The 115,343-nt window shown below is 42.9% G+C and carries 102 protein-coding genes, 2 pseudogenes and 1 riboswitch (1 of these 105 running past the window's edge); of the genes and pseudogenes, 80 read left to right on the top strand and 24 right to left on the bottom strand.

The window, feature by feature from the left end; translation table 11 throughout:
- Positions 1-1,529: the 3' portion of a sensor histidine kinase gene (locus DWW86_RS14040; protein ID WP_117943742.1), read on the top strand. Its footprint begins 142 nt before the window's first position; only the last 1,529 of its 1,671 coding nucleotides appear in the window; its start codon lies beyond the left edge, outside the window; it ends in the stop codon at positions 1,527-1,529.
- Between the two features lie 53 nt (positions 1,530-1,582).
- Here the strand turns inward: DWW86_RS14040 and DWW86_RS14035 are convergent, their stop codons facing one another.
- Both DWW86_RS14035 and DWW86_RS14030 read right to left on the bottom strand, forming a co-directional pair.
- A complete protein-coding gene (locus DWW86_RS14035) occupies positions 1,583-1,771 on the bottom strand; it encodes a hypothetical protein (RefSeq protein ID WP_072522202.1) in 189 nt (62 codons plus the stop codon).
- Positions 1,772-1,882: 111 nt separating this feature from the next.
- Positions 1,883-2,743, bottom strand: a complete 861-nt coding sequence (locus tag DWW86_RS14030; RefSeq protein ID WP_072522201.1) for a class I SAM-dependent methyltransferase — start codon at positions 2,741-2,743, stop codon at positions 1,883-1,885.
- A gap of 323 nt (positions 2,744-3,066) precedes the next feature.
- Here DWW86_RS14030 and DWW86_RS14025 point away from each other — a divergent pair, with 323 nt between their 5' ends.
- The 6 genes from DWW86_RS14025 (at position 3,067) to DWW86_RS14000 (ending at position 10,193) form a co-directional block, all read left to right on the top strand.
- The gene (locus DWW86_RS14025) at positions 3,067-4,356 is read left to right on the top strand and encodes an aspartate aminotransferase type Ic (RefSeq protein ID WP_117943741.1); all 1,290 of its coding nucleotides are present in this window, start codon (positions 3,067-3,069) and stop codon (positions 4,354-4,356) included.
- Between the two features lie 58 nt (positions 4,357-4,414).
- Complete coding sequence (locus DWW86_RS14020) at positions 4,415-5,848, top strand: L,D-transpeptidase family protein (RefSeq protein WP_117943740.1); 1,434 nt, start codon at positions 4,415-4,417, stop codon at positions 5,846-5,848.
- Positions 5,849-5,955: 107 nt separating this feature from the next.
- Positions 5,956-6,990, top strand: a complete 1,035-nt coding sequence (locus DWW86_RS14015) for a D-alanine--D-alanine ligase family protein (RefSeq protein ID WP_117943739.1) — start codon at positions 5,956-5,958, stop codon at positions 6,988-6,990.
- A 10-nt stretch (positions 6,991-7,000) separates the two neighbouring features.
- Positions 7,001-8,371 carry a UDP-N-acetylmuramoyl-tripeptide--D-alanyl-D-alanine ligase gene (locus DWW86_RS14010; protein WP_117943738.1) on the top strand — a complete coding sequence of 457 codons (1,371 nt, stop codon included), beginning with the start codon at positions 7,001-7,003 and terminating at the stop codon, positions 8,369-8,371.
- Positions 8,372-8,477: 106 nt separating this feature from the next.
- On the top strand, positions 8,478-9,098 hold the full coding sequence (locus DWW86_RS14005; RefSeq protein WP_072522196.1) for a hypothetical protein: 621 nt from the start codon (positions 8,478-8,480) through the stop codon (positions 9,096-9,098).
- 24 nt (positions 9,099-9,122) lie between these two features.
- The gene (locus DWW86_RS14000) at positions 9,123-10,193 is read left to right on the top strand and encodes an acyltransferase (protein ID WP_117943737.1); all 1,071 of its coding nucleotides are present in this window, start codon (positions 9,123-9,125) and stop codon (positions 10,191-10,193) included.
- Here the strand turns inward: DWW86_RS14000 and DWW86_RS13995 are convergent, their stop codons facing one another.
- Positions 10,194-10,460, bottom strand: coding sequence for a hypothetical protein (locus DWW86_RS13995; RefSeq protein WP_072522194.1), 267 nt, complete (start codon positions 10,458-10,460; stop codon positions 10,194-10,196).
- 210 nt (positions 10,461-10,670) lie between these two features.
- Between DWW86_RS13995 and DWW86_RS13990 the strand changes: the two genes are divergently transcribed.
- The 6 genes and pseudogenes from DWW86_RS13990 to DWW86_RS13965 form a co-directional block, all read left to right on the top strand.
- Positions 10,671-12,929, top strand: coding sequence for a hydratase (locus tag DWW86_RS13990; RefSeq protein ID WP_117943736.1), 2,259 nt, complete (start codon positions 10,671-10,673; stop codon positions 12,927-12,929).
- Positions 12,930-14,316: 1,387 nt separating this feature from the next.
- On the top strand, positions 14,317-15,018 hold the full coding sequence (locus DWW86_RS13985) for an RluA family pseudouridine synthase (protein ID WP_117943735.1): 702 nt from the start codon (positions 14,317-14,319) through the stop codon (positions 15,016-15,018).
- A 141-nt stretch (positions 15,019-15,159) separates the two neighbouring features.
- On the top strand, positions 15,160-16,284 hold the full coding sequence (locus DWW86_RS13980; protein ID WP_117943734.1) for a substrate-binding domain-containing protein: 1,125 nt from the start codon (positions 15,160-15,162) through the stop codon (positions 16,282-16,284).
- A gap of 324 nt (positions 16,285-16,608) precedes the next feature.
- Positions 16,609-18,075 carry a sodium-dependent transporter gene (locus tag DWW86_RS13975; protein ID WP_353652719.1) on the top strand — a complete coding sequence of 489 codons (1,467 nt, stop codon included), beginning with the start codon at positions 16,609-16,611 and terminating at the stop codon, positions 18,073-18,075.
- 93 nt (positions 18,076-18,168) lie between these two features.
- Positions 18,169-19,359: a pyridoxal phosphate-dependent aminotransferase gene (locus DWW86_RS13970; protein ID WP_117943733.1), complete on the top strand. Its 1,191-nt coding sequence runs from the start codon at positions 18,169-18,171 to the stop codon at positions 19,357-19,359.
- A gap of 37 nt (positions 19,360-19,396) precedes the next feature.
- Positions 19,397-19,621: pseudogene (locus tag DWW86_RS13965) on the top strand (GH36 C-terminal domain-containing protein); the annotation flags it as partial.
- Between the two features lie 123 nt (positions 19,622-19,744).
- Here DWW86_RS13965 and DWW86_RS13960 read toward each other — a convergent pair.
- Entirely contained in the window at positions 19,745-20,455 is a 711-nt protein-coding gene (locus DWW86_RS13960) for a GTP pyrophosphokinase (protein WP_083585512.1), read from the bottom strand.
- Positions 20,456-20,868: 413 nt separating this feature from the next.
- Between DWW86_RS13960 and adhE the strand changes: the two genes are divergently transcribed.
- Both adhE and DWW86_RS13950 read left to right on the top strand, forming a co-directional pair.
- Positions 20,869-23,478: a bifunctional acetaldehyde-CoA/alcohol dehydrogenase gene (gene adhE, locus DWW86_RS13955; RefSeq protein WP_117943732.1), complete on the top strand. Its 2,610-nt coding sequence runs from the start codon at positions 20,869-20,871 to the stop codon at positions 23,476-23,478.
- A 263-nt stretch (positions 23,479-23,741) separates the two neighbouring features.
- Complete coding sequence (locus tag DWW86_RS13950) at positions 23,742-25,043, top strand: AI-2E family transporter (protein ID WP_117943731.1); 1,302 nt, start codon at positions 23,742-23,744, stop codon at positions 25,041-25,043.
- 85 nt (positions 25,044-25,128) lie between these two features.
- On the opposite strand, the gene typA is transcribed toward DWW86_RS13950, so the two are convergent.
- Positions 25,129-26,961 (bottom strand): translational GTPase TypA, encoded by a 1,833-nt coding sequence (gene typA, locus DWW86_RS13945; RefSeq protein ID WP_015541778.1) that lies wholly within the window; start codon positions 26,959-26,961, stop codon positions 25,129-25,131.
- Positions 26,962-27,159: 198 nt separating this feature from the next.
- On the opposite strand from typA, the gene DWW86_RS13940 reads away from it, so the two are divergent.
- The 17 genes from DWW86_RS13940 to DWW86_RS13860 all read left to right on the top strand — a co-directional run bounded on the left by DWW86_RS13940 (position 27,160) and on the right by DWW86_RS13860 (position 44,545).
- Positions 27,160-27,786, top strand: a complete 627-nt coding sequence (locus DWW86_RS13940; protein ID WP_072522187.1) for a single-stranded DNA-binding protein — start codon at positions 27,160-27,162, stop codon at positions 27,784-27,786.
- A gap of 133 nt (positions 27,787-27,919) precedes the next feature.
- Complete coding sequence (locus tag DWW86_RS13935) at positions 27,920-28,429, top strand: cob(I)yrinic acid a,c-diamide adenosyltransferase (protein WP_072522186.1); 510 nt, start codon at positions 27,920-27,922, stop codon at positions 28,427-28,429.
- A 37-nt stretch (positions 28,430-28,466) separates the two neighbouring features.
- A complete protein-coding gene (gene dapA / locus DWW86_RS13930) occupies positions 28,467-29,360 on the top strand; it encodes a 4-hydroxy-tetrahydrodipicolinate synthase (protein WP_117943730.1) in 894 nt (297 codons plus the stop codon).
- 26 nt (positions 29,361-29,386) lie between these two features.
- Complete coding sequence (gene dapB, locus DWW86_RS13925; protein ID WP_072522184.1) at positions 29,387-30,145, top strand: 4-hydroxy-tetrahydrodipicolinate reductase; 759 nt, start codon at positions 29,387-29,389, stop codon at positions 30,143-30,145.
- Positions 30,146-30,349: 204 nt separating this feature from the next.
- Positions 30,350-30,796: a hypothetical protein gene (locus tag DWW86_RS13920; protein ID WP_117943729.1), complete on the top strand. Its 447-nt coding sequence runs from the start codon at positions 30,350-30,352 to the stop codon at positions 30,794-30,796.
- A gap of 182 nt (positions 30,797-30,978) precedes the next feature.
- Positions 30,979-31,746 (top strand): phosphoribosylformimino-5-aminoimidazole carboxamide ribotide isomerase, encoded by a 768-nt coding sequence (hisA, locus tag DWW86_RS13915; RefSeq protein WP_117943728.1) that lies wholly within the window; start codon positions 30,979-30,981, stop codon positions 31,744-31,746.
- Positions 31,747-31,765: 19 nt separating this feature from the next.
- The gene (locus tag DWW86_RS13910) at positions 31,766-32,287 is read left to right on the top strand and encodes a nitroreductase (protein ID WP_117943727.1); all 522 of its coding nucleotides are present in this window, start codon (positions 31,766-31,768) and stop codon (positions 32,285-32,287) included.
- Between the two features lie 147 nt (positions 32,288-32,434).
- Positions 32,435-33,826: a radical SAM protein gene (locus tag DWW86_RS13905; RefSeq protein WP_117943726.1), complete on the top strand. Its 1,392-nt coding sequence runs from the start codon at positions 32,435-32,437 to the stop codon at positions 33,824-33,826.
- A gap of 27 nt (positions 33,827-33,853) precedes the next feature.
- Entirely contained in the window at positions 33,854-34,093 is a 240-nt protein-coding gene (locus DWW86_RS17605) for an Ig-like domain-containing protein (RefSeq protein WP_083585510.1), read from the top strand.
- Between the two features lie 144 nt (positions 34,094-34,237).
- Positions 34,238-35,014: a glucose-1-phosphate cytidylyltransferase gene (rfbF, locus tag DWW86_RS13895; protein ID WP_117943725.1), complete on the top strand. Its 777-nt coding sequence runs from the start codon at positions 34,238-34,240 to the stop codon at positions 35,012-35,014.
- Between the two features lie 21 nt (positions 35,015-35,035).
- Positions 35,036-35,221: a DUF6472 family protein gene (locus DWW86_RS13890; RefSeq protein WP_072522178.1), complete on the top strand. Its 186-nt coding sequence runs from the start codon at positions 35,036-35,038 to the stop codon at positions 35,219-35,221.
- Positions 35,222-35,239: 18 nt separating this feature from the next.
- Positions 35,240-36,049, top strand: a complete 810-nt coding sequence (locus DWW86_RS13885; protein WP_072522177.1) for a DNA-3-methyladenine glycosylase family protein — start codon at positions 35,240-35,242, stop codon at positions 36,047-36,049.
- Between the two features lie 319 nt (positions 36,050-36,368).
- Entirely contained in the window at positions 36,369-40,214 is a 3,846-nt protein-coding gene (locus tag DWW86_RS13880) for a penicillin-binding Tp47 domain C-containing protein (RefSeq protein ID WP_117943724.1), read from the top strand.
- 81 nt (positions 40,215-40,295) lie between these two features.
- On the top strand, positions 40,296-42,110 hold the full coding sequence (locus tag DWW86_RS13875; protein ID WP_181985364.1) for an FMN-binding protein: 1,815 nt from the start codon (positions 40,296-40,298) through the stop codon (positions 42,108-42,110).
- Positions 42,111-42,145: 35 nt separating this feature from the next.
- On the top strand, positions 42,146-42,721 hold the full coding sequence (locus DWW86_RS13870) for an FMN-binding protein (protein ID WP_117943723.1): 576 nt from the start codon (positions 42,146-42,148) through the stop codon (positions 42,719-42,721).
- Complete coding sequence (locus DWW86_RS13865; RefSeq protein WP_117943722.1) at positions 42,718-43,512, top strand: 4Fe-4S binding protein; 795 nt, start codon at positions 42,718-42,720, stop codon at positions 43,510-43,512. The genes DWW86_RS13870 and DWW86_RS13865 overlap by 4 nt, the downstream gene beginning before the upstream one ends.
- A complete protein-coding gene (locus tag DWW86_RS13860; protein WP_117943721.1) occupies positions 43,502-44,545 on the top strand; it encodes an FAD:protein FMN transferase in 1,044 nt (347 codons plus the stop codon). The genes DWW86_RS13865 and DWW86_RS13860 overlap by 11 nt, the downstream gene beginning before the upstream one ends.
- Before the next feature lie 60 nt (positions 44,546-44,605).
- Here the strand turns inward: DWW86_RS13860 and DWW86_RS13855 are convergent, their stop codons facing one another.
- Positions 44,606-45,091, bottom strand: a complete 486-nt coding sequence (locus DWW86_RS13855) for a Gx transporter family protein (RefSeq protein ID WP_117943720.1) — start codon at positions 45,089-45,091, stop codon at positions 44,606-44,608.
- Positions 45,092-45,177: 86 nt separating this feature from the next.
- Positions 45,178-45,549 (bottom strand): NusG domain II-containing protein, encoded by a 372-nt coding sequence (locus DWW86_RS13850; protein ID WP_117943719.1) that lies wholly within the window; start codon positions 45,547-45,549, stop codon positions 45,178-45,180.
- A gap of 291 nt (positions 45,550-45,840) precedes the next feature.
- Between DWW86_RS13850 and secA the strand changes: the two genes are divergently transcribed.
- Together secA and DWW86_RS16985 are read left to right on the top strand one after the other, a co-directional pair.
- Positions 45,841-48,417 carry a preprotein translocase subunit SecA gene (secA, locus tag DWW86_RS13845; protein WP_072522170.1) on the top strand — a complete coding sequence of 859 codons (2,577 nt, stop codon included), beginning with the start codon at positions 45,841-45,843 and terminating at the stop codon, positions 48,415-48,417.
- Positions 48,418-48,553: 136 nt separating this feature from the next.
- Positions 48,554-48,814 carry a hypothetical protein gene (locus tag DWW86_RS16985; protein WP_147338118.1) on the top strand — a complete coding sequence of 87 codons (261 nt, stop codon included), beginning with the start codon at positions 48,554-48,556 and terminating at the stop codon, positions 48,812-48,814.
- A gap of 2 nt (positions 48,815-48,816) precedes the next feature.
- On the opposite strand, the gene DWW86_RS13840 is transcribed toward DWW86_RS16985, so the two are convergent.
- From DWW86_RS13840 to DWW86_RS13815, 6 genes are all read right to left on the bottom strand, one after another.
- A complete protein-coding gene (locus DWW86_RS13840) occupies positions 48,817-49,356 on the bottom strand; it encodes a nitroreductase family protein (protein ID WP_072522169.1) in 540 nt (179 codons plus the stop codon).
- Between the two features lie 181 nt (positions 49,357-49,537).
- Positions 49,538-50,455 (bottom strand): calcium/sodium antiporter, encoded by a 918-nt coding sequence (locus DWW86_RS13835; RefSeq protein WP_117943718.1) that lies wholly within the window; start codon positions 50,453-50,455, stop codon positions 49,538-49,540.
- 244 nt (positions 50,456-50,699) lie between these two features.
- Positions 50,700-51,611 carry a type IV pilin protein gene (locus tag DWW86_RS13830; RefSeq protein WP_117943717.1) on the bottom strand — a complete coding sequence of 304 codons (912 nt, stop codon included), beginning with the start codon at positions 51,609-51,611 and terminating at the stop codon, positions 50,700-50,702.
- Between the two features lie 119 nt (positions 51,612-51,730).
- Positions 51,731-52,147 carry a hypothetical protein gene (locus DWW86_RS13825; protein ID WP_072522166.1) on the bottom strand — a complete coding sequence of 139 codons (417 nt, stop codon included), beginning with the start codon at positions 52,145-52,147 and terminating at the stop codon, positions 51,731-51,733.
- Positions 52,140-52,871, bottom strand: a complete 732-nt coding sequence (locus tag DWW86_RS13820) for a LytR/AlgR family response regulator transcription factor (protein ID WP_117943716.1) — start codon at positions 52,869-52,871, stop codon at positions 52,140-52,142. Before DWW86_RS13820 ends, DWW86_RS13825 begins: the two co-directional genes overlap by 8 nt.
- Positions 52,872-52,981: 110 nt before the next feature.
- On the bottom strand, positions 52,982-53,809 hold the full coding sequence (locus tag DWW86_RS13815; protein ID WP_117943715.1) for a helix-turn-helix domain-containing protein: 828 nt from the start codon (positions 53,807-53,809) through the stop codon (positions 52,982-52,984).
- A 135-nt stretch (positions 53,810-53,944) separates the two neighbouring features.
- Between DWW86_RS13815 and DWW86_RS13810 the strand changes: the two genes are divergently transcribed.
- The gene (locus tag DWW86_RS13810; RefSeq protein WP_181985363.1) at positions 53,945-54,640 is read left to right on the top strand and encodes a transglutaminase-like domain-containing protein; all 696 of its coding nucleotides are present in this window, start codon (positions 53,945-53,947) and stop codon (positions 54,638-54,640) included.
- A 151-nt stretch (positions 54,641-54,791) separates the two neighbouring features.
- The gene (gene dapF, locus DWW86_RS13805; protein WP_117943713.1) at positions 54,792-55,640 is read left to right on the top strand and encodes a diaminopimelate epimerase; all 849 of its coding nucleotides are present in this window, start codon (positions 54,792-54,794) and stop codon (positions 55,638-55,640) included.
- Between the two features lie 83 nt (positions 55,641-55,723).
- On the opposite strand, the gene DWW86_RS13800 is transcribed toward dapF, so the two are convergent.
- From DWW86_RS13800 to DWW86_RS17435, 5 genes are all read right to left on the bottom strand, one after another.
- The gene (locus DWW86_RS13800) at positions 55,724-56,539 is read right to left on the bottom strand and encodes a sensor histidine kinase (protein ID WP_117943712.1); all 816 of its coding nucleotides are present in this window, start codon (positions 56,537-56,539) and stop codon (positions 55,724-55,726) included.
- Positions 56,536-56,772 carry a hypothetical protein gene (locus DWW86_RS16980; protein ID WP_147338117.1) on the bottom strand — a complete coding sequence of 79 codons (237 nt, stop codon included), beginning with the start codon at positions 56,770-56,772 and terminating at the stop codon, positions 56,536-56,538. The genes DWW86_RS13800 and DWW86_RS16980 overlap by 4 nt, the downstream gene beginning before the upstream one ends.
- A gap of 689 nt (positions 56,773-57,461) precedes the next feature.
- Complete coding sequence (locus DWW86_RS13790; protein ID WP_117943710.1) at positions 57,462-58,187, bottom strand: LytR/AlgR family response regulator transcription factor; 726 nt, start codon at positions 58,185-58,187, stop codon at positions 57,462-57,464.
- A 163-nt stretch (positions 58,188-58,350) separates the two neighbouring features.
- Entirely contained in the window at positions 58,351-59,058 is a 708-nt protein-coding gene (locus DWW86_RS17600; protein ID WP_353652721.1) for a PD-(D/E)XK nuclease family transposase, read from the bottom strand.
- Position 59,059: 1 nt separating this feature from the next.
- Positions 59,060-59,353, bottom strand: a complete 294-nt coding sequence (locus DWW86_RS17435) for a hypothetical protein (RefSeq protein ID WP_286187734.1) — start codon at positions 59,351-59,353, stop codon at positions 59,060-59,062.
- 394 nt (positions 59,354-59,747) lie between these two features.
- Between DWW86_RS17435 and DWW86_RS13780 the strand changes: the two genes are divergently transcribed.
- The 16 genes from DWW86_RS13780 (at position 59,748) to DWW86_RS13705 (ending at position 76,137) form a co-directional block, all read left to right on the top strand.
- A complete protein-coding gene (locus DWW86_RS13780; protein WP_147338116.1) occupies positions 59,748-60,419 on the top strand; it encodes a fibronectin type III domain-containing protein in 672 nt (223 codons plus the stop codon).
- Positions 60,420-60,468: 49 nt separating this feature from the next.
- A complete protein-coding gene (locus DWW86_RS13775) occupies positions 60,469-61,836 on the top strand; it encodes a zinc ribbon domain-containing protein (protein WP_117943708.1) in 1,368 nt (455 codons plus the stop codon).
- Positions 61,812-62,189, top strand: coding sequence for a zinc ribbon domain-containing protein (locus tag DWW86_RS13770; RefSeq protein WP_147338115.1), 378 nt, complete (start codon positions 61,812-61,814; stop codon positions 62,187-62,189). The genes DWW86_RS13775 and DWW86_RS13770 overlap by 25 nt, the downstream gene beginning before the upstream one ends.
- A gap of 16 nt (positions 62,190-62,205) precedes the next feature.
- Positions 62,206-63,831 carry a WG repeat-containing protein gene (locus DWW86_RS13765; RefSeq protein ID WP_117943706.1) on the top strand — a complete coding sequence of 542 codons (1,626 nt, stop codon included), beginning with the start codon at positions 62,206-62,208 and terminating at the stop codon, positions 63,829-63,831.
- Positions 63,832-63,963: 132 nt separating this feature from the next.
- On the top strand, positions 63,964-64,407 hold the full coding sequence (locus DWW86_RS13760; protein ID WP_117943705.1) for a hypothetical protein: 444 nt from the start codon (positions 63,964-63,966) through the stop codon (positions 64,405-64,407).
- A gap of 3 nt (positions 64,408-64,410) precedes the next feature.
- Positions 64,411-64,995: a hypothetical protein gene (locus DWW86_RS13755; protein ID WP_117943704.1), complete on the top strand. Its 585-nt coding sequence runs from the start codon at positions 64,411-64,413 to the stop codon at positions 64,993-64,995.
- 3 nt (positions 64,996-64,998) lie between these two features.
- Positions 64,999-65,319 carry a hypothetical protein gene (locus DWW86_RS13750; protein ID WP_117943703.1) on the top strand — a complete coding sequence of 107 codons (321 nt, stop codon included), beginning with the start codon at positions 64,999-65,001 and terminating at the stop codon, positions 65,317-65,319.
- Positions 65,320-65,628: 309 nt separating this feature from the next.
- Entirely contained in the window at positions 65,629-66,642 is a 1,014-nt protein-coding gene (locus DWW86_RS13745) for a hypothetical protein (RefSeq protein ID WP_117943702.1), read from the top strand.
- Positions 66,643-66,816: 174 nt separating this feature from the next.
- Positions 66,817-67,617: an MBL fold metallo-hydrolase gene (locus DWW86_RS13740; protein WP_117943701.1), complete on the top strand. Its 801-nt coding sequence runs from the start codon at positions 66,817-66,819 to the stop codon at positions 67,615-67,617.
- Positions 67,618-67,704: 87 nt separating this feature from the next.
- A protein-coding gene (gene prfB / locus DWW86_RS13735; RefSeq protein WP_117943700.1) for a peptide chain release factor 2 occupies positions 67,705-68,830 on the top strand; the annotation gives its coding sequence in 2 pieces (ribosomal slippage) (positions 67,705-67,779 and positions 67,781-68,830; 1,125 coding nt in all).
- A gap of 169 nt (positions 68,831-68,999) precedes the next feature.
- Positions 69,000-69,452 (top strand): ACT domain-containing protein, encoded by a 453-nt coding sequence (locus DWW86_RS13730; RefSeq protein WP_072522159.1) that lies wholly within the window; start codon positions 69,000-69,002, stop codon positions 69,450-69,452.
- Positions 69,453-69,493: 41 nt separating this feature from the next.
- Positions 69,494-70,708 (top strand): homoserine dehydrogenase, encoded by a 1,215-nt coding sequence (locus tag DWW86_RS13725; protein ID WP_072522158.1) that lies wholly within the window; start codon positions 69,494-69,496, stop codon positions 70,706-70,708.
- Positions 70,709-70,731: 23 nt separating this feature from the next.
- Entirely contained in the window at positions 70,732-71,940 is a 1,209-nt protein-coding gene (locus tag DWW86_RS13720) for an aspartate kinase (RefSeq protein WP_117943699.1), read from the top strand.
- Between the two features lie 43 nt (positions 71,941-71,983).
- The gene (locus DWW86_RS13715; protein WP_117943698.1) at positions 71,984-73,180 is read left to right on the top strand and encodes a hypothetical protein; all 1,197 of its coding nucleotides are present in this window, start codon (positions 71,984-71,986) and stop codon (positions 73,178-73,180) included.
- 42 nt (positions 73,181-73,222) lie between these two features.
- Positions 73,223-73,972, top strand: a complete 750-nt coding sequence (locus DWW86_RS13710) for a DUF975 family protein (protein ID WP_117943697.1) — start codon at positions 73,223-73,225, stop codon at positions 73,970-73,972.
- 11 nt (positions 73,973-73,983) lie between these two features.
- Positions 73,984-76,137, top strand: a complete 2,154-nt coding sequence (locus tag DWW86_RS13705; protein ID WP_117943696.1) for a Tex family protein — start codon at positions 73,984-73,986, stop codon at positions 76,135-76,137.
- An 895-nt stretch (positions 76,138-77,032) separates the two neighbouring features.
- Here the strand turns inward: DWW86_RS13705 and DWW86_RS13700 are convergent.
- The 3 genes from DWW86_RS13700 to DWW86_RS13690 all read right to left on the bottom strand — a co-directional run bounded on the left by DWW86_RS13700 (position 77,033) and on the right by DWW86_RS13690 (position 79,892).
- Positions 77,033-77,827 carry an ABC transporter ATP-binding protein gene (locus DWW86_RS13700; RefSeq protein ID WP_015541825.1) on the bottom strand — a complete coding sequence of 265 codons (795 nt, stop codon included), beginning with the start codon at positions 77,825-77,827 and terminating at the stop codon, positions 77,033-77,035.
- Entirely contained in the window at positions 77,827-78,747 is a 921-nt protein-coding gene (locus DWW86_RS13695) for an ABC transporter permease (protein WP_072522153.1), read from the bottom strand. Before DWW86_RS13695 ends, DWW86_RS13700 begins: the two co-directional genes overlap by 1 nt.
- Before the next feature lie 95 nt (positions 78,748-78,842).
- Complete coding sequence (locus DWW86_RS13690) at positions 78,843-79,892, bottom strand: ABC transporter substrate-binding protein (RefSeq protein WP_072522152.1); 1,050 nt, start codon at positions 79,890-79,892, stop codon at positions 78,843-78,845.
- A gap of 342 nt (positions 79,893-80,234) precedes the next feature.
- Here DWW86_RS13690 and DWW86_RS13685 point away from each other — a divergent pair, with 342 nt between their 5' ends.
- The 15 genes from DWW86_RS13685 to DWW86_RS13615 all read left to right on the top strand — a co-directional run bounded on the left by DWW86_RS13685 (position 80,235) and on the right by DWW86_RS13615 (position 96,316).
- Complete coding sequence (locus tag DWW86_RS13685; RefSeq protein ID WP_227196328.1) at positions 80,235-81,428, top strand: BMP family ABC transporter substrate-binding protein; 1,194 nt, start codon at positions 80,235-80,237, stop codon at positions 81,426-81,428.
- Positions 81,429-81,629: 201 nt separating this feature from the next.
- Entirely contained in the window at positions 81,630-83,174 is a 1,545-nt protein-coding gene (locus DWW86_RS13680) for an ABC transporter ATP-binding protein (protein WP_502696648.1), read from the top strand.
- On the top strand, positions 83,167-84,246 hold the full coding sequence (locus tag DWW86_RS13675; protein WP_330392828.1) for an ABC transporter permease: 1,080 nt from the start codon (positions 83,167-83,169) through the stop codon (positions 84,244-84,246). Before DWW86_RS13680 ends, DWW86_RS13675 begins: the two co-directional genes overlap by 8 nt.
- Before the next feature lie 12 nt (positions 84,247-84,258).
- Positions 84,259-85,239: an ABC transporter permease gene (locus DWW86_RS13670; protein WP_015541830.1), complete on the top strand. Its 981-nt coding sequence runs from the start codon at positions 84,259-84,261 to the stop codon at positions 85,237-85,239.
- A 106-nt stretch (positions 85,240-85,345) separates the two neighbouring features.
- On the top strand, positions 85,346-85,657 hold the full coding sequence (locus DWW86_RS13665) for a hypothetical protein (RefSeq protein WP_147338114.1): 312 nt from the start codon (positions 85,346-85,348) through the stop codon (positions 85,655-85,657).
- Positions 85,658-85,953: 296 nt separating this feature from the next.
- Positions 85,954-86,102: riboswitch (FMN riboswitch) on the top strand.
- Positions 86,103-86,242: 140 nt separating this feature from the next.
- Complete coding sequence (locus DWW86_RS13660) at positions 86,243-86,878, top strand: ECF transporter S component (protein WP_072522147.1); 636 nt, start codon at positions 86,243-86,245, stop codon at positions 86,876-86,878.
- 90 nt (positions 86,879-86,968) lie between these two features.
- Positions 86,969-87,577, top strand: a complete 609-nt coding sequence (locus DWW86_RS13655; RefSeq protein WP_015541832.1) for an NUDIX hydrolase — start codon at positions 86,969-86,971, stop codon at positions 87,575-87,577.
- Positions 87,578-87,876: 299 nt separating this feature from the next.
- Complete coding sequence (locus DWW86_RS13650; protein WP_117943693.1) at positions 87,877-90,045, top strand: PTS sugar transporter subunit IIABC; 2,169 nt, start codon at positions 87,877-87,879, stop codon at positions 90,043-90,045.
- Between the two features lie 28 nt (positions 90,046-90,073).
- Positions 90,074-90,913, top strand: a complete 840-nt coding sequence (locus tag DWW86_RS13645) for a PRD domain-containing protein (RefSeq protein ID WP_117943692.1) — start codon at positions 90,074-90,076, stop codon at positions 90,911-90,913.
- A gap of 32 nt (positions 90,914-90,945) precedes the next feature.
- A complete protein-coding gene (locus tag DWW86_RS13640; protein WP_117943691.1) occupies positions 90,946-91,203 on the top strand; it encodes an HPr family phosphocarrier protein in 258 nt (85 codons plus the stop codon).
- A gap of 60 nt (positions 91,204-91,263) precedes the next feature.
- Positions 91,264-92,892 (top strand): phosphoenolpyruvate--protein phosphotransferase, encoded by a 1,629-nt coding sequence (gene ptsP / locus DWW86_RS13635; protein WP_117943690.1) that lies wholly within the window; start codon positions 91,264-91,266, stop codon positions 92,890-92,892.
- Positions 92,893-93,102: 210 nt separating this feature from the next.
- The gene (locus DWW86_RS13630) at positions 93,103-93,561 is read left to right on the top strand and encodes a Fur family transcriptional regulator (RefSeq protein WP_117943689.1); all 459 of its coding nucleotides are present in this window, start codon (positions 93,103-93,105) and stop codon (positions 93,559-93,561) included.
- A 126-nt stretch (positions 93,562-93,687) separates the two neighbouring features.
- Positions 93,688-94,695, top strand: a complete 1,008-nt coding sequence (locus tag DWW86_RS13625) for a metal ABC transporter substrate-binding protein (RefSeq protein WP_117943688.1) — start codon at positions 93,688-93,690, stop codon at positions 94,693-94,695.
- A gap of 72 nt (positions 94,696-94,767) precedes the next feature.
- Entirely contained in the window at positions 94,768-95,478 is a 711-nt protein-coding gene (locus DWW86_RS13620) for a metal ABC transporter ATP-binding protein (RefSeq protein WP_117943687.1), read from the top strand.
- A 1-nt stretch (position 95,479) separates the two neighbouring features.
- Positions 95,480-96,316 carry a metal ABC transporter permease gene (locus tag DWW86_RS13615; RefSeq protein ID WP_117943686.1) on the top strand — a complete coding sequence of 279 codons (837 nt, stop codon included), beginning with the start codon at positions 95,480-95,482 and terminating at the stop codon, positions 96,314-96,316.
- Positions 96,317-96,447: 131 nt separating this feature from the next.
- Here the strand turns inward: DWW86_RS13615 and DWW86_RS13610 are convergent, their stop codons facing one another.
- On the bottom strand, positions 96,448-96,969 hold the full coding sequence (locus DWW86_RS13610) for a hypothetical protein (protein ID WP_072522139.1): 522 nt from the start codon (positions 96,967-96,969) through the stop codon (positions 96,448-96,450).
- 317 nt (positions 96,970-97,286) lie between these two features.
- Between DWW86_RS13610 and DWW86_RS13605 the strand changes: the two genes are divergently transcribed.
- The 9 genes from DWW86_RS13605 (at position 97,287) to eno (ending at position 110,802) form a co-directional block, all read left to right on the top strand.
- Entirely contained in the window at positions 97,287-100,433 is a 3,147-nt protein-coding gene (locus DWW86_RS13605) for a response regulator (protein WP_117943749.1), read from the top strand.
- Positions 100,434-100,565: 132 nt separating this feature from the next.
- Complete coding sequence (locus tag DWW86_RS13600; protein ID WP_072522138.1) at positions 100,566-102,620, top strand: ATP-binding protein; 2,055 nt, start codon at positions 100,566-100,568, stop codon at positions 102,618-102,620.
- Positions 102,621-102,649: 29 nt separating this feature from the next.
- On the top strand, positions 102,650-104,626 hold the full coding sequence (locus DWW86_RS13595; RefSeq protein WP_072522137.1) for a hybrid sensor histidine kinase/response regulator: 1,977 nt from the start codon (positions 102,650-102,652) through the stop codon (positions 104,624-104,626).
- A 65-nt stretch (positions 104,627-104,691) separates the two neighbouring features.
- The gene (locus DWW86_RS13590; RefSeq protein ID WP_072522136.1) at positions 104,692-105,189 is read left to right on the top strand and encodes an RNA polymerase sigma factor; all 498 of its coding nucleotides are present in this window, start codon (positions 104,692-104,694) and stop codon (positions 105,187-105,189) included.
- Positions 105,173-105,901, top strand: coding sequence for an anti-sigma factor family protein (locus tag DWW86_RS13585; protein ID WP_072522135.1), 729 nt, complete (start codon positions 105,173-105,175; stop codon positions 105,899-105,901). Before DWW86_RS13590 ends, DWW86_RS13585 begins: the two co-directional genes overlap by 17 nt.
- Before the next feature lie 58 nt (positions 105,902-105,959).
- Positions 105,960-106,784 (top strand): TrmH family RNA methyltransferase, encoded by an 825-nt coding sequence (locus DWW86_RS13580; protein ID WP_072522134.1) that lies wholly within the window; start codon positions 105,960-105,962, stop codon positions 106,782-106,784.
- Between the two features lie 181 nt (positions 106,785-106,965).
- Positions 106,966-108,267 (top strand): MATE family efflux transporter, encoded by a 1,302-nt coding sequence (locus tag DWW86_RS13575; RefSeq protein ID WP_072522133.1) that lies wholly within the window; start codon positions 106,966-106,968, stop codon positions 108,265-108,267.
- Positions 108,254-109,183 carry an AEC family transporter gene (locus tag DWW86_RS13570; protein WP_072522132.1) on the top strand — a complete coding sequence of 310 codons (930 nt, stop codon included), beginning with the start codon at positions 108,254-108,256 and terminating at the stop codon, positions 109,181-109,183. Before DWW86_RS13575 ends, DWW86_RS13570 begins: the two co-directional genes overlap by 14 nt.
- 317 nt (positions 109,184-109,500) lie before the next feature.
- Entirely contained in the window at positions 109,501-110,802 is a 1,302-nt protein-coding gene (eno, locus tag DWW86_RS13565; RefSeq protein WP_117943685.1) for a phosphopyruvate hydratase, read from the top strand.
- Between the two features lie 28 nt (positions 110,803-110,830).
- On the opposite strand, the gene DWW86_RS13560 is transcribed toward eno, so the two are convergent.
- Both DWW86_RS13560 and DWW86_RS13555 read right to left on the bottom strand, forming a co-directional pair.
- Entirely contained in the window at positions 110,831-111,244 is a 414-nt protein-coding gene (locus DWW86_RS13560) for an SGNH/GDSL hydrolase family protein (protein WP_330392827.1), read from the bottom strand.
- Between the two features lie 315 nt (positions 111,245-111,559).
- The gene (locus DWW86_RS13555) at positions 111,560-112,144 is read right to left on the bottom strand and encodes a manganese efflux pump MntP (protein ID WP_072522131.1); all 585 of its coding nucleotides are present in this window, start codon (positions 112,142-112,144) and stop codon (positions 111,560-111,562) included.
- Between the two features lie 374 nt (positions 112,145-112,518).
- On the opposite strand from DWW86_RS13555, the gene DWW86_RS13550 reads away from it, so the two are divergent.
- The 4 genes and pseudogenes from DWW86_RS13550 to DWW86_RS13540 form a co-directional block, all read left to right on the top strand.
- Entirely contained in the window at positions 112,519-113,301 is a 783-nt protein-coding gene (locus DWW86_RS13550; protein WP_072522130.1) for a ZIP family metal transporter, read from the top strand.
- A 361-nt stretch (positions 113,302-113,662) separates the two neighbouring features.
- Positions 113,663-113,797, top strand: a complete 135-nt coding sequence (locus DWW86_RS17595; RefSeq protein WP_330392826.1) for a carbon starvation CstA family protein — start codon at positions 113,663-113,665, stop codon at positions 113,795-113,797.
- 29 nt (positions 113,798-113,826) lie between these two features.
- The gene (locus DWW86_RS13545) at positions 113,827-114,912 is read left to right on the top strand and encodes a carbon starvation CstA family protein (protein WP_353652718.1); all 1,086 of its coding nucleotides are present in this window, start codon (positions 113,827-113,829) and stop codon (positions 114,910-114,912) included.
- 142 nt (positions 114,913-115,054) lie between these two features.
- Positions 115,055-115,343 (top strand): annotated as a pseudogene (locus tag DWW86_RS13540) (S8 family peptidase); the annotation flags it as partial.

Genomic DNA, 115,343 nt, shown 5'->3' with positions numbered 1-115,343 from the left:
CATATGGAGTAGAACAGAACGGCATGGATTATCTGAATCAGATTAAAGAAAAAGATGACCGTATTACGTATATCGCAGAGGACGGAACGGTTCTTTATGATAATCAGGCAGATTCTTCTTCTATGGAAAATCACAGTGACCGTAAAGAAGTTCAGGAAGCGCTGAAATCAGGAAGCGGACGTGCAGAACGTGATTCAAAAACACTGTCACAGAAGACGATATACTATGCACTGCGCCTCTCAGACAATACAGTGCTTCGTGTTTCCAGTACACAGTTCTCAGTATGGGTGCTTCTTATGGAGATGGTGCCGCCGATGATCGGTATTGCAGTCGTGATGCTGATACTGGCCGGTCTTGTGTCTATGCATATGGCAAATAAAATTGTGGAGCCGATCAATAATGTAGATCTTGAGCATCCGGAGGAAAATCAGATTTATGAAGAAGTAGGCCCTCTTTTAAGTAAGATATATAAGCAGAACAGACAGATCAGAAGCCAGCTGGAAGCAGCCAGACGAAATCAGGAAGAGTTTACGATAATTACAGAAAATATGCAGGAAGGTCTCCTTGTGATCGACAGTTATACAATGATCCTGTCGGGAAATTCCAGTGTATGGAAAATGTTTCAAATGCAGAAACCAAAGATTGGGGAATGCGTTTATTCGCTGAACCGTGGTGAAGAATTCCGTCTTATGATCGAACAGGTTCTGCGTGGAGAACACGGAAGTGTACGCCTGCGTCTGGGCGGCGAAGTTGTTCAGATGATCGCGAACCCTGTTACCAGAGAACAACGGGTGGCAGGTGCAGTACTTCTACTGATCAACGAAACGGAAAAGGTGGAACGTGAACAGCTGCGCAGAGAATTTTCAGCAAATGTTTCGCATGAGCTGATGACGCCTCTGACTGCAGTATCCGGTTTTGCAGAGATTATTCGAAACGGACTGGTCAGACAGGAAGATGTACAGAAATTTGCAGGCAGAATTTATGATGAAGCCCAGCGCCTGATCGCGTTGATCGAGGATACGATCCGTGTATCTCAGCTTGATGAGGGAGAAACTCCGTATGACTGGGAAGAGCTGGATGTGTGTCAGGTTGTCAGAAATGTGTGTGGCAGACTAAAAGAGATTGCTGATAAGAAAAACGTTCATTTTTATATTGACGGGGATAAAACGATGCTGTACAGCGTGCGTCCGATTCTGGATGAAATCATTTATAATCTCTGCGATAATGGAATCAAATATAATAAAGAGGATGGTACAGTAAGCATTCATCTGCGTGATCTGGGTGAACAGGTAGAGATTCGAGTCAAAGATAACGGTATAGGAATCCCGGCAGAAGATCAGAAGCGCGTATTTGAAAGATTCTATCGCGTGGACAAGAGCCACTCCAAAGAAATCGGAGGTACCGGCCTGGGTCTTTCTATTGTAAAACATGGTGTAGGTTTCCTGGGAGGAACCCTGGATCTGGTCAGCGAGATCGGCAGAGGAACCGAGATTACCATGATCTTCCCGAAAAAACGGAAAACAGTTTAAGAACATAAAAAAGATACTGACGCAATTAAAAAAGCGTTCAGTATCTTTTTTGGTTAGTAGCAATATGCGCCTTCATAACTGTTGCAGGATTCTTTCTTACGGGAAAGATTCTCACAGGAGCTGCAGCGGTTGCAGAATTCCTGTTCATAACAGGTGGCGCAGACACAATTCCCACAGTTGCTGCGGTCATAGGCCGGAGTACAGGTGTAGGGAAGAGTATCGTTTGGGCGTTCTTCCGTCATTATTTTCACCTCTCCTGATACGTTTTTGATAACTGTATTATATCTCTGTATATCAACAGATTCAAGAAAATAATGAGAAAAATTATTAATTTTCAGAAGAATTAAAATATTCTATTTTGCTTCCCAGCGTCCGGAAGCACCACATGGAAGTACCAGTCCGTTGGATGTTACAGGAAGTCCGATTTCCTGAGAATCAACATGTCCGTCGAAGTCCTTAAGTTCTGTTGAAAGCATGTAGGTCAGCACAGCCGGTGCAAGTCCCGTTGTATAGGAGTTGATCAGGAAAAACAGTGGATTCGGGCTTAAAAGCTTTACGCACAGCTTGATGAGCGGATGAATTGCATCTTCGATCTTCCAGATCTCACCTTTTGGTCCACGGCCGTAAGAAGGTGGATCCATGATGATCGCATCGTAGTGATTTCCACGTCGGATCTCACGTTCTACAAATTTTACACAGTCATCAACGAGCCAGCGGATCGGTGCTTCGGAGAGTCCGGATGCAGCCGCATTTTCTTTTGCCCAGTTGACCATACCTTTGGAGGCATCAACATGTGTAACATGTGCGCCGGCAGCGGCAGCAGCCAGAGTCGCACCGCCTGTATAGGCAAAAAGATTCAGAACTTTGACCGGACGGCCTGCGTTACGGATCTTATCTCCGAACCAGTCCCAGTTGACTGCCTGTTCCGGAAAAAGTCCGGTATGTTTGAAACTGAATGGTTTCAGATGGAAGGTCAGATCTTTGTAATGAAGATCCCATTGCTGCGGAAGATCAAAGAATTCCCATTCCCCGCCGCCTTTTTTGCTTCTGTGGTAGTGGGCGTTCATGTTTTTCCAGCCACGGCTTACCTTCGGGGTATCCCAGATAACCTGCGGGTCCGGGCGCACCAGCGTATATTTGCCCCAGCGCTCCAGTTTCTCGCCGCAGGAAGTGTCAATTACTTCGTATTCTTTCCAGTCATTTGCAATCCACATATATATGATAACCTTTCTTATAGTCTTATTTATATAGTAAAATATCTCTATCTCATCAGTATAGGTGAATCGTGACGATTCCGCAAGTAAAACTATGTAGTTTCGGGTATACAGACGATACATTTTGCGGAAATTCGTTCAAATTCGCACTTTATCACTTTGATTTGAAAAAATTTTTTACAAATAGAGAGGTGGCGGGGCTTGACAAGCAGTACTTTACAATACTAAAATATATGGGATAATAATTTAAGATCAAAAAGCTATTTAAGATGAAAGAATTTTTGCCGGGACAGGATTCTGGAAGCGGCACGAGGAGGACGAATATGCAGAAATACAGTGAGATGAGTAAAGAACAGCTTCAGGCTCTTAAGAAAGAGCTGGATCAGCAGTACGCAGAAATTAAGGCACAGGGACTGGCCCTTGATATGTCACGTGGTAAGCCGTCAGTTGATCAGCTGAATATTTCCATGGATATGATGGATGTTCTGTCAAGCAGCACAGACCTGAGATGCGAGACAGGTGTTGACTGTCGTAACTATGGTGTCATGGATGGTATTCCGGAAGCCAAACGTCTTCTCGGAGAGATTTCCGAAGTAGATCCGGAACACATTATTATTTACGGAAACTCCAGTCTGAATGTTATGTTTGATACTGTATCACGTTCTATGACTCATGGTGTTATGGGAAATACTCCATGGTGTAAACTGGATAAAGTAAAATTTCTCTGTCCGGTTCCGGGATATGACCGCCACTTCAAGATTACAGAATTTTTCGGTATCGAGATGATCAATGTGCCGATGTCACCGGAAGGCCCGGATATGGATATGGTTGAGAAACTTGTAAGCGAAGATCCGGCAATCAAAGGTATCTGGTGTGTACCGAAATACTCTAATCCGCAGGGATATACTTATTCTGAAGAAACCGTAAAACGTTTTGCACGTCTGAAACCGGCATCACCGGATTTCCGTATCTACTGGGACAATGCGTACAGTGTACATCATCTTTATGATGACGAGAAAGAACAGGATTTCCTGCTTGAGATTCTGGATGAGTGCGCAAAGGCCGGCAATCCGGATATGGTTTACAAATTTACTTCAACTTCCAAGATCAGCTTCCCTGGTTCCGGTATCGCTGCATTAGCTGCATCAAAAGCAAACCTTGATGATATTCGTAAATATATTACAGTACAGACCATCGGACATGATAAACTGAATCAGCTCCGTCATGTAAAATTCTTCAAGAATCTTGACGGTGTTCATGCACACATGAGCAGGCATGCAGCAATCCTCCGTCCGAAATTTGAGATGGTAGAGGCAACTCTCGAGAAAGAACTCGGCGGACTCGGAATCGGAGAATGGACAACTCCGAAGGGAGGTTACTTCATTTCTTTCGAATCCATGGATGGATGCGCGAAAAGAATTGTAGCAATGGCAAAAGAAGCCGGTGTCGTAATGACCGGAGCAGGAGCTACCTATCCATATGGTAAAGATCCAAAGGACAGCAATATCCGTATTGCTCCGTCTTTCCCACCAATTGACGAGCTGGAAAAGGCTGCGAAGGTTTTCGTTGTCTGCGTAAAACTTGCCAGCGTAGAGAAACTTCTGGCAGAATAAAATTCTGACTTGAACAGCAATAATAAAATTTCATAGCCGCGAACGTTAAGGAGGCGCCATGACGGAAGAAAACAAGAGTATGGACAAAGGAAGAAAACTACTGATCGGTTTAATCATTGTACTGCTCCTGCTTACCGCAGGCGCCTACTTTTTTGGTGTATATTATTTTACCGGGCATTTTCTTCCTGGGTCACAGGTGAATGGTTTTAATTGTTCTTACATGACTGAGGACGAGACCGAAAATCTTCTGAAACAAAAGACTGCAGTTTATGCACTTGCGGTGCGTACAAGAGGAGACGGTCAGGAGGGAATCACAGCAGAAGAAATCAACCTTCAATATACATCAGATGGCAGTGTCAGGAAGCTTTTGCATGACCAGAATCGTTTTATCTGGTTCCTTGCATTCAGCCAGCAGCAGACTTATGAATTGCCGGCTTCGGTATCGTATGACGAAGATCTGTTTAAGAAGAAGATCGACAGCCTGAAGTGCCTTCAGAATAATATAGAGCCGGAGGATGCCTATATCAGAGAGCTGGAGGATAGTTTCGAAGTCATTCCTGAGATTGAAGGTACAAAGATTGATTATGAAAAGCTGATGGAAGACATTTCTAATGCGGTCAGGACAGGTCGTACAGTTGCAGAGCTGGAAGCTGACGGTTGTTATATCAACCCGACAGCCTATGCATCGGATCTTACTAAGGACTGTGAGCAGATGAATGATCTGACCGATGTTGTGGTGACTTATGATTTCAGTGACCGTAAAGAGACGGTAGATCGTTCTGTGATAAAGGGCATGCTTGACAGAGATGAAAATGATAATCTGGTCGTGAGTAAGGATGCAGTAGCTGCTTATGTGGCAGATCTTGCCGGTAAATATGATACGGCAGGTACAGAACGGGCATTTTCTACATATGATAACAGAGATATCACTGTATCCGGTGGAAATTACGGATGGGTGATCGACCAGCAAAAAGAAGCCGATGCACTGTACAAAGACATCACAGAGAAAAAAACTGAGGTGCGTGAACCGATCTACGAGCAGGAAGCTGCCAGCAGAAAGATAAATGATATAGGATATTCTTATATTGAAATTGACCTGAGTGCCCAAAGAATGGTATTATATCAGAGTGGAAGTCCGGTGGTGGATACCGGGCTGGTGGCAGACAGCAGTACGCTGACCGGTGTATATGCACTGGGAGAAAAAGAATCTTCTGCAGTACCAGGCGGTAGAGATGGTGAAACAGTAGATTTCTGGATGCCATTTACAGACAAAACAGGCATATATGGAAAAGCAGGTCTGGATGTAAACGGATATGATTTTTCAGATGATGCGGATATCGCAGCTTTCGGAAGTGACGATGAGAATAGTGGAACCAGCGTATTTTCAGAGCCGAAATCATCCACAGAGGGCTGTATAGCGGTACCTGAAGAGCAGGCGCAGTTAATTTATCAGACAGTAGAAGCTGGAATACCGGTTGTCATATATAAGTGATCATAACTGTGAAAAGACAAAACAGTGTAACCAGTACAGCAAAGGAGCTGCAGGGATTCTGAGAGGGATCTTTGCAGCGGTTTTTGCGTTTCAGGAGAGGTGATAATATGAAAATTGTTGTATTAGCAGGGGGAACAAGTACAGAAAGGGATGTATCGATCGTATCCGGCACAGGAATCTGCGGTGCGCTGCGTCAGAAAAATCATCAGGCAATTCTGGTCGATGTTTTTTGCGGACTGGAGAATGTAGACTGGGCAGATCCTTTTCCGGAAAGCTATGATGTAGAGCAGGCAGTTTCCTACATCAAGAGTTTTAATACGCGCATCGAAGAGTTAAAAAAAAGCAGGAAAGAATTTTTCGGACCGAATGTCCTGGAACTTTGTAAGAAAGCGGATTTTGTTTTCCTCGGACTGCATGGATCCAACGGCGAGGACGGAAGACTGCAGGCTGTATTTGACCTGATGGGAATTCCGTATACCGGAACAGGCTATCTCAGCAGTGCGATGGCGATGGACAAAGGTGTTACGAAAGCCATGTTCCAGATGCGCGGTGTACCGACACCGGGCGGCAAAGCCATGAAGAAAAAAGACCGCGTGGAGACACCGCAGGAGCTTGGCCTGGATTTCCCTGTTGTAGTCAAGACATGCTGTGGCGGTTCCAGCATTGGTGTTTATATCGTAGATAATCAGGCTGATTATACGAAAGCTCTGGATGGAGCATTTACCTATGAAAATGAAGTTGTCGTAGAAGAATTTGTCGAAGGTACTGAGTATACGGTTGCTGTTGTGGACGGCAAAGCATATCCGGTTGTACAGATCGTTCCGGTTCAGGGATTCTATGATTATGAGAATAAATACAAACCGGGCGCAGTGAAAGAAACCTGTCCGGCACCGATTTCCGAAGAACTGACCAGACGTCTTCAGGAATATGCGGTAGAAGGCTATCACGCACTTGAAATGGAAAGCTATGGTCGTCTTGATTTCATTGTAACAAAAGATGAAAAGATCTACTGCCTCGAGGCAAACACTCTTCCGGGAATGACACCTACCAGTCTGATTCCGCAGGAGGCGGCAGTGCTCGGTATGGATTATCCGACTCTGTGTGAAGAACTGATCAAAGTCTCAATGAAAAAGTACGAATGAGGAAAAATAAATGAAAAATCTTACCTTAAGAAATCTTACAGAGGTGTGCAGTGGAACCTGGCATGGCGATGATGCGCTTCTTGACCGTGAAATTTCTGCAATTACCACAGACAGCCGTAAGATTGAGAAAGACTGTCTGTTTGTGCCGATTGTTGGAGAACGCGTGGATGCACATCGTTTTATCCCGGATGTTATGGCGAAAGGGGCACTTGCGACACTTTCAGAGAGAGAGCTGCCAGATGCAGCTTACCCGTATATTCAGGTTGCATCTTCTCTGCAGGCAGTAAAAGATATCGCAGAATTATATTTACAGCAGCTTCAGATTCCGGTAGTCGGAATCACCGGAAGTGTTGGTAAGACCAGTACGAAAGAAGTAATTGCATCTGTACTGAAAGAAAAATATCGTACCCTGAAAACACAGGGAAACTTTAATAACGAACTTGGACTGCCACTGACCGTATTCCGTCTGAGAGAAGACGATCAGATCGCCGTTCTGGAAATGGGAATCAGTGATTTTGGAGAAATGACACGACTTACCCGGATAGCGAAACCGGATACCTGCGTGATCACAAATATCGGAACCTGTCATCTTGAAAATCTTGGCGACAGAGACGGTGTTCTCAAAGCAAAGACGGAAATTTTCCAGTCCATGCAGCCGAACGGCCATATTGTACTGAACGGGGATGATGATAAGTTGGCAACGGTTGATGGCTATCATGGTGTGAAACCAGTATTTTTCGGTTTGGATGCGAAGCGTGATGTTTATGCAGACCAGATCGTGAGCAGGGGGCTGAAAGGTGTTTCCTGTCGCATTCATATGGACGAAGATGCTTTTGATGTACTGGTGCCGACACCGGGCATCCATATGGTCTATAATGCACTTGCAGCAGCGGCTGTAGGCAGAATCTACGGACTTACGATCGAAGAAATTAAAAGAGGTATTGAAAGCCTGGAGACAATCCGTGGTCGTTTCAAGATGATCGAGACAGAGAATTTTCTGGTTGTAGATGACTGTTATAATGCCAATCCGATGTCCATGAAAGCTTCTCTGGATGTACTTCATGATGGAGAGGGACGAAGAGTGGCGATTCTCGGAGATATGGGAGAACTTGGCGAGAATGAGATTTCTCTGCATAAAGAAGTCGGAGAGCATGCTGCAAAATGTGGCATTGATGTCTGCATCTGTGTGGGAGAACTTTCTGTACATATGGCAGACGCTGCGCGCACAGCAGATCCGAATTTTGAAGTTCATTATGAAAAAGACCGGGAATCTCTTCTTAAGAATCTTGAAGGGTATGTCCGTAAGGGAGATACGATTCTCGTAAAGGCGTCTCATTTTATGAAGTTTGAAGAAGTGGTAGACGCACTGGAAAAAATGTAAAATTCTGCAGGAATTTGACGAACGATTTTTGTTCCATACAGGCCTTAAAAGGTGTAGAATGAGTTTATCGGATAACTGTTCACAGACTGTAAAACAAGGAGGGCTTATGCTGGAACGAATCATGGACCTGCATATTCTGCTTTATCTGATGGCTGTTCTCGGAACAGCAGGAGGAGTGGGTATGCTGGCAGTACACCTTACCTACAGAAGAACCATGCGAAAGACAAAAGCGACAACGAACCTGAGAGAAAAGTGGCTGAATCTGTGGAAAACAAGGGATAAGCTTCTGAACAGAATGAATCTTCTGGTCTGGATTCCTTCATTGTTATCTACGGTTTGCCTGGGGTTGTCGCTTTTTTTTGTTACGAAACTCGGATCGGAACAGGGACTTTCACTGCAGTATCTGTATATCGGCACAGCGGTTCCGGTTGCACTTCTGATCTTGCGGCAGGCGCTGGATTTTTCATACAGGGAAGAACTGGTGACAAATTCTCTCGCGGATTATATCCTTCAGGCACGTTCCCGAAAGGAAAATCCTCCCACAGCCCGTAAGTACGAACCGCAGCAGACCTCTCAGAAAACAGATCCGATCCTCAGGGAAGAAATGGTTGAGCGGATTGCTTCCAGTATCCGGCAGACTGCGGCAACGGGCAGTCATTTCAGCAAGATGCTGAGCCCTGAGGAGGAAGAGATCATGAGGGAGATCATACGGGAATTTATGGAATAAACACAGAGAAATCTGGAGGTACAAATGAACAAAAGAAGAATTATATGGATAGAGCTGCTGCGCATTTGTGCGTGCATCGGCGTCATCGGTATTCATGTTGCTTCGCAACATTTTCATGACATGCCGGTCAATACATCCGTATGGGCAGTATCTAATTTTTATCATGGAATCAACCGATATGCAGTTGCCTGTTTTGTAATGATCAGCGGAGGTCTGTATCTTGATCGCAAACGGACATGGAATCTTAAGAAATTGTGGACACACAGTATTCTTCCGATTGCTGTTGCATATATATTCTGGCAGGTATTTTATGCGCTTTACCGAAGTCTGACGGATGAAGGTCTGAAATTCGGCTCAGTTGCTTTTTTCAAGCGATTTCTGGTTATGATATCAGATCCCTATTTTCATCTGTGGTATTTGCCGATGCTGATCGGGCTTCTTATCATCACGCCAATGCTGTGGGAAATCGTCAACAGTAAGAATGGGAAACAATGGGAAGAATATATGATCCTCCTGTATCTGATTTTTAAGATCCTGCCATATACGGTTAAGGTTTTTCCGATACCTTGCAAAGAACATGTGATGAATGTTTTGAATACGGTACAGCCGCAGATGGTTACCGGATTTGTAGGATATTATATTGCAGGACACTATCTGTATCAGTACGGAGTATCTAAAAAACTTGAAAAACTGATCTACATATTGGGAATCGTTTCAATCAGTATGGGCATCCTGTTTTGTTATATCAGGTCACAGCAGAAGGGAACAGATATACAGGATTTTTATGAGAATTATACCCTGGCTGCTTTTTTCTGGGGCATTTCTGTATTTTTGTTTTTCAAAAATTATGTTTCAAAGATAAAATGGAATGACAAGCAGGAAAAACGAATCTGCCTTGTTGGAAGCTGCACATTCGGAATTTTTCTTATCCATGTGCTGGTGAGATCACTTTTCCACAAAGCAGGTATTGACAGTATGATGATCAGTAATACATTTATAGCAATACCGATCGTGATCGCACTGATCTTTACACTGAGCTTTGGGGCGGTAGTGATCATAAAGAAAATTCCGGTATTGAAGAAGTGGATCGTATGATCAGTCTTCTTCAATTACCTGAATCTCAAGATAATCAAACGAAATATTTTCTATAAAACTGTCCTGGTTAAACCTGGCTCTGGAGTGGCGCTTAAAATCAGCAATATTGTTGTCAAGCCAGATCGGGTTCTCCAGGTCAAATTCATAGCAGATTTCCTGTAGTGCACGAAAAATCTTATGAGTTCTGGTATCTTCAGAATCATCATCTATTACAATATCTCTTATTAAGTGGTTATTTTCCCACATTTTTCCCCATAAACGAAACATAGCTGCCTCCTGTCAGAAATATTTTCTAAATCAGTATAGCCATTCTTTGCAGATAAGTAAAGAAATATGTAAAGAAAATTCATTGCAGATTTTAGTGAGATAAAGTATAATGATTATTGTGAGCGGAGTGAACAGTAAGCTTAATGGAAATACATTTTGCATCGTCACAAAATACAGGATGCATATTTTTTATGAATGGAGGAGTTGTTAATGAAGTTATACGACAGTGGCATTTATCTGGTGAACGGTCATGACATCGTTGAAGAAGGCAGTATGAACCAGCCGGTATCCAGAGAAGAAGCAGCTGGAAATACAATGGCATACAGAATTCTGGAAGCACATAATACATCCGGAAATATGGAAAAGCTTCAGATTAAATTTGATAAGCTGACATCTCATGATATCACCTTTGTTGGTATTATTCAAACAGCACGTGCATCAGGACTCGAGAAATTCCCGGTTCCCTATGTACTGACAAACTGTCATAACTCTCTTTGTGCAGTAGGCGGTACGATCAATGAAGATGATCATATGTTTGGACTTACCTGTGCGAAGAAATATGGCGGAGTTTATGTACCTCCTCATCAGGCTGTTATCCACCAGTTTGCACGCGAAATGCTGGCAGGGGGCGGCAAGATGATTCTTGGTTCAGACAGCCATACCCGTTATGGTGCACTTGGTACCATGGCTATGGGCGAAGGCGGCGGAGAACTTGTAAAACAGCTTCTTTCCCAGACATATGATATTAATATGCCAGGCGTTGTGGCAATCTATCTGAAAGGTGAACCACGTCCGGGAGTAGGCCCGCAGGACGTTGCACTTGCAATCATCGGCAAAGTATTCGCAAACGGCTATGTTAAGAATAAAGTTATGGAATTCGTAGGACCTGGTGTTGCAGGACTGAGCGCTGATTTCCGTATCGGTGTGGACGTTATGACAACAGAGACTACATGTCTTTCCTCTATCTGGCAGACAGATGAAAAGATTGAAGAATTCTATGAGATCCATGGCAGAAAAGAAGATTACAAAGAACTGAAACCGGGTAAAGTGGCTTATTATGACGGCTGCGTAGAAGTTGATTTAAGCGAAATCAAACCAATGATCGCAATGCCGTTCCATCCGAGCAACACTTATACTATCGATGAACTGAAAGCAAATCTTTACGACATTCTGGATGATGTTGAGAAAAAAGCACAGATCAGCCTTGATGGCAAAGTTCCATATACTCTGAAAGACAAAGTGATCGACGGAAAGCTTTATGTAGAGCAGGGAATCATCGCAGGATGTGCAGGCGGTGGTTTCGAAAATATCTGTGCAGCAGCTGACATTCTTCGTGGCGCAAGCATCGGATCAGATGCATTTACACTCAGCGTATATCCGGCAAGTACTCCGATCTATATGGAACTTGCAAGAAACGGTGTCCTTGCAGATCTCCTTGCTACAGGTGCTGTTGTTAAGACTGCATTCTGCGGACCATGCTTTGGCGCAGGCGATACACCGGCAAATAATGCATTCAGTATCCGTCATACGACCAGAAACTTCCCGAACCGTGAAGGCTCTAAAGTTCAGAACGGACAGATTTCTTCTGTTGCTCTCATGGATGCAAGATCTATCGCAGCAACAGCAGCAAATAAAGGTTTCCTGACTTCAGCAGAAGAATTTAACGGAAACTACACACATCAGAAATACTTCTTCGACAAGACGATTTATGAGAATCGTATTTTTGACAGCAAGGGTGTTGCGGATCCGAGCGTGGAGATCCAGTTTGGACCAAACATCAAAGACTGGCCGAAGATGCCTGCACTGGCAGATAATCTTGTGCTGAAAGTTGTATCTGAGATCCATGATCCGGTTACAACAACGGATGAGCTGATCCCGTCAGGTGAAACTTCCTCCTTCCGTTCCAATCCGCTCGGACTGGCTGAGTTTACTCTGTCCCGTAAAGATCCGGCATACGTTGGACGTGCAAAGGAAATCCAGAAAGCACAGAAAGCTCTGGAGGCAGGAGAATGTCCGGCAGAGGCAGTCCCAGAACTGAAGCCTGTTATGGAAACCATTAAGAAACAGTTTGCAGGTATCAGCAATGAGAACATCGGTATCGGAAGTACGATTTTTGCAGTAAAACCTGGTGATGGTTCTGCACGTGAGCAGGCAGCTTCCTGTCAGAAGGTTCTTGGCGGATGGGCAAATATCGCCAACGAATATGCAACGAAGCGTTATCGCTCCAACCTGATCAACTGGGGTATGCTTCCGTTCCTGATCCCGCAGGGAGATCTTCCGTTTGAGAACGGGGACTACCTGTTCTTCCCTGAGGTTCGAGGAGCTGTTGCAGACAAAGCGGACAGTATCACAGGTTATGTAGTAAAAGAAGACGGACTGAAAGAGTTCCAGGTAACTCTGGGTGAACTGACTGACGATGAGCGTGAGATCATCCTGAAAGGCTGTCTGATCAATTACAACAGAGGATAATATATATTGCTATAAAGACGACAGGACACCATTCATACAGCTCCGCAAATACCATTGCGTCTGCTATGTGATACATGCGCTTATAATCTGCCAGTCGCTCGAACTCGCTTACGCTCAGACAGCGAGCTTGGTGGCAGAAGCTAAGCATGTATCGCATAACGCAGTACTCATGAGTATTTGCGGTTTCTGTATGAATGGTGTCCTGTCTGTTTATTAGTATGGGGAAAGAAGGGTGACCGGTATGGGGACGAGAAGGAAAAGACGGAGCAGAATGAATTATCAGAAAATAATATATAATACGAAAAATACACAATATAAATATACTGCAAATAATGAAATAAATAATAATTATGAGAAAAATATAAAAATGTGTTGACAAATGCGCTGGACGGTGATATTATAATGACATCAAAAGAAAACAAGAGAAAAACAAATCAAACAAAATAAAAAATCATTCAATTCATAGTATAAATAAACGTTACATGAAAGGAATGAAATCAAAAAGAAAGGGTAAGGTGATACCGTTGGGACACTAGCCACACATCATATCAATATGAGAAGTGACAGAGATTGAGTTTCCTGCAAGAAAGACCTGATACATAAATTATCCATTATTTATAACGATCATTACAGAACACTCGAAAGAAATATTTAAAATATTACCTGGTGAACAGGACTTTCCGAAAGTAATGAATCATACAAAACGTATTACAGGTATATAGAATCGATCACTCATATTGAATAACTGTCACGAACCTGATACAAAGAATTTTAGAAATGTGTAAAGAAACATTTTTAAAAGTTGAGATCCAGATGATGTGAGTTATATGAATCGAAGCTTTGCATCAGAAGAATATCTTCTCACAAAAGATATTACATCAGAAATTAATGGGGTCTTATTCCCGATGAAAACAGTTCGAAATTTAAGAAGTTAAGTTTGGAGTTGCTCTAATCAGAAGGAAAAGATACTTTCATATTTCTAAATTAAATTATAATCCGTAAATTATAATTTAAACTCTATCAACTTTCTAAATGAACCGAATGATAAAAATCATCTCGTTTGTGAGCAGGAAATTACAAGAAACCAAAAGACACAATATCAGATAAAAAGATAATTAATAAATATAAAAACTAAATACAGATAATTGAATGAAGTATACTAAAAGAGGTATCAAAGATTTCAATTAGTAAACAAGACGATAAGTTTTGAAAGAACAAAGAGGTTAATTAAAATTGAATAGCGAAGATTGTTAAGACGGTCATCATTTTAGATTATGAGAAGTAAATTATAAGAAAAAGTGATGGCCGTCTTACTGTTGTGTAAAGATGATTTTTACGTTATACTCTCCATAGAAAGTGCGGTAAGCGCTAAAGGAGAGCTTTTTTTATGTGGAATAATATAGAAGATATGATTTTATATGAGGATAGAGATATTATTGTCTGTCACAAAGTGGCAGGTATTGCCGTACAGAGTGCGAGAATCGGGATGCCGGATATGGAAAGCACTCTGAAAAATTATCTGGCATCAAAAAAAACAGGGACAATGCCATATCTGGGGATTGTTCATCGTCTGGATCAGCCGGTGGAAGGGGTGCTTGTTTTTGCAAAAAATAAAAGGGCGGCTGCCGGGCTGACAGGTCAGATTACATCAGGAAGCGTTACGAAGGAGTATCTTGCCGTAACAGATCAGAAACCGGAGAATGTGCAGGGACATCTGGAGGATTATCTGAAGAAAGACGGAAAAACAAATACATCTGCAGTAGTTACATCAAAAACCGATAGGGCAAAAAAAGCAGTTCTGGATTATAAAGTACTTAATGAAGTTTCAGATGAGCGGACTTCGACCGGAAAAAGAATTCTGGTCAGGATACAGCTTGGAACAGGCCGCCACCATCAGATCAGGGTACAGATGACACATGCCGGAATGCCGCTTCTCGGAGATCGGAAATATAATCCGGAGGATTCTTCAGGACTTCCGCTGGGACTGTGTTCCTGTCATCTTGTGTTCCGACATCCGGTCACAGGAAAGAAGCTGGAATTTCAGGTAACTCCAAAAGGAGAATGTTTTGCAGATTTCCCAAATATCTGAATCAGAATATAGTGAAATTGCCGTATTTTCTTCGAAAAAATGAAAAAACTATGAAATCTATAGACGGAAAAATGAAAATGTGTATAATGTAGAAAAGAATCGGATCGATGTAAAATTTATAGTAGAAAAGAGGAAAATACAATGAAAAAAGCAGCTATTGCGGTGCTTTTTCTTGCCGGTGCAGTCGTAGCGGCAGGCGAGAGTGGTAAGATGGGCGGCTTTGGTAATTTTATTTCAGATGTGCAGGCCGAAGATGAACTGTCTGAAAGTGATAAAGACCAAAAAGAGATTATAGAAGAGTCAGATACTACAGAGGAGGACAGAGTCGCTGCTATTGATACTTCAATCACACTTGGTGCAGGCAGCAGAATTGCAGTTGTGAGCAAGGCTACAGATGGAGAATACTGGAAACTTGTCCGTCAGGGAATGGAAGATGCAGTTAAGGATATTAATAAAGCCTATGAGTTTTCATCCGATGATGAAATTTCTATGACTTTCGAGGGGCCTTCGGATGAGCAGGATATTGAAACTCAGGTTAATACGCTCGATGCGGTAATTGCAGAGAATCCTACCGTCTTGTGCATGTCAGCCGGAGATATTGAATCCTGTCAGGCACAGCTTGAGGCGGCCAGTGAGAATGGCATTCCGGTTGTAGTTTTTGATTCCAATGTCAGTGACGATGAGCTGGTGGCAGCGTTCCGTGGTACAGATAATGCATATGCAGGAAAACTTGCGGCAGAAAAACTTGTGGATGCAATCGGAGAAAACGGCAAAATTGCAGTATTTTCCGCGCAGGAAAAGACCGAAAGTTCACAGAAACGTGTCGAGGGATTTAAGGAAGCGTTGGCAGATTACGAGGGAATCTCAATTGTAAGTGAGTTATATACCGATAAGGTCAAAGATATGTCAGAGGCGATGGCAGATGTGTTGAAACGTTACCCGGATCTGGACGGAGTATTCTGTACCAATGAAGATGTTGCGGATATGTATCTTGGACTGGATAAAGGAGAAAATACACCGGTTATGGTAGGTGTAGATGCGACAAGCGTACAGCAGAAGGCAATCACGGACGGACAGGAGCTTGGGACCGTATCACAGGATCCATATGATATCGGATATCAGACGATCATAGCTGCATCACAGGCTATGTCTACAGATCCGGCACAGGCGGCTTCAGTAGAAAAAAATGTCCTGCTTGAGCCGAAATGGATTGACGCGTCTAATATCGATGATAGAGTAAACGGCAATTATCTGTACAGCAAATAAAAGAGAATATACGCAGGATGACGTGATATGATATGTAAGAGACAAGTTAATCCTGATATCCGACAGGGACAGTTCACATTGGACTGTCCCTGTGTTATAATGAAAAAGATTGAATTGAAGTAACTATTCAGAAGATAGTATCCCGCGAGGCGTTTTGGCATGTTTTTTGCCAAAATCCTGAGACCTATAAGGCAAAATGCCATCACCGAAGGTGATTTGGAATGCATTTTGACTCGTAACTGTGAGGGTACTGAACAGTTACGAACTGAAATAAAAAGCAACTTCGATCAAAGTATGTTATGGCAAAACAGAGGAGGAAATTTTTTGAAAGAAAGAGAAACATTTGGATCAAGACTTGGTTTTATTCTGGTTTCCGCAGGATGTGCCGTAGGGCTTGGAAACGTATGGAAATTTCCATATATGACAGGAAAATATGGCGGGGCAGCTTTTATCCTGATCTATCTGGTATTTCTGGTGCTGCTGGGTCTGCCGATCCTTGTAAGCGAGTTTGCTGTAGGACGAAGCAGCAGATTAAGTACAGCGAGAGCATTTCACAAACTGGAGCCGGAGGGTTCCAATTTCCATAAATACAGTTATATGGGAATGATCGGTAACTATATGCTGATGATGTTTTATACCATGGTCGCCGGCTGGATGATGTATTACTGTTATGTTATGGCAACAGGTAAGCTGAGTGGAGCATCTTCTGATGAGGTCAGTGGGTTCTTTTCCAATCTGATGACATCGACAGGTACTATGACCGGCTGGATGATCGCAGCAGTTCTTCTTGCATTTGGAGTATGTTCACTTGGACTTAAGAACGGAATCGAGCGCATCACGAAGGTGATGATGATCTGTCTTTTTGCACTGATCGTTGTGCTGGCAGTTCATTCTGTGACACTTGACGGTGCAATGGAAGGTGTGAAATTTTATCTGGTGCCAAACCTTGACAACATCCGTGCGGCAGGTCTCGGAAATGTGATCTTCGGTGCACTTTCTCAGGCATTCTTCACATTAAGCATTGGTATCGGTGCGATGGAAATCTTCGGAAGCTACATGGGTAAGGAATGTACGCTTGCAGGCGAAAGTGTCAATATTCTGATCCTTGATACATTTGTAGCGTTGATGGCTGGATTGATCATCATTCCGGCATGTTTTGCATTTGGTGTAGAGCCGGGGGCAGGTCCGGGACTTGTATTTATCACACTGCCAAACGTGTTTAACCAGATGGCAGGCGGAAGACTCTGGGGAGCTTTGTTCTTCCTGTTTATGTCTTTTGCGGCACTGTCTACGGTCATTGCTGTATTTGAGAATATCCTGTCCTTTGCAATGGATCTGTGGGGATGGAAGCGTAACAAGGCAGTTGTGTTTAATATTGTACTGATCATCATTCTTTCCATGCCGGCAATCCTCGGATTCGGACCATGGTCCGGTATCCAGATTCTCGGTGAAGGAACCAACATCATGGATCTTGAGGACTTTATCATTTCCAATAATATCCTGCCGCTTGGTTCTGTAGTTTTCGTCATTTTCTGTGCATCGAAGAAAGGATGGGGATGGGACAATTTTATCAAAGAAGCCAACACAGGATCAGGACTGAAATTTCCGAAATTTATCAGAAACTACATGCTCTGGGTGATTCCGGCAGTTGTTGCGGTTATTTACCTGAAAGGGTACTATGATATGTTCCAGCCGAAAGGAATGAATTATCTGGTTCCGTGGATGATCATCGGTGTTGCAATGCTTGTTCTTGTCGGATGGATTTCCTTCGGGCACAGCAAAAAGAAATAAGATACCAAGTAGGATTGTGAGAGTGCGTAGCACGGAACAATCCGTGGGTATCGCAAATAATATAAAAGAAACAAAATCAGAGGAGGCATAATTATGATAGCAGAAAAAATGAAACCTTTTGTCCAGAACAACTCAGCGATCCGCATGATGTTCGAGGAAGGAAACTGTCTCCGTGCAAAATACGGCGCAGACAAAGTATATGATTTCAGTCTTGGAAATCCGAGTGTTCCGGCACCGGACTGTGTACGTGAGGCGATCATTGATCTTGTAAATAACGAAGAACCGACAGTTCTTCACGGATATATGAACAATGCTGGTTTTGAGGATGTCAGAGAGACCATTGCGCAGTCTCTGAACCGCCGCTTCGGAACCGCTTTTTCTGCACATAATCTGATCATGACCGTTGGAGCTGCCAGCGGTCTGAATGTCATCCTCAAGACGATCCTGAATCCGGGTGAGGAAGTGATCGTTTTTGCACCGTATTTCCTGGAATATGGTGCATATGTACGTAACTATGACGGCAAGCTTGTGGAAATCTCTCCGAATACCGAGACTTTCCAGCCGAATCTGAAAGAACTGGAAGAAAAGATCAATGTCAACACCCGGGCTGTGATCGTAAACACGCCACATAACCCGACGGGTGTTGTTTATTCCGAAGAGACGATTAAAGAGCTTGCTGCAATCCTTGAGAAGAAACAGCAGGAATTTGGTTCCGTCATCTATCTGATCTCTGATGAGCCATACAGAGAGCTGGCATACGATGGTGTGGAAGTTCCTTATCTGACAAAATACTATAAGAATACAGTTGTAGGATATTCCTACAGCAAATCTCTGTCCCTTCCGGGCGAGCGTATCGGTTATCTGGTTATCCCGGATGAGCTTGAGGACAGTGCGACCGTGATCACGGCAGCAGCGATCGCCAACCGTGTACTCGGAAGTGTCAATGCACCATCTCTGATGCAGAAAGTCATCCAGAAATGCGTGGACGCAGAGGTAGATGTGGCTGCTTATGACCGCAACCGTCTGGCACTTTACAATGGACTGAAAGAATGTGGTTTCGAGTGTATCAAACCGCAAGGAGCTTTTTACCTGTTCGTAAAATCTCCGGTCGCAGACGAAAAGCAGTTCTGTGAAGCCGGAAAGAAATACAATATTCTGATGGTACCGGGAAGTTCTTTTTCCTGCCCGGGCTATGTAAGACTGGCATATTGTGTATCCTATGACACAATTCAGAATTCCCTGCCGGAATTTAAGAAGCTTGCAGCAGAATTTGGCCTGAACTAAATTAAGGGAGGAAACTCATGGCGGATGGGCGTCGGCGGCAAAAGACCGTTCCGAGATACTGGTAACGTATGTACAGGCACTTGGACAGGCCAACGTACATAGCCGCAGAATTTACCTTGATGGATTTGATCCGGACAAAGCTTACCGTCTGGAAGGTACAGACGAAGTGTACAACGGTGAAATGTTGATGAAGATGGGATTTTTGATGAGAGATTTCAGAGGGGATTTCCAGAGCAGACTGTATCATTTCGTTGCAGAATAAAGCAAAAAAACTGTCATGCAGGCAGAAATAAAACAGACGCAGGAGCTGACGATGATGTCGATGCCCCTGCGTTTTCTGTATACCAAAGTATGCAAGAGAAGTTGCCGGTGGTGCGTCTGCTGATCAGATTCTATCGATTTTTTTGCGGATATCCAGCATTTTCTGGTCCAGTTCGGAGATTACAGAAGCACATCTCTGTAATTCCTCGTTGATGACAGCGGCCTGTTTCTGACCTCTTTTATAGCGAAGCTGATGATCGAGATTTGCCCAGTAATCCATGGCGGCTGTGCGAAGCTGCAGTTCGACTTTGATCCACTGGCTTTCATTCTGGAATGGCATAGCGACCTCAAGAATCAGATGCAGACTCTGATAGCCGGATTTCTTTGGCTCTTTGATATAGTCCTTTGTCTTGATGATACGGATATCCTGTTGTTTCTCGATCAGTTCCGCGACTTTATAAATATCATCTACATAAGAACAAACGGCACGCACGCCGATCAGGTCATTGATTTTTTCCAACGCCTGAGCGAAGTTCAGATCCAGTTCCTTTTTCTGCATTTTTTTGCAGACGCTGTCATAGCTTTTGAGCCTTCCCGTCGTCATCTGGATAAAGCTCCGGTTATATTTCATCAGTAAAAAAGTATTGATAATTTCCAGTTTGGTCATCATAAGGTTGATGGCACATTGTCCTTTGATGCTGAATTCCCCGTCAGTCAGCATGTTTTTTAAAAGTTCTTTTTTCTTCAATTTCTGTCTTTCTTCCTCTAACTGTATCAAAGTAAAATTTTCAGTCGTGTAAGTTTCAGTCGTTCGTAATGTATTGCAGGTTCCCATGAAAATACTCCTTCTGTAATAAATCTGTAAGTGTTTTGCGTTAAATCAACGTAAAATAAGAAAAGTGATGGAAAATCACAGATTCCTTATTTTCGTTTCCCATCAATTAATGTATGAAAGCAGATGGAAAAATATGACAAAAATGACTATGGGCATCGGATATAGACTCCGGCAGGATTGCAGAGATGCGCAGAAGAAGTCAATTTGTAGAATCTATAGAAAAACAGAGAAGATACATGAAAGAATTCGGTTAAAATTTTAACAAATTACAGATTGACAAATGATTAACAAATCCGTATAATAAGCACATATCAATCATTGATAAATAATTAACGTTAATCAATTAACAGAATTGTTTATCGGACTAAATTATAAGGATCATATCATAAGAGGAAAAACAGGAGGATTCAGAAATGGCAAAGAAAGAAACCCACATCCCGGCAATCATTGACACTCCGGAAGCACTGGAAGCAAAGATCGCTGCGATGAAAGAAGCACAGAAACTTTTCGCCACTTACACACAGGAGCAGGTAGACAAGATCTTCAAAGCTGCTGCAACTGCTGCTGACAAAGCGCGTATCCCGCTTGCAAAAGCAGCTGTAGAAGAAACAGGAATGGGTATTGTTGAAGATAAAGTCATCAAAAATCACTATGCATCTGAATACATCTACAATGCATACAAAAACACAAAGACCTGTGGTGTGATCGAAGAAGATCCGGTTTACGGAATCAAGAAAATTGCAGAACCGATCGGACTGATCGCAGCAGTTATCCCGACTACAAACCCGACTTCCACCGCAATCTTCAAAACTCTGATCGCGCTGAAGACAAGAAATGCAATCATCATCAGCCCACATCCGCGTGCAAAAGGAAGCACTATCGAAGCTGCCAAAGTTGTGCTTGAAGCAGCAGTGAAAGCAGGCGCACCGGAAGGCATCATCGGATGGATCGACGTACCGAGTCTGGAACTTACCAACATGGTAATGAAAGAAGCAGACATCATCCTTGCAACAGGCGGTCCTGGAATGGTTAAGGCAGCATATTCCTCCGGAAAACCGGCACTTGGTGTTGGAGCCGGAAACACACCGGTTATCATTGATGATACTGCCGATATCCGTCTTGCAGTAAACTCCATCATCCACTCCAAAACATTTGACAATGGTATGATCTGTGCATCCGAACAGTCTGTAACAGTTCTGGAAGGTGTATATAAAGCAGTAAAAGAAGAGTTCCAGTACAGAGGATGCTATTTCCTTAAGAAAGACGAAATCGAAAAAGTAAGAAAAACAATTCTGATCAACGGCGCACTGAATGCAAAGATCGTTGGACAGAAAGCAGCTACGATCGCTGAGATGGCAGGTATAAAAGTTCCTGCAGAAACCAAGATCCTGATCGGTGAAGTAGAATCTGTAGACATCAGTGAAGAATTTGCGCATGAGAAACTGTCTCCGGTACTTGCCATGTACAAAGCAAAAACATTTGATGAAGCAATTGCAAAAGCAGAACAGCTCGTAGCTGACGGCGGATACGGACATACATCTTCCCTTTACATCAATGTAAATGAGAAAGAAAAAATGGCAAAACATGCAGCAGCCATGAAGACCTGCCGTATCCTGATCAACACTCCTTCTTCTCAGGGTGGTATTGGAGACCTTTATAACTTCAAACTTGTTCCGTCCCTGACACTGGGCTGCGGTTCCTGGGGAGGAAACTCCGTATCCGAAAATGTTGGCGTAAAACACCTGATCAATATCAAAACTGTTGCTGAGAGGAGAGAGAACATGCTCTGGATGAGAACCCCGGAAAAAGTTTACTTCAAAAAAGGCTGCCTGCCGGTTGCTCTGGATGAGCTGAAAAACGTAATGGGCAAGAAACGCTGCTTCATCGTTACAGACTCCTTCCTTTACAAGAACGGTTATACAAAGAAAATAGAAGACAAACTTGATGAAATGGGCATCGTGCATACCTGCTTCTCTGATGTAGAACCGGATCCGTCTCTCGCTTCTGCAAGAGCCGGTGCTGCAGCAATGCGTGCATTCGAGCCGGACTGCATCATCGCTATGGGTGGTGGATCTGCAATGGATGCCGGTAAGATCATGTGGGTGCTTTATGAAAATCCGGATGCAGATTTTGATGATATGGCAATGGATTTCATGGATATCCGTAAGAGAATTTACACATTCCCGAAAATGGGTAAAAAAGCGTACTTCATCGCCGTACCGACATCTTCCGGTACCGGTTCTGAGGTAACACCTTTTGCCATTATCACAGATAAAGAAACAGGAATAAAATGGCCGCTGGCTGATTACGAGCTGATGCCTGATATGGCAATCGTTGATACAGATAACATGATGAGTGCACCGAAAGGACTGACAAGCGCTTCCGGTATCGATGTTATGACACATGCGATCGAAGCATATGTTTCTATGATGGCATCTGACTACACAGACGGACTTGCACTTCGTGCCATCAAACTTGTATTTGATTATCTGCCGAGAGCATACAGAGACGGTAATGATGTAGAGGCAAGAGACCATATGGCAAACGCTTCCTGTATGGCAGGTATGGCCTTTGCAAATGCATTCCTCGGAGTAAACCACTCTCTGGCTCACAAACTGGGTGCTTTTCACCACATTCCTCACGGAATCGCAAATGCTCTGGTACTTACAGATGTTATGCGTTATAATGCAGCAGAAGTTCCGACCAAGATGGGTACTTTCCCGCAGTATCAGTATCCGAAGACACTGGCACGTTACGCAGAGATCGGCCGCTTCGTAGGACTGACAGGAAAAGACGACAATGAAGTATTTGAAAAACTTCTGGAGAAACTGGAAGAACTCAAAAAAATCATTGAGATCAAACCTACGATCAAAGATTACAACGTAGATGAAAAATATTTCCTGGAGACTCTGGATGAGATGAGCGAACAGGCCTTCAACGACCAGTGCACCGGCGCAAACCCGAGATATCCACTGATTGCAGAGTTGAAAGAAATCTACCTGAAAGCATACTACGGTAAATAAGCAGGATAAGCCTTCGTTTTCTTCCATAAAAATATTATAAGCAGCGACAGCCCCGGCGTTACAGGAACGTGATGCCGGGGCTGTTGTTTTAACAACAGGAGAAATATTGTAACAAAATTAAGAATCTATGTATTGCAAGTGGCAGGATATGGGTGTTACAATAAACACCAATGACAATGTTAACATAGAAACAGAACTTATATAGTAACGCTTTTCTGGTTATATATAAGAAAAAGAAGCAATAGCTTCAGGAGGCGTGATTATTGAAACATAATGAAAACACAAAATACGTGAAAATTGGTATCACAGGCGCTGCCGTTCTGGCATTTGGATTTGCAACAGCATATATCCTGAATCAAAGTGCAAATATTGCGGCAGGTATCCAGGTTGTATTCAACATTTTGAAACCGTTCCTGTACGGCGCACTGATCGCCTATATCCTTGCACCGATGTGCAACCGGATGGATGAACGCTTTCTGAAATGGTTTCCGAATGCGACAGAGAAAAAGAAAAAGGGGCTGAAATTTCTGTCTATTGCAATTGCGGTTATTCTTGCTGTAACGGTTGTGGTATTGTTGATCATTCTGATCCTTCCGCAGGTATGGGACAGTACAGTGAGGCTTATCCGTATCCTTCCGGCACGAGTTTCCTATGCGAACCGTATGATCGATCAACTATTGAAAGATCAGCCGGAATTGCAGAATTATTTTAATCATTTTTCATCTCAGATGGAAAGTGGACTGAATGATATCCTGAGTGCCAATTCCAGTATGATGCAGACGATTCAGGGAATTGTCAACAATATTACTGTACAGTTGATCGAGGTTTTGAGCGTATTCAAGAATATGTTCCTTGGATTTCTGATCGCAGTATATCTTCTTGCAAGCCGTAAGCTTTTTGGCGCACAGGCGAAGCTTCTGCTTTATGGTGTTTTCCCGAATAAATGGGCAAAGATCATCGAAGAAGAGGTTCGTTATACAGATAAGATGTTTAATGGATTTTTTGTCGGAAAGATCATTGACTCTGCAATCATCGGTCTGATCTGCTTTGCGGGAACAACTCTGCTGGGATTTGAATCCGCTGCATTTATCAGTGTTGTGATCGGAGTGACGAACATCATTCCGTTTTTCGGGCCGTTTATCGGTGCAATCCCATGTGCATTATTACTGCTTTTGGGAACTCATCCGTGGGATGCTCTGTATTTCCTGATATTTATTGTGATTCTGCAGCAGATTGATGGTAATATCATCGGACCGAAGATTCTCGGAAATACAACGGGTGTATCCAGTTTCTGGGTATTGTTTTCCATCCTTTTATTCGGAGGTCTCTGGGGAATTGTCGGTATGGTGATCGCGGTTCCGCTCTTTGGTGTCATTTATGATATTGTACGTAAGCTTACTGCACGTGGACTGGAACGAAATCAGCGGGAAGACATACTGCAGGAATACAATAAAGAATTTCATGAGAAAAAAGAAGAGACGAAGAAGAAATCAAAGCCTTCTGTCAGTGATAAAATCAATAAACAGATTAATGAGTACATTAATAAAAATGTAAATAATAAATAAGATATACAAAAGAAAACCCCATGGGCAGATTGCTCATGGGGTTTTATGCGCTCTAAAATACTGTTTTTGATTTTGCTCAGAGAAATTACTGTTTACGGAAAGCAGCACGTTTTCTTTCTCTTGGATCAAGGATTCTCTTACGGATACGGAGACTTTCCGGTGTTACCTCAAGAAGTTCATCCTGATCGATGAATTCAATTGCCTGCTCCAGACTGAGAACTCTCGGAGGTGTCAGCTTCAGAGCTTCATCAGCGGAGGAAGAACGTGTATTAGTCAGATGCTTGGTTTTGCAGACATTCAGCTCGATGTCTTCGGCCTTACCATTCTGTCCGATAACCATACCGCTGTATACTTTTTCTCCAGGCCCTACAAAGAGTGTGCCACGATCCTGAGCGGAGAACAGACCGTAAGCAACTGCCTCACCGGATTCGAATGCGATCAGAGATCCCTGCTTACGATACTGGAAATCTCCCTTGTATGGTGCATATCCGTCAAATGTGGTATTCAGGATACCGGTACCCTTGGTAGAGGTAAGAAACTCACCACGGAAACCGATCAGACCACGGGACGGGATATGGAACTCAAGACGTACGGAGCCATCGCTGGCAGTACTCATTCCCTGAAGTTCACCTTTACGTTCACTTAACTTCTGGATAACTGTACCGGAAAATTCTTCCGGAACATCTACATAAGCAATTTCCATTGGTTCAAGCTTCTTACCGCGTTCATCGATATGATACAGAACTTCCGGCTTGCTTACTGCAAATTCATAACCTTCACGGCGCATGTTCTCGATCAGGACGGAAAGATGAAGTTCTCCACGACCGGAAACTTTGAAGCACTCGGTAGTCTCTGTGTCTTCTACACGAAGGCTGACATCTGTATTCAGCTCACGATACAGACGGTCACGAAGATGACGGGAAGTGATGTATTTACCTTCCTGTCCTGCAAGAGGGCTGTCATTTACCATGAAGTTCATGGAAAGAGTAGGTTCGGAGATCTTCTGGAACGGGATTGCTTCCGGATTGTCGCCGCCGCAGAGGGTATCACCGATATGGATATCTTCGATACCGGATACAGCTACGATGGAACCGATGGATGCTTCTTTTACTTCGATTTTGTTCAGTCCGTCAAATTCATAAAGTTTGCTGATCTTGACTTTTTTGCGTTTGTCAAGGTCATGATGGTTCAGAAGAGTAAGCTCCTGGTTGACAGCAATCTTACCGTTTTCTACTTTACCGACACCGATACGTCCGACATATTCGTTGTAGTCAATGGTGCTGATCAGTACCTGTGTGTCAGCGTCCGGATCACCTTCCGGTGCAGGGATATATTTCAGAATGGTCTCAAACAGCGGAGCCATGTTTTCCGGTGTATCTGCAAGGTCAAGAACTGCATGGCCTGCTTTTGCAGATGCATACAGGAACGGGCAGTCAAGCTGTTCATCAGAGGCTTCCAGATCCATGAGAAGTTCCAGAACTTCATCAATAACTTCTTCCGGACGTGCTTCCGGACGGTCGATCTTGTTGATGCAGACGATGACGTGAAGGTCAAGCTCCAGTGCTTTACGGAGAACAAATTTGGTCTGAGGCATAGCACCCTCGAATGCGTCTACGAGAAGAATAACGCCATCGACCATTTTCAGAACACGCTCTACCTCACCACCGAAATCAGCATGTCCAGGTGTGTCGATGATGTTGATTTTGACTCCTTTGTAATGGACAGCAGTATTTTTAGATAAAATAGTAATTCCACGTTCACGCTCGATGTCATTGGAGTCCATGACACGTTCCTGAACTTCCTGATTTTCACGGAATACACCGCTCTGTTTCAGTAACTGGTCTACCAGAGTAGTTTTACCATGATCGACATGTGCAATGATGGCAACGTTGCGTACGTCTTCGCGTTTGGTATTCATAAAATCGAAATCCTTTCTTTAATTACTTCTATATTAATGTGTTTTTTGCATAGTACGATATTTCAGTTTACCACATTTTTCGCAGATTACAAGGAAATCCTGAAAAAATTTTTTATTTTAAAGTTTTGGTTCTAAACCTTCATGGGTGTTCATAGTCTAGTATAGACAAAATACCCAAAGAGGAAGGAGAACAACATTATGGCAGACAAAATCATCGAAAACAATCAGGTATCAATCATGGGGAAAATTGATACAGGCTTTACATTCAGTCATCAGGTTTTTGGCGAGGGCTTTTATACAATGGAAATCCTTGTACGCAGACTGAGTGATTCCGAGGACCGGATTCCGGTCATGGTTTCCGAGAGGCTTCTGGATGTAACGCAGGATTACACCGGTGAGTATATTGAGATTCAGGGACAGTTTCGTTCGTACAACCGTCATGAAGAGAAACATAACCGGCTTGTCCTTTCTGTATTTGCAAGAGAACTGAAATTTGTGGAAGAGGACGAGGAAACGGTTCCGCTGAACCAGATCTTTCTGGATGGCTATATCTGCAAGCCGCCTGTATACAGAAGGACCCCTCTCGGAAGAGAGATTGCGGATATGCTTCTTGCAGTCAACCGTCCGTATGGCAAGTCGGATTACATACCATGTATCTGCTGGGGCAGAAATGCGCGATATGCTTCGGCTTTCACAGTAGGAGGACATGTACTTCTGTGGGGAAGAATCCAGAGCCGCGAATACATGAAACGTACCGGGGAAAATCAGACAGAGAGGCGGATCGCCTATGAAGTATCTGTAAGCAAACTGGAGTATATTGATTAAGAAGGGATAAGACTGGACGGAGAAGTTCAGGTATTGCTTTTTTGGCTGAACTGCGGTAAGATAAAACCAATAATGCGAATTATATGAGTGCCGCCCTTATGGGCGGTGTTTATCAACATTAAGAGGAAGTATTATGGAAAAAGAATTAACAGAAGTGTACTGCGGAAACGGTAAGGGCAAGACTGCACTGGCAATCGGTCAGAGCCTCCGTGTGGCAACGCAGGGAAAAAGCGTGATCGTGATCCAGTTTCTGAAAGGAAGAGAAACACATTCACTTGATTTTCTGCAGGATGTGGACAATCTGGACTTCAAGATTTTTCGCTTTGAGAAGAGAGACTGCTGTTATGAAGACCTGACAGAGGAAGAAAAGGCTGAAGAGAAGTCAAACATTTTAAATGGTCTTAATTTTGCACGTAAGGTAATTGCGACGCAGGAATGTGATTTTCTGTTACTGGATGAGATTCTTGGACTTCTGGACTGTGGGATTGCGACAGTGGATGGGATCATTGATATGCTGAAGCAGAAGGATGAATCCATGCACATCGTAATGACGGGCTGGAACTTTCCGGAGAAATTAAGACCTTACGTAGATGTGATCACTACATTAAATACGGAAGAAACTCATCCGCTTGACGGCGAATGAATACAATAAATTACAGAAGAATGAAGGAGGAGTTCTAATGGCAATTTTTAAAGGTGCAGGTGTTGCAATCGTTACACCTATGTATGATGACGGAAAGGTGAACTACGATAAACTTGAAGAACTGCTTGAGTATCAGATTGCAAACAGCACAGACGCAATCATTATCTGCGGTACTACAGGCGAATCTTCAACGATGACTCACGGGGAGCATTTAAAGACAATCAAATTCGCAATTGATAAGGTAAACAAACGTGTGCCGGTCATTGCAGGAACAGGTTCCAACTGTACAGAGACTGCGATCATGATGTCAAAAGAAGCTGCGTCTTATGGTGCAGATGCACTGCTTGTCGTAACTCCTTATTATAATAAAGCTACACAGAAGGGGCTGATCGCTCACTATACTGCAATCGCAAATGCAGTTCCGGAGACACCGATCATCATGTACAACGTACCGAGCCGTACAGGATGCAATATCCAGCCGGCAACAGTAGCTACACTCGTTAAGAATGTCAAGAATATCGTTGGTCTGAAGGCTGCAAGCGGAGATCTTTCTCAGATCGCCAAGACCGTATCTCTTGCAGGTGCAGACCTTGAACTGTATTCCGGAAACGATGATCAGGTACTGCCGATCCTTTCACTTGGCGGACTTGGTGTTATTTCCGTGCTTTCCAACGTTGCTCCGAAGGAAACACATGATATGGTCATGAAATTCATGGAAGGTGATGTTGCAGGTGCTGCTAAGATCCAGATTGATGCAATTCCGCTGATCAATGCATTGTTCTGCGAAGTCAATCCGATTCCGGTCAAGACTGCACTCAACCTTATGGGAATGAATGTAGGACCTCTTCGTATGCCACTCTGCGAGATGGAAGAAAGTAACAAAAAAACTCTGATTAAAGCAATGAAAGATTTCGGTATCAAACTGGCATAAAGACATACGCAGGAGGACAATAAATTATGGTAAAAATCATCATGCACGGATGCTGTGGTCATATGGGACAGGTGATCTCAGACCTCGTAGAAAAAGACACAAATGCTGAGATCGTGGCAGGAATCGATGTCACAGACAAAGGAAACACCAGCTATCCAGTATTTACAGATATTCACGAATGTAAGACAGAAGCAGATGTTCTGATCGATTTTTCTTCTGCAAAAGCAGCAGATGCGCTCCTTGATTACTGTGTAGAGCGTAGTCTTCCGGTAGTGCTCTGTACGACAGGTCTGTCAGAAGAACAGCTTGCAAAAGTAGAAGAGACCGCGAAGAAGATTCCGGTTCTCAAATCAGCAAATATGTCTCTTGGTATCAATACTCTGATGAAGCTGATTCAGGATGCTGCGAAGGTTCTTGCAACTGCAGGATTTGATATGGAAATCGTTGAGAAGCATCATCGCCTGAAACTGGATGCACCGAGCGGAACAGCTCTGGCACTGGCAGACAGTCTGAATGAAGCAATGGATAACCAGTATCATTATGTATATGACAGAAGCCAGAGACGTCAGCAGAGAGACGATAAAGAAATCGGTATTTCTGCAGTACGTGGCGGCACGATCGTCGGAGAACATGAAGTGATCTTTGCCGGTACGGATGAAGTGATCGAGTTTAAGCATACCGCATATTCGAAAGCTATCTTCGGCAAGGGTGCAATTGAAGCGGCGAAATACCTTGCCGGCAAACCGGCAGGACGCTATGATATGGCAGATGTGATCGAAGGCTGATATATTTTATTTTGACATGAATACCCCCGGATTCTGTATCGCAAGTGATACAGGAACCGGGGATTTTTTGTCTGATATCTTTCTTGTTTTATATAAAAGCTTTAAAAGTTTACTTTGAAACACCATTTTTTTCCAGTGTAGGATTTTGCCATTCTGTAAATATTATAGATACAAGCAAAAATCACGGTAAAGGAGAAAACAGAGATGAAAAAAATAAGACAGATCCTGACAGGAGTATTACTTATCATGGCACTCAGTGTGTTTACGGCCTGCGGAAACAATGATATGGCAGCTGATGAGGTCGATACTACGAACGAGAATAGCGGCAACACCGATACGACTACGGAAGATGAAAATCAGAATGTGGATAAAAACGATAAAAACAACAACGATAACAAAAATAATGCAGACAATAATGCGTCAGAAAATGAAAAGATGACAGATGATGCTGCAATAGACAATGGAGATACTGTATCTGAAGGTACGGAGGGTGTCGGAACAACAGATAATAAAACGGACGGAACAACTGTTGAGGATGGAAGTGTGTCTCAGGATCTGGGTGACGGAGTCCGTGCAGTCGGAGATGGCGTTGGAGATGCTGTAGAAGATGTCGGTAACGCAGTGGGCGATGTTGTGGATGGAAGAGAGTAGTAATCCACAACGTTATGAGTGAAAATAATTCATCATAGTAATTTGATAAAGTAAAAATACTTGCATGAAAATGGATTTCATATTATCATAGCATCAGAGAAATGAAATACGCAGATAAACGGGAAGCCCGGGTTCCAAAAGGAATCCGGAGCTTGTTTCTGCCGGACAGGGAGTATTGAATTATGAAATTTCGTCCATGCATTGATATACATAACGGTAAGGTCAAACAGATCATCGGCGGAAGTCTTAAAGATGCCGGAGATCAGGCAAAAGAGAACTTTGTTGCAGAGCAGGATGCGGCTTTTTATGCTAAATTATATAAGAAAGCCGGTTTGAAAGGCGGACATGTGATTTTATTGAACAGTGTCGGCTCCGAGTATTATGGGGCTACAAGGGCGCAGGCAATGAAAGCTCTTAAAGCTTATCCGAAGGGACTGCAGATTGGCGGTGGTGTGTGTCCGGACAATGCAGCAGACTATCTTGAAGCGGGAGCAAGCCATGTGATTGTAACTTCCTATGTATTTAAAGATGGCAGCCTTTCCTGGGAAAACTTACAGAAGATGGAAGATGCAGTCGGGTCAGAGCACCTTGTACTGGATTTGAGCTGCCGAAAAAAGGACGGACAGTATTTTATTGTGACAGATCGCTGGCAGAAATTTACCGACGTGCCTGTAACGCTTGAAACAATGAAAGAACTGGGAAGCCACTGTGCAGAGTTTCTTGTTCATGCGGTGGATGTTGAGGGTAAAGCAAACGGAATTGAGACAGAGCTTGCCGAACTGCTTCCTGGATATACAGACCGCCCGGTCACTTACGCAGGCGGCGTGGGAAGTATGTACGATATTGAACTTCTCAGAAAATACGGCAAAGACCGGCTGGATGTGACGGTCGGAAGTGCACTGGATCTTTTCGGGGGGACAATTCCCTTTGAAACACTAATAAATTTATAAAATTCAGGAGGTATTTATCATGAATGATGTACTGGAAACAATCAAAAGCAGAAGAAGTATCCGCAAATACAAGAGTGATATGATTCCGCAGGACAAACTTGAAAAGATCATCGAAGCGGGAACCTATGCGGCAACCGGAATGGGCAAACAGTCCCCGATCATCGTTGCGGTAACAAACAAAGAACTCCGCGATAAACTTTCTGCAATGAATGCAAAGATCATGGGCGTAAACAGTGATCCTTTCTATGGCGCGCCGGTCGTGCTGATTGTACTTGCAGACAAGAGCAGACCTACATATCTTTATGATGGAAGCCTTGTTATGGGAAATCTGATGCTGGAAGCAGAAGCGCAGGGAGTTGGAAGCTGCTGGATCCACAGAGCAAAAGAAGAGTTTGAAAGTGAAGAAGGCAAAGAAATCCTGAAATCACTTGGAATTGAGGGCGACTACGAGGGAATCGGTCACTGTGTGCTCGGCTATGCGGACGGTCCGGAGCCAAAAGCCGCACCGAGAAAAGATTCCTATGTATATTATGTAAAATAATAGAAATACTAAAATAACTGTTTTGAGCAGCAGCGGTCAGTGGGGAAATTTACCACTGACCCTTTTTTGTCCATTGAAAACAGAAACAGAATCTGAATATAATGTAAACAATAAAAATAATGATTGCCAGAGATGGAGGAAATACCAATGAACAAACTTAAACATGCAGCAGCAAAGAAAGTTTTTGCAGGAGTTGCTGATTATGCAGTCACTCAGGTGCATAAAAATCCTGAGGCAGCATATGAGAAGCTGATCGATACTGCTGAGAAGTATCTAAAAGATTTCGGAAAGGGCGTTAACTGGGATTACCTGAGAAAAGTTGCCTGTAATCCGGAATATACATTGAACCGTTATATCACATCCATGGTACAGAATCTGCATCCAAATGTTCTGAAGACAACTCTGATGAACCTTGGATTTGAAGCTTTTTATAATGGAACAAAGACTATTCACGAGATGAGAGAAATACATAAATGCAACATCCCGTGGATCATTCTGATGGATCCTACCAGCGCATGTAACCTGCATTGTACAGGATGCTGGGCAGCAGAATACGGAAACAAATTGAATCTTTCCTTTGATGATATGGATTCCATCGTAACACAGGGTAAAGAACTCGGTGTCTACTTCTATATGATGACAGGTGGAGAACCGATGGTAAGAAAGAAAGATATCATCGAACTCTGCAGAAAACATAACGACTGTGTATTTTTTGCTTACACAAATGGTACACTTGTTGATGAAGCACTCTGCAAACAGATGCAGGAAGTCGGCAACCTGTTCCTTGCATTAAGCGTTGAGGGTGAGCCGGATGTCAACGATATGCGTCGTGGTGAAGGTGTATACAATAAAGTTATGCATGCAATGGATCTTCTGAAAGAGCACGGTCTTGTATTCGGTACATCTATCTGCTACACAAGTGCCAACTACAAGAGCGTTACAAGCGAAGACTTCATTCAGATGCTTGTAGAAAAAGGATGCCGTTACGCACTGTACTTCCATTACATGCCTGTTGGAAATGCAGCATCCGTTGATCTGCTTCTGAATCCGGAACAGAGAATTTATGTAAAGAACCGTGTAAGAGAGATCCGTAACATGGAACACGGTCCTGGAATCTTCACTATGGACTTCCAGAATGACGGTGAGTTTGTAGGCGGATGTATCGCCGGAGGAAGAAACTACTTCCATATTAATGCAAACGGTGATGCAGAACCATGCGTATTTATCCACTATTCTAACGGAAATATTCATGAGAACACGATCCTTGAGATTCTGAAACAGCCGCTGTTCATGGCTTATCATGACAACCAGCCGTTCAATGACAATATGCTCCGTCCGTGCCCGATGCTGGAGAATCCGGAGATTCTGCAGCGTATCGTAAAAGAATCCGGTGCACACTCCACAGACCTTCAGTCTAATGAGACTGCAGAACATCTTTGTGGCAAATGTCTACATTATGCAGAAGAATGGGCGCCGGTAGCTGAGAAGCTCTGGGCAGAAGAAAAAGCTGAAAAAGCAGCAAAAGAAGCCAATAAATAATAAACAAATATGAAATAATGTAGTTCCATCACAGCAACCGGAAAGATTCAGGGCAAGAGTGCAACACTGAAACGCGGACAGAGACTGAAACTCAAAGCTACACTTACACCGGTGACAAGTTTACAGAAGGTTACATGGTATACTTCCCACAAGAAGATTGTAACTGTCAGCAGATCTGGTGTGATCAAAGCAAAGAATAAAGGCAGAGCTATCATTACTGTGAGGTCCGGAAACAAGAAATACAACATCAGGATCACAGTAAGATAAACAAAATTAATGAAAGGAAACCCTCATGGCGGAAGCTGTGGGGGCTTTCTTTTGCTTCTGCTAACGTTGGTCTTTCTTTTTTGCCTGCTTTGTATTAGAATAACAGTATTGATTACAATGTAACGAACGGATTGGAGAGAATATATGAAGGTTGTGATTTTAGCAGGTGGATTCGGCACCAGAATCAGTGAGGAAAGCCATCTGAAACCAAAGCCTATGATAGAAATCGGGGAGAAACCGATTCTCTGGCATATTATGAAGATGTATTCCGCTTATGGATTTAATGAGTTTGTAATCTGCTGCGGATATAAGCAGCATGTCATTAAAGAATGGTTTGCAGACTATTATCTTCACAACAGCAACATCACCTTTGACTTCACACAGGAAAATAAGATGATCGTGCACAATAATGTGCTGGAGCCCTGGAAGGTGACCCTTGTTGATACAGGACTGAACACGATGACCGGCGGTCGTATCAAACGTGTCCGTGAATATCTCGAAGAAGACACATTCATGATGACTTACGGTGATGGTGTGGCTGATATCAACATTAAAGAACTTCTGGAATATCACAGATCACACGGAAAAATGGCGACGCTCACGGCGGCACAGCCGGGTGGACGTTTCGGTATCCTTGATATTGAAAAAGACGGAACCATTACAAACTTCAGAGAAAAGAAAAAAGAAGACGGTGGCTGGATCAATGCCGGATTTATGGTGCTGGAGCCGGGAATCATCGATCTGATCGATGGCGATGAGACTGTCTTTGAAAAAGGACCTCTTGTAGAAGCGGCACGAATGGGAGAGCTGAATGCATACAAGCATAAAGGTTTCTGGCAGTGCATGGATACGCTTCGCGAGAAAAATATGCTGGAAGAACTCTGGCAGAGTGGCGAAGCCCCATGGAAGATCTGGAAATAATATTTGGCTGGAGGAAGACTTTTGAGCGGAAAGGCAACGAGCTGCGATTACTGTGCGAATTATGTGTACGATGAGGACAGTGAGAGCTATTATTGTGATGTAAACCTGGACGAAGATGAATACTATCGTTTCGTCAGCACAGAATATAAGGAATGTCCGTATTACCGAAACGGAGATGAGTACCGGGTAGTGCGCCATCAGATGTAAGGGAAACGGAGAAAACAAATGATTACAGTAGAGCTGGATAATTTCAGCCTGAAGGAAATCTGTCAGTCCGGGCAGTGCTTTCGGATGTATGAGACAGAAGAAAATACTTATGAACTGATCGCAGGAGACAAGTACCTGAAAATGGCACAGGAAGGCAGTATCGTAAATTTTTACTGCAGTGACATGGAGTTTATCTGCTACTGGGTGCCATATTTTGACATTGATGCGGATTACAGCAGCTATATAGCAAAGATAAATCCAAGAGATGCTTATCTGATGGCAGCTGCAGAGTGTGGAAACGGCATCCGTATTCTTCAGCAGGATCTGTGGGAAATGATCATTACATTTCTGATCTCACAGCAGAATAATATCTCCCGGATCAGGGGATGTGTAGAGCGGCTGTGCGAAGCATATGGAGAGAAAAAAATCTCCGGCGAAAAGGAATATTACGCATTTCCGACCCCGGAGCAGCTTGCGGGCGTATCTGAAGAAGATTTACGTAAACTGGGAATGGGATACCGGGCACGTTATATTGCGGAGACGACTCGAAGTATTCTGGACGGAGAGATTTCGCTGGAGCGAATCTACCGATTCCGTTATTATCGCCGTGCGAAGCAGGAGCTTATGAAACTGAGCGGCGTGGGGGAAAAGGTAGCAGACTGCATTTGTCTTTTTGCACTGCATCATATGGATGCATTTCCGGTTGATACCCATATCCGCCAGGTACTTGATGAGCATTACAGGAGAGGTTTCCCGAACCGTCGGTATCATGGCATGAGAGGTATCATGCAGCAGTATATTTTTTATTACGAACTGAATAAAAACTGAAAAATGGTGAGATACAGAGACCTGTTTCATTCCCTGTTAGAAGGGAACGGCAGGTCTCTTTTTTGCGTTATAGGAAATTACTTCGTAATGTTCCAATAACGTAAAAACGCTCCGCGAGGATGCGACCAGATGCAAATAAAAGCAACAAGTGTATTTTGTACTGTTTTTATATGATAAATATTATCAATAACAAAATTATTGAGAAAAAAAGTCGGTTTCGAGTTAGAAAAACCTAACGATAATATAGACACGAACTTTGATTTATGATATAAAAATATAGGTTAGAAGAAACTAACGGAAAAGAAAGAGGAGGAAGAACATGGCTAACAATAATTTGTTAAAGAAAATTGCACCGGTTGTCCTCAGTGCGACAGTAGCGATGACTGGTATGCCGTCTGCAGCTTTTGCAGCAGAATTCTCTGATGAAGAAGTAGTTCTGGACGAAAGAGCAGAAGACGAAGCAACGGATGTGGAGATAGAGGACACAGAAGTTGATGCGGCAGAAGATGAGGCAGATATTACAATCGAGGATGCCGAAGAAAATACAGAGGACACAGAAGCTGATACGACAGAAGAAACTTCCGGGGCAGAAGATGTTTTTGGCGCAGAGGGTGAGGCAGATGCTTTTGCGGCAGATGGTGAAGAAACTCCTGCTGAAAGTGAATTTGTATATGGTACAGCAAACATTCCGTATGCCGATTTCTTTTATGGTGAAATGAATGATGTACAGCAGAATACAGAAATGCAGCTGGATGCAGCAGATCCTGTGACAGAAGCAGGTTATCGCGAGGAAGGTATGTATGATGCAGTTACAAGCTGCACAAACAATAAATCTAAAAAATATGAGACTTCCTACTATACAGAAAACACAGAAAACGGAAGTGTGACTCTTGAGGGTATCAGGGATGTAAATATTGCAGTTCCGAAAAGTCTTTATAATGATGCGCTGAAAGCAGTTGAAGAGGGCAAGAGTTGCTCCAACCAGCTCCTTACTATTATCGGAAATCTTCAGAATGTAAGTGAAACTGCTCCGGAATCCGGCGAATATAAAGTCCTGAACGGTAACGGAACACTTACTGCAATGAAGACAGAGACAAAAGAACTTAAGATCAATTCTTCCATTTCAACATCATCTGCATGGGGAAATTATGAGGTCATCGTAGAGTTCGGAGATGAAAATCCAGATCAGCCAACAACTGCAAACATGATGGGTGCTATTTTTGAAACATCCGATGGTGAAAAATATGCAATGGAGCATTCACAGAACCTGTGGCTTAAAACCGGCAAAATTGCTTTTGCAGTAAAAGACGGTTTTGTGGAACCACATGGTAACACAATTGATGCAAAACGCAGCCAGGGACTGGAAGGAAAGACAATTAAAAAAATCACTTATCTTGTAAAAGATGGTGCGGATATTGTTATTCCGACAAATCTTCTCTGCAAATACAAACTTGCAGACGGTCAGGGAATCACCGGACCGGAAGAGAAGGTTGTATATACAAACAATACATTTACACCGACCAAAGTACAGCTGACTTATAATGTGCCGGAAGGTAGCAGTTACAAACTGACATCTGTACAATATGGTGGAAAAGCTCTTAAAGAAGGCAGTTACAATGATTATACATATGATGACACAACAAAAGTCTTATCTGTTTACGGAGGAGCTTTTGCAAACACAGGAGTAGGAAGCTATACACTGACTTTTGCAGATCAGTCAGAAGCACCGTATGAAGATATTACAGTTCCGATTGTGTTAAGTGCTGACGAAACAAAAGTTCAGTTCGCCATTCAGGACAATAAGCTGGTAAAAATTGATCCGAATGGAGATGCTGCTACATATGAAGTGAAAGATTATATCAAAAACATCACTTCCATCAAAATTGACGGACAGGCACTGGGTGGAAGAAAAGCAAACATCAGTGAAATTGCCAAAACAGTTTTTAATGAGAATACAGGTGCAGTTAACTTTGATGCAAAGGTTAATAATACGGCAGTATTTGCAAAAGGTGATGGCGGCAGCTACAATGTAGAAATCACAGCAGCCGGATTTAATGATGTTACAGGTACCGTTACACAGGATTCCGGTGAATACAAATACGTATACGCAGGACTTACATGGGATCAGTACTGGGCATCTGAGGGTGTATACGAAGCAATAAATACTTCAGCTTCTGAGGACAAAGACAGACGTGGCGAAAGTGATATGGGCGGTTTTGATGCTGTCACAAGAGCAACTGCAAACCATGGTCTCCACAGAGGAAGTTTCCAGACAATGGCAACTGTTTACGATGTGAATGGAAAATCTTACGAACTTGCCGGATGGAAAGACAAAACAACAATGATTCTTACAGACGGAAACACTGTTTCCTGCAGTAAAGGAAAAATAAACGGTGCAGATGTCGCTGAGTATACAGTAACCGGTCTGAAATATATTCCGGTTAAAGTAAAAACAGCAGATTATGATGCATTCAAGAAGGCATTTAAAGTAGTAGAAAACGGCGAAAAACTGTTTGGCGGTTATGCTGAAAACAATCTTAGTGCTTATGAAGAAACAGCAGAAGTCAATGCAAATACCAACGGACTTAAGACTGCGACAAAGACAGCTGATGGATTTACATTCAGCGCAAGAGCAAACGGAACAACTTCCGGCCTTAAGGGAGAAGCGCTGAAAACAGCAGATGGCATTACGACTAAAATGAAGCCGGGAAGCGGTAGCTACGGTGAATTCCTCCGTGTAGACCTTACAGGCAACTATGGCGGTCTCGGTGGTGCAATGCAGGCTGTAAAATGGACATATTATGGTGATGACGATACATACAGCAATGCACTTCAGAGCTATGGTACAAAATTTGCGGCAGACAACTGGATGCACAAATTCCACGGTATTCAGCTTGGCCTGACAGATTCTGTACGCTGCAAACTTCCGGCAGATACTGACGGAACAGGATACTGGGAAGTAACCGTTTACGGTCTGGGATACAGCGATTATACATTTAGGTTTCAGGCAACAGACGAAAATATTGCAAAACCGGCAGGCGATGCAGATTCCACACCACTAAAAAATATTATTGCGGAAGCAAAAGCACTTAAAGAGGCAGACTACACACCGGACAGCTGGGATACTCTTGTAAACGAGCTGGAAGAATGCGAAGACATGCTGGCTAATATCGCAAATCAGACCCAGTATGGAATTGAAGAGCAGATTGGTCACTTAAGAGAAGCAATCGACGGTCTTGTAAAAGCAGAACTCAAACTCAATGCAACATCAGGAACACTTTATACACAGGACAAAACATCTACAACTCTTAAAGCAACTACAAACCTGGAAGGTACTGTAACATGGAAATCCAGCAACACAAAAGTTGCAACCGTAGATTCCAAAGGTGTTGTAACAGCCAAAGCAGCAGGCACAGCCAACATTACAGCAACTCTGGGCGGGAAGACAGCAACATATAAAGTAACTGTAAAAAATGCAATGACTATCAACAAAACAGCAGTTACTGTATATGCAGGCGGAACACCGGCAAAATACACACTTAAAGCGACATCTGCACTTGGTGGAACAGTAAAATATGCAACAAACAACAAAAATGTTGCAACCGTAGATTCCAAAGGTGTTGTAACAGCAAAAAAAGCCGGAACAGCAGTGATCACAGCTACAGCCGGAAAATGCAAAGTAACCTGCAAAGTAACTGTCAAGAATCCGGGAATTGCAGTAAAAGCAGCAGCTTCTACCATTTACACCAAAGGTCAGACAGCAACAAAAATTACTGTAACAAAAATCGGTGTATCCGGAAATGCAAAATTTACAACAAGTGACAGACGTATTGCAACTGTAGATTCAAGAGGCGTTGTAAGAGCAAGAAAAGCCGGAAACGCCAGAATTACAGTTCAGGTTGGTAAATATAAAAAAGTCGTAACTGTCAGAGTAAGAAATGCTTCTCTGAAACTTGCAAGAACTGCAGCAACTGTCAGGAGAGGTAAAACAACCAGGATCAGAGTAAGTGCGGTTCCGAGCGGAAAAGTTACTTATACAAGCAGTAACAAGCGTATTGCAACCGTAACTTCCAGGGGTGTTGTAAAAGGCATCAGAAGAGGTACGGCAACAATCACTGTCAAATGCAATGGCATGATAGCAAGATTCAAAGTAACTGTAAAATAAGATCATATTCAGGAAAAAGCAAAGACGGGGGCCGTTTCCGGACAGCCCCTGCCTTTGTACGTTAAACAGACAGGAGACAGCATGAACAAAAAAGACAGAAAAAATATACATGACAAAAAAAATCTGCTCAAACTCCTTCCGGCTGCAGCTGTAATTGCGGCAGTGACTGTCACAGCAGTGCAGGGAAAATCGGCTGAGGGACTTACGAAAGTGTCAGCTGGTATGGAAATAAAAGATGCCGGAGAATTGTCTGGTTTGCTAAATGCAGCATATTTTGACGATAATACTTTATCTGATAAGAGTACAACGACTGCCGCAAAAAACAAAAAGAAAAAAAGGGGTATCAAAAAAGCTGCTGCAAAAGCATTACCGGATGAATCGAAGAAAACGTCAGCAGAAGGTCAGGGAAGTACGACAACTCCGACGACAGAGGTTCCGGAAGGCGGATATAAAGACGGAACTTATCAGGGAAGCGGTACAGGATTTGGCGGAACTGTCACGGTACAGGTGACTGTTGCGGACGGCAAGATCACAGGGATAGACATTCTTGATGCATCAGGAGAAACCCCGTCTTATTTTGCTTCGGCAAGAGGTGTTGTCAGCAAAATCCTTGCGGGTCAGACGCCGAATGTGGATGCAGTCAGCGGTGCAACGTACTCATCAAACGGAATCATTCAGGCCGTTCAGAATGCACTTTCAAAGGCAGGTGCTGCTGAGGTTTCCACTGTAGAAACAGACAAGAATACGAAGAAAAAGAAAACAAATACAAGTACCACAAAACCTGTTGTGATTTCAAAACCGACAGGGGATGTTGCCTATAAGGATGGTACTTATACTGCGCAGGCAGAGGGATTTGACGGTCCGGTAAAGGTGACTGTTACGATCAAAAACGGAAAAATTACAGTCATTACAAATACGAATACAGATACGAAAGAATACTTCGGCAAAGCCTGGGCAAAAATCAGGCCGGCAATTCTGAAAAAACAGGCAGTATACGGAGTAGATACGGTCAGCGGAGCAACTTTTTCTTCTAATGGCATTCTTGAAGCCACACAGAAAGCATTAGAAAAAGCAGCTGTAAAGAAAACGACTTCTCCGACACCGACTCCAACGGCAGCACCTGCACCGGTGAAGCCGGATACAGGAGATTCATCCGATACTGATAATAAACTTTATAAGGATGGAACGTACAGTGGACGGGCACGGGGATATTCTGGATTTGTGACGATCACACTAACAATCAGGGACGGAAAAATTACAGAGGTCAATAACACCAACAGTGATACGATGTCCTATTTCAGAAAAGCATGGAGACATTTACAGCCGTCAATTCTGGAAAAACAGAGTGCTGATGGAATTGATACGGTGAGTGGAGCAACATTTTCCTCAAACGGAATCCTTGAAGCAGCAAGAAGTGCACTGGAAATTGCGAAGGTAACGGCAGTACCAACAGCGACTCCGACACCTGGTCCGACAGAAACTTTAACACCGACACCGAAGCCAACAGCGACTCCGGTACCGACAGCCGTACCAACTGTTACGCCAACACCTGCTCCGACAGAAACTTTAACTCCGGCTCCAAAGCCAACGGAAACACCTGCTCCGACACCGGAAGGACAATATGTGGATGGCAATTACAGCGGAAGTGGCGATGGAAACTACGGCGTGGGAAGTGTAACTGTGAATGTAACAATATCCGGCGGAAAAATTACAGCTGCTTCTTATGATACGATAGACGATGCAGATTATTTTACCGATGCATGGAATGGTATTTACGGTCAGATTCTGAATAATCAGTCAGCAGACGGGGTGGATGCTGTGAGCGGAGCAACTTATTCTTCAAACGGAATCTTACAAGCATTTCGAAATGCACTGAGTCAGGCGAAAAGGCAGTAATTGCAGAAATACAGGTTATAAAAGGAGAAGATGGAATGAAATACCAGAGTTTTTGTATGAGAGTTTTGTGTCTTCTATTGATTCTGGCGTCTGTAATAGGCTATAATTCTATGCAGAAAAAAGATACACAGGAACAGGAAACTCAGGAGATCACACAGTTACAGAAACGTGTGGATACACTTGAAGAACAGCAAAAAGAAATGCTTGCCGCTCTTGAAGAAGCAGCCAAAAATCAGAAAACTGCAAAAGCACAGGCAGAGACTGACACAAAAGACGATGCAGTCAAAGAAGGCGCGGCAGACAGTGAAGATGCAGAAAGTACGGATGATTCCGAGAATTTCTACAAGGACGGTACTTATACCGGTTCTGCACAGGGATTCGGCGGTGCGATCGAGGTTCAGGTAACACTGAAAGACGATGAGATCACCGATATTCAGGTGACAGGTGCATCAGGGGAAGATTCTGCATATCTTTCTCAGGCACAGAGTGTGATAAGCTCGATCATATCTGCACAGAGCACAGATGTGGATACTGTATCAGGCGCTACATTCAGTTCTACCGGTATCATCAACGCTGTTGTTGACGCCCTTGGAAAGGCGGAAAACGAATGAAAAAGAGGCAGAGAAAGGTCCGGCTGATCCGGGCTGCGATACAGCTTGCGTTTTTCATCTTTTATCCGGCACTCTTTTCCACAGCATTTGCAGGGATCAAATCTATTTTTCAGGTGCTTGCTGCGCACCAGCCGATCACATGGAACTCTTTCCTTGATGTGACGGGAGTCCTGCTGGTAATTACGATTTTGTTTGGACGTCATTTCTGCGGATATGCCTGCGCGTTTGGTTCACTTGGTGATGCCATGTATGAGCTGACACTTTTTATCCGGCAGAAGGTTTTCCATAAAAAAGGACGTCATGGTTATACGGAAAAAGTGGTGCGGATGCTTCAGAAAGTAAAATACATTCTTCTGGCCTTTTTGATGCTTTCCATACTGAACGGATGGTATGCAAATCTTCAGGGCATGAGTCCGTGGGATGTTTTTTCCATGCTGACCGCAGGAAAACTTCCGAATGCTTCCTATAAGATCGGGATTGCGTTATTTATTCTGATTCTGATCGGGATGTGCACGCAGGAGCGTTTTTTCTGTCAGTTTCTTTGCCCGATGGGGGCTGTTTTTGCGATGATGCCGATACTGCCGGCGGCGCTTTTTCACAGAGATCGCGAGAAATGTCCGGCAAGATGTGGACTTTGCAAAAAGCGCTGTCCGGCACATCTGGAGATTGACGGAGACACTCCTTTTTCGGGAGAATGTATCTGCTGTCATGCCTGCGAAGTGACCTGTCCGCGTAAAAATATACAGATTGGGCCGGTAAAGGTCCGGGAAATGGAGAAAAATGAGAAATAAAAAGAAGTTTGTGACCAGTCTGCTCTGTGGAATGAGCTGTTTCATGCTGGCTGCGGTGCCGGTAATGGCAGACGCTGATATACAGAAATATACGAATACTGATTTTGCAATGGATACAGTCGTCTCAGAGACACTGTATACAACAGGTAAGGATCTGAATGCGACTGTCGGTGATAAGATCCGCGAGATTGAGACAGAACTGCTTTCATGGACTGACGAGAATTCGCAGATCGCGAAGTTAAATGCAGCTTCCGGTGAAACGGCAGAAGTATCCGATGAACTTGCCGGTTACCTGAAAAAGATTTTTCAGCTTGCACAGGATTCAGACGGGGCATTCGACCCGACGATAGGCAAGATCATACGTCTGTGGGATATTGCCGGAGAGAATCCGCATGTGCCGGAACAGTCAGAACTGGACGAGCTTCTGAAAGATGTCGGTTATGGTAAAGTTTCTTTGGATGGAGATAAAGTGACACTGGAAAAAGGTGCAACACTTGACCTCGGTGCAACCGGAAAGGGAATCGGGTGTGATGTGGTTTCGGACTTTCTGAAAACACAGACGGATGTGTCAGGAATGATTCTGAATCTCGGCGGCAGCAGTGTAATGGCTTATGGCAAAAAACCGGATGGTTCTGATTGGAAAGTAGCGCTCACTGATCCGCGTGATCCGGAGGGGGACTATCTCGGTGCAATCACATTGAATGACGGGGAATTTCTTTCGACGTCTGGAGACTATGAGAAATATTTCATAGAAGACGGGAAACGCTATCATCACATCCTTGATCCAAAGACCGGATATCCGGTGTGGAACGGCCTGGACTCTGTCACGGTCATCTGTGACAGAGGACTTTTTGCGGATGGACTTTCTACCGCATGTTTTGTACTGGGGATGGAAGACGCGTTAAAGCTTCTGGATAAATATGATGCAGATGCAGCGTTTGTGGATGAGGATAAGAATGTCTATCTGACATCAGGGATGAAAGACCGGTTTGAATTGATGAAGAATACCTATACAGTTAAGGAGTTGCAGTAATTCAAAAAGAAATGCAGAGTATTGATTGTGGATATCAGTACTCTGCATTTTTAGTATTGTTTAGAAGTGGATACGTTTCAGTACCTCGCTTGTCAGCGTTCCGATGAGAAGTCCGGTAATGACACCGGAGATCAAAAGTGCCGGTGCATAGTAGATCAGTCCGGAAGTCATCGTGATAAGACCTGCGATGATGAGCTGACCGATGTTGTGGGAAACACCTCCTGCAACACTGATGCCGAGGATGCTGAATCCGGATTTTTTTTTCATGAAAGTCATAACTGCGAGGCTGAGCGCAGCGCCCGCAAGGCTGTAGAGAATGCTGAACAGGTTTCCGAACATAAATCCGATCACGATGATACGGACGACAGAAACAAGCACAGCTTCTTTCCATGTATATTTCTCCAGTATAAAAAGAACTGCCAGATTGGCAAGTCCAAGCTTCATTCCCGGGATTCCTGCAAAAAAAGGAATCAATGATTCTACATAACCGAAAATGATAGCAACTGCGGCAAAAAGACCGAGATATGAAAGCTTTTTCTGATTCATATGTGACATCCTTTATTAGTAGACTGGCTGTAACTGACCGGCAGAACCACGATTATGATCTGGTGGTCGGTTACAGGTATTTATATTCAGACGACAGTGTCAAATTCAGGGGTATCTTCTTCAGCGGAGGAGTCTCCTTTTTCGCCTTCTATGACAACCTTATTTGGCAGGCAGACGATTGTACCGCCTGTACTGTCGACAGCTTTTTGTTTCATGCAGAGGTGATCCGGACAGTTGGCTTCCGTCATGTGGATTTCTCCACCTGTTATTTCACATACATTGGTATCGTTGATCTGGATCACCTGATCCTTTGCAAGGGAATAAGTACCGTATACTTCTCCGTTTACGGTGATACGTACGCTTCCATAGTGCCCGCGGCGGACGAAGTACATACCGCCCCAGAGGATCAGGGCAAACACAACGATGCCGATGATGAAAGTCAGTTCTTTTTTCTTCAAACAAAAATTCCTCAGCTTTCAGTTAAAATAGTGCTGTTATATAAGAAACAGCGTGTGATTCGATGATTATCATAGCATATTGAATGAGGGTTGACAAGGATAAGTTAGATGAAACGAACAGAGAGCGGAGATTTTATGCCGGGTAATGGGGTGGACACATTTTATTTAAGAAATATTCATTGTTTTATACGGTGGAAAGTGGTAAAATAGTAGGGATTTCTTAAATAGGGTAAATACGGATGATTTCGTATATAAAAGTGATCAGAATAAATATAGAAACAGGAGTTTGATATGAATTTATTTCAAAAAGTATTCGGAACACGAAGCGAGCATGAAGTAAAGCGTATTATGCCGCTTGTAGAGAAGACAGAATCTCTTCGTCCGGAGATGCAGAAATTAACAGATGAACAGCTGAGAGACAAGACCAGAGAGTTCAAGAAACGTCTGGGTGAGGGAGAGACACTGGATGATCTTCTTCCGGAAGCTTTCGCCGTAGTACGTGAAGGCGCGAAGCGAGTTCTTGGTATGGAGCATTACCGTGTACAGATCATTGGTGGTATTATCCTTCATCAGGGACGTATCGCCGAGATGAAGACAGGTGAAGGTAAGACACTCGTTTCCACACTTCCGGCATATCTGAATGCGTTGGAAGGTAAGGGCGTTCACATCGTAACCGTCAATGACTATCTGGCAAAACGAGATGCTGAGTGGATGGGTAAGGTTCATGAATTCCTTGGTCTGACCGTTGGTGTTGTACTCAACGACATGAAACCGGAGGAACGTCGTGAAGCATACGGATGTGATATTACTTATGTAACAAACAACGAACTGGGATTTGATTACCTTCGTGACAACATGGTTATCTATAAAGAACAGCTTGTACAGAGAGATCTGCACTACTGTATCATCGATGAGATCGACTCCGTCCTGATCGACGAGGCACGTACACCTCTGATCATTTCTGGACAGAGCGGTAAGTCCACAAAGCTCTATGAAGTGTGTGACATCCTTGCACAGCAGCTTGAGCGTGGTGAAGCGAGTCATGAAATGACAAAGATGGCTGCCATTATGGGTGAAGAAGTTGTCGAGACCGGTGATTTTGTTGTAAATGAGAAAGACAAGATTGTCAACCTTACCGAACAGGGTGTCAAGAAGGTTGAGAAATTCTTTAATATCGAAAACCTTGCAGATCCGGAAAACCTCGAGATCCAGCACAACATCACACTGGCGCTTCGTGCACACAACCTGATGCACAAAGATCAGGATTATGTTGTAAAAGATGATGAGATCCTGATTGTTGATGAATTTACCGGACGTATCATGCCGGGACGTCGTTATTCTGACGGACTTCATCAGGCAATCGAAGCCAAAGAGCATGTTAAGGTCAAGAGAGAGAGCAAGACTCTTGCAACCATTACATTCCAGAACTTCTTCAATAAATATGACAAGAAGGGCGGTATGACCGGTACAGCTCTTACTGAGGAAAAAGAGTTCCGTGATATCTACGGAATGGACGTTGTAGAGATTCCGACCAACAGACCTGTACAGCGTAAAGACCTCGAAGATGCCGTATACATGACAAAGAAAGAAAAATTCAATGCAGTTGTTGAGGCTGTTAAGGAAGCTCATGCGAAACAGCAGCCGGTTCTGGTCGGTACGATCACAATCGAGACTTCCGAGCTCCTCAGCAGAATGCTTCGCCGTGAGGGTATTCAGCACAATGTATTGAATGCGAAATTCCATGAGCTTGAGGCTGAGATCGTTGCACAGGCTGGTCAGGCTGGTGCTGTTACGATCGCAACCAACATGGCTGGCCGTGGTACTGATATCAAGCTGGACGATGTGGCAAGAGAAGCCGGTGGTCTGAAGATCATCGGTACAGAGCGTCATGAGTCCAGACGTATTGACAATCAGCTCCGTGGACGTTCCGGACGTCAGGGAGACCCGGGTGAATCCCGTTTCTACATCTCTCTGGAGGACGACCTTATGCGTCTGTTCGGTTCTGAGAGACTTATGAAGGTCTTCACTTCTCTGGGTGTTGCCGAGAATGAGCAGATCGAGCATAAAATGCTTTCCAATGCAATCCAGAAAGCACAGGAGAAGATCGAGTTCAACAACTTCGGTATCCGTAAAAATCTTCTGGATTATGACCAGGTTAACAATGACCAGCGTGAGATTATCTACAAAGAACGTCGTCAGGTCCTGGATGGAGAGAACATGCGTGATACCATCTACAAGATGATCACAGATATTGTAGACAGCACAGTAGATATGTGCTTCTCTGATGAGGTGGATTCTGTTGAATGGAATCTGGATGAGTTCAATCCTATGCTGACTTCAATCATCCCGATCGAGCCTCTTACGACCGAGAAGATTAAGGGTAAGAAAAAAGATGAGGTGAAACAGCAGCTGAAAGAAGAAGCGGTGAAGCTTTATGAGATGAAGGAAGCTGAATTCCCGGAAGCAGAGCAGCTTCGTGAGCTGGAACGAGTAGTTCTCCTGAAATCTATCGACAGCAAGTGGATGGATCATATTGACGATATGGAACTTCTTCGTCAGGGTATTGGTCTTGTCGGATATGGACAGAAAGATCCGGTTGTTGAGTACAAGACGAGAGCGTTCAAGATGTTCAATGATATGATCGGCTCTATTCAGGAGGATACGGTTCGTATGCTGTATCATGTTCATGTAGAGCAGAAGATCGAGCGTGAGCAGGTAGCGAAGGTTACAGGAACTAATAAGGACGATACTTCGGTTAAGAAACCGGTTCAGAGAAAAGAGGACAAGGTTTATCCGAATGATCCGTGTCCGTGCGGAAGCGGCAAGAAGTACAAACAGTGCTGTGGACGTAAACTGATGAAGGCATGATATAAATAACGTATTAAATAGAAACGCAGCTTGTGAGACAGGGACAGCCCCGTCAGACCAGCTGCGTTTCCTGTTCTTCCCGCGCATTTATTATCTGCCATTCGTGCAAACTCGCTTCGCTCAGACAGTGCACTCTGTGGCAGAAATTAGCGCAGTCAGAACAATGGAAGCCACGCTGAGTCTGTCGGGACTGTCCCTGTTCAAAGCTGCTGGTTATTTAGAGTTGTCAGTTATTTTCTTATGTAATGCCTCCATAGTTTACGCCGGTGGTGAACCGCGCGACGCGCCAGTCTGTCGGATGTGCAGCCAGAACAACGGAAGCCACGCTGAGTCTGTCGGATGTGCAGTCAGAACCATGGAAGCCACGCTGAGTCTGTATGTTGCGCAGGTGTTTTAATATTAGAAGAATTTCGTGATTTCGCCGAGGGATTTGCGTGGTTTGCGGGTCGGTTCTTCGGCGGCTTTGCCGACTGCGATAACGGCTGCGATGGTTTCTGTTTCAGGGATGGAGAGGATTTCGCGTAGTTTGTCAGCTTCGCGGAGCCCCATAATCAGGGTGGAAAGCCCGAGGTCGGTGGCTTTGAGAATCAGGTTTGCGTTCTGCAGTCCGAGATCGTAGCATCCCCATCCATTTCCGAGTTCGTTATCTGGTGTGCCGTCGGTCTGGAAGCCGGCGCGGTTATGTACAAAGGTGGTAACGATCAGCGCAGCATGTTCGGATTTTTCTGCATTTCTTGCACCCGGAAGACAATTCTCGCGGATTTTGTTAACGATCTCTTCGGATAAAACACAGTAATAACGACCGGTCTGGGAGTTTTTCCAGGATGGTGCCTCCTGTGCGGCGCGAATCAGTTCTTCCATCTGCTCTCTGGTGACAGATACATTCGGATCGTATTTACGAACCGATCTTCTTGTTTCAAGTACTTTCTGAAATTCCATGAAATTCAGGCCTCCTTATATAAGAATTTAAAGGGTAAAAACGGCATACAGAGCAAAATCTGTATGCCATAATTATGACATTTTATCTGAAAGATTGCAATTATGTGGTGGTAGTTTACAAAATTTGTTACTGTGAACGGTAACCAAAATTTCTGTTGTATGTGAGACTGAAACAAAAATATTATCTGATAAAAAGATATGCTGTATATCCGACATAAGCCAGTACACAGATTATACCTTCTATCCGGCTCATGGATTTTTTAGTAAAAGCAAAAATAAACAACAGAATTCCGCTGATGAGGAGAATTATACAGTCAATAAGAGATTCTGAGAGAATGTGGAGTGGCGAAATCACTGCTGATATACCGAGGATAAAAAGAATATTAAATATGTTTGAGCCAATTGCATTTCCCAGAGCAAGCGCACTGTCCCCTTTTCGTGTAGCAACGATGGAGGTTACAAGCTCTGGCAGCGATGTACCGATTGCAACAATTGTGAGGCCGATAAAATTTTGGCTAACACCGAAAGATACGGCAATTTGGCTTGCATTATTTACTACCAGATTACCTCCCAGAATGACAGCGGTAAGCCCGCCGATGATAAAAATAAGAGCTTTATAAAGAGGAATAGTTTGTTCCTCGGAACATTCATTTCTCTTTTTTAATGCGGTATGAATCATATTCAGAATATAAAAAATCATTCCGGCTAAAAGAAGAAATCCCTCGATTCTGCTGAGCTTTCCGTCTGCAATCATAATACAGAGAATAAGTGTGATCAGAATATTTACAGGCATATCCCGTTTTAAAATATCTTTGTTTGTTTTAAATGCGGAAATAAATGCACAAATACCTACAACAACAAGACCGTTAAAAATGTTTGAGCCGATAACATTGCTGACGGCAATATCATTGTTTCCGGCAAGGGCAGCGTTGATGCTGACAGAAGCTTCCGGGGCACTGGTTCCCATGGCAACAATTGTGAGACCGATGATGACACTGGGAATTTTGAGAAATCTGGCGAGCGAAGAACTTCCATCCACAAAGAAGTCAGCACCTTTAATTAGTAGTACAAAACCGATAATCAGTAACAGATATTCCATATGATCTCCTTTCCTGTGATAAAGGTATGGAATAAAAAAAGAGACCTTTACCACATCAAAAAATGATTGATAAAAGTCTCGTTGATTATAACAATAACCGGCCTTATGGCGTGATGACGATCATTGTTTCACCCTGGATGCAGGATGATAACTACTCCCTTTCACTAATACTATAGTAAGCAAAAGAAGATTATATGTCAAATATAATTTTTTATTTTGCAGTTCTGCGAGCTTCTTTTATTAATTATGATTTTGGGAGCGTGTCCTTATAATTCTGGTATTTACCTTCAGTAACCAGTTTTGCATATGCATCATATGCGTCTTTCAGAGTATCATATTTTGTACCATCATTGATAAGCTGCTGATGCTTGGAATCAGTAAGATGTTCTGCGATGGTCACATATTTGTAACCATTATTATTTCGAACAGCTGTTGTTGTTTCGGAAACATAAAATCTGCCATCAGCAGTACTCATTATAACGGGGATTTTTTGATTTGCCCCCACAGTAGCTGTATTTACGGAAGTCCAAAATAAATATCTCTTAGATTTATTAGAGGCGCTTCCCAGATATGCCCAGGTACCATTTTTTAATAAACTGTCTTCTTTAATATTAGAAAGCACGGAGGGAAGCATAGAGGAATTTGGACAACGAGAGTCAATTTCAAAATAGTAATTCTTGTCTGTAATTAATTGTTCAAGGACCCCACTTTTCCGTATTGGCTCATCCAGATCTTCGTTAATATCAAAGAAATATTTTTTTGTACTGTTTTCACTTCCACCTTTCCAGTTAAACAAAACACCGTTTTCAGTGAGAGAAACTTCACATACTCCTCCCTTAACCGGATCACCTATCCAGTGCTCGGTGTCCGCTTCACCGTTAGTATGAGAAATACCGCCAATTGATACTGTGTTCATAGACTGCCAGCCAGCTATTTTCTGTTTCAGTGGTACAACTTTTGTTGTAGTCTGATTTTCTGTTGCATCTTCTATCATCAGCTCATCATATGCCGAGCGGACATTTGCAAGATCAACAGATTCCCGGCTCCTTTCAATATATTTTGTATAAGCCGGGGCGAGCAGCCCGACAAGAACTGCAAGAATTGAAACAACAACTATAAGTTCTATAAGTGTAAATCCTTTGTTCCGGTTTTGCATTTATATTTACCTCAAAGCATAAAAAATCAATAGTAGGTTTTATAATAGCATTTATTTGCTAATACTGCAATCCGGAAGAAATGTAATAATTGTGAATTTATTTCAATAGCAGAAATATACTAGTTCCTGACCTCATCTACGATATTTTTAATAATATCATCTGCAGGTGTGGGCTGAGGCCGCCTGTTGTCAAATTCTGTAGTAAGAAGATGAAGTTTGTAATGTGCCTCTGGGTATTTTTTTTGTTGAAGAAGCGTCTGGAATGCTGTTATTTCTGCCGGAAGTTTTTCCTGATATTCTATAAATCCCTCAGGAAGATAATCGGTTGGAACAGGGGATTCACTTACACTATCCGGATCAGGGGATGTGGCGCGAGTTCGGAAGGTCTCTGAAAATGAGGAGAGACTGTTTAGAATTTTCTCGCAGTAGCGTTCGGCTTCCGGATATCGCTGCATGTCCATGAGATAAGTGATTCCAATCATATGAGTCAGAATGTCGTGGTTCCATTTGCGGATATTTTGTTTAAGATTATCCATAGAAATTCTCCTTTCCGTTGTGCATTGTAAGGCGGGCAAAAACATCCCGTACATGAGGATAGCGTGAACGGCTGACCGGGACGGAAACGCCGTTTCGCAGGGTGATGCAGGTATGATGGAGTGTCCTGACCTGGTAAAGATTTACAGCAAAACTTTTGTGACAGGAGCAGAACTGAGAGCCCATGCGGTTTAAAAGATCCTGTAACTTTTCACCGGATGAATAAACCTGTGTGGCGGTATGGATACAAGTCCTGCGGGCGAGATGCTCCAGATAGAGAATATCGTTCTGAGCAACCTGGTATTCTTTGTAGGATGACTGAAAATAAAGAAACTGGTCACTGCGGAACACATATTTTTCGTGAGCAGCAGTCAGGGCTTTGGGCAGGTATTCGAGGAGTTTTTTCTTGTTCACGAAATAGAGATGTGAAGTTTCGTAAACGTCAGAAGCAAATTCCAGATACTGGCTGACAAAAATAATCTGTGTATCACCATTCATCTTATTGATTCTTTTGGCAACGGTAATTCCGTTGACGGATTGACTGCCGAGATCGATGTCTGTAATTACAAGTGTATAAGGGCAGCCGTGATCAGTAAGTGTATTCAAAAATTCAGTACCTGATGAAAAAAATTTTACCTCGTAAGGTACTGTGATACATGACTGCAGAATCGATTGTATCATTTCGATGTAGACATAGTCGTCTTCGCAAACTGCAATTCTTATCATAATTTTTCTCCATGAATGTTCATGTTTTTTGAATAGCGTTTATTATATACTGGATATGGGCAGACTTCAAGTATATAGACGGGTAAATCGTTCGAGATATATCGACAGAATCAGACATGAGAAGGGGCATTTCCGAACTGTTTTTTATAAGAGCGTACAAATGTCGTGTAGTCGTTAAAACCGCTCATCTGCGCGGCTTTCATGACAGGAGTCCCTTCATTTATCAGAGAACGTGCAAGAAGGAGACGCTTGCTTGTAATGTAATTGTGAATGGTGTAGCCGGTCTCGTTTTTGAATTTTCGCATCATATGATATTTGCTGAAAAAAAACTTCTCAGAGAGTCGGTCAATCGAGAGATCTTCGGTCAGATTACGGTTGATATATTTCAGAAGCTGTTCAACTTGAGAATCAGAAGAATAAGATCTACGGTCAGGAACTGCACTGGTCTGCAAAAAAATTCGATTGACATAAACCATAAATTGCGTAAAAAGAGCATTGCTGAGTATTTCATCACCAAAGTCCTTATTTTTTATGGAATTTTCAAGTTCACGCAGAAGATCACGGAGATGTTCCTGAACAGCAGAATCAATACGGACAAGGTTAAAACTGTGGTCAGTTGCTTTCTGGAAACAGGTATTTAATTCCTGCATGGAAAGGTCGTCGCGAATCCAGAAAATGTAACGCTCATATGGAACGGACGGATCAATTTCCGGTTTGTGGATCGCGCCCTGACTGACCAGAAGGATATCCCGTGGTTTGAGATGGTAGGCTTTTCCCTCGATGTGATAGGTGACTTTTCCGGAAAGAAAGACGATGATCTTGTGAAAGTCATGATAATGATAAGAAAATTCCCGATCTGTGCGGTCATTAATGTGGAACAGACGGAATTCTTCTTTGAGATAGCCTGTTTTTTCTAGTGTGTACTGTGAATAATCCATGGAAAACCTCCCGGGAAAGAATAATGATGTTGTCGTGGAACTGTTTTTATAATTATAGGAAATTTCTTGTAAAAAGAAAAGTGATATTATATTATGAGATTTAGAAAATATTGTTTTTGGCAGGGAGAGATGGAAATGAAAGAGAGAAGAAAATTAAGCAGAAAGATACTGACGGTTTTGCTTGCAGTCGTATTGCTTGTGACAGGTATGGCAGTATCTGTTCCGGCGGCATCAAGGATTACAGTCCGGGGTGGAAAGGTTTATCAGAATAATAAACTGATTGTGAACAGAATTATTGGTTCAAAAGCTCGGGGGTATTATTATGTGGACAAGACCGGACGAAAAGTAAATACAAAAGAAATTCGCCAGGCTGTTGATTTTGTGATGAAAAATTCAAGGGCAGGTGACAGCAGCGCGAGACGTTTGAAAGACTGCTATAAGGCATTGCTGAAATATCCGTATTTCGGAATGACGAGCTGTGCTCCGACAGCAAAAAATCTGTCTACTTATGCGAGATATATGTTCAGTCGACGCCGCGGAGACTGCTATTATTATGCGGCTGCCATGGCATGTATTGCACGGGTTCTCGGATATGACAGCCGAGTGGCAGTGGGAGGCGTGACGGCCAGAGGCAAATATGCGTCACTTTCTTTACATGGCTGGTGTGAAGTGAAATACAGAAGAAGCTGGAGAATGATTGACTGCAGTATGCAGCGTGCACATATGGAAAGAAATCTGTACCTTGTTATAAGAAGACAGTATCCATTTCGTTTGCGATGTGACAGGGTCTATAATATGGTTGTCAGAAATGCCAGAGTAAGATGGTTCTGAAATTGAAAGTATGGATTGCTGATTTTTCATTTCAATGTGAGATGAGCGCATTTTTTGCAATATAATAAGCATTTTATTCTATATACATTGTAAAAACAAAACTATATACTGTAGAAAAAGGTGCGTATATTGTGAAAGAGAGGGTTTCGTCATGGAAAACAGTATTACAATGATTAAATATCAGGGACTTGGTAATGATTATCTGGTACTCGATCCAAATAAAAACCGTGTACAGCTTCAGGGAAAAAAGATTGCTCTCCTGTGTCAGAGAGGATTTGGACTTGGCGCAGACGGTGTGCTTTACGGACCGGTCGAGATCAATGGAAAAATGGGTGTCCATATCTATAATTCCGATGGAAGCGAAGCTGCGATCAGTGGCAACGGTGTCCGCATTTTTGCAAAATATCTGATTGATCATGAATATGTGAAAGAGCAGAAGTTCAGCATTGAAACGCTGTCCGGTCCGGTTGAGGTAGAATGCCTGAACAGCCGTGCGACAGAATTTCGTGTAAACATGGGCAAAGCGTCCTTTATTTCCAGAGAAATTCCGGTTACCGGCGAAGTCCGTGAAGTCATTAATGAAACCTTCACTTTCAATAAGAAAGATTACAGGGCAACCTGTCTGACTATCGGAAATCCGCACTGCATTATTTTTATGGATGAAGTCAGCCCTGAGATTGCAAAAGACCTCGGACCGTATGTGGAGAATGCGGATGAATTTCCTGAAAGAATGAATCTCCAGATCTGCAGACGGATCGACAGCGGAAATCTGGACATCGAAATCTGGGAAAGAGGTTCCGGATACACCAAAGCCTCCGGTACAGGAAGCTGCGCAGCAGCAATGGCGGCATACAGACTTGGCCTGACAGAGAGCCGCATCAATGTAAATCAGCCGGGCGGTATAATCCAGATCGATATCAAAGAAGACGATACCATCTATATGACCGGAAGTGTCGGCTATGTGGCTGATATGAGCGTGGCAGAGAGTTTTTTCTCATGACAATAATTCATAAATAAAAAGAATCTCCGGAATTTTAATCTGTGCGAAAAACAGATTGGGATTCCGGAGATTTTTGTTTTGTATCAGCAATAGCGAAGAAGAATGACCGATTCAAAAGTGTCTCCACAGTCGTTCCACTGCCAGCTTCCGTCATATTTGCGGCAGATATCTTCAATGATAGAAAGTCCTAATCCATGATAAACAGAATCTTTCTTGGTGGTACTGTGGTTGAATACTATCTGAGGATCTTTGGTATTTCTGACAAGGATCGAGAGAAAGCCTTTTGAAGTTGTCAGTGACAGGGACAGATTTTTTTTTAAATCCTCAGAGGAACGGCAGGCCTCAATCGCATTATCCAGTATATTAAACAGAACACTGCTCAGATCTGAAGGCTGAATCACTGATTTGTCAGGAAGAAAAATTTTGTAATCTACATGAATACCGGATTGTTCTGCAAGCATCCGCTTCGATTCCAGAATCGCGAGAATGAGGTTGTCTTCACAATAAGGATGAAAACGGTCACGCTGAAACGTGTCAAGCGTATCATGAATGAGTTTTTCGGCGTTTTCACAATCACCGGTGCGCAGAAGCGTTTGAACGGTCTGCAGAGTTTCGGTAAACTGCTTTTGTGTTTGGAGCAGGTTGTTTTCCTGCTGTCTTACTAACTGTAAGTGTTCGGCGTTTAAAGCCTGTTGTTTCTTTAGCAGGTTAAGTTCCGCTTCTGTTTTCTGACCGATAAAAATCTGCATCAGGAGCCGGTACAGATTGTAGCAGACGACAAGTGCGGACAGACATGTCAGTAAGAAAAAAAGATTCAGGTATTGTACGGTATAGTGTGACAGAAGATAAAATATCTGAAAAAGGATTAAAGAAATAATGAAAGTTATTTTTCTTCTCATAATACAGAATCCTCCTGATTGACGGGTGTGCAGGCAGAGGGCTGATCCTCAGGTTTCGAACTGTTAAGTAATATGGAAGAACAGTATCTTTCCGCTTCATCTGCTTTACGGGTGCGTGTGAGATACTCCAGAGAAAGCAGATGATTTTCTATATCGTGATTCCACTTCCGTATTTTGACATATTCCTGTTTCATTTCTTCCGACACTTCCATCTGCTGTTTCAGCAACTCCATTTTGTGAAGATTCCGGTTGAAAGCAATTTGCTCTTTTTTGAATAAATGAAGCCCATGTATAAACAACGGGAAAGTTATACAGCAGCAAATAATATACAGAAGAACGGGGATAAAACTCTGCTGGAATTTGTAATACTGCGTAAATTCTGTTGTAATCAGGGGATGAATAATCGGCAGAGTAATGAGCAGTAACAAAGAGAATTTTAAATAATTAATACACTTCTTTAAGAGCGAGAAAATATTTTTATAAAACAAATAGCCAAAAGAAAAAATCATTATTTGTATCATCAGCTTTTCGTGGAAACTGCAAAGTGAATATATATTTGAGGCGGTGTATGCAGGCTGGTGAAAGAAATGGTTGTAAATCTGTATGTAAATATTTATGGACAGGATTTCGGTCAATATGGCGGTGAGAAGAAAGATAAAATAGGACAGAAGTTTTTGTTTTACCGGTCCTCTGAACAGGAAAAATACATTAAGAAAGATAAATAACTGCGACAGAGTCGTTGCCTCGGAGGCATGCTCATACAACTTGATAAATTGAAGCGCCCACAGAATAAAGAAGGATGCTAAAACGTGAATATAAATTTTGAATTTGTCCGTGCAGGAAAAAAGCTGCATAAAACAATATACAGGAATAACGGAATAATATACCGCAGTGAGCATTGTAAATGCCAGATTCTTTAACATCACAGATCCTCATTTTGACTTTTTAGTAGCAGCAGCGCAAAGGCATCTTTGGTTGACTGGTAACAGTTACGGCTTACAGGAAGGCGCGTGCCGTCAGAAATCTCAATACCGGCATGACTTAAAGTATGTATGGCATTTATATTGACCGCGAAGCTTTTGTGACAGATGCAGAAATCAGGCCGTAGTTGTTCGATAAGATCCTGAATTTTGTCGCGACAATAGTAAATCTGAGATTTTGTATGTATTTCGGTATTTCGCAGTTTGCGTTCCATATACAGTATATCGGAACGGGGAATGCGGTAATCCCGGGAAAGATAACTGAAACAAAAATACTGCCGGTGAAGCTCGGACAACTTGCGACAGGCAGCCGAGAGCGCCCTGGGAAGATACTCTTCCATCTGCTGTTTGCTGACAAAATAAACGTGGTTTGTCTCATAAACAGCAGAAGCGTACTGAAGATACTGACTGATAAAAATAATCTGGGTTCCTGAATTGGAAAGATTGATCTTTTCGGCAAGATGAATACCGGACATATCTCCGGAATCAAGCTCAATGTCCATCAGAACGATCTGGTAAGGACATTTTTGATCAGTGATCCGGGCAAGAAAATCATCCGAGGAAGTATAAATATCAACGTCGTATGCTGCCTGAAGACAGGAACAGGTCAGGTCGTGGATTTGTTTGCAGTGAATAGAATTGTCTTCGCATATGGCAATTTTTAACATATAAGCACCTCTGATTAAGTAATAGAAGTATTATAGCACGGTTTCAGCCCATTTTGTAGAAAATCAAAGAAAAAACTCCATCATATATGAAAGAGGTTTCGTATACGATGCAGTGTATTGGTTTATCCGTGTTAGTGTGAATCACATGGACAATCAGAATTTCTTATAAATCTTTTTCCTGAAGTAGTTTAAGTTGCTCTTTCAGTGTAGTGATATCAGCAGAAAATTTTTGGAGCTGCTGATCTTTTTCTGCAATCTGGGCTTTCTGTTCATTAATAGTTTCCTGCATTTGGTCTACCATGTATTTTACAGTGTTTCGGTCAAGAATTTTTAAATCCTCTGAAAATATTCCCATAAGCTCCTCCACATTCCGGCATATATTGTATACATGCTCATATATGGCTTTGAATTCTGGGTAGACTGTGATAAGGTCAATAATCTGTTCTGGTTCGTCTATACTCAGAAATGCAAGCCAGGCGTCCAATTTGTTCTTGATACCTTTATTTTGTACATTCTCACGGAAAATGTCAAGTGGAATAAAGATATAATTTTGCAGAAGATCTATATTGAGACCGGTGTCAGATTTCTGATGGAATGTATGTACATATTTATTGGGAAATTCAGCAAATATTCCGGGACTTGTGTCCATTAAAATAATCGTATAAACATCTTTCACATCTTTATATGTGAATGTTTCTTTTTTCTGACTTCGGGCTGTTTTGTATTGACGTAGCAAAAGATCAGAGGAATAACAGGCACTTCGTTCACCTGGAAATGCATAACTGATTTTTTGGACTTCCACATTGCAATAAGTACCATCTTCAAAACAGACTACAATATCCATGATAAGAAGTGACTGTTCATCTGCTATTCTACTGGAAACTCCCGGTAGAATTTCTACAATTTTTACCTACTCTTTGCAGCAGGACACTTAAGAAATCTTCCAGCCGTTCCGGTACAGTTTCGGGATTCATAATTTCTTTAAAAAAGGAATCATATAACATTTTTACACCGCAAGCTCCTGAGCAGAAATCCAGAAACTCCTGTTGTTGGTGTTCTTTCAGACTATAGAATTTTTCCGTGAGTTTTACATTCGAATCAATCTCTTTTAAGATATCGTGTTTGTTTCGGATCATAGGGAAGTATTGTTGAAGTTTAGTTGGCATAGACATTTTCCTTTCATGTAGTGTAAGTTGGAGAATTTTGTTTCAGAAATGAAACTTGTAAGAATGCCCTGATAGGCATAGAAATTTAAGTAATGAAAATATAGCACATATTGTACTTGAAAAGCAAGAAAAATCGTTCGTCTAGTTTTTGCATATTGCGACATATTAAGGATTATTGCAGCGCGAGCATTTTCTTTTTTTAACGGGGAATTTGGGATTACCTGCTAATTATGTACGCAAGTGTGTCTGTTTATGCCGAGGGTGAAAAATAAGGGGCAAGGTGTGGTAAATTAAAGAAAAAACACTATACAAGGGGGAAAAACAGATGAAGAAGATCAAACGTTGGGTAGCAGTGATTATGGTGTGTCTGCTGACATTGACAGGGGCAGAGGCAGTGCATGCACAGACATACAGTTGGATGCAGACTGCAAAAAAGGTACGGATTAATACCGTGGTTAAAGGAGTGGCAAAAAATAATCAGACACCTACCTTAATGGATCCATGGGATAGTTATGAAGAGTTTTATTATATCAATATTCCGACCAAAATGAATATATCAATCACTGTATCTGTAAAAGGAACACAGACACTTGAAGTTATGCTGTATAACAATCAGGGAAATTACCTGAGGCAAAGCGGCCCATGGACATACAATAGAAGCAGAAATCAAAGCAGTTCAACATTACAGAGATCTTGTGGAGCAGGGGAATATTATATTCGTCTGACTCATGTTTTTAATTATAATTCGGAGAGATATCCGTATTCCATGAAGGTTCAGGGAAAATTTACCAATTCTGTGAAAATAAATCAAGTCAGAAAAGTTTCTTCTACAAAAGCTAAAATAACATGGAAAAGCGCTGGAAAGGTTACAGGATATGAGATTTTTAGAAAGAATTCAGGCGGAGCTTATAAAAAAATCGCGACCGTAAGCGGGAAAAAACTTTCGTATATAAATCAACGATTAAAGCGCAGAAAGACTTATTACTACATAATTTGTGCATATAGAGTTGTTGATGGTGTAAAGGTATACTACAAAAATTCAGTAGCTAAAAAAATTAGAATGTAGGATGCTAAATTATATCGTTGAAATTTTACAGAACGAAGGAGAAAATCAGATGGCGGGAGTAAAAAAGTGTCCTAAATGCGGAAATATGATATCAGAGGGTGGTTCATTTTGTCCGTTTTGTGGCAATAGCATAAATGATAAGGTGATTATTCAGGGGAAAAACCCAGAACCATATAATGAACAGGATGAAATTCAGAGAAAATACAGAAATGATATAAACAGTAAAGTTCAAAAGAAAAAGGAACTGGAAAACAAAAAAGAAAGCCTGTTAAAAAGGAAAGAAAGTCTGGAACTGAAAATTGATAATTACAGTAAGATCATGCAAAAAAAGATTCCATACTGCGAGAAAAACAGGACGGCACCGGATATTCCGGTCATAAAAGTTGAAACTGCAAAAGTCGACATAAAGTGGTACATTGCGGCGGTCATCGCGGTGTTGGAAATAATTTCTGGAATAATGCCATGGGCAACAATATATTATGGAGATATTATTCAGGGAGAAACGATAAGTTGTGCAAAAGTTTTTGACTTATTAAATAATATGTCGAGATATAGCGAATGGTCTGATCATGTATCTGAAGTATTTGGACCATTAGTGTTCATAAGTTTACTCGGATTTATAATGATTTTTTTTAATGGATTTTTTATTGTCAGAATTTTACAGGGAAAATCGGCAGAAGAGATTGGAACACTCGCGGGAATCAGCGGAATTGTAGTATCAGTAGCAGTATTTCTTGAAAAATGGTCACTTAACAGCAGTATGGAAGAGGAATGGAGTTGGATGTCTGTTAATACAGAGGCAGGTGTCTGGCTGATGCTGTTTGCGGGAATTGCCCTGATTGCGGTAATTGTTTTTTACAAAAATGAAACAGAAACACAAACAGGAAGTAAAGCAAACTTTAATTTGGAAGTGCTGAATTATGATCCGGCACTTCCACTTCGACTGAAAACACTTGGAATCACCAGAGAAAATGACGAATTAGTTCTGAAGTTGACATATGCGGAATTTGAATGGACGTATATAGAGGAAATCATAGCAGATGTGCAATTGGTAAAGGCAGATGGCAGCATAAAAACACTTGCAAGGAATGCGGTGTTTGAGAAAAAAGGACAGGACTATGCAAGAGTGCAGTTTAAGGATATCGGATATGACCTGGAAGGAGCCGTAAGTGCAAGGGTCAATATTCTGGCTTATGACATCTATAAAAACCAGAAGAAATATCAGGAGAAAGGCAGCGGATTTTCTGCATACAGTGATTATTCGGCAGATGAGTTAAGAAGCGCAAGATTTGCAAATACAGATGTTGTGATGTGCAGAGAGAGAAATATCGGAGAATATCATCAGTGTTGTTGTGGACAGGTATATTCAAATAAAATCAGCATATGTCCGTTATGTGGAAAAACAAGGAAGGGCTAAATGAGATGGATGACAGAGAATACAGAAAAGAAAGAGACAAGATCGTAGAGGACATACATGCTCTGGAAGTTGAAATTAACAAATTGAATGATGTGTGTGACAGGTTGTGGGATGTCAAGGAAAAAGCACGAGATAATCTGGAAATGTTTCGGTCAGTAAGTGAGCCGGTGAATATCGGTAAAAATTCTGCTGAGATGATAAGTACACCTCAGAAAAAGGCAGTTCCTGATAATGAAGAGAAAATTGTGGATATGCAGCCGAAAAAGACACAGGTGAATCAATTCTGCCCATACTGCGGTGCTTCAGTAAACGGACAGAAGTTCTGTGGGCAGTGTGGAAAACGAGTAAACTGAAAATGGAGATGTATGTATGAAAAAATGTCCGAACTGTGGAAAAGAAAATATAGATGAAGCAAAATTTTGTACATGGTGCAGATATGGATTTCCAGTGACAGTGGAAAATAAGACAAATAATAAAGGAAAAAAGATAGCACTGGGTATACTTGTAATTGCTATTTGTGCGTGTTTAGGTGGTGTATATATGCTGCTTGAAAACGGAAAAAATGAGAATTCCCAAAAGCAGAAAATTGCACAGAATAGCGAAAGTGTACAGCAGGATAAAAGTTCACAGGAAGATGAAAGTGCAGAGACGGATGAGGCTGCGGAAAGCATTTCAGGAGAATATCTGGCGCCTTTTATGAACAGCGATTCGAAGTGGGGATATATAAATCAGGATGGAGAGGTAGTTATAGAATGCAAATATGATTCAGCGAGTGGATTTGATAAAGATGGATATGCGGTGGTGGGAATGGAAACGGATTCGGATGCAAGCGAATATTATACGATTTACGGATTGATTAATTCGAAAGGAGAAGAAATTATTTCGCCGGATTATAGTTATATAAACGATTCAATTGCTAATACCTGTGATAATTATGGCTATCGAACTATTTCGAGACTTCCTTATCCGTTTTATTATGAAGAAGAATATTGGGGAGTCATAGACAATAATGGGAATATTATGATATCGCCAGAATATAGCAGGATAAGTAATATAGGAGATTCTGGGTATTATATTGCCAGTGATGCAGAAACAGGTATGTATGGAATTATAGATGAGGATTATGAATGGGTTTGTGAGCCGGAGTATTCATGGATAATAAATACATGGGAAAAATCAACAGAAAATGTAGCGAAAGTAGATGGAGAGTATGCATTAATTGCAAAGTATGATTTTCAGGAGGGGCATGGTGCTAAAATTATAAATGAGTATGGAGATACTATTGTGCCGATGGACTATTATGATATAGAGTGGGTAGTAGGAAATAATCGTATAATTGTTGAAAATGATGAAGGATATTATGGTGCGATAGATATGCATGGTGAGGTACAGATACCTTGTCAATATGATGAAATAGGGAGTTTCTCTTATGGAGATGAAACATATGCGATAAGAGAAGGAGAGGTTTTTCTGGTAGATATTTATGGAAATGAAAGATTTCTTACGAATGCAGATTCCTGTTATCAATTGGATTCAAATCTTTATGAGATAAGTAGCGATGAAAAAAGTAATATTATTAATTCAAGTGGAGAATATCTTCTTCCAGAAAATTATGAAGGAATTATGATAAATGAAAGTTGTATTGCAGGTAATACGGAGGGTGAAGGAAAGGGAATATTGCTATCAAGATCAGGCGAGGTGTTGAGTAGGGAATATGATCAGTATATGCTTTTTTCAATGATTCCAGAGATTACAGTTTATAATGAGGAGAATTGTGGAGTGATTGATTCATATGGAAATGTAATTGTACCGTGTGAATATGATGCTTGCTATGTATGTAAAGATAGTCCGTATATTACTGCTAATAAACAGGAAGAAGAATATGGAGATTATACGGAATGTACCCTGTTTGATATCAATGGTAATGTAATAAAAGAGTTTGATGCCGGAATTTATAATGTAGGCGCATTCCAGAAAGTATCTGATGCGGCATAAGAGGTGAAAATTCAAATGAATGAAGGAGAATGACTTGAGAAGAAAAAAGTATTAGAGCTAAAGATTGATAACTATAAAAGATTGTATAATCATCAAATTGCAGGATGTTATGAAAATAGTGATGTATCTGATATGAGGACTGTAACAAGAGAAAAAAAGAATCCATTGTATGTTATGTTGATGCTTGCCGTTTTAGAGCTTGTTGCAGGTTTCGTTCCATGGGCAACAATCTGGTATGGGGAGATTATTTCCGGAGAATCAGTGAGTTGCATCAGTATTCCACAACTGATGCAGGATATGTCCTATTATCAGTCATGGGCAGACGATATTTTTGAAATTCAGGGTTCCATGTTGTTTTTTGCAGTATTAATTTTAAGCGTTGTAATTCTTGATGCGTGGCTGCTGAAAGAAGTTATTTGTAAAAATGAAAAAGGCACAGTTTTATGGGGGAAAATTGTCGGAGGAAGCGGAATTAGTGTAGCAGGGCTGTTTGGGGTATGTGTTGAAATGCTCAAGGGAGATTTCAGCAATGAAGAATGGCGAATAGTATCTTTACGGAGGGATTCCGGAGGATGATTCATGCTCATTGTAAGTATTGGATTGCTGGTAGCAGCATTTTGGTGTGAAAAGATTGTACAGGAAAACAGAAAGAAGCAGATTTATGAAATAGAAGTGCTAAATTATGATCCTGTATTACCAGTAAGAATACATGAGTTAAGAATACAGCAGGGTGATTATTTGAAATTCAATTTGATTTGCAGACAATTTGACTGGAAAATCATAGATACACTTGTGGCAGACATTCAATTAATTACGGAATATGGAGATATAGTAACCCTTTCTAGAAATATGGCCTTTACGAGACTTAAAAATGACCAGTATAGTGCAAAATTATCAGAGGTAAATTATAATTTTGAAAATATACAAAGTGCCAAAATTAATATAAAATCCTATTCAATTGAAAATGAAATGGAAGCAGGAAGCGGATATTCAGTAGACAGTGACTATTCATTATTAGAAATTAAAAAACTGAGAGCCATGGAACCTCGGGCTGTTGTCTGTAAAGAAAAGAATTTTATAGCAGGACATTGTTGTAGTTGCGGACAGATTTATTCAAATGAGTTATATATTTGTCCTCTTTGCGGTAAGAAAAAGGGGGAGTAAATTATGGCGGAAGATTTTAGAAGAGATCAGACCATTGAAGCACTGGAAGCAGAATGTAAAAAGCTTTGGGATGAGAAAGAGATGTGGAGAGAAAATGTAAAAAGTGGTTTAATAGTAGAACCTGCTCGGCGTCGAAATGAAGAACAGTCAGTGGTATATGAACAAAAGAATGAATATAGTAAACCTGTATCGATGATAAAAAATAATGAAACCGTACCTGAAAAACAGGACAGGGAAATGAAAGCGAACAGATACTGTCCAAAGTGTGGGGCATTTGTAAATGGATCAACTTATTGTGGACAATGTGGAACAAAAGTTAACTGATTTTCCTTTATAGTAGTCAGAAAAGCTCCATCATATATGAAAGAGATTTCGTATACGATGGAGTGTATGTATTTATAAAATAAGATCTGCGTGTATAGGCAGAATTTGTCGAACGTTTTTTCTTGCTTCGCACATGTAGGAGTGCTAAAATAATCACATCATTTATTTATCTTTTGATCTGGCGTTTCAGCCGAAAATCTCAAATCAATGCAAAAAGGATATGTAAAGATTGAATTTTTATAGTGAAGTTCGTATAATTAAAATAAGAACAAAAAGTTCTTGTAATGCATATCCGGAAAGAGAGGTGTGATGGCAAAAAAGGATATTCCTTCAATTAATTACTTTAAAGATAAAATTCGGATGGCCGATTTGCTGAATGTGTATCTGTATGGTGGAAACAAAATTATAAGTCCGCAGGATGTTACAGAGCTGAATCCGATACTGGCAAAATCATGGTGGAACGATAAGGAATTGAAGACAAATGTAAATATTACAGATGTTCTTTTTGAAGTTAAGATTCCAGTTGGAAAAGAAAACGATGTAAAGAATGCTGATAACGATATACAGAAGATACCAATTATCATATCCATTCAGAATCAGTCAGATATCAGTTATGTGATGCCGGTGCGCGTGATCAATGCAGATGCAAACGGCTATTATTTACAATGGAAAGACATTGAGCGAAAACACAAAAGAGAAAAACAGACATGGGCAGATCACGGAGAATTTTTATCAAAATTTAAAGAATCTGACAGGCTGAAACCAATCCTTACTATCGTTATCTATTTTGGAAAAGATGACTGGAATGGAGCCAAAAGCCTGAAAGAGATTACAAATCTGAAAGTCTGCCCGTTACATATACAAAAGCAAATGCAGGATTATTCTATCAATCTGATAGAAGTACGGAATTTTTCTGATGTTGAAAAATTTACTACTGACCTCAGAGAAGTTTTCGGATTTCTGCAAAATGATGGGAACAAACAACAATTAGAGAAATATGTAGAGAAGCACAGAGAAGGACTGCTCAGTCTTGAAGAAGATGCATATGATCTGATATGTGTGATGTCCGATATGAAAAAACTACAGGAACTTAAATCAGAATTAAGACAGGAGGGAGGCTGTAATATGTGTAAAGGTCTTGAAGAAATAATAGAAGATGAAACACGGCAACGGGAAACTTTAGTAAATATCTTGTATGAACATTTATATAATGATGAGCGAATGGGAGATATGAAGCGTGCATTTACAGATAAGGATTATCGCAGACAACTGATGAAAGAGTACGGATTGCAAGTAGAACCATATAGATTTTGCAAACAGTAATTTTTAATGCATTTTTAGAAGGGAGCAGCGCTGGCTGTTCCTTTTTTTTCTATATTATGATATCATAATGGAGGCTTTTTTTACATAAAGTCATGACAATTTCATGAAATGCAAAAGCATAATAAACACAAAAGCAACAAACAGAACAACACAACAAACACAGGAGGAATTTCCATGAATATAACAATGCTCGGAACGGGAAATGCAATGGTGACGGAATGCTACAACACCTGCTTTGTACTGCAGGATGGGGAGAAACACCTGCTGGTCGACGGCGGAGGTGGAAACACTCTGCTTCGTCAGTTAAAACAGGCTGGTTTCGACTGGAAGGACATGCGGGAGATTTTTGTGACACACAAGCATGTCGACCATCTGATGGGAATTATCTGGATGATCCGCATGATCTGCCAGAATATGAAACAGGGACAGTATGAGGGGGAAGCCTGGATCTATGGACACGATGAAGTGATCAGCCTGCTGAAAGAAATGGCAGAGAAGCTTTATCCAAAGAAACAGACAGACTTTATCGGTGACAGACTTCATATGGTAGTGGTAAATGACGGCGAAGAGCGTACTCTCATGGGACATAAGGTGACATTTTTTGACATTCAGTCCACAAAGGTCAAACAATATGGATTCTGTATGGATATGGGAAATGGCGAGAAACTTACCTGTTGCGGTGACGAACCATACAATGAATGTGAGAAAAAATATGCCGAAAACAGCAAATGGCTGCTTCACGAAGCTTTTTGCCTGTATGATCAGGCAGATGAATTTCACCCATATGAAAAACATCATTCCACAGCAAAGGATGCCAGTGAACTTGCAGAACTGCTTGGCGTAAAAAATCTGATCCTTTATCATACCGAGGATAAAAATATTGCATGTCGTAAACAATTATATACAGAAGAAGGACGGAAGTATTTCCGCGGCAATCTGTATGTGCCGGAAGACCTCGAAAAGATTGAATTATAATGGATTTTATGTTATTGTATTTCTGGTAACTGTTCAGCAGAAAGCACTGCACAGTTACTATGATTATTATAGAAAGAAGGTGAAGCTGTGGTTGAATTAGATCAGTTCAAGAGCATTCTTGCAACATACACAGAACCATTAGTGGAAGTGAGGGATTCACTTTGACCTCGCTAACAAAGAGCAGCGGGTTGAAGAATTAGAGCGTGAGATGGAAGCGCCTGATTTCTGGGATGACGCAGAAGTTTCCCAGAAAAAAATGAAAGAACTCAAAAGCATGAAAGACGACATGGAGATTTATCACAGTCTGGAGAGCCAGATGGAAGATATGGAAACCATGATCGAGATGGGCTATGAGGAAAATGATCCGGAGATCATTCCGGAGATTCAGGAGATGCTGGATGAATTTGAGAAAAACTTTGACAGCATCCGTGTTAAGACATTATTATCCGGAGAATACGACAGTGAAAATGCAATTATCAAGCTGAATGCAGGAGCAGGCGGCACAGAGGCCTGTGACTGGTGCGGCATGCTTTACCGTATGTACAGCCGTTGGGTAGACCGTAAGGGATTTACCATGGAAGTACTGGATTATCTGGATGGTGATGAAGCCGGTATTAAGTCCGTTACTTTCCAGGTAAACGGTGAAAATGCCTACGGCTATCTGAAATCCGAAAAGGGTGTACATCGTCTCGTACGTATTTCACCGTTTAATGCAGCCGGTAAGCGTCAGACCTCATTTGTATCCTGCGACGTTATGCCGGATATCAAGAAAGATCTGGATGTAGAGATTAATGATGACGATATTCGCATTGATACTTATCGAAGCAGTGGTGCCGGTGGTCAGCATATCAACAAGACTTCATCTGCAATCCGTATTACGCATTTCCCGACAGGAATCGTAGTACAGTGCCAGAATGAACGTTCACAGCATATGAACAAAGACAAAGCTATGCAGATGCTGAAAGCAAAGCTGTTCCTTCTGAAACAGCAGGAAGCAGAAGCCAAACTTTCCGGTATCCGTGGTGAAGTGACAGATATCGGATGGGGTAATCAGATCAGATCCTATGTAATGCAGCCTTACACGATGGTGAAGGATCACAGAACAGGTGAAGAAACCGGTAATGTAGATGCTGTTATGGACGGAGAAATCGATCCGTTTATTAATGCATATCTGAAATGGATCGCACTGTCAAAGAAACCGGCTGAACAGTAACATAATTCAGCCTTGGAGCCTGTCAGGATTCATAAAAGCCATTGCAGAAGCGGGCATAATATGGTAAGATATCCCTCGTAGGAGAACACGTGTCTCTTATAAACGGACATATCTCCGCGAGGGTATATACTGTAAAGAATGTGGATTCAACAGGAGCAGGAAATCAGACATGGAAAAAATAACACAGAAGAAAAAGTATTTTGTAGTCAGGGAGCGGGCAGTTCCGGAGGTATTGCTGAAAGTTGTACAGGCAAAGAAATTACTGGATTCCGAGAAGGTAAGTACGGTACAGGAAGCAGCAGAGCAGACCGGGATCAGTCGAAGCTCCTTTTATAAATATAAGGATGATATTTTTCCTTTCCATGAAGAAACGAGAGGAAAGACGATAACCTTTATCATTCAGATGGATGATGAGCCGGGAATTTTGTCTGTAGTACTTCAGACCATAGCGCATTTCCATGGAAATATTCTTACGATTCACCAGAGTATTCCGATCAATGGAATCGCGACTCTTACGCTCAGTGTGGACATTCTGCCGGGCGAGGGTGACGCGGAAGCCATGATAGAAGAAATCGAGAGTCAGGAAGGAATCCATTATCTGAAGATACTCGGTAGAGAATAGATAAAATTTATGAACTGTAACATATTACACAGGAGGAAGACATGGTAAATATTGCGGTATTAGGATACGGTACAGTTGGAAGCGGTGTAGTGGAAGTTATTAATACAAACCACAAAAGCATCAATAAGCGCGCAGGTGCAGAGATTAACGTAAAATATGTTCTGGATCTGAGAGATTTCCCGGGAGATCCGGTCGAAAAAGTTCTTGTACATGATTATGAGATCATTGCAAATGATCCGGAAGTAGATATTGTAGTGGAAGTTATGGGCGGAATCGAGCCGGCATATACTTTTGTGAAGCGTGCACTTGAATCCGGCAAGAGTGTCTGCACATCAAACAAAGCGCTGGTTGCAAAGCACGGTCCGGAACTGATGGAGATTGCAAGCGCAAAGAACATCAACTTCTTATTTGAAGCAAGCTGTGGAGGCGGAATTCCGATTATCCGTGCACTCAATTCATCACTGACTGCGGATGAGATCGACGAGATCACCGGTATTCTGAATGGAACAACCAACTACATGATGTACAAAATGGCGACAGAAGGATCAGAATTTGACGCAGTTCTGAAAGAAGCACAGCAGAAAGGCTATGCAGAGGCAGATCCGACTGCAGATGTTGAAGGATATGATGCATGCCGTAAGATCGCAATCCTGTCTTCACTGGCATATGGCAGGTTTCTCAATTATGAGGATATTTATACAGAGGGAATTACAAAGATCACACCGGAAGATATGGAGTATGCCGAAGAACTTGGCATGACGATCAAACTTCTCGGTACAAGCCGCAAGATTGGGGACGATTCTTTTTATGCAATGGTTGCGCCGTTCCTTGTAGGTCAGACCAGTCCACTCTACAGTGTAAATGATGTATTCAATGCAGTTTTCGTACATGGCAACGTGCTTGGTGATGCGATGTTTTACGGCAGCGGAGCCGGAAAGCTTCCTACAGCAAGTGCCGTTGTTGCCGATGTTGTGGATGAAGCAAAACATCTTCACAGAAATATCATGACAAACTGGTCCAGCCGTCCTCTGAAGCTTATGACAATGGATGAAGTCGAAGGAAGATTCTTTGTACGTGTCAAAGGTACGACTGTAGAGCAGGTGGAAGCTGTGTTTGACAATGTGCAGATCGTAAACCTTAAAAATCTTCCGGGCGAATTTGGATTTATCACAGAATGCATGAAGCAGGGCACATACGAAGAAAAGGTACATAAATTAAATGGTAATGTAATTACCATGATCCGTGTAAAGGATTGAAAATATAATTCCGGGAGGAAGCTATGTTAATAGTAAAGAAATTCGGCGGTACATCTGTAGCGAATAAAGAAAGAATCTACAATGTTGCGAACCGATGCGTAGAAGAATACAAAAAAGGCAACGACGTAGTGGTTGTACTTTCTGCAATGGGTAAATATACCGATGAGCTGATCAACATGGCAGAAGATATCAACGAAAAACCGCCAAAAAGAGAAATGGATATGCTTTTCACTATCGGAGAGCAGATGTCTGTATCATTGATGGCAATGGCACTGGACAAACTGGGAGTACCGGCAGTGTCCCTGAATGCATTTCAGGTATCCATGCATACGACCAGTGTACATGGAAATGCACGCCTGAAAAGAATTGATACAGAGCGTATTCGCAGAGAACTGGAAAACCGCAAGATCGTAGTTGTTACAGGTTTTCAGGGAATCAACAAATATGACGACTATACAACGCTTGGAAGGGGCGGTTCTGATACGACAGCCGTTGCACTGGCAGCAGCTCTTCATGCAGACGCATGTGAGATCTACACGGATGTGGATGGAGTTTATACTGCTGATCCGCGAAAAGTGCCGAATGCACGCAAACTGAAAGAAATCACTTATGATGAGATGCTGGATCTGGCAACGCTTGGAGCCGGTGTGCTTCATAACCGTTCTGTCGAAATGGCGAAAAAATATGGCGTACCGCTGGTGGTACGTTCCAGTCTGAATAACAGTGAAGGAACTGTCGTAAAGGAGGAAGTAACAGTGGAAAGAATGCTGATCAGCGGAGTGGCTCTTGACACAGACGCTGTACGAATTGCCGTGATCGGACTTAGAGATGTGCCGGGTGTGGCGTTTAAATTATTTGATGTACTTGCCAAAAAACATATCAACGTAGATGTGATCCTGCAGTCTATCGGACGTGCCGGCACGAAGGATATTTCCTTTACTGTTGACGGCAAAGATCTGGATGATGCGATGGCAGCACTGGAAGAACATAAGACGCGTCTTGGCTATCAGGAACTGCATGCCGAAAGAAATATTGCGAAACTTTCCATTGTTGGCGCCGGAATGATGAGCAATCCGGGTGTTGCAGCTAAGATGTTTGAAAGCCTTTATAATGAAGGGGTCAACATCAACATGATCTCTACTTCCGAGATCCGTGTCACCGTTCTGATCAACGAAAAAGACGGCGTAAGGGCAATGAACGCTGTACATGATGCTTTTAATCTTGCGGACTGATCCTGCAGATTAAATAAATAAAAAGCACAGGGGGTAATTACTTATGAGAAAGAAAACATTAGCGATGGTACTGACAGCATGCATGATGATGGCACCGGTATCTGCATTTGCAGCAGATGCGACAGAAGAAGCGGCTGCCGAAACAACAGAAGCAGCAGGAGAAGCGACTGATTCTGAGATCGCAGAGGGGCTGGGGGATGATATTTACAGTTTCAGCATGGAGTTTGACGGTCAGATAATGAAATTTCCTATGACCTATCAGGATTTTGTCGGTATGGGATGGGAGTTAAGCTCCAGAGAAGACCCAGATATGAAAATATCAACAAATTCTTATGGCTTTGTATCTTTCAACAAAGGCAAGAACAGTGTCAGTGCAGAGGTCATGAATCTTGGAATCAATGAAGTGGGACTGGAAGACAGCCTGATCGGTGGAATTACAGTAGATGGAAGCTATGACATTGATCTGACATCCGTTTCCGTAAAGCTTCCGGGCGGAATTGAGCTTGGAAAATCTACTCTGGATGATATTAAGGCAGCATATGGAGATCCGAGCGATACGTATGAGGGCGATCTTTATACAAAGGTGACCTATGAGAAGGATACGTATCAGGAAGTTGAGTTGTCTGTATTTAAAGATGATAATACACTCAAAAAAGTAGATATGGAAAATCTTGAGGAACCGGAAGGATACGATAAGGGAGCAGTCAGCGATGAGGTTCCGGATATTGTTACTTCTTATGAAACACCGACAGCGCTTGGTGACGATATGTTGGATACAGCTGTCGAATACATGGGAGATCTTTACAGTCTTCCGGCACCGGTATCTGCATTTACAGCAAACGGATGGGAAATCCAGGATGCAGAGGACACTCCGTATGTAGAGGGCGGCGGAATTGCATTTATTGATATGATGAAAAACAATCAGAGCATTCATTTTTCTGTTTATAACGAGACAGAAAATGCAACAGCTCTTGAGAACTGTTTTGTCAGAGAACTGTCTTTCGCAACTTATGATCCGGAAAGCATTGCAATGAAACTCTCCGGAGACATTACACTTGGAGCGGACAAGGCAGAACTTATTAAAATGGCAGATGAAAAAGGTTACATTTCCGAAGAAAATGATGATTATTTAAGAATTTATCCGAATAAAGATTCAAAGATCAGAAACTATGTGGAATTCTGGTTTAACAAAGATGAAGACAGCACCAAAGCTGCTTCTATAACAGCTCATCATGAATAAAACTGGAAGTACTTTTTTCAAAACTGCTGAAAAGGAGTTTTTATGAACGGCAGTATAAAATACTGGAAAAAACAGGCAAAAATGAACCTCAGTGGACACTGGGGTTCTGCAATTGCCGGTGTACTCGCAGTTGGCGCGGTAACTTTTGTCGGAAATATACTTTCCATACAGCTGTTTCCCGGGAATACACTCTGGCCAATGGTGGCAGGACAGGTCTTTGTATTTGTCTTTTCACTGATTGCCATGGTCTTTCGGGCAGGATACAGCTACATGCTTCTGAATATGGCTCGTGACAGGGAGGTTTCCTTAGGAAACCTTCTTTATCTGTTTCACAACGGACCGGATCGGGTGCTGGTGGCAGGATTTATTCTTTCACTTCTGAATACTGTGGCGCAGCTGCCATTTTACTACGTGTCATTTATAGTGAAAGCAGGAAACACGGAAGCAGAGCAGATTGCATGGCTCGAGCTGTGTCTTGTGATGCTTCTGGTCGGAGTTGTTCTGGAGGTAATCCTGACGAGCCCGTTTATGCTGACTTTCTGTCTGATTGCAGACAGTCCGGAAATGGGCGGAATAGAAGCACTGAAAACAAGTGCATGTTTGATGAGAGGACATATCCTGAAATACTGGTTGATGATGCTCAGTTTTATTCCGCTGGCGATTTTATCACTTTTTTCGATGTATATCGGTCTTCTCTGGCTCTTCCCTTATATTTATATGAGTGAGACAGTCTTTTATATGGAACTGGCTGGTACAGAGCCGCAAAATAATACATTTTACAGTGAGACATAAAGGAGAACATAATGGACATTATTCAGGTCATAACCAGAGAACTTAAAGTAGAAAAATGGCAGGTGGAGGCAGCTGTCAAACTTATTGATGAGGGCTGCACAATTCCTTTTATTTCCCGTTATCGTAAAGAAGCTACAGGTTCTCTGAATGATGAACAGCTTCGTACACTTCACGAAAGACTGACTTATCTTCGAAATCTGGAAGACAAGAAAAATCAGGTGCTTGGAAGCATCGAGGAACAGGGAAAGCTGACCCCGGAACTGAAAAAACAGATTCTGGATGCGCAGACACTTGTGGTCGTTGAGGATCTTTATCGTCCTTATCGTCCGAAACGTCGTACACGTGCAATCATAGCAAAAGAAAAAGGTCTGGAGCCACTGGCAAATATCATCATGCTTCAGATGACAAATAAATCTCTTGAAGAAGAGGCAAAGGCATTTTTATCCGAAGAAAAAGGTGTGGAAACGATAGAAGATGCGATAAATGGCGCAAAAGATATCCTTGCAGAGCATATTTCTGATGAAGCGGATTACCGTATCTATCTCCGTAAACTTACCATGGACAAAGGAACTGTAGTATCTGCAGCAAAAAATCCTGAGGAATCTTCTGTTTATGAGATGTACTATGAATTTGAAGAACCGATCAAAAAACTTGCAGGACATCGTGTGCTTGCGCTGAACCGTGGTGAAAAAGAAAAAATGCTCACTGTCAAGATCAGTGCACCGGAAGACGAGGCAATGGGATGGCTTCAGAAACAGGTGATCACCAGAGATAATCCGGTCACAAAGCCAGTTCTCCGTGAAGTTGTAGAGGACAGTTACAAACGTCTGATCGCGCCGGCAATCGAGCGTGAGATCCGAAGTGACCTGACTGAAAAGGCAGAGGACGGAGCAATTCATGTATTTGGCAAGAATCTGGAACAGCTTCTGATGCAGCCTCCAATCGTTGGCAAAGTGGTACTCGGATGGGACCCGGCGTTCCGTACAGGCTGTAAGCTGGCAGTTGTAGATGAGACAGGAAAGGTTCTTGATACAACAGTTATTTATCCGACTGCACCGACAAATGATGCAAAGATACGTGCGGCAAAAGAAACCCTGAAAAAACTGATCAAAAAATATAATGTATCTCTGATTTCTCTTGGAAACGGAACTGCATCCAGAGAATCTGAACAGATCATTGTAGAACTTCTCAAAGAGATTCCGGAAAAAGTACAGTATGTGATCACAAATGAGGCAGGTGCGTCCGTATATTCTGCAAGTAAACTGGCAACGGAAGAGTTCCCGAATTTTGATGTAGGACAGAGAAGCGCGGCTTCAATCGCAAGACGTCTGCAGGACCCGCTTGCAGAGCTGGTTAAGATCACACCGCAGTCTATCGGTGTCGGTCAGTATCAGCATGATATGAACCAGAAGAAGCTTGGCGAAGCTTTAAGTGGTGTTGTAGAGGACTGTGTAAATAAAGTCGGTGTGGACCTGAATACAGCCTCCGCGTCCCTTCTGGAATACATTTCCGGCATCAGTAAAGTGATCGCGAAAAATATTGTTGCATACCGTGAAGAAAACGGCAGATTTGAAAGCCGTCGTGAGCTTCTCAAAGTAGCGAAACTCGGACCGAAAGCGTTTGAGCAGTGTGCAGGTTTTGCGCGTATCACCGGAGGCAAGAATCCGCTTGATGCGACAAGTGTGCATCCGGAAAGCTATGATGCAGCAAAGAAAGTTCTTGAAAAGCTTGGATACACACCGGAAGATATTACGGGCGGTAAGCTGAGTGGTATTTCAAAACAGATTAAGAACTATAAGAAGCTTGCAGAAGAGCTGGGAGTCGGTGAGCCGACACTTCGCGATATTGTAAAAGAACTGGAAAAACCGGCACGAGATCCACGTGATGAGATGCCGAAACCGGTACTTCGTACAGATGTACTTGATATGAAAGACCTCAAAGAAGGTATGATCCTTAAGGGAACTGTCCGTAATGTCATTGATTTCGGGGCATTTGTGGATATCGGTGTTCATCAGGATGGACTGGTGCATATCTCCGAGATGAGTGAGAGATATATTAAACATCCGCTTGAGGCAGTTTCTGTCGGGGATGTGGTGGATGTAAGAGTACTTGGAGTGGATATGAAGAAGAAGAGAATCAGCTTGTCCATGAAGGGGATTAAGTAAAATAAAGTAAATAGTATATAAAGGATCGGCAGATATTCGCTGCCAATGACTAAATGTGAGGATGATGTGTGCAGGATGAATGTGTATCGAGTTCAGAAACGGCTTCATCGTCCAGAAATACTAAGATTATTCCCTGTCTGTTAAATACATGGATCAAAAGTGCAAAACTCGCCTGACGGCTCAGACATTGCACTTTATGATCCATAACACAGCCAGGATATAATCAAGTATTTCTGTGGACTCTTGCAGATGTTTCGGAACTTAATACACATGCACCTGCACGAGTATTCTCTCACCACAATAGGTCATAGAGCGAATATCAGCCGATCCTTTTTTGCCTTGTCGTTTTTTACAGCAATCCCCATCGTCCTGGACAGCGCTATTGCTAGTGGTGCGTGGGAAGGAAGCAGTGTAGCGCGCCATCGAAATTATCCTATTATAGATTGCTTTGAACGGCGCGTGGTCCGGGTACCCTCCGGGCAGGAGGTAGCTGAGCACCGGATGGAAGGGGAAATATAAGAAGTTATTGAAAATAATAAAATTAAGGGAAATGCTTGTGTAGGGATTAGAAAAGCATCGAATTTCAGCAACAAAAACATAGATGATTCATTCGACAACTACCTGTAATTAAAAAAGATATGGTTCGTCAGCCTCTGCAGAAATCCGAGAAGTTCTTAGGAATGTTCCGGATGCGTTATTCATAAAAATCACACTGTCTGAGCGTCAGCGAGTTTGTGATTTTTATGAATGCAATTAGCATTCGGATTATTCCTTAGCACTTCCGGATTTCGAAGCTGTTGACGAAACCATATCTTTTTATATTTCATATATAACATAAAGAATCATATAATTTTTATAGGATGCGTGAAAACAATAAATTTACTTATTTCCCATCCTAGCTCAGCAGAGCAGAATCATTACTAAACTCCTGTCCGCTTGCTTTCTCAAACTGATCCAGCAGATTTCTCACGGTGAGTTTCTTTTTCTCCTCGCCCTGAATATCCAGAATGATCTTACCTTCCATCATCATGATCAGACGATTTCCATGTGTGATCGCATCCTGCATATTATGAGTGATCATCATAGTTGTCAGATGGTCACGGTTGACGATCATTTCTGTGATTTCAAGTACTTTGGCTGCGGTCTTCGGGTCGAGGGCAGCAGTATGCTCATCCAGAAGCAGAAGCTTTGGTTTCTGCAGTGTAGCCATCAGAAGTGTCAGTGCCTGACGCTGTCCACCGGAGAGAAGTCCGACCTTGGAAGTAAGACGGTCTTCCAGTCCGAGACCTAAAACTTTCAGCAGTTCTTTATATTCTTCACGTTCTTTCTTTGTGATTCCCGGTTTCAGTAAACGTGTTTTGCCACGGCGTTTTGCAAGAGCAAGGTTTTCTTCGATTCCCATAGTAGCAGCAGTTCCGGTCATAGGATCCTGAAATACACGACCGAGATATGCGGCTCTTTTGTGTTCGGATAATTTGGTGACATCGATACCATCGATAATGATCTGTCCTTCATCGACCTGCCATGTGCCGGCAACTGCATTCAGCATGGTAGATTTACCGGCTCCGTTACCACCGATAACAGTAACAAAATCACCTTCATTCAGTGTGAGGTTCAGACCGTTCAGAGCCACTTTTTCATTGATGGTTCCCGGATTAAATGTTTTATATATGTTTTTCAGCTCAAGCATCAGTTGTTACCTCCACGTTTCGTAGGTTTTGTAAAATATTTTGTTTTCCAGTAAGGTACTGCAAGGAAGACAGCTACAACAAGTGCAGACAGCATCTTCAGAAGGTCAGTGTCGATTCCGAGCCAGATAACTGTCTGAAGTACCAGATAGTAGAGAATAGAACCGAATGCAACACTCAGAAGACGAAGTGCAAAATTGCGGAAAATACGTCCGAAGATCGCTTCGCCGATGATGACTGCAGCAAGACCGATAACGATTGCTCCACGTCCCATGTTAACATCGGCAAATCCCTGATACTGTGCCAGAAGTGCACTGGAAAGTGCAACCAGACCGTTGGAGATCATCAGGCCGAGTACTTTACATACATTGGTATTGATTCCCTGTGCACGGGACATATTCGGATTACATCCGGTAGAACGGAGTGAACATCCGAGTTCTGTTCCGAAGAACCAGTAGAGAATTGCAATCAGCACGACGATAAAAATGGCAACGATCAGAATGGTATTCTGATAAAATGGAACACCTTTTACATTACGAAGGGAAACAAGAAGATTGTATTTGTTTCCGTTGACTGCCTGATTTGCCTTACCCATGATCTTGAGGTTGGCAGAGTAGAGACCAAGCTGTGTCAGGATTCCGGCGAGGATTGCCGGGATTCCCATGAAGGTGTGAAAGATTCCGGTTGCGAGTCCTGCAAGCATTCCGGCTCCGGTAGCGGCAAGCATGGACACCCAGATATTATGCCCGCTCATCAACATCATGACACAGACAGCACCGCCGGTACACATGGTACCGTCAACAGTCAGATCGGCAACATCCAGAATACGAAAGGTAAGATAGACACCGATCGCCATGATTCCCCAGATCAGCCCCTGCGCGGCTGCACCCGGGAGTGCGTTTACTAAGCTAAGAATATTCATTTTGTGATTCCTCCTGACGACACAGAAAGCGAGAAAGGATATTCCTCTCCCGCTGTCTGTATAAATTTGTGTTTTGGGCTTAATTATGAGAAAAATTATTCAGCTTCTTCAGTTGTTTCTTCTGCTGTATCGTCTGCAGCATCTGCATCGTCCTCAGAAGTTTCTTCTTCTGCGTCTGCACCGATTGCAACATAGTCATCCGGAACTTCGATTCCGAGTTCTTTACAGATTTCCGGATTGTATTCTTTTGTGAACTGTGGTGCATACTCGATCGGCATTTTGGAAATATCTTCGCCGTCTACCAGAACTTTCAGAGCCATCTTACCGGTAGCAACACCGAGGTCATAATAGCTGATGGAAAGAGTGGCAACACCGCATCCCTCGCAGATACCTTCTTCACCGGCGATTACCGGAACTTTCTCCGGAAGGCAGATGTTGTTGATGATTTCTGTGTTGGATGCAACGGTGTTATCTGTTGGTAAGTAGATAACATCACTTTCTGTAGCAGCTGTTGTAGCTACGGAAGAAAGATCGTTGGAATCTGAGAATGCATAGTATTCACAGGTGTAACCCAATTTTTCAAGAGCTGCTTTTACTGTATCTACCTGATACTGGGAGTTTGCTTCTGCGGAGCAGTAAACAAGTCCGACATTTTTGGCATCCGGGAAGAGCTCGTTAAGCATTGCTGCCTGATCTTCAAGTGGAGCAAGGTCTGAGGTACCGGAAATATTATTTCCAACAGTTCCGTCAAAATCGTCAAGGTCAAGTGCTACACCGTATTCTGTAACAGAGGTTCCGAGAATCGGGATATCTGCAGTACCTGCTGCAGCTGCCTGAAGAGCAGGAGTTGCGTTTGCAAGAATCAGGTCTACATTATCGGAAACAAAGTCTGTGATGATAGTAGAACAGGTATTGGAATCACCCTGTGCGTTCTGCTCATCAAATGTCACTTTGTCGCCAAGTTCTTCTGTAATGGCATCTTTGAATCCCTGTGTTGCAGCATCCAGAGCCTCGTGCTGTACGAGCTGGCAGATACCGATGTTATAAGTTTTATCGTCGGCACCATCTGCTGCAAATACGCTGACACCACCCATGCCAACTACCATTGTTGCAGACAGAACGCCTGCTAAAATCTGCTTTTTCATATTTTAAGTCCTCCTGTATTGTTGATTCACGTTCGAATCGAATTAACTTTTTAAAGTATAACGCTTTAACGCGAAGAAGTCAAGAAGTAATAAAGAAAATGACTCAAAATCAACATAAACGGAATGAAAAAATAAATAAAGTGAATATATTTTGCGGATTCCTTTCTTATAAGTATACAAAAAAAATTAGGGTGTCAAATAAATAATGCGTTTTTGCTTGAATTTATTGACAATTCACAAAATGGAATGTATAGTAAAAGCACTTGCAAAGAGGCGTAACAGAAATTGTTGTGCCTCTTTTGTTCGGTAACAGGAGTAAGAGGAGAAATGGAGGAAAGAAAGATGAAAAAAGCATTGGCAATTGGACTTGCAGCAGCAATGGCAGTTACGATGACAGCACCTGTATATGCAAGTGACGACAGTGAAAGTGGTGCAGGCATTGCAAAAGAAGATTTAAAGATTGGTGCGATTTACATCGGTGATGAAAACGAAGGCTATACAGCTGCACATATGGCTGGTATTGATGAAATGGTAGAAAATCTTGGACTTGATGATTCACAGGTTATTGAGAAAACACTGATCGGTGAAGACGAAGGATGCTATGATGCAGCAGCAGACCTTGCAGATCAGGGATGTCAGATTATTTTTGCAAACAGCTTCGGTCATGAGACCTATATCCTTGAAGCAGCAGGAGAGTATCCGGACGTACAGTTCTGCCATGCAACAGGAACTCAGGCAGCAGCAAGCGGACTTTCCAATATGCACAACTATTTTACAAATATTTATGAAGCTCGTTATGTATCCGGTGTTGTTGCCGGTCTCAAACTGAATGAGATGATCAAAGACGGCACAATTACAGAAGATAACTGCAAGATGGGTTATGTTGGTGCATTCCCATATGCAGAGGTTATTTCCGGATATACTTCTTTCTATCTTGGTGCTAAGAGCGTATGCCCATCCGTAACTATGGAAGTTAAATACACAAACAGCTGGGCAAGCTTTGACCTCGAAAAAGAATGTGCAGATGCACTGATCTCTGACGGATGTGTCCTGATCAGCCAGCATGCAGATACTACAGGTGCTCCTACAGCTTGTGAAACAGCAGGTGTTCCTTGCGTTGGATATAACATCGACATGACATCCGTTGCTCCGAATGAAGCACTTACATCCGCATCTATGGACTGGGGTGTATATTACACATATGCAGTACAGTGCATGCTTGATGGAACAGCAATCGACACTGACTGGTGCAAAGGCTTCTCCGAGGGTGCTGACAAGATCACACCTCTCAATGAGAAAGTTGTAGCAGAAGGAACAGATGAAAAAGTAAAAGAAGTTGAAGATGCACTTGCAGATGGATCCCTTCATGTATTTGATACTTCTACATTTACTGTAGATGGCAAAGAACTTACTACCTATAAGAAAGACGGCAGTGATACAGAATACATTTCTGACGGATACTTCCATGAATCAGAATATGGTTCTGCACCGGCATTTGATATAGCAATCGACGGAATTACATCCATCACAGAATAAGACTTTTGAACAGGCGGAGCTGCTTGCCAGCAGCTCTGCTTTTTTACTTTGCACATCAAGGTGACGCGTATGCTGGTTTTTGTTATATGTGTAAAGGAAATCTCCGATTGGATATGGAGGTTTCTTTTGCACATATGACAATTTGTGATATGGAAATCAGGTCATAAAGGGATGACTTTATGACTGGGATAAAAGGAGGGAATGACAGTGGGAGAAACTTATGCACTTGAACTTAAAGATATTTCCAAGCGTTTTGGATCAGTCCAGGCGAATGATCATGTAAATCTCACGCTGAGAAAATCGGAGATTCTTGCAATCTTAGGTGAAAACGGAAGCGGCAAGACGACTCTGATGAATATGATTTACGGAATTTATTATCCGGATGAGGGACATATTTTTGTAAATGGTAAAGAAGTAACGATCCGTTCACCAAAAGATTCCTACGAACTGGGAATCGGTATGGTACATCAGCACTTTAAGCTTGTAGATGTGTTGACAGCAGCCGAGAATATCGTATTGGGACTGCCGGGTAAGGCAAGACTCAATATGAAAAAAATCACGGAAGATATTCAGAAACTGGTAAATAAATATGGTTTTGATCTGGATCTTTCAAAAAAAATATACGAGATGTCTGTTTCGGAAAAACAGACTGTAGAAATCGTAAAAATGTTGTACCGCGGTGCGAAAATACTGATTCTTGACGAGCCGACCGCGGTGCTGACACCGCAGGAAGCCGACCGTCTGTTTGATATTTTGCGAAATATGCGTGATGACGGATGTGCGATCATCATTATCACACATAAACTGCAGGAAGTGCTGGCTTTATCGGATCGTGTGGCGATTCTTCGAAAAGGACAGTACATTGATACTGTGGAGACCGCAAAAGCAAATGTGCAGAGCCTTTCCGAGATGATGGTAGGCGCTAAGGTCGATCTGAATATTGAGCGTCCGAAACCGGAAAATGTTAGGAAACGTCTGGTGATCGAGGGGCTGAACTGCAAAGATAAAGATGATGTAAAGACGCTGGATGATGTTGATCTTTCGGTCAATACAGGCGAGATTCTCGGTATTGCAGGTATTTCAGGAAGCGGACAGAAGGAACTTCTGGAAGCAATTGCCGGATTACAGGATGTGGAAAGTGGTTCAATCCGTCTGCTGGATGACAATGGCGGAAGTATGGAGCTTTCCAAAATGGATTCCATTTCTATTAATGAAGCGGGAATCAGTCTTGCGTTTGTCCCGGAAGACCGTATCGGTATGGGACTTGTCGGAGACATGGATATGACCGACAATATGATGCTTCGAAGCTACCGCAATGGAAAGGGACCTTTCCTGGAACGTAAAGGACCGAGAGAACTGGCCACAAGGATTAAAGATCAGCTCGAAGTTATGACTCCGAGTATTTCTGCTCCGGTTCGTCAGATGTCCGGTGGAAATGTGCAGAAAGTTCTGGTTGGCCGTGAGATCGCACAGAGCCCGAAGGTACTTCTTGTTGCATTCCCGACACGTGGTGTGGATATCAATACTTCTCATGTCATCTATCAGCTTCTCAATGAGCAGAAGAAAAAAGGTGTTGCTGTAGTCTGCGTAATCGAGGATCTGGATGTGGTACTCGAACTTTGCGACCGTATTGCCGTACTTTGTGGAGGCAGAATCAGCGGAGTGGTTGACGGAAGGACTGCAACAAAAGAGAGAATCGGTCTTCTCATGACGAAACATGAAAAAGGAGGGGCTGTCAATGAATAAAGAACCTTTCTTACAGGTAAGCAAAAGAAGAAATAAGGCCGGATGGCAGGAAAGACTTCTGATTCGCTTTATAGCACTGATTCTTGCACTGATTGTGTGTGGAGCAGTAATCGTAGCACTGGTCAAAATGAATCCAGTGGATGTATATAAGGCAATCTGGGACGGAGCAATGGGTTCCGAGCGCCGTATCTGGCAGACGATCCGTGATACGATGGTGCTTCTGTGTATCGCAATCGGTCTGGCACCGGCATTCAAAATGAAATTCTGGAATATCGGTGCAGAAGGTCAGATTCTGATTGGTGGAGCATGTTCTGCAGCAGTGATGATTTATGCAGGGGATAAAATGTCTCCGGTAGTGCTTCTGATCGTGATGTTTGTTGCAAGTGCGCTTGGTGGTATGATCTGGGGAATGATCCCGGCAGTGTTCAAAGCATACTGGAATACAAATGAAACTCTGTTTACCCTGATGCTGAACTATGTTGCCATGCAGGTTGTTACATACTGCATCGTTTTCTGGGAGAATCCCAAAGGTTCCAACACGGTTGGTATTATCAACCAGACAACCCAGGCCGGATGGCTTCCGGAGCTGTTTGGTCAGAAATATGGATGGAATGTACTTATTGTTCTGATCTTGACTGTCGGTATGTTTATCTATCTGAAATACTGCAAACAGGGTTATGAGATCGCAGTAGTCGGAGAGAGCGAAAACACTGCAAAATATGCAGGTATCCATGTAAAGAAAGTCATTATCCGTACTATGGCAATCTCCGGTGCAATCTGTGGTATTGCCGGATTTGTTATTGTCAGTGGTGCAAGTCATACAATTTCCACTGCGACAGCTGGCGGTCGTGGATTTACGGCAATCATTGTTGCATGGCTTTCCAAATTTAATACTTTTATTATGGTAGCTGTTTCTTTCGGTATTGTATTTATGAATCAGGGTGCGGTACAGATTGCAACACAGTATGGTTTGAATGAGAATGCATCCGATGTTATCCTCGGTATCATTCTGTTTTTCTTGATCGGTGCAGAATTCTTTATCAATTACAGAGTTAAGCGTGCGAAAAAATAGGAGGTAGATGCAATGAGTGTACTGATAATTTTTATTCAAAAAGCTATTGTCCAGGGCATCTGTATTCTGTATGGTGCGCTTGGGGAGATTATGACAGAAAAATCCGGCAACCTGAATCTTGGTATTCCGGGAATTATGTATATGGGCGGTATTGCCGGACTGATGGGAGCTTTTCTTTATGAAAAAGACAATCCGGATCCAAATGCTTTTATAGGTGTACTGATTTCTTTTGTATGCGCATTTGCATGCGCTATGATCGGAGGTCTGATCTACAGTATCCTGACGATCACGCTTCGTGTAAATCAGAATGTAACCGGTCTTGCACTGACCATCTTTGGTACAGGGTTTGGTAACTTCTTCGGTGGTTCAATTTCCAAACTTGCAGGTGGTGTCGGACAGATTTCCGTAAAAGTGACCGGAAGTGCCTATACAGCCAAAATTCCGGGACTTTCAAAGATTCCGGTGATCGGTGATATTTTATTTAATTATGGTTTTATGACATATCTTTGTGTGATTGCAGCGGTTGTACTGTCTTTCTTCTTATTTAAAACAAGAGCGGGACTGAACCTTCGTGCAATTGGGGAAAATCCGGGAACTGCGGATGCAGCAGGTATCAATGTTATCAAATATAAATATTTGTCTACGTGTATCGGCGCAGGTCTTGCAGGTCTTGGCGGACTCTATTTCGTAATGGAATATTCCGGTGGAACATGGACAGACAATGGATTCGGTGACCGCGGATGGCTTGCTGTTGCGCTGGTAATCTTTGCACTGTGGAAACCGTTGAATGCAATCTGGGGTGCATTCCTTTTCGGAGCACTTTATATTCTGTATCTGTATATCCCGGGACTGGGACGAAGCATGCAGGAAGTATTCAAGGCACTGCCGTATGTGGTAACGATCATTGTACTTGTGTTTACAAGTTTCCGAAAGAAGAAGGAACATCAGCCGCCGGCGGCATTGGGATTACCGTATTTCAGAGAGGAACGATAAGGATAAAGGATTCCCGGTAACGTGGGATAATTATTGAGAAAACTTCGGTGGGATTTTCGATGAAGGTTTCTCCGGATACGACTCAGTTCAGAACTTCTGAGATTCCATGATGTACAGAACTTTGCTAAAAACGATACGGAAAATGCTGAACTCGCTGACGCTCAGACAGCAGCATTTTCTGTATCAACGCAAAAACCTGTACGATCAGGAATCTTCGCGAAGTTCTTCAGGCGAGATCGTACCGGAGAACCTTCACGAAAATCTTCAGCCGGAGTTTTTTATTTCCGCCCTTTACCGTACTTTATCTGAGATAGCGGCGCTGCCGCGGGTGAAGTCGGGAGCCGCGGGGCGCCCCCGGTGGGCACCATTGCAATATAAAATGGAAGATGAACGACAGAAATATGCAGAAAGGGAGTAGCTGGCTATAAACATATCGGATTCAGAAACATCTGCAAGAGTCCTTAGAAATACTTGGGTGCATACTGGATGCGTTATGGAGAAAAAGCACATTGTTTGAGCCGATAGGCGAGTTTTGTGCTTTTTCTTCATGGTTTTAGCAGACAGGATATAGCCTTAGTATTTCTGGGCGATGAAGCCGTTTCTGAGTCCGATATGTTTAACAGCCAGCCGTCCTTCCGTCACATTTCACACTATATTTTCCAATTTTATATTGCATTCTTATAAAGTTAGATATATAATACAGTCATGTAAAAGAAAATTCTTCGGGGCAGGGTGACTGAATACAAATCAGAATTCCCTACCGGCGGTAAAGTCCGCGACCCGCGTAAGGCGGCTGATCCGGTGACTGATCATAAGTCAGAATTCCGGAACCGACAGTAAAGTCTGGATGAGAGAAGAACACGAATAATTCATACGTGCTCAATACCCCGGGAAGAAGTCTCCGGGGATTTTTTATGCATGAGAAAGCCAACCAACAGAACCTTTCTAAGGCATAACGTAGAATTTTCTTTTAAAAAAAGAACAATTCAAAGGAGAGACAAGTATGAGTGAACAGGTTTTAAGAAATGGAAACGTAATGGAAAGAAGCCGCACCAGAACGATCACACAGATCGCAATGCTGGGCGCGCTGGCAGGAGTATTAATGAATATTGAGTTTCCGATCCCGTTCCTGGCACCATCTTTTTACCAGTTGGATTTCTCAGAGATTCCGGTACTGGTTGGGACATTTGCCATGGGACCTGTAGCAGGTATTCTGATTGAAGTTGTAAAGGTTCTGGTACACCTTGTAACAATGGGGACAGTAACAGCAGGAGTTGGTGATTTTGCAAACTTCATTTTCGGATGTGCATTTGTGGTACCGGCAGGACTGATCTACAGACTGCATCACACAAAGAGTCGTAAACATGCTGTACTCGGAATGGCAGCAGGAACGCTCCTTACAACAGCCGCAGCCTGCCTGATGAATGCCTTTGTACTTCTTCCGGCATATGGCAAAGCATTTGGAATGCCGATCGAAGCATTTATTGAAATGGGAGCTGCAGTCAATTCTTCCGTACACAGCCTTCTTGGATTTGTGGTACTGATCATCGTTCCGTTTAACTTATTTAAATACACCCTCACTTCCGTAATCGTATTCTTTATTTATAAGAGAATCCGTGTTATCCTTAAAGGAGACTGATCATGTCAGCCTGCAGACCGTATCTTTATATGGCTGCAGGCTGTTTTAAAAAGATGTATGGTATACTTCATGCAGAAAAGAGGAAACCTTATGGGAAAGATTCATAATGTGGAAAAAATGACCGACAATCGTTTTGTCAATCTGTATCATGTAGATGCTACCAGCGTACACAACACTCCGGTATCCTATTATGTGGCATCCAGGGCAAATGATGTACCTTCATTGAAACTTAAGACCGGGCGTAATGATCCGGACGGTGTAATTATCTACAGCATTTACGGAGAAAAAAGAGACAAAGTCGTTCTGGTGCGCCAGTATCGCTACACACTCGGGGACTACATCTATGAATTCCCGGCAGGGCTTGTCGAGTCGAACGAAGATTTTCATGAGGGGGCTGTCCGTGAGATGTATGAAGAAACCGGACTGAAATTCGAACCTCTGAAAGTCAATCCGGCATTTGAAAAACCATACTTTACAACGGTTGGTATGACTGACGAATCATGCGCGACAGTTTATGGATATGCAAGCGGTGAGATCAGCAAGGAAGCACAGGAAGATACAGAAGAAATTGAAGTCGTCCTGGCAGACCGCAATGAAGTAAAACGAATCCTCAAAGAAGAGCGAGTGGCAATCATGTGTGCATATATGCTGATGCATTTTCTCAAAGATGAAGAACCATTTGCATTCCTCGAAGACTGAGGCCAGACTGCATATTATACCGGTGAAAATTTCGGATTGCAGTCGAAATATACTGATGCCTAAAAGGTATAAAAAAACATCATAAAAACTATAAAATTACAAAAAGAGCGGGTTGACAAAAACTCAATGACCATGTTATATTTTGTTTGGTTGTAGTGTGTAACTCGATTTAGGAGGCATTAACTATACATAACAAGGAGTGTTTATGTATATTAGTGTCTTTTTTTGTACAAAAACCGGTTAAAAAGCGCTTTTATATGTACTCACTTCTGGAAAAATATACAGAAGGAGAGTCTCAAATGAAAGACAAGATTTTTAGTGTTTTACAGCGAGTAGGAAGAAGCTTTATGCTCCCGATCGCGATCCTTCCGGTAGCCGGACTTCTTCTTGGTATCGGAAGTTCTTTCACAAATGCAACGACGATCGAGACATACGGACTGACAAAGATCCTGGGCGACGGAACGCTGCTTCATTCCCTGCTTGTGATCATGAACAGTGTAGGAAGTGCAGTATTTAATAACCTTCCGCTGATCTTTGCAGTTGGTGTTGCCATTGGTATGGCACAAAAAGAAAAAGAAGTTGCAGCTTTGTCCTCAGTAATTGCATTTTTTGTAATGAATACAGCAATCAATGCGATGCTGACGATCACAGGACAGATCCTTGATAATGGCGAGATCGCAGAAAACGTTCTGGAAGGAACGATTACTTCTGTCTGCGGTATTCAGTCCTTACAGATGGGTGTGTTTGGCGGTATTATCGTAGGTCTGGGAGTTGCAGCCCTGCATAACAGATTCTACAAGATACAGCTTCCGAATGCGCTGTCATTCTTTGGAGGAACCCGTTTCGTACCGATCATTTCCACGATCGTGTATATGTTTGTCGGAATCCTTCTTTACTTTGTATGGCCGGTAGTTCAGACCGGAATTTACGCTCTGGGCGGTCTGGTAACAGGCTCCGGCTATGTGGGAACACTGATTTTTGGTCTGATCAAACGTGCACTGATTCCGTTCGGTCTGCACCACGTATTCTATATGCCATTCTGGCAGACAGCCGTTGGCGGTACGATGGAAGTAGCAGGACAGATGGTACAGGGCGGTCAGAATATTTTCTTTGCGCAGCTTGCTGACTCTGCAAATATTGCACATTTCAGCGCAGATGCGACAAGATACTTCTCCGGAGAGTTTATTTTTATGATCTTCGGTCTTCCGGGTGCGGCACTTGCTATGTATCAGTGTGCAAAACCTGAGAAGAAAAAAGCAGCAGGCGGTCTTCTTCTGTCTGCAGCACTTGCATGTATGGCAACCGGAATTACCGAGCCGCTGGAATTTTCCTTCCTTTTCGTGGCTCCGGCACTGTTTGCTGTTCAGGTTGTTCTGGCAGGTACGGCATACATGATCGCACATATGCTGAATATTGCCGTAGGACTGACTTTCTCCGGCGGTCTCCTCGACTTCTTCCTGTTTGGTATTCTTCAGGGAAATGCAAAGACAAGCTGGATAAGAGTTATCCCGGTTGGTATTATTTATTTCTTCTTATATTATTTCATTTTCAAATTCATGATCAAAAAGTTCAATTTCAAAACTCCTGGTCGTGAAGATGATGATGTAGAAATCAAGCTTTATACAAAGGCTGATGTAAATGCCCGCAGAGAAGCACAGAACGGCGAGGGCGGAGAGATGCTTTCAGATCCTGTCAGCGAGGCAATCACACGAGGCCTTGGCGGTAAGAAAAACATCAACGATGTAGACTGCTGTGCAACACGTCTTCGCTGCACAGTGAAGGATGCATCTTTGGTAAATGATGGTATCTTAAAGGCAACAGGTGCATCCGGCGTCGTACACAAGGGACTTGGTGTGCAGGTCATTTACGGACCGAATGTAACTGTGATCAAATCAAATCTTGAAGACTATCTGGAAACAGCACCGGACACTCTGGAAACACCGGCAGAAACTTCTGAGACAGTACCGGAAAGTGAACAGAAGGAAGAAGCTGCGCGCAAAGTCGTTGACCGCATTGTGATCTCAAGCCCGATCACAGGTGTGGCAGCAGATCTTGCAACTGCACCGGATGAGGCTTTTGCCCAGAAAATGATGGGTGACGGCGCAGTGGTTACACCGGAAGATCCGTATGTACGCGCTCCGGAAGATGGAGAAGTTGCCTTTGTCTTTGATACCAGACATGCAATTGGATTTGTAACAGAATCCGGAATCAGTCTGCTGATTCATGTTGGAATTGATACTGTTAAATTAAATGGTGAGGGATTTGAGGCACTGGTAGAAAGTGGTCAGGAAGTGAAGAAGGGAGATCCGATGCTGAAACTGGATCTCGACTATCTGAGCAAAAATGCACCTTCTATTGTTTCTCCTGTTCTTTGTACAGAACTGGAGGATAACCAGAGAATCCATCTGTTGAATGAGGGTCAGGTCAAAGCCGGAGAGCCACTTTTCGAGATCGAGGTTCTTCAGTAAGAACCGCCCGGATGGGGAAAAGATACGGATGTTGTACAGGATAGCAAAGATTTTAAATCACAATTCCTTTATGGGAATTTCGGACGAAAATAATCAGGAATGTCTGGTTATGGGAAAAGGTGTGGCTTTTGGCAAAAAGGTCGGACAGACCGTGTCGGCTGCCGCAGAAGCAAAGGTTTATTCTCTGAAGGAGATGACGGAGAGAGGTGACGCCAAGGATATCATCAAATCCGTTTCGCCGCTCTGTCTCGAGCTTGCGAATGAAGTGTTGAGTCGGGCAGAAAAAGAATTCGAAAAAGTAGACCGCACGATACTTTTTACCATGGCAGATCACCTTGATTTTGCAATCCGCCGTGTGCAGAATGGTGAGCAGATCAGCAATCCTCTGACAGATGACATCCGTGTCATGTTTTATAAAGAATATAAGGTGGCATCCTGTATCCGGGAGCTTCTTAAGGAAAAACTGCAGATAGAGATCGATGACCATGAGATCGGATATATTGCACTTCATGTACATGCCGCAGTTGTAGACGAAAATGTCTCGCAGGCAATGGAGATTGCAAGGACTGTCCGTGAATGTATTTCTCTGGTCGAGAAGGAAACAGGAAATTCCATCGATGTCATGTCTCTCGGCTATAATCGTCTGATGAACCATGTACGATACATGGTTGCAAGAGCGATTCATGGCGAGAAACTCAAAATGAATCTGAATGAATATATGTCTGTGAAGTTTCCGGGACCGTATATGGCAGCAGAACGTATCTGTCGTCAGATGGAAAAAAGTCTGAAACTTCCGGTACCGGATATAGAGATCGGATACCTCGCCATGCATCTTGAGAGAATGCTTGAGACCAATGTGAATGAGTAAAAATAAAATATAATATAAAAGGAGATAAAATTATGAAAACATTCGAGTACACAATCAAAGACGAACTGGGAATCCACGCAAGACCGGCAGGACTTCTTGTAAAAGAAGCCAAAAAATTCGAGTCTGAATGCACCATCACAAAAGATGGAAAAACTAAGAAACTGACACAGCTTATGATGCTGATGTCCCTTGGTGTAAAACAGGGTGATACTGTAACAGTATCAGCAGACGGCGCTGATGAAGATGCAGCAGTTGCATCACTGAAGGAATTCTTTGAAAACAACTTATAATTCACCGGAATACTCATATTTACTTTATTTGCAGATGTGAATTCAGGGAGGAAATAAGAAATGCAGTGTTTTCAGGGAAAATCTGTATATAAGGGAATCGCAATGGGACCGGTTGTGGTTCTTAAGAAAAATGATTATCAGGTAAAACGTACCAGAATCGAAGATGCAGAGGCAGAGGCAGCCCGTGTGGACGTGGCACTGAAAGCTTCTCAGGAGCAGCTTCAGAAACTCTACGACAAAGCGGTCAAAGAAGTCGGAGAAGCCAGTGCGGCAATCTTCGAAGTACATCAGATGATGCTGGAGGATGAGGACTATCTGGAAGCAATCCAGAATATGATCCGCACCGAACAGGTCAATGCCGAGTATGCGGTTGCAGTTACCGGCGACAATTTTGCAGAAATGTTTGCTTCCATGGATGATGATTATATGAAAGCACGTTCCGCGGACATTAAGGACATTTCCGAGCGTCTTGTCCGCAACTTAAGTGGTCAGGGAGATGTGGATTTAAGCTCGATCGAACCGTCTGTGATCGTTGCAGATGATTTAAGCCCGAGTGAGACTGTACAGATGGATAAGGACAAGATCCTTGCATTTGTAACAGTTCATGGTTCTACAAACTCTCATACCGCAATCCTTGCACGTATGATGAACATTCCGGCACTGATCGGTGTGAAGATGGATCTCGAAGAACTTCAGACCGGAATGACTGCTGTTGTAGATGGTTTTGGGGGAAAAGTGACTTTTGAGCCGGATGAAGAACTCAAAGCACAGACTGAAGCCAGAATGCAGGAAGAAGAAGAAAAACTGAAACTTCTTCAGGAACTCAAAGGCAAAGAAAGCATTACTCCGGATGGCCGTAAGATTAATATCTATGCAAATATCGGAAGTGTTGGCGATATCGGTTATGTAATGGAAAACGATGCCGGCGGAATCGGACTGTTCCGAAGTGAATTCCTGTATCTCGGAAGAAATGATTTCCCGACAGAGGAAGAACAGTTCCAGGCATACAAGCAGGCAGTGCAGATGATGGCAGGAAAGAAAGTTATCATCCGTACACTGGATATTGGAGCTGACAAGCAGGTAGATTATTTTAACCTCGGAAATGAAGACAACCCTGCAATGGGTTACCGTGCGATCCGTATCTGTCTGAAACAGCCGGAGATTTTTAAGACACAGCTTCGTGCACTTCTCCGTGCCGCTGTATATGGAAATCTTTCTATCATGTATCCGATGATCACTTCTACAGAAGAAGTAAAACGTATCTACGAGATCGTTGCAGAAGTGGAAGAAGAACTGAAAGCACAGGAAATTCAGTATAAGATTCCGGAACAGGGAATCATGATCGAAACTCCGGCAGCAGCGATCATCAGTGACAGACTTGCAGAGATGGTTGATTTCTTCAGTATCGGAACCAACGATCTGACACAGTATACTCTGGCGATCGACCGTCAGAATGAAAAACTCGACGAGTTTTATAACCCGCATCATGAGGCACTTCTCCGCATGATCCAGATGGTTGTGGACAATGCGCATAAGTGTGGCAAATGGGCAGGTATCTGTGGAGAACTCGGTGCAGATCCGACTCTGACAGAGCAGTTTGTACGCATGGGACTGGATGAGCTTTCCGTAGCACCGTCCATGGTTCTGAAGCTTCGTAAGATCGTAAGAGAGATGAAAGTGGAAGAATAAGAATATAGTGGATAAATAATATCTGTCCGATATGAAAGTGTGTATAAGCATTCTTGTGTCGGGCAGATTTTTTTGAAAAACAGTAAAATGAAAACCGTTTTCATATTGACACGAAATCAGAATGTGCTATAATATGAAAACGGTTTTCAATTTGTATAAAGTATAAAATGTAGATTTATTTGCCGGAAACTCCGGTGGAAGGAAGATATTATGGGAACGAAAGCGCCTTATCAGACAAAGCAGATGAAACAGATCCTGTCCTATCTGCAGACCGTAGAAGGGACACATGTAACGGTTGCAGATGTCTGTTGCTTTTTTAAAGGGCAGGGGATTACGATTGGGACAACGACTGTCTACCGCAACCTTGAAAAGATGGTAGAGCAGGGGATGGTTGCGAAGTACAACGTAGATGGAACGAGCAGTGCCTGTTTTGAATATCTCGGGGCAGAGGAACATTGCCACAAGACCTCCTGTTTTCACTGCAAATGTGAAAAATGTGGAAAACTGATTCATCTTCACTGCGAGGATGTGGTTAAACTGGAGCAGCATCTGATGGACAGCCACGGATTTCGGATGGATCCGTGCAGGACTGTTTTTTATGGTATCTGTGAAGAGTGCAGAAGTGTGGAAGATGAAGCATCAGAGACTGTACATATGAAAGCACGATAATGTGACAGAATGGTATGTAGATAGATTTGTACCTGCTGATTCGATTCAGCAGAAGTGTCTTTACTTTATAGGAAATTACTCCGTAATGTTCCAATAAAGTAAAAAATAGAAGAAAGAGAGCAGAAAATGAAAAAATGGATCATGGGTTCGCTGGCAATTCTGCTGGGCGTGATGAGCATCAGTATTCCTTTTGCCGGAATACACACAGCGGAAGCAAAGACGACAGAAGAAACAGACAAAAAACTGAACATTGTAACAACCATTTTTCCGGAGTATGACTGGACAAGAGTCATTTTGGGTGACCGGGCAGATGACGTGAACCTGACTATGCTCCTTGATAACGGTACGGATCTCCACAGCTTTCAGCCGGCAGTCAAGGATATTATGAAGGTTTCAAGCTGTGACCTTCTGATCTATGTAGGCGGTGAATCTGACCAGTGGATCGAGGATGCTCTGGAATCCGCGCAGAACAAAGATATGAAGACCATCAATCTGATGGAAGTCCTTGGTGATTCGATCAAAGAAGAGGAAACAGTTGAGGGCATGCAGGAAAGTGATCACGACCACGACCATGATCATGAAGATGAGGAAGAAAAGGAATATGACGAGCATGTCTGGACGTCTATGAGAAATGCCGAAGTGATCTGCGATGCGATTGCGGAAACTCTTGAAGAAATGGATCCGGAGAATAAAGAAATCTATCAGTCCAACGCAGAAACTTACAAAGAAAAACTTTCTGCGCTGGACGAAGAATATCAGGAAAAAGTCGACAGTGCGAAGCAGAAAACACTGATCTTTGCGGATCGTTTTCCATTCCGCTATCTGGTAGATGATTATGGTATGGAGTATTATGCAGCATTTTCCGGATGTTCCGCAGAATCTGAGGCAAGCTTTAAGACAGTTACTTTTCTTGCAGGAAAAGTGGATGAACTTGGAGTTAAGAGTGTGCTGACGATGGAAAAATCCGATGACCGGATTGCACAGACTGTTATTGAGAATACCAAAGCAAAAGATCAGAAGATCTTACAGCTTAATTCCATGCAGTCGATCACATCAGAAGAAATTGCAGATGGAGCAACGTATCTTTCCGTGATGGAAGACAATCTGGGAACTCTGAAGAAGGCACTGAACTAAGAGAATGATCGGACAGGGGACAAAAATCTGTCCGTTTGAAATAACAAACTGTCTATGACAGGAGGGACAAGAATGGCACAGCTTACATGCAAAAATCTTACACTGGGATATGACAACCGGGCAATTCAGGAAGATTTGAATTTCTCCATTGATGCAGGTGATTACCTCTGCATCGTCGGTGAAAACGGTTCCGGTAAGTCTACTTTGATGAAAACATTACTTCATTTGCAGCCGCCGATCAGCGGAAGCATTGAGATTGGTGATGGATTAAAGAAAAACGAGATCGGTTATCTGCCGCAGCAGACACTGGTACAGAGAGACTTTCCGGCATCTGTCCGTGAAATCGTGCTTTCCGGGTGTCAGAGCCGGTGCGGATGGCGTCCTTTCTATAATAAAGAAGAAAAAATGGTCGCACAGAAAGCAATGGAAAAAATGATGATTCAGGATCTTGCAGATCATTGTTACCGTGAGCTTTCTGGCGGACAGCAGCAGAGAGTTCTTCTTGCAAGAGCGCTTTGTGCTGCACAGAAAATCCTGCTTCTCGATGAGCCGGTGTCCGGTCTGGATCCACGTGTGACCGCAGAAATGTATCAGTTGATCAAAGACCTGAATAAAAAAGACGGAATTACGATCATCATGATCTCACATGATATTGCAGCGGCAGTTAAATATGCGACACATATTCTTCATATCGGAGAACACTGCTTCTTCGGAACGAAGAAACAGTATCTGCAGAGCAGTCTGGGCAAAGCATTTACCGGACAGGAAGGAGAGGACGAGTAAGATGTTTGAAACACTTCATATGTATTTTCAGTATCCGTTCGTTCGGTATGCACTGATCGTCGGTGTTCTGATCGCGCTCTGTTCCTCGCTTCTTGGTGTGACGCTGGTACTGAAACGATTTTCCTTTATCGGTGACGGACTTTCTCATGTGGCATTTGGTGCGATGGCGATTGCATCTGTCTTAAATATTACAAACAATATGCTGTTTATTCTTCCGGTGACGGTAGTATGTGCGATTTTTCTTCTTCGTGCCGGACAGAATACCAGGATCAAAGGTGATGCGGCAATCGCGATGATTTCCGTCGGAGCGCTTGCAATCGGTTATCTTCTGATGAACCTTTTTTCGACAAGCCCAAATATCTCAGGGGATGTCTGCAGTACGCTGTTTGGTTCGACTTCTATTCTGACCCTGACAAAAGGCGAAGTATGGCTGTGTGCGATTCTTTCCATCGTGGTTGTAGCGATTTTTATTCTGTTTTACAATAAGATTTTCGCAGTGACATTTGATGAGAATTTTGCGAGAGCAACGGGGACGAGAGCCAATGCATACAATCTGCTGATCGCGGTTGTGATCGCAGTGATCATTGTACTTGCAATGAATCTGGTCGGTTCGCTTCTGATTTCAGCGCTTGTGATCTTTCCGGCGCTGTCCGCAATGAGACTTTTTAAATCCTTCCGCTCCGTTACGGTCAGTGCGGCAGTGATGTCCGTACTTAGCGCAACAGCGGGAATTCTGATTTCCATTCTTGCCGGAACACCGGTTGGCTCTACGATCGTAGCAGTGGACATTGCCGTATTTCTTGTTTCCTATGGAATCGGAAGAATTATGGGAAGGTAGAAGAAAGGATAATCCGAGAATTTTATCGGGGATATGAAAATTCTGAAATTAAAATATCTCAGCCAGGGTTCAGACTCCGACTGAGATTATATTTTGTAAATATTGATTTACAGCAGGAATTCCTGTGGAGATCAGATCTCTACAAGAATTCCTTTTTCTTTGTCATAGCGGCAGTATTTGCCATTGCCGGAAATAAACGGCTGATATGTATCGGTACGTATATCTTTGACATAAACGATACCGGTTGCGATCATCTCAACAAGAGAGAAACGTTTGCTCAGGCTGGAGATCCAGGCATAAGTTTTTTCACTGTCGGAATCAGCGGCAATCAGGCTGTAGCCGCCGTCGCACGCCTTCAGTGAGAAGTAGATTTTCTCCGGTTTTACCACTTCTTTAAAAACCTGGCTGGTGATGTAGGAAGAGAAATTCTCTTTTACAAATTTCTGGAAGGTTTTTGCGGTATAAACTTTTCCGGATACTTCATCTGTGATCCGGTCACCGCGCTCCAGGCGATTTTTGATCAGTGTCAGAACCTCAATAGTCCAGTTGATAAAGGAGATACTGCTGTAGGTCATGCTTTCCTGAAGCTGATCAATCAGCTTCTTTGTCAGGACGTTTGATTTCGCTGCTTCGTTAAAAAGTTCTTCGTTCATAATGTTCCCTCCATAAAAATTTATGTGGTAATTGATAATTTTTATTATAAAAGGTCGTTGTGCAAAAAGCAATGAAAAAGCCGTAAAAGAGGATGAAAATTATATAAAATATATATGCAGATTTTGAAGCTGCAGATACTAAAAAGCTGTGGATTTTTGTAGTCAAATAGAGTATGCAGCGACAGGCAGGACGAGGTTGAGAAAAGAAGATAAATCGGCTATAATGAACATAAGTGTGAAAATGAGAAATGAACTGCAAATTAATTGTGGATCAGTTGCAGGAAGCAATAATTGTATACTGGCAGGATGGGTACAGAATGAAGAAAAAAGGAAAAAAGCAGACTTTCTTCTTGCGTGCGGCAATGATGGTACTGACGACCATTTTGATCGTATTGTTTTTTGCGATTATGTCCATGGTAGGCAAGATTCAGGGAACTGCGCGAGTTGTAAATTATGCGGGGCTGGTGCGCGGTGGCACGCAGCAAATGGTAAAATTTGAAATTTCAGGGACACCGCAGGACAAAATGTATCAGAAGATTTCTTCTTATATAGAAGGACTTCGAAATGGCAGTGATGAGCTTAATTTTATCCGTCTGGATGATCAGAAGTTTCAGAGCAAAATGGACGAACTGGCAGGATATTTTGAAGAGCTTCGGGATGAGATACTTCTTGTCCGTGAAAAGGGATACGAAAATACAGATATTATCGAAAAAAGTGAGCGTTTTTTTCAGATTTGTGATGAGGCAGTCGGGCTTTCTGAGGAATATTCACAGCGTAAGGCAACGGCGCTGGATTACCTCGAAAAAGTTGTTATAGTGGATATCCTCGGGCTGGTGCTGATCATCGGTGCAGAACTTATCAAAGCGGTCCGTTTTGCTGCCCAGAATAAAGTCTTACAGAAAAAGGTATACTTCGACGAGGCGACCGGACTTCCGAACAAAAACAAATGTGAGGAGATCCTCAACGATCCAAATCCGATTCCGGATGGAGAACAGGTTGCCATGTGTGTATTTGACATGAATAATCTCCGAACGATCAACAATACACTTGGTCATGATAAGGGAGACGAGTACATCTGTTCATTTGCGATACAGCTCCGAAAGGCAGTTCCGGATGAATTTTTTGCAGGACGTGACGGCGGTGATGAATTTATTGCTGTCTTGAAGGGACTGGATCATGCAGGAGTGCGTGAGTGTCTTAAGAAGATCCGCGAGCAGTCGGCTGAGTATTCCAGACAGCATCCGGAGATGCCAATCAGCTATGCGGCGGGATACGCGCTTTCCAGTGATTTTGAGGGAAGCACGATGCGGGAGCTGTTTCGCTTTGCCGACAAAAATATGTACATCGACAAGAACCGTGCCAAGATAGAAGAGGCGGCTGAGAAACAAAAGATGAATATCCGTATTCTTGAGGAAATCACAGAGAAGGGATATCAGTTTTCTGACTGTATTTACTGTGACGCGCTTTTGGATCAGTATTATGTGCTGAGAGCAAGTTCGCACTTTTTCCTTGCAGAGGATGGAAGTTATTCAGGTGCGGTTGAGCAGATCATTCAGGAACTGGGGACAGATGAGAACCGTAAGACAATGCGGATGGAACTTCAGACTGCATATCTGGCAGAACATCTGAAGGAAGACGAGAAAATTGAACTGCTGTATCAGTATGAAAAAGACAAAAATATTCGACGGGGAAGAATGACAGTACTACCCGGTAACAGAACTGAGGACGGCAGACTGCATCATTTTATTCTGGGATTTGAGCCATTTCAGACAAAGAATGAGAACTCTGCGGTTGAGAAAATGCGCCTGAACCGTTATTATGAACAGCTGAAGCAATCTATTGTTGAGAACGGTAACTATGCGGAGGCACTTTTGCAGACGGCGAATGCGGTTTATACGGTTGATCTGACAAATGACCGTCTGGAAAGTGTTTATTATAATACATCGGCGAAAGAATTTGACAATGATGTGCAGACTCCATGCTCTTACAGTGATTACTGCAGCGGACGAAGCCGGTACGTTACGGAAGATACGCTGGAGAATTACAGAATCGTGGATTCTTCGTTTAAAATCCTGAAGCGTTTTGCGACCGGATCGAGACAGATTACGGTGGAATACTGTGAGACAGGGAAAAACGGTCATCCGATATGGTTACAAAAGACTGTCCTGATGTCCAGAGATACCGTATACGATGCGAAGACAGATAAAGAAAGTAAGGTTGTGCATGGAATCATCCTGTTCAAAAATACTTCAGATTTCCACGAGAAGGAGCAGCAGGAAAAAGAGCGTCTGCAGATAGCGTTTGAAGAAGCAGATGCTGAAAACAAAGCAAAAACGGAATTTATGAACCGTATGAGTCATGATATCCGCACTCCGATCAATGGTATCATGGGTATGGTGGATATCATCCGCAAAAACCGCAATGACTGGGAAAAGGTTGATGACAGCCTCGAAAAGATCCGGCTTTCGACGAAACATCTGTTGGAACTGGTAAGCGATGTACTGGATATGAGCAAGCTGGAAGCCGGTATGTTTGAAATTGAAGAAGATACTTTTGATATGAGTGAACTGATGGATGAGGTTGCTGCACTGGTAGATGCACAGCTGATTGAATCGGGAATCACACATCACAAATACAGAAAAAACATTCAACATACCGCACTGTGTGGAAGCTCCCTGCAGCTGCGTCGTATTATGCTGAATCTTCTGAGCAATGCGATCAAATACAACAAACCAAATGGAAGGATTGATACGTATGCCGAGGAGCTTTCCTGTGACGGCACGACTGTATGGTATGAATTCAAGCTTGTGGATACCGGAATCGGAATGAGTGAAGAGTTTGTCAGAGATCATCTTTTCCAGCCATTTACACAGGAAAAAAATGATGCGCGCACCCTCTATAAGGGAAGCGGGCTTGGGATGTCGATCGTCAAAGCATTGCTTGAAAAAATGGGTGGATGTATTGACGTCGAAAGTGTTCCCGGTGAGGGAAGTACCTTTACATTCCGCCTGCCGTTTAGGGTAAATGATGTACTGATACAGAAAGAAGAAAGAAACGAATCATCAGAAAAACCGCTGGCAGGTATGCATTTCCTTCTGGCAGAAGATAATGAGATCAACATGGAGATTGCAGAGTTTTATCTGACAGACCTCGGTGCGACTGTCAGCAAAGCATGGAACGGAAAAGAAGCGCTTGAATTATTTGAAGCGTCAGAACCAGAAAGCTATGATGTCATTCTGATGGATGTGATGATGCCGGAGATGGATGGTCATGAGGCAACACAGCGGATACGCGCATTGAAACGTCCGGATACACAGACTGTCCGGATCGTGGCGATGACAGCCCAGACATCAGAGGACAGCATTCACAAGTGCCTGGATGCGGGAATGGACGGACATATTGCAAAGCCGATCAATGAAGAAAAGATTTTATCAGCACTGCATAAAAATATAGAAACTGAATAAAATACACAACTTTATTATTTTTCTGTGGTTTTACAATCAAAAGTGCAGATATTAGGATAAAATGAATTCATCGGACTATTGTGTGGAGAAACATACATCTGTCTGAAATTAAACAATATCAGGGAACTATTTATGGATAAAAAGAAAGATAAAAAAATTATAAGAATCAGAGCCGGGTTTGTTTTTCTGGTTACCCTGCTTCTGATGCTTGGCTGTACGTTTCTGGTAAATCAGAATCAGCAAAAAAGGGAGAAACTAAAGGCTGTATATACGGCTGAATCCACAATAAGCAGGATTGAAGTTCAGCTGAACCGTTATCTTGCGGAATCAGATCTGGTCAAAAAGAGTATAGAAGAAGGTCTGACGATAAGTGATAAACAGTTTGCGACATTATCCAGGCTGATGCAGGATGAAGATAATATCATAAAAGTCCATGAAATTGCAAAAGACGGAATCGTTTCGCAGATATATCCTATGGAGGGAAATGAGGATGTGATCGGGCTGAACTTGATTGAAAATCCGGAAAGAAAAACGGAAGCGCGTCTGGCAAGAGACAGCGGAGAATATACGATTGCCGGTCCGTTTGAACTGGTGCAGGGAGGAAACGGTGTGCTGCTTTTTGACCCGGTATACAGAACGGATGACAAAGGCTGTAAGAAGTTCTGGGGATTTTCTATTCTTGTTATAGACTGGCAGAAATTTATCAAAAAAATGGAGCTGGATCAACTGGAAAATGCCGGATATCACTATCAGATATGGAAAAAAGGAACGGACGATGAAAAAATCGTAATTGTGCAGTGTGACAATTTACAGGAAACAGACACATTGGAGGTTGCATGTACAGTTCCGAATGATACCTGGTATTTTGAGATCGTACCAGAAAACGGATGGGTGACAATGACTCAGAAACTCTGGGGACTGTTCATTTCGGTGCTGACAGCTTTCATTGTAATGATCATATATCTGCAATTCAAAATGAGACGCTACAGAGATGCGCTTCATGAAAAAGAACTGGAAAAAGCTGTTCTCGAAGCAAAAAATGCGAACGAGGCAAAGACACGGTTCCTTTTTAATATGAGCCATGATATCCGCACTCCGATGAATGCAATCATTGGCTTTTCGGAGCTTCTGGAAAAACATATAGATGAAAAGGACAAAGCAATTGCTTATCTTGGCAAGATCAAAAGTTCGAGCAATTTCCTTCTGTCACTGATCAACTATGTGCTGGAGATGGCACGGATCGAAAGTGGCAAACTGGCTCTGAAAAAAGAAGTCGGATGTGTGACGGAGCTGATAGAATCTCTGACAGATGTTTTTGAGCCGGGAGTGAAAAAGAAGTTCATTACATATTCATGTGAAACAGATATACAACATAAATATGTGATTGGTGATGAGACAAAAGTCCGGGAGATTTTTATCAATATCATCGGAAATTCTGTGAAATATACTTCGGAAGGCGGAAAGATCTCCGTAAGTGTTAAAGAAGAACCATTTGAAAAAGAAAATTATATAGCTTACAGGATTATTGTAGAGGACAATGGCATCGGCATGAGTAAAGAATATCTTCCTCATATTTTTGAAGAGTTTTCACGTGAGCATACAAGCACAGAAAGCAAAGTGACAGGTACCGGTCTCGGACTGCCAATTGTAAAATCTTTGATCGATATGATGGGAGGTACGATTGAAGTTGAAAGTCAGCTTGGATGCGGAACAAAGATGAACGTTGTTCTGCCATTTGAGCTTGCTTCAGAGAAACAGATCCTGGAAGAGAAGCAAAAAGAAAAAGAGAAGATTTCAGACAGTATTCTGGGAAAAAGAGTGCTGCTTGCCGAGGATAATGAGCTGAATGCCGAAATAGCAATGACAGTTCTGAAAGAAAATGGTCTGAAAGCAGAACGCGCTGCGAATGGAAAACAATGTATAGAAATGCTGAAAAAGATGCCGGAGGATTATTATGATATGATACTCATGGATATTCAGATGCCGGAGATGGACGGATATGAAGCAACAAAGCTGATTCGTCATCTTGATGATGCGCGGGCTGACATTCCGATCGTAGCCATGACTGCCAATGCATTTGAAGAAGACAGGCAGAAAGCTCTGGAAAGCGGCATGAATGCACATGTTTCCAAACCGGTAGATATGAATATGCTGTTTAAGGTAATGGCACAGATTCTGAAAAAATGAGTCGGAAAGTAGATATGGGAGGGCTGTTTATGGAGCAGCGGGAAGAGGTAAATATAAAAGCAATTCTGCGTGCATCCCGAATGGGAATGTGGCGTGTGGAAATGGAAGAAGGAAAGCCACCGAGATTTTATGCGGATGAAGTGATGGATGAACTGCTTGGAATCGACAGAGAGATCACACCGGAAGAGAGATTTGTCTTTCATCGTTCGCGTATACATCCGGAAGACGTGCGGCTGTTTCAGGAGTATTCAGATAAGCTTACAGAGGCAAGGACGGAAATCGTTTATCGTTATATTCATCCGGTATCCGGAGAGAGGTTTGTACGTTGCGGTGGTGCGAGAGACACATCGGTGACAGAATACGTGGCTGTCACCGGGATACATCAGGATATTTCTGAGACAGTACGTATTGAAAAAGAAAAAGAGGCGGAGCGACGCCTGGCAGAACTGAATGATTCTCTGCGCAAAGAAAAACTGCGTCAGGATATTTATTATAAAGAATTGCTTGATATAGAAAACTGCGGTGTCCTTGCATATACAATGCCGGGACACAAGGTCATACATATGAATGCAGAGGCGCTGAGAATGTATGGGATTGAGAGTGTCGAAGCTGCACAGAGGGAGCTCGGGCCGCTTCTGAGGCAGGTTTATTATCCGGATTCGGAGGTGCTCAATCAACTGAAAAAGCTTCGAAATGAAGATGATATGGTGGATTATGAGTGCATTATCGGTAAGGGTAAGGCAAACGAATGTCATGCACTTGCCAAAACGAAAGTTGTCCACATTCCGACGGGTGAGAGGGCAGTACTTACTACGTTTGTGGATGTGTCTGATATGGTGATGCTCAAAAATGCCCTTCACCGTGCGGAGGAGGGAAGCCGTGCGAAATCGTCTTTTCTGTTTGCAATGTCCCATGATCTGCGTACACCAATGAATGCGATCATTGGTTATGCGGAGCTGATGGAAGCACACTGGGGCGAAAAAGAAGTAACAACAAACTATCTGCAAAAGCTGAAAGGCGCAAGCCAGTTTTTGCTTGCGCTGATCGGCAATGTGCTTGAGATCGCACGTATTGAAAGTGGTAAAGAAACACTGAATGAAGCACCGTGGAATCTGATGAAGCTTGAGGAGACACTGGACATCCTTCTTGACGGAGAGATTTCACGTAAGCAGCTGACTGTAAACAGAAATGTAAATATTCGGCATGCAAACGTATACTGCGATGCCCTGAAAATCCGAGAGATCATTATGAACCTTTTGAGTAACGCAGTGAAATATACATCGGAGGGTGGCAAGATAGTTCTTGATATTGAAGAAAAACCGTCAGCTCTGGATGGTTTTATGACTTTGCAAATCCGTGTGTCAGACAATGGCATCGGTATCAGCAAAGAATATGTACCATATATTTTTGATGCATTTACGCGTGAGCGGAGCTCCTCTGAGAGCGGCATTATTGGAACAGGTCTGGGACTTCGTATCGTGAAATCATTTGTAGATCTTATGAATGGCGACATTTCTGTAAAAAGTGAACCCGGGAAAGGTACCTGTTTTACTGTCGAAATTTCATGCAGAAAGATACCGGAGGAAGAATTACAGCAGCAGATGGAAGAACAGCCGGAAAATGTATCGCTGGCAGGAAGAAGGCTTCTTCTGGCAGAAGATAATGGATTGAATGCGGAAATCGCCATGACGATCCTTCAGGATGCAGATGCGGAGGTAGAGCTTGCTGCGGATGGGAAGATTGCGGTTGATAAGCTGCAAGATGTGCCGGCTGGTTATTATGATGCGATTTTGATGGATATTCAGATGCCGAATATGAATGGTTATGAGGCAACGAAAGCAATCCGGAAACTGACAGATGAACGGGCGAAGATTCCGATCATTGCCATGACAGCCAATGCTTTTGAAGAAGACCGTCAAGCAGCACTAGCCGCTGGAATGGATGATTACGTTGCGAAACCGGTTGAAATTTCAGAGCTGTTCCGAACGATTATGAAAAATCTGTAACGTTTTTATCTCATATATCGTCATATATGTGAAGGAGGACAAGAGTACAAAGAGAGGAGAAACAAATGCTGAATATTCAGGAAGTATACGAAAAATACTTCACAGTCGTATACCGCTATCTGCTCTCGCTTTCACACAATACCCACATTGCAGAGGAACTTACACAGGAAACATTCTTCAAAGCACTGAAAAAAGTCGACGATTTCAGAGGGGAATGTGACCTTCGGATATGGCTCTGCCAGATCTCCAAAAACACATATTATGACTATCTGAAAAAGAACAAAAAATACGTACCGGAAGCGCAGAATGAGTTGTCAGAAGATGTATTTTCTACGGATTTTATTCAGGATTTTTCGGACAAAGAAACGGCATTTCGTGTCCACAAAGTTCTGCATAAACTTTCGGAACCGTACAAAGAAGTCTTTTCCCTCCGGGTATTTGGAGAACTGTCATTTAGTGATATATCAGATCTGTTTGGCAAAAGTGAAAGCTGGGCGAGAGTTACTTATCACCGTGCTTGCAAAAAAATCAGGGAGGAATTAGACGATGAAGATCACCTGTAATATTATTGAAGATCTGCTTCCGCTTTATATTGATGATATGGTCAGTGAGGACAGCAGACAGCTTGTAGAAGAACATCTGAAAGAGTGTGCAGCCTGCCGCAAAATGCTGGATGAGATGAAAAAGGAGAATCAGTTGCGGACTGTTTCAGAAAATGCAGAGAGGAATTCAGACCACCGTACTGAGATTGCACCATTAAAAAAAATCCGCAGACGTATCCGTCGGAAACGTATTATTTCCATTATTTTAGCAGCAGTACTTGTGCTGCTTGCGAGTGGAATCGGGCATTACTGGTATTATGACAAAAAGACTTATATATCCTGGGAAGATGCCGGAATGACCTTAAGGGATGGAAAAATTTACAGCAAAATTGATCCGGACGGACATAAGACAGCTATCTTATCCGTAGACCAGAAAAACATGTTTTACATGCTTTCCGAGACGGCATGGATACGTAAAAATTACCCATCTGCACAGGATGCAGAGAATTTAATGTTTGATCTTGATGAGTTTCAGAAGGCACATGACCGCCTGCCGGATACAGCCACTGATGAAACTTCATTGCCGACCGGTATCGAAAATGTTTATTATGTAGATCCGGAAAATATAAAAGAGGCATTTGCTCTCTGGGATTATCAGGATGAGCCGGACAAAGCGCAGCAAAAAGAACAGGAGCTTGCAGCAAAGTGTCACCTGATCTGGAGCGCTGAATGAACTGCGATTTTGCTGAAAAACTAAAAGTAAAAGTTAGGGAATTTTAAAGGAGAGCATCGTGAACAACATCATAGAAATCAATGATTTTAATGCACCGGAGCTGGATATTTATGCAAGGACTTCAGAGGTACAGCTCCGGCGGTATAACGAACCGTTTCCGGGACTTTTTGTTGCAGAAAGCCCGAAGGTGATTGAGCGTGCGTGTAGCGCAGGCTATGAACCGGTTTCATTTCTGGTCGAGCATAAGGATATTGAGGGCGAGGCGAAAGAACTTCTGGCACGTTTTTCGCAGACCCCTGTATATACAGCAGAATATGAAATCCTTGTAAAACTGACCGGTTATGCTCTGACTAGAGGACTGCTCTGCGTCATGAAACGCCGCACCCTTCCGACTGTCGAGGAAATCTGCCAGAATACCAGACGCATAGCAATTTTGGAAAATGTCGTAAATCCAACTAATATCGGTGCGATTTTTCGCTCCGCGGCAGCACTCCACATGGATGCAATCCTTCTGACCGGCGGCTGCAGCGATCCGCTTTACCGCCGTGCTTCCCGTGTGAGCATGGGCACGGTTTTTCAGATTCCGTGGACTTATTTTGATAAAAAAACTTTCTGGCTGGATACAGGCATGCAGACTCTTCGCGTACTCGGCTTTAAGACCGTGGCAATGGCACTGCGGGATGATTCTTTCAGTATTGACGATCCGCAGCTTCATGCAGAAGAAAAACTTGCCATCGTCCTCGGCACAGAAGGGGATGGCCTGGCATCCGACACAATCGCAGACTGCGATTATACCGTGAAAATTCCGATGTCTCATGGTGTTGATTCTCTCAATGTAGCTGCTGCAAGTGCAGTTGCCTTCTGGGAGCTTGGAAGGAAATAAGAATCATTTCGTAACTGTTCAGTATCCTCACAGTTACGAGTCAAAATGCATTCCAAAACGCCTCGCGGAATACTCTCTACTGAATAGTATAAGTTATTCCCCGGGACTTCTTGTTTTTTATCAGAATCTTCTTTATAATGGAAAAGCTAATAAAATTGAAAGAAGATAAAGGAATTTATAAATGTTAAAACGATTTTCCAAATATGTATTTCAGAGTGTTGCGGGTATGATCGGTGTTTCCGTCTATGTTCTGGCAGACACCTTTTTTATTTCCGTCTATGCCGGGGCGGATGGTCTGGCGGTTCTCAACCTGATTCTCCCGGTATATGGTCTTATCTATGCAATTGGTTCGATGATCGGTATCGGCTCCGCGACCCGATATGGCATCAGCAAAGCAAAGGGTGAAAGAGCAGATTATTACTTTACACAGGCAATTGCCTGGAGCGTCCTGATCAGCATCCCGTTTGTCCTGCTCGGAATTTTTATTCCCGATAAATGTCTGGCACTGCTCGGCGCGGATGCCGGACTTGTTGCACTCGGCAAGACCTATCTGCGTATCATCCTCATAGGAACACCGTTTTTTATGTCGAATTATTCCGTCACGGCATTTGCCCGAAATGACAATGCGACATCAATTGCAATGGCCGGCTCTCTTGCCGGAAGTGTCTGGAATATCGTTTTTGACTATATTTTTATTTTTCCGGCAGGTCTTGGATTTTCCGGAGCGGCACTTGCAACAGCGTTCTGTCCGATCGTTACGATGTCCGTCTGCATGCTGCATTATTTTGGAAAAAACTGTCACATCGGATTCAAATGGAAGAAAATGTCTGTCCGACATCTGATCTCATGCTGTCAGCTCGGTGTATCCGCGTTCGTGGGAGAAATTTCTTCCGCCGTGATCGCATTTGTGTTTAATATGCTGATCCTTGGACTTGCAGGCAGCGTTGGTGTGGCCGCTTATGGAATCGTAGCGAATCTTTCCATTGTCGGAATGTGCATTTTCAATGGCCTTGCACAGGGCGCGCAGCCGCTGATCAGTGAAAGCTTCGGCAGGGGAGAAAGTGAGCATGTCAGAAAATATCTTCGCTGGGGCATGAACAGCACGATTACGATAGAAATCGTAATGATTGCTCTGATCTGGCTGTTTACAGATCCGCTCGTTGCGATCTTTAACAGCGAAAATAATGTCATGCTGCTGCAATACGCACATACCGGCCTGCAGCTGTATTTCCTCGGGTTTCTGTTTGCCGGAGTAAATATCATGCTTGTCGCGTATTTCTCTGCAACAGCGAATGCGCGTCCGGCGATCATCGGTTCTCTGATGCGTGGAGTAATCGCCATTGTACTCTGTGCGATCGTACTTTCCAGAATACTTGGAATGAACGGAGTCTGGCTGTCTTTCCTTGCTTCTGAGATGCTCACGTTTGTCGTGATCCTGATCCTTTCCAGAAAGAAAGAGAGTGTGTCCAATGACTACATTTGAGATATTGCTTCAGCAGATCGGACTGTTTGTAATCTATATTCTGGCGGGTGTGATACTTGTCAGAACAAAGGTACTCAACAGAGAAACACTGGAGCCCATTTCAAAATTTGTGATCAAAATGGCATTGCCGGTCATGATCTTTATCAATATCATCGATGGTGTAAACAAAGAAATTCTGACCGGTTCCTGGTCAATCCTGCTGATCGCGGCGGGATTTTATGCCGTGATGTTCCTGGTCAGCTTCGGCATGATGAAATTTTTTCATCTGTCCGAAGACCGCGCCGGAATTTGTCAGGCGATGATGCTGTTCGGAAATATCGGATTCATGGCAGTCCCGGTGATTTCCAGTGTTTTTCCGGGAAATGGGATTCTGTACGTTTCTGTATTTATGGTTTTTGATCAGCTTATGCTCTGGACGCTGGGTGTGAAGCTCACAACACCAACCAGAAGCGGCGGTTTTGAACTGAAAAAGCTGATCAATCCGGCAACAGTGGCAATCCTGATCGGGATGCTCCTGATGCTGACGGGTGTGCGGATTCCGGCACTTCTCGATACCGGGCTTCAAAAAATCGGTGCCACAGCATCTCCTCTGGCGATGATCTACATAGGCGGTATTTTTGCGGAGCTTCCGCTGAAAAAATATCTGAAAGAGCTTTCGCTGTATGGAATTGTGCTTGTGCGCATGCTGCTTGCACCGCTCCTGATGTTCTTTGTTCTCGGATTTTTTCCGGTCAGTGCGGAGATACGACTTGCAATGGCACTGATTACCGGAATGCCGACGATGACTGCGGTTGTGATGATGGCGAACGCGTCAGGAATGGATGGAGAATATGCACTAGGGGGCGTTTTTATCACGACGCTCTGTGGAATCGTAACTTTGCCGTGCATCTGCTGGCTGCTGCAATATGCGATATAAGAACAGATTACAAGAAGGATACCCATTTTTTCATAGTATTTCTGAGAGAATGTCGGTGTCCTTTTTTGTGTGATAGCCACTTAAAGTTTGTCGGATTTTGGGATGGATTCAGGGAGTTTGAAGTGGATTTGTCTGCTCTGTTATTGAAGTATATTCTCAATTATATTGATACAAAAATCTTGCATGGCTAATGAAATTAGTCTATACTAACTAAAAGAGTTAGATTGATAAAACTCGTGTATAAATGAATCAAGCGGGTGTCGGTATCGACCAGGAACCGGCGTCCGGACTGAAAAGCAGCAGAAAGGGGAATGGTCATGTACCTTGAAATTGAAAAAGTAACAGGAAGAGAAATTCTGGATTCCAGAGGAAATCCGACAGTCGAAGCAGAAGTTTATCTGCTGGACGGAACTGTAGGCAGAGGAACCGCACCGAGCGGCGCATCTACCGGTGAGTTCGAAGCTCTGGAACTCCGTGATGGAGATAAAGCACGCTATCTTGGCAAAGGTGTGCAGAAGGCAGTTGAAAACATCAACACTGTGATCAATGAAGCAATCGAAGGACTGGATGCAAGTGATATTTACGCAGTTGATGCAGCGATGATCGCAGCAGACGGAACAAAAGACAAATCAAAACTTGGAGCAAACGCAATTCTTGCCGTATCTATCGCATGCTGCAGAGCAGCCGCAACCGCACTTGAGATCCCGCTGTATCGTTTCCTTGGCGGAGTGTCCGGCAACCGTCTTCCGGTACCGATGATGAACATTGTCAACGGCGGATGCCATGCGCTGTCATCCGGACTGGACGTGCAGGAATTTATGATCATGCCGGTCGGTGCACCTTCTTTTAAAGAATGCTTAAGATGGTGTGCCGAAGTTTTCCATGCACTGGCATCCATCCTGAAAGAGCGCGGACTTGCCACATCCGTTGGTGATGAAGGTGGCTTTGCACCGGCATTGAAATCGGATGAGGAAGCGATCGAGACAATTCTCGAGGCAGTAAAGAAAGCAGGATACGAACCAGGCAAAGATTTCAAGATCGCGATGGACGCAGCTTCCTCCGAATGGAAGAGCGAAAAAGGCAAAGGCTATTATAAACTTCCGAAGGCCGGAACAGAATATACATCTGAAGAGCTGATCGAGCACTGGGCAAAACTCTGCGACAAATATCCGATCATTTCCATCGAAGACGGTCTGGATGAAGAAGACTGGGAAGGCTGGAAGAAGCTTACCGCAAGACTTGGCGACAAAGTACAGCTTGTCGGCGATGACCTGTTTGTAACAAATACCGAAAGACTTTCAAAGGGAATCGAACTTGGTGCAGGTAATGCAATTCTGATCAAGCTCAACCAGATCGGTTCCGTATCTGAGACACTGGAAGCAATCAAGATGGCACACAAAGCAGGATACACTGCAATTTCTTCACATCGTTCTGGTGAAACAGCCGATACCACGATCGCTGACCTTGCAGTTGCACTCAATACCTGCCAGATCAAGACCGGTGCGCCGAGCCGTTCCGAGCGAGTTGCCAAATACAATCAGCTTCTCCGCATCGAAGAAGAACTTGGCGCAAGCGCAGTATATCCTGGAATGAAAGCATTCAACGTAAAACAGGATTAAAAAAGGAGGAGCTGCCGTTGGCAGCTCCTCAGATTACGTTCGAGAGTCCTTTCTGAAGGGCGATGATTTTATCATAGATTGCGTCCGCCATTGCCGCATGTCCTTTTTCGTCCAGATGCTCTCTGTCAGTAATACTTGGCAGGGCATAATCTGCGGCATTCAGGAAAGCCGCATGATTCTGGAGTGCAACCTTGCGGTATTCAGCGGCAAGATTTCTGGAAACAACCTCAGAATTTTCGTCAAATTCCGGATCGAAGTCGGGTTCGCCGACACCATGTCCGAGATGGATCGGGGAGATCACCAGCAGGTCAAAATGCTGCGAGGCATTCAGGCGTGCTTTGCGGATTACCTGATCAAGACCTTTGGATATCAGGCTGGCAGATGCGCGATAGTGACTTTTGCAGTCATTGGTACCGAGCATGAAAGATGGTCGTTCTTCCACAAAGTCCTTCTTCTATAATATGATATTCGGGCCCGAGTTTCTGCTGCAAAAGGCCGGTCCATCTTGTATTCTCATCAAAACGGCCTTTTCGGTCTGGTCTGTATCCCCAGGTGTTTGAATCGCCAAAGCATAAGATATTCATGAGATCACACTGCTTAACTGAATAAATCATACAAACATACCAAATAAATATGTTAGTATAATAAACACTTTATATCGAAATGTCAAGTAGCTGTGACTGAAATGAACAAATGAAATTACGAAAACGAAGAGATTATTGTATTAAATAATCTGACCGGTGGAAAATCGTGTTTATCAGAAAGTCAGGATTCCGAGATGCTCCAGGAGAATTTTCAGTCCCAGAAGAACCAGAATCAGGCCGCCGATAAATTCCGCCTTACTTTTGTACCTGCCTCCAAAAAAGTTTCCAACGATCACACCGATGATAGAGAGAACCATAGTGGTGATTCCGATAATTGTGATCGCCTCAATAATTGGAGTGTTCAGGAAGGCAAATGTGATTCCGACTGCAAGTGCATCGATACTGGTGGCAACAGCCAGAACGAACATGTTTTTGTGGTCGATCGGTGCATCCATAACCTCAACGGTTTCTTCTTCATTCCATTCACGGACAGCTTCGACCATCATCTTGCCACCGATGAAGCCAAGCAGAATAAAAGCGATCCAGTGGTCAATACTGGTGATATATTGCTGGAACTGACTGCCAAGAAGCCAGCCGATAAGCGGCATGAGCGCCTGAAATCCGCCGAAATAAAGACCGATGATCAGAGCCTGCTTTTTATTGAGTTTTCTCATTCCGAGTCCCTTACAGACAGAGACTGCAAAGGCGTCCATGGAAAGCCCAACACCTAATAAAAATAATTCAACAAACAGTGCCATAATAAAATCTCCTTTTCTTTTGGGTAAGAAAGTATCTGAATACACAAAAAGACCCACGTATGCCATGAATAAATACAGATTAGAATCTGTACATAAAACATGACATACATGAGTCTCATTCATTAAGATTTGCCAGGTACAGGTACCAGTATGTTGACAAATCACACGTTCGTGCAAATTACTCCCTCACGTAACTTAATTGCTCCAACTATAACAAATGCAGAATGGCTTGTCAATATTTTTTATCATTAAAGGATAAGCAATTGCGTAAGATATATAAAATTGTTATACTGTTCATAAATGAAGTTAGAATAAACTAACACAGAGCAAATAGTGTCACTGTGCATAAGATATTATAAATATGGAGGATATATATGGATATGAATATGTTCTACGGAATATTGATTCCGTTCGTTGGGACATCGGCCGGTGCAGCCTGCGTCTTTTTTATGAAAAAGGATCTGAACCAGTGGGTGCAGAGGTGCCTGACAGGTTTTGCAGCAGGTGTTATGGTAGCTGCATCTGTGTGGAGTCTTCTGATTCCGGCAATCGAGCAGGCCGGGGGAATGGGAAAATTATCGTTTATTCCTGCGGCAGCCGGATTCTGGGCGGGTGTGCTTTTTTTGCTTCTTCTGGATCATATTATTCCGCACCTGCATCAACAAACTGATAAAGCAGAGGGACCGAAGAGTAATCTGCAGAGAACAACCATGCTGGTTCTTGCTGTAACGCTGCACAACATTCCGGAGGGAATGGCAGTTGGTGTTGTCTATGCGGGGTATCTGACCGGAAATGCACACATCACATTGATGGGCGCGCTTGCATTGTCGCTTGGAATCGCAATCCAGAATTTCCCGGAGGGCGCAATTATCTCCCTGCCGCTTCGTTCTGAGGGAATGGGTAAGATGAAGGCTTTTGCGGGAGGTGTTTTGTCTGGAATCGTGGAACCGGTCGGCGCAGTACTGACAATCATGGCCGCGGGACTGATCGTGCCGGCACTGCCGTATCTCTTAAGTTTTGCGGCGGGGGCGATGATCTATGTGGTGGTAGAGGAACTGATTCCGGAGATGTCCGCCGGAGAACACTCGAATATCGGTACCATTTTCTTTGCAGTTGGATTTTCGCTGATGATGATCCTGGATGTGGCACTGGGGTGAAAGCAGATGCTGAACAGATGCCTAGATACATACAATGTGAACAAAAAGGCATGGATAAAATTGTGGAATATATTTAAAAATGAGGTTGATGTTTTTGGAAAAAAGGAGTAAAACACTAGATAAATAAAAAAGAGAAATGCATAGATCAGGACAGATCACAAAAGGAAACCGGATTACAGAGAGCCGCAGTTGCTGAGAAGCGGCAGAAAGTATTTTGTGATAAATATGATAATACAAAGTGGTGCCACGGAAGATTCCGCCTTTGTTATCCGAAAGGATAGCAGAGGCGTTTTTTTGTGGAACAGGAGATACCTGTGAAGCAAATATAAATTATTACATAAGAAAGAAGAGGGCAGAGATTATGAGTGGAATCTTAATGATGGTAATAGCCATTGTAGTGCTCGGTGGAGCATATCTTCTGTATGGCCGTTATCTCCAAAACAAATGGGGCATTGTCCCAAAAGCTAAAACTCCGGCATATGAAATGGAAGAGTAGCAGCAAACGGAGCTGTTGCAACAACTTCCATGCTGTTCATCCTGGAAGCAGTTGCACTTGGATTTTTCCTTAAATATACAAAGTTTAATAAATGGATCAATACAGCAGTTGCAATTGTATTACTTGTAGTTGCAATCGTACTCGGACTTAATTTCCCGATGTATGTAAGCCTTGATACATGGCATATCATCATTTTTGCATACATTCTGGTAGCCAGTGTCGCTCCGGTATGGGCTTTGCTTCAGCCACGTGATTATCTGAACAGCTATCTGCTGATTTTTATGATCGTCGGTGCGGTCATCGGTGTATTTGTAGCAAATCCTTCATGCAACCTCAAAGCATTTACAAGCTTTAACGTAGACGGACAGTATATGTTCCCAATCCTGTTTGTAACAATCGCATGTGGTGCAGTTTCCGGTTTCCATTCACTGGTATCTTCCGGTACCGCATCCAAACAGATCAAAAATGAAAAGAATATGCTTCCTGTTTCATTCGGTGCCATGCTTATGGAAAGCATGCTTGCCGTTATCGCACTGATTGCAGTTGCATCTTTTGCCAACGGAGAGGCAGCAGCACAGGGACTTACAACACAGCCACAGATTTTTGCAGGAGCTATCGCAAACTTCCTTTCTGTAGTAGGTCTGCCGCATTCACTTGTATTTACACTGATCAACCTTGCAGTATCAGCATTTGCACTGACATCTCTTGACTCTGTAGCCAGAGTAGGACGTCTGTCATTTCAGGAATTTTTCCTTGATTCCGATACAGATGAGAAAAACATGAGTCCGTTCTTAAAAGTAGTAACAAACAAATACTTTGCAACAATCATCACTCTGGTACTTGCACTTGTAGCCTGCGCCGTATTCTTAAAGAAAACAAAACGTCAGGGCTGCATGCTCTGGATCCCGATGGTATTCATGATGGCTGTTACCTTTACAGCACTTGGCATGACCATCACAAAACTTACCAAAGCACTTGTAACAACAGGTCTTGATTTTGGAAATACTCTGCAGCTTGTTTTTGCGGTATTACTGCTGATCCTTGGTGTACTGGTTGCAATTCAGGGCGTTAAGAAACTGTTTGAAAAAACAGATGACAAAAAAGCAACAGCATAAAGAAGTTTTACAACTCCTTTGTAGATGTAGAAGATATCGCCGAAAAATCCAATGATCAGACCCACGCAACCACCAGAGCAAAGAACAACATTATGAGACATTGTGTATTATATAAGTAAATATTTAAGTGAATGGATCAGTTATGCCGGATCAGAAAATAGATAACCTTTTGAATCTTGCGATGGATGCGACATCAGAGGAACGTGCAAAATCCGAAAATTTGAATGTCGGATATGATTCATCGGAAAGATTATGGGATGTGATCGTGAAGTACAGTGGTCCGGAGAGCGGACTTGGCGGTGAGGGAATTCAGATGGTGCCACTGCTGGGAGGTTATGCAGTAGTGACTTTACCGGAGTCGGAAATCAAGGTGTATTCTGCCCGGGAGCAGATTGAATTTATTGAAAAACCTAAACGACTGTATTTTGAAA

Source organism: Ruminococcus sp. AF17-22AC, from assembly GCF_003460065.1.
Taxonomy (GTDB): Bacteria; Bacillota; Clostridia; order Lachnospirales; family Lachnospiraceae; genus Blautia_A.
The sequence above is the reverse complement of the archived record's forward strand: the minus strand, read 5'-3'. Positions and strand labels throughout refer to the sequence as shown.

Coding starts and splice junctions, on each gene's coding strand:
- DWW86_RS14035 (WP_072522202.1), bottom strand. CDS start 1,771: ATGACGGAAGAACGCCCAAACGATACTCTTCCCTACACCTGTACTCCG.
- DWW86_RS14030 (WP_072522201.1), bottom strand. CDS start 2,743: ATGTGGATTGCAAATGACTGGAAAGAATACGAAGTAATTGACACTTCC.
- DWW86_RS14025 (WP_117943741.1), top strand. CDS start 3,067: ATGCAGAAATACAGTGAGATGAGTAAAGAACAGCTTCAGGCTCTTAAG.
- DWW86_RS14020 (WP_117943740.1), top strand. CDS start 4,415: ATGACGGAAGAAAACAAGAGTATGGACAAAGGAAGAAAACTACTGATC.
- DWW86_RS14015 (WP_117943739.1), top strand. CDS start 5,956: ATGAAAATTGTTGTATTAGCAGGGGGAACAAGTACAGAAAGGGATGTA.
- DWW86_RS14010 (WP_117943738.1), top strand. CDS start 7,001: ATGAAAAATCTTACCTTAAGAAATCTTACAGAGGTGTGCAGTGGAACC.
- DWW86_RS14005 (WP_072522196.1), top strand. CDS start 8,478: ATGCTGGAACGAATCATGGACCTGCATATTCTGCTTTATCTGATGGCT.
- DWW86_RS14000 (WP_117943737.1), top strand. CDS start 9,123: ATGAACAAAAGAAGAATTATATGGATAGAGCTGCTGCGCATTTGTGCG.
- DWW86_RS13995 (WP_072522194.1), bottom strand. CDS start 10,460: ATGTTTCGTTTATGGGGAAAAATGTGGGAAAATAACCACTTAATAAGA.
- DWW86_RS13990 (WP_117943736.1), top strand. CDS start 10,671: ATGAAGTTATACGACAGTGGCATTTATCTGGTGAACGGTCATGACATC.
- DWW86_RS13985 (WP_117943735.1), top strand. CDS start 14,317: ATGTGGAATAATATAGAAGATATGATTTTATATGAGGATAGAGATATT.
- DWW86_RS13980 (WP_117943734.1), top strand. CDS start 15,160: ATGAAAAAAGCAGCTATTGCGGTGCTTTTTCTTGCCGGTGCAGTCGTA.
- DWW86_RS13970 (WP_117943733.1), top strand. CDS start 18,169: ATGATAGCAGAAAAAATGAAACCTTTTGTCCAGAACAACTCAGCGATC.
- DWW86_RS13960 (WP_083585512.1), bottom strand. CDS start 20,455: ATGGGAACCTGCAATACATTACGAACGACTGAAACTTACACGACTGAA.
- adhE (WP_117943732.1), top strand. CDS start 20,869: ATGGCAAAGAAAGAAACCCACATCCCGGCAATCATTGACACTCCGGAA.
- typA (WP_015541778.1), bottom strand. CDS start 26,961: ATGAATACCAAACGCGAAGACGTACGCAACGTTGCCATCATTGCACAT.
- DWW86_RS13940 (WP_072522187.1), top strand. CDS start 27,160: ATGGCAGACAAAATCATCGAAAACAATCAGGTATCAATCATGGGGAAA.
- DWW86_RS13935 (WP_072522186.1), top strand. CDS start 27,920: ATGGAAAAAGAATTAACAGAAGTGTACTGCGGAAACGGTAAGGGCAAG.
- dapA (WP_117943730.1), top strand. CDS start 28,467: ATGGCAATTTTTAAAGGTGCAGGTGTTGCAATCGTTACACCTATGTAT.
- dapB (WP_072522184.1), top strand. CDS start 29,387: ATGGTAAAAATCATCATGCACGGATGCTGTGGTCATATGGGACAGGTG.
- DWW86_RS13920 (WP_117943729.1), top strand. CDS start 30,350: ATGAAAAAAATAAGACAGATCCTGACAGGAGTATTACTTATCATGGCA.
- hisA (WP_117943728.1), top strand. CDS start 30,979: ATGAAATTTCGTCCATGCATTGATATACATAACGGTAAGGTCAAACAG.
- DWW86_RS13910 (WP_117943727.1), top strand. CDS start 31,766: ATGAATGATGTACTGGAAACAATCAAAAGCAGAAGAAGTATCCGCAAA.
- DWW86_RS13905 (WP_117943726.1), top strand. CDS start 32,435: ATGAACAAACTTAAACATGCAGCAGCAAAGAAAGTTTTTGCAGGAGTT.
- rfbF (WP_117943725.1), top strand. CDS start 34,238: ATGAAGGTTGTGATTTTAGCAGGTGGATTCGGCACCAGAATCAGTGAG.
- DWW86_RS13885 (WP_072522177.1), top strand. CDS start 35,240: ATGATTACAGTAGAGCTGGATAATTTCAGCCTGAAGGAAATCTGTCAG.
- DWW86_RS13880 (WP_117943724.1), top strand. CDS start 36,369: ATGGCTAACAATAATTTGTTAAAGAAAATTGCACCGGTTGTCCTCAGT.
- DWW86_RS13875 (WP_181985364.1), top strand. CDS start 40,296: ATGAACAAAAAAGACAGAAAAAATATACATGACAAAAAAAATCTGCTC.
- DWW86_RS13870 (WP_117943723.1), top strand. CDS start 42,146: ATGAAATACCAGAGTTTTTGTATGAGAGTTTTGTGTCTTCTATTGATT.
- DWW86_RS13865 (WP_117943722.1), top strand. CDS start 42,718: ATGAAAAAGAGGCAGAGAAAGGTCCGGCTGATCCGGGCTGCGATACAG.
- DWW86_RS13860 (WP_117943721.1), top strand. CDS start 43,502: ATGAGAAATAAAAAGAAGTTTGTGACCAGTCTGCTCTGTGGAATGAGC.
- DWW86_RS13855 (WP_117943720.1), bottom strand. CDS start 45,091: ATGAATCAGAAAAAGCTTTCATATCTCGGTCTTTTTGCCGCAGTTGCT.
- secA (WP_072522170.1), top strand. CDS start 45,841: ATGAATTTATTTCAAAAAGTATTCGGAACACGAAGCGAGCATGAAGTA.
- DWW86_RS13840 (WP_072522169.1), bottom strand. CDS start 49,356: ATGGAATTTCAGAAAGTACTTGAAACAAGAAGATCGGTTCGTAAATAC.
- DWW86_RS13835 (WP_117943718.1), bottom strand. CDS start 50,455: ATGGAATATCTGTTACTGATTATCGGTTTTGTACTACTAATTAAAGGT.
- DWW86_RS13830 (WP_117943717.1), bottom strand. CDS start 51,611: ATGCAAAACCGGAACAAAGGATTTACACTTATAGAACTTATAGTTGTT.
- DWW86_RS13825 (WP_072522166.1), bottom strand. CDS start 52,147: ATGGATAATCTTAAACAAAATATCCGCAAATGGAACCACGACATTCTG.
- DWW86_RS13820 (WP_117943716.1), bottom strand. CDS start 52,871: ATGATAAGAATTGCAGTTTGCGAAGACGACTATGTCTACATCGAAATG.
- DWW86_RS13815 (WP_117943715.1), bottom strand. CDS start 53,809: ATGGATTATTCACAGTACACACTAGAAAAAACAGGCTATCTCAAAGAA.
- DWW86_RS13810 (WP_181985363.1), top strand. CDS start 53,945: ATGAAAGAGAGAAGAAAATTAAGCAGAAAGATACTGACGGTTTTGCTT.
- dapF (WP_117943713.1), top strand. CDS start 54,792: ATGGAAAACAGTATTACAATGATTAAATATCAGGGACTTGGTAATGAT.
- DWW86_RS13800 (WP_117943712.1), bottom strand. CDS start 56,539: ATGAGAAGAAAAATAACTTTCATTATTTCTTTAATCCTTTTTCAGATA.
- DWW86_RS16980 (WP_147338117.1), bottom strand. CDS start 56,772: ATGGAGTTGCTGAAACAGCAGATGGAAGTGTCGGAAGAAATGAAACAG.
- DWW86_RS13790 (WP_117943710.1), bottom strand. CDS start 58,187: ATGTTAAAAATTGCCATATGCGAAGACAATTCTATTCACTGCAAACAA.
- DWW86_RS17435 (WP_286187734.1), bottom strand. CDS start 59,353: ATGCCAACTAAACTTCAACAATACTTCCCTATGATCCGAAACAAACAC.
- DWW86_RS13775 (WP_117943708.1), top strand. CDS start 60,469: ATGGCGGGAGTAAAAAAGTGTCCTAAATGCGGAAATATGATATCAGAG.
- DWW86_RS13770 (WP_147338115.1), top strand. CDS start 61,812: ATGTGGAAAAACAAGGAAGGGCTAAATGAGATGGATGACAGAGAATAC.
- DWW86_RS13765 (WP_117943706.1), top strand. CDS start 62,206: ATGAAAAAATGTCCGAACTGTGGAAAAGAAAATATAGATGAAGCAAAA.
- DWW86_RS13760 (WP_117943705.1), top strand. CDS start 63,964: ATGAGGACTGTAACAAGAGAAAAAAAGAATCCATTGTATGTTATGTTG.
- DWW86_RS13755 (WP_117943704.1), top strand. CDS start 64,411: ATGCTCATTGTAAGTATTGGATTGCTGGTAGCAGCATTTTGGTGTGAA.
- DWW86_RS13750 (WP_117943703.1), top strand. CDS start 64,999: ATGGCGGAAGATTTTAGAAGAGATCAGACCATTGAAGCACTGGAAGCA.
- DWW86_RS13745 (WP_117943702.1), top strand. CDS start 65,629: ATGGCAAAAAAGGATATTCCTTCAATTAATTACTTTAAAGATAAAATT.
- DWW86_RS13740 (WP_117943701.1), top strand. CDS start 66,817: ATGAATATAACAATGCTCGGAACGGGAAATGCAATGGTGACGGAATGC.
- DWW86_RS13730 (WP_072522159.1), top strand. CDS start 69,000: ATGGAAAAAATAACACAGAAGAAAAAGTATTTTGTAGTCAGGGAGCGG.
- DWW86_RS13725 (WP_072522158.1), top strand. CDS start 69,494: ATGGTAAATATTGCGGTATTAGGATACGGTACAGTTGGAAGCGGTGTA.
- DWW86_RS13720 (WP_117943699.1), top strand. CDS start 70,732: ATGTTAATAGTAAAGAAATTCGGCGGTACATCTGTAGCGAATAAAGAA.
- DWW86_RS13715 (WP_117943698.1), top strand. CDS start 71,984: ATGAGAAAGAAAACATTAGCGATGGTACTGACAGCATGCATGATGATG.
- DWW86_RS13710 (WP_117943697.1), top strand. CDS start 73,223: ATGAACGGCAGTATAAAATACTGGAAAAAACAGGCAAAAATGAACCTC.
- DWW86_RS13705 (WP_117943696.1), top strand. CDS start 73,984: ATGGACATTATTCAGGTCATAACCAGAGAACTTAAAGTAGAAAAATGG.
- DWW86_RS13700 (WP_015541825.1), bottom strand. CDS start 77,827: ATGCTTGAGCTGAAAAACATATATAAAACATTTAATCCGGGAACCATC.
- DWW86_RS13695 (WP_072522153.1), bottom strand. CDS start 78,747: ATGAATATTCTTAGCTTAGTAAACGCACTCCCGGGTGCAGCCGCGCAG.
- DWW86_RS13690 (WP_072522152.1), bottom strand. CDS start 79,892: ATGAAAAAGCAGATTTTAGCAGGCGTTCTGTCTGCAACAATGGTAGTT.
- DWW86_RS13685 (WP_227196328.1), top strand. CDS start 80,235: ATGAAAAAAGCATTGGCAATTGGACTTGCAGCAGCAATGGCAGTTACG.
- DWW86_RS13680 (WP_502696648.1), top strand. CDS start 81,630: ATGACAGTGGGAGAAACTTATGCACTTGAACTTAAAGATATTTCCAAG.
- DWW86_RS13675 (WP_330392828.1), top strand. CDS start 83,167: ATGAATAAAGAACCTTTCTTACAGGTAAGCAAAAGAAGAAATAAGGCC.
- DWW86_RS13670 (WP_015541830.1), top strand. CDS start 84,259: ATGAGTGTACTGATAATTTTTATTCAAAAAGCTATTGTCCAGGGCATC.
- DWW86_RS13665 (WP_147338114.1), top strand. CDS start 85,346: ATGATGTACAGAACTTTGCTAAAAACGATACGGAAAATGCTGAACTCG.
- DWW86_RS13660 (WP_072522147.1), top strand. CDS start 86,243: ATGAGTGAACAGGTTTTAAGAAATGGAAACGTAATGGAAAGAAGCCGC.
- DWW86_RS13655 (WP_015541832.1), top strand. CDS start 86,969: ATGGGAAAGATTCATAATGTGGAAAAAATGACCGACAATCGTTTTGTC.
- DWW86_RS13650 (WP_117943693.1), top strand. CDS start 87,877: ATGAAAGACAAGATTTTTAGTGTTTTACAGCGAGTAGGAAGAAGCTTT.
- DWW86_RS13645 (WP_117943692.1), top strand. CDS start 90,074: ATGTTGTACAGGATAGCAAAGATTTTAAATCACAATTCCTTTATGGGA.
- DWW86_RS13640 (WP_117943691.1), top strand. CDS start 90,946: ATGAAAACATTCGAGTACACAATCAAAGACGAACTGGGAATCCACGCA.
- ptsP (WP_117943690.1), top strand. CDS start 91,264: ATGCAGTGTTTTCAGGGAAAATCTGTATATAAGGGAATCGCAATGGGA.
- DWW86_RS13630 (WP_117943689.1), top strand. CDS start 93,103: ATGGGAACGAAAGCGCCTTATCAGACAAAGCAGATGAAACAGATCCTG.
- DWW86_RS13625 (WP_117943688.1), top strand. CDS start 93,688: ATGAAAAAATGGATCATGGGTTCGCTGGCAATTCTGCTGGGCGTGATG.
- DWW86_RS13620 (WP_117943687.1), top strand. CDS start 94,768: ATGGCACAGCTTACATGCAAAAATCTTACACTGGGATATGACAACCGG.
- DWW86_RS13615 (WP_117943686.1), top strand. CDS start 95,480: ATGTTTGAAACACTTCATATGTATTTTCAGTATCCGTTCGTTCGGTAT.
- DWW86_RS13610 (WP_072522139.1), bottom strand. CDS start 96,969: ATGAACGAAGAACTTTTTAACGAAGCAGCGAAATCAAACGTCCTGACA.
- DWW86_RS13605 (WP_117943749.1), top strand. CDS start 97,287: ATGAAGAAAAAAGGAAAAAAGCAGACTTTCTTCTTGCGTGCGGCAATG.
- DWW86_RS13600 (WP_072522138.1), top strand. CDS start 100,566: ATGGATAAAAAGAAAGATAAAAAAATTATAAGAATCAGAGCCGGGTTT.
- DWW86_RS13595 (WP_072522137.1), top strand. CDS start 102,650: ATGGAGCAGCGGGAAGAGGTAAATATAAAAGCAATTCTGCGTGCATCC.
- DWW86_RS13590 (WP_072522136.1), top strand. CDS start 104,692: ATGCTGAATATTCAGGAAGTATACGAAAAATACTTCACAGTCGTATAC.
- DWW86_RS13585 (WP_072522135.1), top strand. CDS start 105,173: ATGAAGATCACCTGTAATATTATTGAAGATCTGCTTCCGCTTTATATT.
- DWW86_RS13575 (WP_072522133.1), top strand. CDS start 106,966: ATGTTAAAACGATTTTCCAAATATGTATTTCAGAGTGTTGCGGGTATG.
- DWW86_RS13570 (WP_072522132.1), top strand. CDS start 108,254: ATGACTACATTTGAGATATTGCTTCAGCAGATCGGACTGTTTGTAATC.
- eno (WP_117943685.1), top strand. CDS start 109,501: ATGTACCTTGAAATTGAAAAAGTAACAGGAAGAGAAATTCTGGATTCC.
- DWW86_RS13555 (WP_072522131.1), bottom strand. CDS start 112,144: ATGGCACTGTTTGTTGAATTATTTTTATTAGGTGTTGGGCTTTCCATG.
- DWW86_RS13550 (WP_072522130.1), top strand. CDS start 112,519: ATGGATATGAATATGTTCTACGGAATATTGATTCCGTTCGTTGGGACA.
- DWW86_RS17595 (WP_330392826.1), top strand. CDS start 113,663: ATGAGTGGAATCTTAATGATGGTAATAGCCATTGTAGTGCTCGGTGGA.
- DWW86_RS13545 (WP_353652718.1), top strand. CDS start 113,827: ATGCTGTTCATCCTGGAAGCAGTTGCACTTGGATTTTTCCTTAAATAT.